The organism is Streptomyces sp. NRRL WC-3742 (assembly GCF_000720635.1).
Lineage (GTDB): Bacteria > Actinomycetota > Actinomycetes > Streptomycetales > Streptomycetaceae > Kitasatospora.
Genome location: NZ_JOCF01000001.1, coordinates 1 through 111,087, shown reverse-complemented (window position 1 = coordinate 111,087; position 111,087 = coordinate 1). Strand labels below are relative to the sequence as shown.

110 protein-coding genes (1 of these 110 only partly in view) are annotated in these 111,087 nt (G+C 71.9%); 85 read left to right on the top strand and 25 right to left on the bottom strand.

The window, feature by feature from the left end; genetic code table 11:
• On the top strand, positions 1–1,321 hold the 3' portion of the coding sequence (locus IH61_RS0100550; protein ID WP_031063115.1) for a serpin family protein. 2 nt of this gene lie to the left of the window's left edge; only the last 1,321 of its 1,323 coding nucleotides appear in the window; the start codon is cut by the window's left edge — 1 of its three bases falls inside, at position 1; the stop codon is at positions 1,319–1,321.
• A gap of 50 nt (positions 1,322–1,371) precedes the next feature.
• On the opposite strand, the gene IH61_RS0100545 is transcribed toward IH61_RS0100550, so the two are convergent.
• The 4 genes from IH61_RS0100545 to IH61_RS0100530 form a co-directional block, all read right to left on the bottom strand.
• Entirely contained in the window at positions 1,372–2,499 is a 1,128-nt protein-coding gene (locus tag IH61_RS0100545) for an ADP-ribosylglycohydrolase family protein (RefSeq protein WP_051836048.1), read from the bottom strand.
• Positions 2,500–2,542: 43 nt separating this feature from the next.
• The gene (locus IH61_RS0100540) at positions 2,543–3,847 is read right to left on the bottom strand and encodes a DUF2786 domain-containing protein (protein WP_234326966.1); all 1,305 of its coding nucleotides are present in this window, start codon (positions 3,845–3,847) and stop codon (positions 2,543–2,545) included.
• Between the two features lie 129 nt (positions 3,848–3,976).
• Entirely contained in the window at positions 3,977–5,626 is a 1,650-nt protein-coding gene (locus tag IH61_RS0100535; protein WP_031063107.1) for a hypothetical protein, read from the bottom strand.
• Positions 5,623–6,429 carry an ABC transporter ATP-binding protein gene (locus IH61_RS0100530; RefSeq protein WP_051836047.1) on the bottom strand — a complete coding sequence of 269 codons (807 nt, stop codon included), beginning with the start codon at positions 6,427–6,429 and terminating at the stop codon, positions 5,623–5,625. Before IH61_RS0100530 ends, IH61_RS0100535 begins: the two co-directional genes overlap by 4 nt.
• Positions 6,430–6,688: 259 nt before the next feature.
• Between IH61_RS0100530 and IH61_RS0100525 the strand changes: the two genes are divergently transcribed.
• The 8 genes from IH61_RS0100525 (at position 6,689) to IH61_RS0100490 (ending at position 16,390) form a co-directional block, all read left to right on the top strand.
• Positions 6,689–7,255, top strand: coding sequence for a DUF1707 and DUF4190 domain-containing protein (locus IH61_RS0100525; RefSeq protein WP_234326965.1), 567 nt, complete (start codon positions 6,689–6,691; stop codon positions 7,253–7,255).
• Between the two features lie 417 nt (positions 7,256–7,672).
• Positions 7,673–8,044: a 30S ribosomal protein S12 gene (gene rpsL / locus IH61_RS0100520; protein WP_014144289.1), complete on the top strand. Its 372-nt coding sequence runs from the start codon at positions 7,673–7,675 to the stop codon at positions 8,042–8,044.
• Positions 8,045–8,046: 2 nt separating this feature from the next.
• A complete protein-coding gene (gene rpsG / locus IH61_RS0100515; protein WP_030055803.1) occupies positions 8,047–8,517 on the top strand; it encodes a 30S ribosomal protein S7 in 471 nt (156 codons plus the stop codon).
• Between the two features lie 39 nt (positions 8,518–8,556).
• Complete coding sequence (fusA, locus tag IH61_RS0100510; RefSeq protein WP_031063096.1) at positions 8,557–10,662, top strand: elongation factor G; 2,106 nt, start codon at positions 8,557–8,559, stop codon at positions 10,660–10,662.
• A 219-nt stretch (positions 10,663–10,881) separates the two neighbouring features.
• Positions 10,882–12,075 (top strand): elongation factor Tu, encoded by a 1,194-nt coding sequence (gene tuf, locus IH61_RS0100505; protein ID WP_031063092.1) that lies wholly within the window; start codon positions 10,882–10,884, stop codon positions 12,073–12,075.
• Positions 12,076–12,361: 286 nt separating this feature from the next.
• The gene (locus IH61_RS0100500) at positions 12,362–13,369 is read left to right on the top strand and encodes a glycosyltransferase family 2 protein (protein ID WP_031063089.1); all 1,008 of its coding nucleotides are present in this window, start codon (positions 12,362–12,364) and stop codon (positions 13,367–13,369) included.
• 89 nt (positions 13,370–13,458) lie between these two features.
• On the top strand, positions 13,459–15,897 hold the full coding sequence (locus IH61_RS0100495) for a hypothetical protein (protein ID WP_158844494.1): 2,439 nt from the start codon (positions 13,459–13,461) through the stop codon (positions 15,895–15,897).
• Positions 15,898–15,928: 31 nt separating this feature from the next.
• Complete coding sequence (locus tag IH61_RS0100490) at positions 15,929–16,390, top strand: GtrA family protein (protein WP_031063082.1); 462 nt, start codon at positions 15,929–15,931, stop codon at positions 16,388–16,390.
• Between the two features lie 85 nt (positions 16,391–16,475).
• Here IH61_RS0100490 and IH61_RS0100485 read toward each other — a convergent pair whose 3' ends face one another.
• From IH61_RS0100485 to rfbA, 5 genes are all read right to left on the bottom strand, one after another.
• Positions 16,476–17,753, bottom strand: a complete 1,278-nt coding sequence (locus IH61_RS0100485; RefSeq protein ID WP_051836046.1) for an acyltransferase family protein — start codon at positions 17,751–17,753, stop codon at positions 16,476–16,478.
• 105 nt (positions 17,754–17,858) lie between these two features.
• Positions 17,859–18,815 carry an NAD-dependent epimerase/dehydratase family protein gene (locus tag IH61_RS0100480; RefSeq protein ID WP_037971187.1) on the bottom strand — a complete coding sequence of 319 codons (957 nt, stop codon included), beginning with the start codon at positions 18,813–18,815 and terminating at the stop codon, positions 17,859–17,861.
• 40 nt (positions 18,816–18,855) lie between these two features.
• The gene (locus tag IH61_RS0100475) at positions 18,856–19,758 is read right to left on the bottom strand and encodes a glycosyltransferase family 2 protein (RefSeq protein WP_031063073.1); all 903 of its coding nucleotides are present in this window, start codon (positions 19,756–19,758) and stop codon (positions 18,856–18,858) included.
• Positions 19,759–19,896: 138 nt separating this feature from the next.
• A complete protein-coding gene (gene rfbC, locus IH61_RS0100470) occupies positions 19,897–20,496 on the bottom strand; it encodes a dTDP-4-dehydrorhamnose 3,5-epimerase (protein ID WP_031063070.1) in 600 nt (199 codons plus the stop codon).
• Positions 20,493–21,368 (bottom strand): glucose-1-phosphate thymidylyltransferase RfbA, encoded by an 876-nt coding sequence (rfbA, locus tag IH61_RS0100465; RefSeq protein ID WP_031063068.1) that lies wholly within the window; start codon positions 21,366–21,368, stop codon positions 20,493–20,495. Before rfbA ends, rfbC begins: the two co-directional genes overlap by 4 nt.
• A gap of 82 nt (positions 21,369–21,450) precedes the next feature.
• Here rfbA and rfbB point away from each other — a divergent pair, with 82 nt between their 5' ends.
• The 41 genes from rfbB to glmM all read left to right on the top strand — a co-directional run bounded on the left by rfbB (position 21,451) and on the right by glmM (position 49,929).
• On the top strand, positions 21,451–22,425 hold the full coding sequence (gene rfbB, locus IH61_RS0100460; RefSeq protein ID WP_031063066.1) for a dTDP-glucose 4,6-dehydratase: 975 nt from the start codon (positions 21,451–21,453) through the stop codon (positions 22,423–22,425).
• Positions 22,422–23,738 (top strand): hypothetical protein, encoded by a 1,317-nt coding sequence (locus IH61_RS0100455; protein ID WP_051836045.1) that lies wholly within the window; start codon positions 22,422–22,424, stop codon positions 23,736–23,738. Before rfbB ends, IH61_RS0100455 begins: the two co-directional genes overlap by 4 nt.
• A 124-nt stretch (positions 23,739–23,862) precedes the next feature.
• Positions 23,863–24,264, top strand: a complete 402-nt coding sequence (locus tag IH61_RS0100450; protein WP_063763109.1) for a DUF2304 domain-containing protein — start codon at positions 23,863–23,865, stop codon at positions 24,262–24,264.
• Positions 24,261–25,040, top strand: a complete 780-nt coding sequence (locus tag IH61_RS0100445; RefSeq protein WP_031063061.1) for a glycosyltransferase family 2 protein — start codon at positions 24,261–24,263, stop codon at positions 25,038–25,040. Before IH61_RS0100450 ends, IH61_RS0100445 begins: the two co-directional genes overlap by 4 nt.
• Positions 25,041–25,240: 200 nt before the next feature.
• Complete coding sequence (locus IH61_RS0100440; RefSeq protein ID WP_158844491.1) at positions 25,241–27,058, top strand: phospholipid carrier-dependent glycosyltransferase; 1,818 nt, start codon at positions 25,241–25,243, stop codon at positions 27,056–27,058.
• A gap of 403 nt (positions 27,059–27,461) precedes the next feature.
• Positions 27,462–27,770, top strand: a complete 309-nt coding sequence (gene rpsJ / locus IH61_RS0100435; protein ID WP_012785157.1) for a 30S ribosomal protein S10 — start codon at positions 27,462–27,464, stop codon at positions 27,768–27,770.
• Positions 27,771–27,784: 14 nt separating this feature from the next.
• Positions 27,785–28,432, top strand: coding sequence for a 50S ribosomal protein L3 (gene rplC, locus IH61_RS0100430; protein WP_031063055.1), 648 nt, complete (start codon positions 27,785–27,787; stop codon positions 28,430–28,432).
• 5 nt (positions 28,433–28,437) lie between these two features.
• Positions 28,438–29,115, top strand: a complete 678-nt coding sequence (gene rplD, locus IH61_RS0100425) for a 50S ribosomal protein L4 (RefSeq protein WP_031063053.1) — start codon at positions 28,438–28,440, stop codon at positions 29,113–29,115.
• Positions 29,115–29,432 (top strand): 50S ribosomal protein L23, encoded by a 318-nt coding sequence (gene rplW, locus IH61_RS0100420; protein WP_030280768.1) that lies wholly within the window; start codon positions 29,115–29,117, stop codon positions 29,430–29,432. The genes rplD and rplW overlap by 1 nt, the downstream gene beginning before the upstream one ends.
• Positions 29,433–29,478: 46 nt before the next feature.
• On the top strand, positions 29,479–30,315 hold the full coding sequence (rplB, locus tag IH61_RS0100415; RefSeq protein WP_031063050.1) for a 50S ribosomal protein L2: 837 nt from the start codon (positions 29,479–29,481) through the stop codon (positions 30,313–30,315).
• 11 nt (positions 30,316–30,326) lie between these two features.
• Complete coding sequence (rpsS, locus tag IH61_RS0100410; RefSeq protein ID WP_030055821.1) at positions 30,327–30,608, top strand: 30S ribosomal protein S19; 282 nt, start codon at positions 30,327–30,329, stop codon at positions 30,606–30,608.
• Between the two features lie 83 nt (positions 30,609–30,691).
• Positions 30,692–31,039, top strand: coding sequence for a 50S ribosomal protein L22 (gene rplV, locus IH61_RS0100405; RefSeq protein ID WP_031063047.1), 348 nt, complete (start codon positions 30,692–30,694; stop codon positions 31,037–31,039).
• Positions 31,039–31,863, top strand: coding sequence for a 30S ribosomal protein S3 (gene rpsC / locus IH61_RS0100400; RefSeq protein ID WP_031063045.1), 825 nt, complete (start codon positions 31,039–31,041; stop codon positions 31,861–31,863). The genes rplV and rpsC overlap by 1 nt, the downstream gene beginning before the upstream one ends.
• A 5-nt stretch (positions 31,864–31,868) precedes the next feature.
• Positions 31,869–32,288, top strand: a complete 420-nt coding sequence (gene rplP / locus IH61_RS0100395; RefSeq protein ID WP_031063043.1) for a 50S ribosomal protein L16 — start codon at positions 31,869–31,871, stop codon at positions 32,286–32,288.
• Positions 32,288–32,512: a 50S ribosomal protein L29 gene (gene rpmC, locus IH61_RS0100390; RefSeq protein WP_031063040.1), complete on the top strand. Its 225-nt coding sequence runs from the start codon at positions 32,288–32,290 to the stop codon at positions 32,510–32,512. Before rplP ends, rpmC begins: the two co-directional genes overlap by 1 nt.
• On the top strand, positions 32,512–32,784 hold the full coding sequence (rpsQ, locus tag IH61_RS0100385) for a 30S ribosomal protein S17 (RefSeq protein WP_014136278.1): 273 nt from the start codon (positions 32,512–32,514) through the stop codon (positions 32,782–32,784). Before rpmC ends, rpsQ begins: the two co-directional genes overlap by 1 nt.
• 102 nt (positions 32,785–32,886) lie before the next feature.
• A complete protein-coding gene (gene rplN, locus IH61_RS0100380; RefSeq protein ID WP_030055827.1) occupies positions 32,887–33,258 on the top strand; it encodes a 50S ribosomal protein L14 in 372 nt (123 codons plus the stop codon).
• 15 nt (positions 33,259–33,273) lie between these two features.
• Positions 33,274–33,585, top strand: coding sequence for a 50S ribosomal protein L24 (gene rplX, locus IH61_RS0100375; RefSeq protein ID WP_030232484.1), 312 nt, complete (start codon positions 33,274–33,276; stop codon positions 33,583–33,585).
• On the top strand, positions 33,585–34,154 hold the full coding sequence (gene rplE, locus IH61_RS0100370; RefSeq protein WP_030300393.1) for a 50S ribosomal protein L5: 570 nt from the start codon (positions 33,585–33,587) through the stop codon (positions 34,152–34,154). The genes rplX and rplE overlap by 1 nt, the downstream gene beginning before the upstream one ends.
• A gap of 4 nt (positions 34,155–34,158) precedes the next feature.
• Positions 34,159–34,344: a type Z 30S ribosomal protein S14 gene (locus IH61_RS0100365; protein WP_030393303.1), complete on the top strand. Its 186-nt coding sequence runs from the start codon at positions 34,159–34,161 to the stop codon at positions 34,342–34,344.
• A gap of 266 nt (positions 34,345–34,610) precedes the next feature.
• Positions 34,611–35,018 carry a 30S ribosomal protein S8 gene (gene rpsH / locus IH61_RS0100360; protein ID WP_031063036.1) on the top strand — a complete coding sequence of 136 codons (408 nt, stop codon included), beginning with the start codon at positions 34,611–34,613 and terminating at the stop codon, positions 35,016–35,018.
• A gap of 22 nt (positions 35,019–35,040) precedes the next feature.
• Positions 35,041–35,580 (top strand): 50S ribosomal protein L6, encoded by a 540-nt coding sequence (gene rplF, locus IH61_RS0100355; RefSeq protein WP_031063034.1) that lies wholly within the window; start codon positions 35,041–35,043, stop codon positions 35,578–35,580.
• 3 nt (positions 35,581–35,583) lie between these two features.
• Complete coding sequence (gene rplR, locus IH61_RS0100350) at positions 35,584–35,967, top strand: 50S ribosomal protein L18 (protein ID WP_031063032.1); 384 nt, start codon at positions 35,584–35,586, stop codon at positions 35,965–35,967.
• A 48-nt stretch (positions 35,968–36,015) separates the two neighbouring features.
• The gene (gene rpsE / locus IH61_RS0100345) at positions 36,016–36,636 is read left to right on the top strand and encodes a 30S ribosomal protein S5 (protein ID WP_030393306.1); all 621 of its coding nucleotides are present in this window, start codon (positions 36,016–36,018) and stop codon (positions 36,634–36,636) included.
• Positions 36,636–36,818 carry a 50S ribosomal protein L30 gene (rpmD, locus tag IH61_RS0100340; protein ID WP_030055835.1) on the top strand — a complete coding sequence of 61 codons (183 nt, stop codon included), beginning with the start codon at positions 36,636–36,638 and terminating at the stop codon, positions 36,816–36,818. Before rpsE ends, rpmD begins: the two co-directional genes overlap by 1 nt.
• 2 nt (positions 36,819–36,820) lie before the next feature.
• Positions 36,821–37,273, top strand: coding sequence for a 50S ribosomal protein L15 (rplO, locus tag IH61_RS0100335; RefSeq protein WP_031063030.1), 453 nt, complete (start codon positions 36,821–36,823; stop codon positions 37,271–37,273).
• A gap of 330 nt (positions 37,274–37,603) precedes the next feature.
• On the top strand, positions 37,604–38,914 hold the full coding sequence (gene secY, locus IH61_RS0100330) for a preprotein translocase subunit SecY (protein ID WP_031063027.1): 1,311 nt from the start codon (positions 37,604–37,606) through the stop codon (positions 38,912–38,914).
• Positions 38,914–39,567: an adenylate kinase gene (locus IH61_RS0100325; protein ID WP_031063025.1), complete on the top strand. Its 654-nt coding sequence runs from the start codon at positions 38,914–38,916 to the stop codon at positions 39,565–39,567. The genes secY and IH61_RS0100325 overlap by 1 nt, the downstream gene beginning before the upstream one ends.
• 109 nt (positions 39,568–39,676) lie before the next feature.
• A complete protein-coding gene (gene map, locus IH61_RS0100320; protein WP_031063022.1) occupies positions 39,677–40,516 on the top strand; it encodes a type I methionyl aminopeptidase in 840 nt (279 codons plus the stop codon).
• Positions 40,517–40,658: 142 nt separating this feature from the next.
• On the top strand, positions 40,659–41,084 hold the full coding sequence (mscL, locus tag IH61_RS0100315) for a large conductance mechanosensitive channel protein MscL (RefSeq protein ID WP_031063019.1): 426 nt from the start codon (positions 40,659–40,661) through the stop codon (positions 41,082–41,084).
• 192 nt (positions 41,085–41,276) lie between these two features.
• A complete protein-coding gene (gene infA / locus IH61_RS0100310; RefSeq protein ID WP_003956442.1) occupies positions 41,277–41,498 on the top strand; it encodes a translation initiation factor IF-1 in 222 nt (73 codons plus the stop codon).
• Between the two features lie 56 nt (positions 41,499–41,554).
• On the top strand, positions 41,555–41,668 hold the full coding sequence (rpmJ, locus tag IH61_RS0100305) for a 50S ribosomal protein L36 (protein ID WP_003956441.1): 114 nt from the start codon (positions 41,555–41,557) through the stop codon (positions 41,666–41,668).
• A 177-nt stretch (positions 41,669–41,845) separates the two neighbouring features.
• On the top strand, positions 41,846–42,226 hold the full coding sequence (rpsM, locus tag IH61_RS0100300) for a 30S ribosomal protein S13 (RefSeq protein ID WP_031063016.1): 381 nt from the start codon (positions 41,846–41,848) through the stop codon (positions 42,224–42,226).
• A 72-nt stretch (positions 42,227–42,298) separates the two neighbouring features.
• Positions 42,299–42,706: a 30S ribosomal protein S11 gene (gene rpsK / locus IH61_RS0100295; protein WP_030232513.1), complete on the top strand. Its 408-nt coding sequence runs from the start codon at positions 42,299–42,301 to the stop codon at positions 42,704–42,706.
• Positions 42,707–42,836: 130 nt separating this feature from the next.
• The gene (locus tag IH61_RS0100290; protein ID WP_030055844.1) at positions 42,837–43,859 is read left to right on the top strand and encodes a DNA-directed RNA polymerase subunit alpha; all 1,023 of its coding nucleotides are present in this window, start codon (positions 42,837–42,839) and stop codon (positions 43,857–43,859) included.
• 125 nt (positions 43,860–43,984) lie between these two features.
• Complete coding sequence (gene rplQ / locus IH61_RS0100285) at positions 43,985–44,461, top strand: 50S ribosomal protein L17 (protein WP_031063013.1); 477 nt, start codon at positions 43,985–43,987, stop codon at positions 44,459–44,461.
• Positions 44,462–44,552: 91 nt separating this feature from the next.
• Positions 44,553–45,467 (top strand): tRNA pseudouridine(38-40) synthase TruA, encoded by a 915-nt coding sequence (truA, locus tag IH61_RS0100280; RefSeq protein ID WP_051836044.1) that lies wholly within the window; start codon positions 44,553–44,555, stop codon positions 45,465–45,467.
• Positions 45,468–45,508: 41 nt separating this feature from the next.
• On the top strand, positions 45,509–47,167 hold the full coding sequence (locus IH61_RS0100275; RefSeq protein ID WP_031063007.1) for an ABC-F family ATP-binding cassette domain-containing protein: 1,659 nt from the start codon (positions 45,509–45,511) through the stop codon (positions 47,165–47,167).
• 232 nt (positions 47,168–47,399) lie between these two features.
• Positions 47,400–47,843 (top strand): 50S ribosomal protein L13, encoded by a 444-nt coding sequence (rplM, locus tag IH61_RS0100270; RefSeq protein ID WP_030055846.1) that lies wholly within the window; start codon positions 47,400–47,402, stop codon positions 47,841–47,843.
• Between the two features lie 44 nt (positions 47,844–47,887).
• Positions 47,888–48,397 (top strand): 30S ribosomal protein S9, encoded by a 510-nt coding sequence (rpsI, locus tag IH61_RS0100265; protein ID WP_031063002.1) that lies wholly within the window; start codon positions 47,888–47,890, stop codon positions 48,395–48,397.
• A gap of 167 nt (positions 48,398–48,564) precedes the next feature.
• Positions 48,565–49,929, top strand: a complete 1,365-nt coding sequence (gene glmM / locus IH61_RS0100260; RefSeq protein ID WP_031062999.1) for a phosphoglucosamine mutase — start codon at positions 48,565–48,567, stop codon at positions 49,927–49,929.
• 55 nt (positions 49,930–49,984) lie between these two features.
• On the opposite strand, the gene coaA is transcribed toward glmM, so the two are convergent.
• Positions 49,985–50,980 carry a type I pantothenate kinase gene (gene coaA, locus IH61_RS0100255; protein WP_031062994.1) on the bottom strand — a complete coding sequence of 332 codons (996 nt, stop codon included), beginning with the start codon at positions 50,978–50,980 and terminating at the stop codon, positions 49,985–49,987.
• Positions 50,981–51,079: 99 nt separating this feature from the next.
• On the opposite strand from coaA, the gene glmS reads away from it, so the two are divergent.
• A complete protein-coding gene (gene glmS, locus IH61_RS0100250) occupies positions 51,080–52,936 on the top strand; it encodes a glutamine--fructose-6-phosphate transaminase (isomerizing) (RefSeq protein WP_078910739.1) in 1,857 nt (618 codons plus the stop codon).
• Positions 52,937–52,968: 32 nt separating this feature from the next.
• Here glmS and IH61_RS0100245 read toward each other — a convergent pair whose 3' ends face one another.
• Positions 52,969–53,526 (bottom strand): Uma2 family endonuclease, encoded by a 558-nt coding sequence (locus IH61_RS0100245; RefSeq protein ID WP_051836043.1) that lies wholly within the window; start codon positions 53,524–53,526, stop codon positions 52,969–52,971.
• A gap of 170 nt (positions 53,527–53,696) precedes the next feature.
• Here IH61_RS0100245 and IH61_RS0100240 point away from each other — a divergent pair, with 170 nt between their 5' ends.
• From IH61_RS0100240 to IH61_RS0100230, 3 genes are all read left to right on the top strand, one after another.
• Complete coding sequence (locus IH61_RS0100240; protein WP_031062986.1) at positions 53,697–55,172, top strand: NAD(P)H-hydrate dehydratase; 1,476 nt, start codon at positions 53,697–53,699, stop codon at positions 55,170–55,172.
• Positions 55,173–55,336: 164 nt separating this feature from the next.
• Positions 55,337–56,536, top strand: a complete 1,200-nt coding sequence (gene alr / locus IH61_RS0100235; RefSeq protein WP_031062983.1) for an alanine racemase — start codon at positions 55,337–55,339, stop codon at positions 56,534–56,536.
• Positions 56,533–57,708, top strand: a complete 1,176-nt coding sequence (locus IH61_RS0100230; protein WP_051836042.1) for an alpha/beta fold hydrolase — start codon at positions 56,533–56,535, stop codon at positions 57,706–57,708. The genes alr and IH61_RS0100230 overlap by 4 nt, the downstream gene beginning before the upstream one ends.
• Before the next feature lie 72 nt (positions 57,709–57,780).
• Here IH61_RS0100230 and IH61_RS0100225 read toward each other — a convergent pair whose 3' ends face one another.
• Positions 57,781–58,734 (bottom strand): LAETG motif-containing sortase-dependent surface protein, encoded by a 954-nt coding sequence (locus IH61_RS0100225; RefSeq protein ID WP_031062978.1) that lies wholly within the window; start codon positions 58,732–58,734, stop codon positions 57,781–57,783.
• A gap of 301 nt (positions 58,735–59,035) precedes the next feature.
• Between IH61_RS0100225 and tsaE the strand changes: the two genes are divergently transcribed.
• Together tsaE and IH61_RS0100215 are read left to right on the top strand one after the other, a co-directional pair.
• Positions 59,036–59,530, top strand: a complete 495-nt coding sequence (gene tsaE / locus IH61_RS0100220; protein ID WP_031062975.1) for a tRNA (adenosine(37)-N6)-threonylcarbamoyltransferase complex ATPase subunit type 1 TsaE — start codon at positions 59,036–59,038, stop codon at positions 59,528–59,530.
• A 167-nt stretch (positions 59,531–59,697) separates the two neighbouring features.
• Complete coding sequence (locus IH61_RS0100215) at positions 59,698–59,907, top strand: hypothetical protein (RefSeq protein ID WP_031062972.1); 210 nt, start codon at positions 59,698–59,700, stop codon at positions 59,905–59,907.
• Positions 59,908–59,921: 14 nt separating this feature from the next.
• Here IH61_RS0100215 and IH61_RS0100210 read toward each other — a convergent pair whose 3' ends face one another.
• Positions 59,922–60,488, bottom strand: coding sequence for a hypothetical protein (locus tag IH61_RS0100210; RefSeq protein WP_031062969.1), 567 nt, complete (start codon positions 60,486–60,488; stop codon positions 59,922–59,924).
• A gap of 155 nt (positions 60,489–60,643) precedes the next feature.
• Here IH61_RS0100210 and tsaB point away from each other — a divergent pair, with 155 nt between their 5' ends.
• From tsaB to IH61_RS49440, 5 genes are all read left to right on the top strand, one after another.
• Positions 60,644–61,318 carry a tRNA (adenosine(37)-N6)-threonylcarbamoyltransferase complex dimerization subunit type 1 TsaB gene (gene tsaB, locus IH61_RS0100205; protein WP_031062966.1) on the top strand — a complete coding sequence of 225 codons (675 nt, stop codon included), beginning with the start codon at positions 60,644–60,646 and terminating at the stop codon, positions 61,316–61,318.
• Positions 61,319–61,341: 23 nt separating this feature from the next.
• Positions 61,342–61,821: a ribosomal protein S18-alanine N-acetyltransferase gene (gene rimI, locus IH61_RS0100200; protein ID WP_031062962.1), complete on the top strand. Its 480-nt coding sequence runs from the start codon at positions 61,342–61,344 to the stop codon at positions 61,819–61,821.
• A complete protein-coding gene (tsaD, locus tag IH61_RS0100195; RefSeq protein ID WP_031062958.1) occupies positions 61,814–62,920 on the top strand; it encodes a tRNA (adenosine(37)-N6)-threonylcarbamoyltransferase complex transferase subunit TsaD in 1,107 nt (368 codons plus the stop codon). Before rimI ends, tsaD begins: the two co-directional genes overlap by 8 nt.
• On the top strand, positions 62,917–63,213 hold the full coding sequence (locus IH61_RS0100190; RefSeq protein ID WP_051836041.1) for a hypothetical protein: 297 nt from the start codon (positions 62,917–62,919) through the stop codon (positions 63,211–63,213). Before tsaD ends, IH61_RS0100190 begins: the two co-directional genes overlap by 4 nt.
• 78 nt (positions 63,214–63,291) lie before the next feature.
• A complete protein-coding gene (locus IH61_RS49440) occupies positions 63,292–64,227 on the top strand; it encodes a polysaccharide deacetylase family protein (RefSeq protein WP_267883981.1) in 936 nt (311 codons plus the stop codon).
• A gap of 44 nt (positions 64,228–64,271) precedes the next feature.
• Here the strand turns inward: IH61_RS49440 and IH61_RS0100180 are convergent, their stop codons facing one another.
• The 3 genes from IH61_RS0100180 to IH61_RS0100170 are packed head-to-tail and all read right to left on the bottom strand — an operon-like array spanning position 64,272 to position 66,087.
• Positions 64,272–65,438, bottom strand: a complete 1,167-nt coding sequence (locus IH61_RS0100180) for a class I SAM-dependent methyltransferase (protein ID WP_031062946.1) — start codon at positions 65,436–65,438, stop codon at positions 64,272–64,274.
• Positions 65,439–65,455: 17 nt separating this feature from the next.
• Complete coding sequence (locus IH61_RS0100175; RefSeq protein WP_158844473.1) at positions 65,456–65,758, bottom strand: hypothetical protein; 303 nt, start codon at positions 65,756–65,758, stop codon at positions 65,456–65,458.
• Positions 65,755–66,087 (bottom strand): hypothetical protein, encoded by a 333-nt coding sequence (locus IH61_RS0100170; RefSeq protein ID WP_031062942.1) that lies wholly within the window; start codon positions 66,085–66,087, stop codon positions 65,755–65,757. Before IH61_RS0100170 ends, IH61_RS0100175 begins: the two co-directional genes overlap by 4 nt.
• Before the next feature lie 248 nt (positions 66,088–66,335).
• Between IH61_RS0100170 and groES the strand changes: the two genes are divergently transcribed.
• The 3 genes from groES to IH61_RS0100155 all read left to right on the top strand — a co-directional run bounded on the left by groES (position 66,336) and on the right by IH61_RS0100155 (position 69,547).
• Positions 66,336–66,641 (top strand): co-chaperone GroES, encoded by a 306-nt coding sequence (groES, locus tag IH61_RS0100165; RefSeq protein ID WP_014136232.1) that lies wholly within the window; start codon positions 66,336–66,338, stop codon positions 66,639–66,641.
• A gap of 116 nt (positions 66,642–66,757) precedes the next feature.
• On the top strand, positions 66,758–68,386 hold the full coding sequence (gene groL, locus IH61_RS0100160) for a chaperonin GroEL (RefSeq protein WP_031062936.1): 1,629 nt from the start codon (positions 66,758–66,760) through the stop codon (positions 68,384–68,386).
• A 147-nt stretch (positions 68,387–68,533) separates the two neighbouring features.
• Positions 68,534–69,547, top strand: a complete 1,014-nt coding sequence (locus IH61_RS0100155) for a LysR family transcriptional regulator (RefSeq protein WP_031062934.1) — start codon at positions 68,534–68,536, stop codon at positions 69,545–69,547.
• Positions 69,548–69,646: 99 nt separating this feature from the next.
• Here IH61_RS0100155 and IH61_RS0100150 read toward each other — a convergent pair whose 3' ends face one another.
• Entirely contained in the window at positions 69,647–69,973 is a 327-nt protein-coding gene (locus tag IH61_RS0100150) for a WhiB family transcriptional regulator (RefSeq protein WP_031062931.1), read from the bottom strand.
• A gap of 560 nt (positions 69,974–70,533) precedes the next feature.
• On the opposite strand from IH61_RS0100150, the gene IH61_RS0100145 reads away from it, so the two are divergent.
• From IH61_RS0100145 to IH61_RS0100130, 4 genes are all read left to right on the top strand, one after another.
• Positions 70,534–71,145, top strand: a complete 612-nt coding sequence (locus IH61_RS0100145; RefSeq protein ID WP_014136228.1) for a response regulator transcription factor — start codon at positions 70,534–70,536, stop codon at positions 71,143–71,145.
• 338 nt (positions 71,146–71,483) lie between these two features.
• Positions 71,484–72,200 carry a sigma-70 family RNA polymerase sigma factor gene (locus tag IH61_RS0100140; RefSeq protein ID WP_078910724.1) on the top strand — a complete coding sequence of 239 codons (717 nt, stop codon included), beginning with the start codon at positions 71,484–71,486 and terminating at the stop codon, positions 72,198–72,200.
• 273 nt (positions 72,201–72,473) lie between these two features.
• Positions 72,474–73,976, top strand: a complete 1,503-nt coding sequence (gene guaB / locus IH61_RS0100135) for an IMP dehydrogenase (protein WP_031062926.1) — start codon at positions 72,474–72,476, stop codon at positions 73,974–73,976.
• A gap of 149 nt (positions 73,977–74,125) precedes the next feature.
• Positions 74,126–75,253, top strand: a complete 1,128-nt coding sequence (locus IH61_RS0100130; RefSeq protein ID WP_031062924.1) for a GuaB3 family IMP dehydrogenase-related protein — start codon at positions 74,126–74,128, stop codon at positions 75,251–75,253.
• Positions 75,254–75,534: 281 nt separating this feature from the next.
• Here IH61_RS0100130 and IH61_RS0100125 read toward each other — a convergent pair whose 3' ends face one another.
• Positions 75,535–76,101 (bottom strand): hypothetical protein, encoded by a 567-nt coding sequence (locus IH61_RS0100125; RefSeq protein WP_031062922.1) that lies wholly within the window; start codon positions 76,099–76,101, stop codon positions 75,535–75,537.
• A gap of 239 nt (positions 76,102–76,340) precedes the next feature.
• On the opposite strand from IH61_RS0100125, the gene IH61_RS0100120 reads away from it, so the two are divergent.
• The gene (locus IH61_RS0100120; RefSeq protein ID WP_031062919.1) at positions 76,341–78,293 is read left to right on the top strand and encodes a serine/threonine-protein kinase; all 1,953 of its coding nucleotides are present in this window, start codon (positions 76,341–76,343) and stop codon (positions 78,291–78,293) included.
• Positions 78,294–78,351: 58 nt separating this feature from the next.
• On the opposite strand, the gene IH61_RS42360 is transcribed toward IH61_RS0100120, so the two are convergent.
• The gene (locus tag IH61_RS42360) at positions 78,352–78,930 is read right to left on the bottom strand and encodes an SHOCT domain-containing protein (protein ID WP_051836040.1); all 579 of its coding nucleotides are present in this window, start codon (positions 78,928–78,930) and stop codon (positions 78,352–78,354) included.
• Between the two features lie 55 nt (positions 78,931–78,985).
• Here IH61_RS42360 and IH61_RS49435 point away from each other — a divergent pair, with 55 nt between their 5' ends.
• The 7 genes from IH61_RS49435 (at position 78,986) to IH61_RS49860 (ending at position 91,699) form a co-directional block, all read left to right on the top strand.
• Positions 78,986–80,068 (top strand): protein kinase domain-containing protein, encoded by a 1,083-nt coding sequence (locus tag IH61_RS49435; RefSeq protein WP_051836039.1) that lies wholly within the window; start codon positions 78,986–78,988, stop codon positions 80,066–80,068.
• Between the two features lie 162 nt (positions 80,069–80,230).
• A complete protein-coding gene (locus tag IH61_RS45495) occupies positions 80,231–82,030 on the top strand; it encodes a serine/threonine-protein kinase (protein ID WP_051836038.1) in 1,800 nt (599 codons plus the stop codon).
• A gap of 128 nt (positions 82,031–82,158) precedes the next feature.
• Positions 82,159–83,802 (top strand): succinic semialdehyde dehydrogenase, encoded by a 1,644-nt coding sequence (locus IH61_RS0100100; RefSeq protein ID WP_031062912.1) that lies wholly within the window; start codon positions 82,159–82,161, stop codon positions 83,800–83,802.
• Positions 83,803–83,898: 96 nt separating this feature from the next.
• Entirely contained in the window at positions 83,899–85,707 is a 1,809-nt protein-coding gene (locus IH61_RS0100095; RefSeq protein WP_031062911.1) for a GMC oxidoreductase, read from the top strand.
• Positions 85,708–85,860: 153 nt separating this feature from the next.
• Positions 85,861–87,816 (top strand): hypothetical protein, encoded by a 1,956-nt coding sequence (locus tag IH61_RS47585; RefSeq protein WP_199823247.1) that lies wholly within the window; start codon positions 85,861–85,863, stop codon positions 87,814–87,816.
• Positions 87,817–88,889: 1,073 nt separating this feature from the next.
• A complete protein-coding gene (gene guaA, locus IH61_RS0100085; RefSeq protein WP_031062906.1) occupies positions 88,890–90,485 on the top strand; it encodes a glutamine-hydrolyzing GMP synthase in 1,596 nt (531 codons plus the stop codon).
• A gap of 188 nt (positions 90,486–90,673) precedes the next feature.
• Positions 90,674–91,699 (top strand): Rieske 2Fe-2S domain-containing protein, encoded by a 1,026-nt coding sequence (locus IH61_RS49860; RefSeq protein ID WP_063763108.1) that lies wholly within the window; start codon positions 90,674–90,676, stop codon positions 91,697–91,699.
• 40 nt (positions 91,700–91,739) lie between these two features.
• Here the strand turns inward: IH61_RS49860 and IH61_RS0100075 are convergent, their stop codons facing one another.
• Together IH61_RS0100075 and IH61_RS0100070 are read right to left on the bottom strand one after the other, a co-directional pair.
• Positions 91,740–91,943 (bottom strand): hypothetical protein, encoded by a 204-nt coding sequence (locus IH61_RS0100075; protein ID WP_031062900.1) that lies wholly within the window; start codon positions 91,941–91,943, stop codon positions 91,740–91,742.
• Positions 91,940–93,358: a PspC domain-containing protein gene (locus tag IH61_RS0100070; RefSeq protein WP_031062897.1), complete on the bottom strand. Its 1,419-nt coding sequence runs from the start codon at positions 93,356–93,358 to the stop codon at positions 91,940–91,942. Before IH61_RS0100070 ends, IH61_RS0100075 begins: the two co-directional genes overlap by 4 nt.
• 133 nt (positions 93,359–93,491) lie before the next feature.
• Here IH61_RS0100070 and IH61_RS0100065 point away from each other — a divergent pair, with 133 nt between their 5' ends.
• From IH61_RS0100065 to pcrA, 3 genes are all read left to right on the top strand, one after another.
• Positions 93,492–94,961: a PspC domain-containing protein gene (locus IH61_RS0100065; protein WP_420713814.1), complete on the top strand. Its 1,470-nt coding sequence runs from the start codon at positions 93,492–93,494 to the stop codon at positions 94,959–94,961.
• Positions 94,954–95,631 carry a LuxR C-terminal-related transcriptional regulator gene (locus IH61_RS0100060; protein ID WP_031062893.1) on the top strand — a complete coding sequence of 226 codons (678 nt, stop codon included), beginning with the start codon at positions 94,954–94,956 and terminating at the stop codon, positions 95,629–95,631. Before IH61_RS0100065 ends, IH61_RS0100060 begins: the two co-directional genes overlap by 8 nt.
• 122 nt (positions 95,632–95,753) lie before the next feature.
• Positions 95,754–98,369 carry a DNA helicase PcrA gene (gene pcrA, locus IH61_RS0100055; RefSeq protein WP_031062890.1) on the top strand — a complete coding sequence of 872 codons (2,616 nt, stop codon included), beginning with the start codon at positions 95,754–95,756 and terminating at the stop codon, positions 98,367–98,369.
• A 10-nt stretch (positions 98,370–98,379) separates the two neighbouring features.
• Here pcrA and IH61_RS0100050 read toward each other — a convergent pair whose 3' ends face one another.
• The gene (locus IH61_RS0100050; RefSeq protein WP_051836037.1) at positions 98,380–99,150 is read right to left on the bottom strand and encodes a M23 family metallopeptidase; all 771 of its coding nucleotides are present in this window, start codon (positions 99,148–99,150) and stop codon (positions 98,380–98,382) included.
• A gap of 319 nt (positions 99,151–99,469) precedes the next feature.
• Here IH61_RS0100050 and IH61_RS0100045 point away from each other — a divergent pair, with 319 nt between their 5' ends.
• Positions 99,470–99,874 carry a cobalamin B12-binding domain-containing protein gene (locus IH61_RS0100045; protein WP_031062884.1) on the top strand — a complete coding sequence of 135 codons (405 nt, stop codon included), beginning with the start codon at positions 99,470–99,472 and terminating at the stop codon, positions 99,872–99,874.
• A gap of 72 nt (positions 99,875–99,946) precedes the next feature.
• Here IH61_RS0100045 and IH61_RS0100040 read toward each other — a convergent pair whose 3' ends face one another.
• Positions 99,947–101,551 (bottom strand): DUF5691 domain-containing protein, encoded by a 1,605-nt coding sequence (locus tag IH61_RS0100040; protein WP_031062881.1) that lies wholly within the window; start codon positions 101,549–101,551, stop codon positions 99,947–99,949.
• 11 nt (positions 101,552–101,562) lie between these two features.
• Positions 101,563–102,888: an SWIM zinc finger family protein gene (locus IH61_RS0100035; protein WP_031062878.1), complete on the bottom strand. Its 1,326-nt coding sequence runs from the start codon at positions 102,886–102,888 to the stop codon at positions 101,563–101,565.
• 157 nt (positions 102,889–103,045) lie between these two features.
• On the opposite strand from IH61_RS0100035, the gene IH61_RS0100030 reads away from it, so the two are divergent.
• The 5 genes from IH61_RS0100030 to sucD all read left to right on the top strand — a co-directional run bounded on the left by IH61_RS0100030 (position 103,046) and on the right by sucD (position 110,127).
• Positions 103,046–104,128, top strand: a complete 1,083-nt coding sequence (locus IH61_RS0100030; RefSeq protein WP_037971174.1) for an ATP-binding protein — start codon at positions 103,046–103,048, stop codon at positions 104,126–104,128.
• Positions 104,125–106,515, top strand: coding sequence for a DUF5682 family protein (locus IH61_RS0100025; RefSeq protein ID WP_031062873.1), 2,391 nt, complete (start codon positions 104,125–104,127; stop codon positions 106,513–106,515). The genes IH61_RS0100030 and IH61_RS0100025 overlap by 4 nt, the downstream gene beginning before the upstream one ends.
• Before the next feature lie 67 nt (positions 106,516–106,582).
• Positions 106,583–107,737 carry a VWA domain-containing protein gene (locus tag IH61_RS0100020; protein ID WP_031062871.1) on the top strand — a complete coding sequence of 385 codons (1,155 nt, stop codon included), beginning with the start codon at positions 106,583–106,585 and terminating at the stop codon, positions 107,735–107,737.
• Between the two features lie 315 nt (positions 107,738–108,052).
• Positions 108,053–109,225: an ADP-forming succinate--CoA ligase subunit beta gene (gene sucC, locus IH61_RS0100015; RefSeq protein WP_031062868.1), complete on the top strand. Its 1,173-nt coding sequence runs from the start codon at positions 108,053–108,055 to the stop codon at positions 109,223–109,225.
• Positions 109,226–109,242: 17 nt separating this feature from the next.
• Positions 109,243–110,127 (top strand): succinate--CoA ligase subunit alpha, encoded by an 885-nt coding sequence (sucD, locus tag IH61_RS0100010; protein WP_031062867.1) that lies wholly within the window; start codon positions 109,243–109,245, stop codon positions 110,125–110,127.
• 68 nt (positions 110,128–110,195) lie between these two features.
• Here the strand turns inward: sucD and IH61_RS42355 are convergent, their stop codons facing one another.
• Complete coding sequence (locus IH61_RS42355; protein WP_158844470.1) at positions 110,196–110,927, bottom strand: hypothetical protein; 732 nt, start codon at positions 110,925–110,927, stop codon at positions 110,196–110,198.
• Between the last annotated feature and the right edge of the window lie 160 nt (positions 110,928–111,087).

The following is a 111,087-nucleotide window of genomic DNA, read 5'->3' as shown; positions in this document are numbered from 1 at the left end:
GACGAACAGCAGCACCTCCGTACGCAGCGCGGCCCGCCGCCGCCCGGCGGCCCTGCTCCTGGCCGCCGCCCTCGCCGCGCCGCTGATCGCCGGCTGCGGCAGCACCGGAGCCGCTGCACCCCCGGTGGTGCGCGTCTCCGCGCCCAAGGACCGGCCGACCGTCGCCCCGGATCAGAAGGAGGCCGTCGCCAAGGCCACCGACGCCTTCGGCCTCGACCTCCTGCACACCCTCTCCGCCGGCCCCGCGGGCAGCGGGCGCAACATCGTCGTCTCGCCGTCCGGCCTGGCCACCGCCCTCGCCATGCTGCTCCCCGGCGCCCGCGGCGCGACCGCCGAGGAACTCGCCAAGGCCCTGCACACCGACCTCGACCCGAAGCAGTACGCCCTCGCCACCGGCGCGCTCAACGCCCCCGTCGCGAAGACCGGAAAGTTCCTCCTGCGCCAGAGCGACGACCTGTGGATGCAGAAGGACATGGCCGTCGAACCCGACTACCTGACGACCCTCGCCACCGCCTTCGACACCGGCGTGCACACCGTCGACTTCGTCAAGAACCCGCAGGACGGCCGCAAGCAGATCAACGCGGCCGTCGAGAAGACCACCGAGGGGCGGATCAAGGACCTCTTCAACGAGCAGCAGATCACCGGCCTCACCCGGCTCGTCCTCACCGACGCGCTCTACCTCGACGCGAAGTGGGCGTCCCCGTTCAAGCCCCAGGCCACCGCCGACCGCACCTTCCACAAGCTCGACGGCACCGGCCCGTCCGTCCCGACCATGAGCCGCATGGACACCCTCAAGTACGCGGACGGCTCCGGCGGCATCACCGGCGAGCCCTGGCAGGCCGTCGAACTGCCCTACGCGGACAGCACCCTGGTGATGGACCTGATCGTCCCCGCCCAGGGCGGCTTCGCGGCCTTCACCAAGGGGCTGGACCAGCCGCAGCTCGACCGGATCCTCGGCGGTCTCACCGACCGGTCCGTCGACCTGCAGTTGCCGCGCTTCCACTTCGACACCGCCAACGAGCTCACCCCGACGCTGCGCGCGCTCGGCGTGAACGCGGCCTTCGACGACGCGGACCTGCACGGCATCGCCAAGGAGCCGCTCGCCGTCGGCACGGTGGTGCAGAAGGCCACCGTCCAGGTCGACGAGGACGGCACGGTCGCGGCGGCCGGCAGCGGCGTCGGGATCAAGGCCGCGGGCGCGGCCGCACCGCAACAGCACGTCGAGCTGCACATCGACCGGCCGTTCCTGTTCCTGATCCGGGACACCTCCGGCGGGCGGCCGCTGTTCCTCGGCCAGGTCGCCGACCCGCAGGCCAAGTAGCGGCGGCCACCAGGCCGGGCAGCTGCGGCCTCCAGGCCGGGTGGCCGCCGCTACCAGGCCGGGTAACGCCCGCCCAGCGCCGGGTGGTTCGGGTCGCGGCTGCCGAACAGCACCAGCAGGTCGTCCGCGACCGTGAGCAGCTCGGCCCGGCCCTCGATCGCCCCGACCCACTCCTCGGGCAGCGCCGAGGCGCCGTACGCGGCCCCGACCAGGTTGCCGCAGACGGCGCCGACCGAGTCGCTGTCCCCCGAGTGGTTGACCGACAGCCGCAGCGCGGTGCGCACCGGGTCCGGGTCCAGGGTGGCCGCCAGCAGCGCGTACACCGCCATCGCCAGGCACTCCTCGGCGACCCAGCCGAGCCCGACCCGCTCCACCGCCTCCGCCGAGGGCTCCGACTCCTGGGCGATCCGCACCGCCCGGGCCAGGGCCTGCACCGTCTCCTTGGACGCGGGCAGCTCCCGGATCTGCTCCACCGTCCCGCCCACCGCCGCCCACGGCTCCACGCCCTGCGCAAGCCGCTCGACCAGCGCCGCGAAGGCCCCCGCCGCCAGGTACCCGGTGGGGTGCCCGTGGGTCAGCTGGGCGCACTGCACGGCCAGCCCGAAGGACTGCTCGACGCCCAGCCGGGCCAGTCCGAACGGCGCCGAACGCATCACCGTGCCGCAGCCCTTGGAGCCCGGGTTGATCGGACCAGTCCGCCCGATCGCGGCCGGCGCCTCGAACTCCGGGTGCTCGGACACCCCGCTCAGGCAGGCGTTGCCCGGCGCCCGCCGCGCGTACAGGAACGGCTGGCGCAGCAACCAGCCGTCGTACGGGCGGGGCTGGGGCTCGGCGTCCGGCTCCGGCTGGTACTGCGTCATCAGCCAGCGCCGGTAGGCGCCGTGGACGGCCTCCGGCACCGAGCCGCCGCCGCCCGACCAGCCGCGGACGAAGCCGCGGATCAGGCCCTCGGCGGTGAACAGCGTCATCTGGGTGTCGTCGGTGACCTCCACCGGGCCGGGCCCGGCGGGCAGCCGCGTCACCCCGTCCGGCCCGAACTTCTCCTGGATCTGGTGCAGTTGGAGAAACTCCACCGGCCAGCCCAGGGCGTCGCCGATCGCGCCGCCGAGCAGCGCCCCGCGCACCCTGTCCCGGTAGCCCGAATCCCGATAGGCCGACTCCGCAGCCAGGTCCGTCACGTCGAATCCCCCTTCGTTCGCGGCGGTGTACGTTCTACCAGGTTCAGCGCCTGATCTGCCCGGCGCGCCCGTGCAGGGCCGCCCGGTCCGCCGCCGCCCGTCCGGCCGCCCAGCCCCCGCCGTCACTCACCCGCACCCGCTGCGAGACCAGCTTCGGGAACAGCCGGTCGACCTGCTCGTCCACCGCCTCCGAGCGGGCCGCCAGCGCGGGCAGCAGCCGCTCGTCCGGCAGCAGCTGCTCCTCGGTGCCGTCCTCGCGCAGGTGCCGCCCGGCCGCCGCCGCGCGCGTCGCCCGCTCGGTCGCGGCGGTCAGCCGCTCGCGGATGCGGGCCGCGTACGCGACCAGGAAGGAGTGGCGGAACGCCTTGCTGCGCGAGTCCTTGCGCGAGCCGGCCTTGTTGAGCGCGTGCGTGGCCTGCACCAGCAGCGAGGTGTAGAGCAGCTCGACGCCGTCCAGGTCGCCGTCGAAGCCGATCACGGTGCAGAAGCCGAACTCCTTCGCCCACACCACCCGGCAGCGGTTCGCCGCCGCGACGGCGTCCAGCAGCATCGTCTTGGGACCTTCGTACGGGTTGTCCACCCCGATGCGCACCGCCGCCGGGACGTCCCGGCCGCCGCCCGTACCGGCGGCCGCGAGCAACGCGTCGTCGATGCTGTGCTGGGCCATGAGCTGCTGCGCCTTCGCGGTCAGCGCCTCGGCCTCCTCCGGGAACTCGGTGGACTCGGCCTTCGCCAGGAGCGCCCGGATGCGGGCCAGCATCCGGGGTTCGCCCGTCACGGGCTCGGAGGGCCGCTGAGGCCCTGAGCCGTGCCCTGCGGCCTGACCGGCGGCCTGTCCCGGCGCCGGGCCGACCGGGGCGATCGGAGGCAGCCGGCCCCAGGTGCGCAGCAGCTCCAGGGCGGCGGTGGCCAGCGCGAAGCGGTCCAGCCGGTGCCGCCGGGCGAAGGCGGCCAGGTACTCGCCGTCCTCGGGCCACCACGTCTCGACGGCCAGCTCGCGCAGTTGCTCCCGCCAGCGCCGGTCCAGGCCCGCGGCGCTGTGGCGGCGGCTCTCGGCGGCGATCAGGTCCACGGCCAGGGCCAGGTGGACGGGCTTGAGGTCCCGCCGCACCACCCGCACCAGGTCCGCCGGGCGCCACCCGGCCGACCAGCAGCGGCCCACGGCGGTGTCCGCGAAGCCGAGCAGCGCCCGGCTGACCTCCTGCCACCGGTCGGCCGAGGCCGCCAGCGAGGAGGCCCCGGTGTCCAGCGCCACGTCCAGCATCTCGTCGGGCGCCGTCAGCACCGCCCGTACGGCCGCGTCCAGCAGCGCCCCGGCCCCCTCGCCCTGCTCCGCCCGCCTGCTCACGACCTGCCTCAGCTCTCCTCGACGACCTGTTCCATGATGCCGGAGCGGCCGAAGGAACCGGCGGGCCGCCGGGAATGCCGGAACGCCCGGCCCCACCGAGGTGGGGCCGGGCGTTCCGTGGGGCGGGTGTCAGCGCTCGATGGCGCGGGCGAGGATCTCGGGGGTGCGCAGCAGCAGCCGGGTGGCGGCGAAGCGGGTGCCGAGGGTGGCGATGAGCGCGCCGTAGAGGGGCCCGGCCAGGAGCAGGGGCCAGGTCGGGGCGCCGGTGCCGTGGGCGATGCCCAGGTAGGCGATGGCGGGTGAGGCGAGCAGGCCGACGCCGAGTATCGAGCCGAACTGGTTGAGCAGGACCAGCCCGCTCTGCCCCGGCGCGGCGTTGCGCATCGGACTGCTGTCGGCCGGCATGGCGTACGGCGCCAGCACGCTGAACACCGAGCCCAGGGCGACGCCGCAGCCGAGCAGGCACAGCGCCAGCCCGATCGCGGAGGGCAGGCCCGCCCAGTCGCCGGTGACGGCGGCCAGCACGGGCCCGAGCACCAGGACGACCGGCACGGCGTACGAGAGCACCGCGTAACCGCGGCCGCGCAGCTCGTCCCGGGCGTCGGCCGGGGTTCGCAGGGTGCTGGCGACGATCCAGAACGCGGAGCCGTCCATGCCGAACAGGTTGAGCATCTGGAGCCCGAGGAACACCCCGGTCATCGCCAGCAGGTAGACGCTCGACCAGCCCTGGACCACGGACATCACGCAGAGCACCAGCGTCATGCCGATGCTGGTGAACACCGCGGCCTTGGCCCTCGGCTCCCGCCAGGCGTACCGCAGGTGGCGCTGCATCACCGCGCCGACCCGGCCCTCGGGCAGGAAGCGCCAGCCGCGCGACTGCTGCACGCCGCGGGCGACGTCCAGGGTGGAGGAGTCGGCGGTGACCATCAGCTCCTGGAGGCTCCGGCGCCACCAGCGCAGCAGCAGGAGGAGCAGGGCCGCGGTCGCGGCGAGCTGCAGCAGCGCGAGCGCGTACCGGCCCTCGCCGGCGGTGCGGCCGGCGTCGGTGGCGCTGATCGGCGGTATCCATCGCAGCACCGAGGCGATCGGCTCGAGCGGGCTGAGGTCGAGGCTGCCGTCCTTGCCCGGGCGGCCGAAGACCGTCTGGGAGCCGAGGTTGGCGACCTGGACGAGCAGGGCGAAGGCGAGCCCGCCGAAGATCGCGAAGTCCTTGCCGCGCCGGCTGGAGAGCATCCGGGCGTTCCCGGCCGCGACGGAGCGGGAGAGCGTGACCAGGCAGAGCAGGGTGAGCGGCACGCCGACCACCGCGAACGCCGCGGAGGCGCCGCCGCTCGCGCCGGACAGCGCCGCGCCGGTCACCAGCACCAGGTTGATCACCGGCCCGGGCCCGACCAGCGCGGCCAGCAGCGATCCGCGCAGCAGCGGTCCGGGCCGCAGCGGCAGCATGGTGAGCCGGGTGGGGTCGGCGCTCTCGTCGCTGGAGAACAGGAACAGCGGCAGCGCGGCCCAGCCCAGGGTCATCGTGCCGAGCAGCATCACCCCGGTGTCCCCGGAGCCGTCGAACTTGCCGTTCATCATGGCCATCGCGAAGGCGATGCCCCCGGCGAAGACCAGGCCGACGAGGCCCCCGATGACGAAGACGGCGGTACGGCCGGGGCTGCGCCGCAGGCCGTTGCGCACCAGCCGCAGCTTGAGCGCGACCAGGGCGCGGACGACGGTCGGCCCGTCCGGCACCTGGTGGCGGTCGGAGGGCGCGGCGGCCCCCGGGGCCGCGGTCACTGCCCGCCCCCGAGCCAGCCGAGGGACTGCCCGTCGTCCTCGCGCACGCCGATCAGCCCCAGGAACGCCTCGTGCAGGCTGCTCCCGCCGCGGACGGCGTCCAGCGGGCCCTGGGCGATGACCCGGCCGGCGTTGACGACGGCGACCCAGTCGCAGAGCTGCTCGACGAGCTCCATGACGTGGCTGGAGAAGACGACCGTGGAGCCGGCGGCCGCGTACCGCTTGAGCACGCCGCGGATGGTCTGCGCGGAGACGGGGTCGACGCCCTCGAAGGGCTCGTCGAGGAAGAGCACGTCGGGGTTGTGCAGCAGCGCGGCGGCCAGGCCGATCTTCTTGCGCATGCCGGTGGAGTAGTCGGCGACGAGCTTGTCGGCGTCGCGGCCGAGGTCGAGGACGGCCAGCAGTTCCTCGGCCCGGCGGTCCACCTCGGCGCCGGGCAGGCCCCGCAGCCGGCCGACGTACTGGAGGAGTTCACGCCCGCTGAGCCGCTCGAACAACCGCAGGCCCTCGGGCAGGATGCCGATCCGGGCCTTGACGCTCACCGGGTCCGCCCAGACGTCGGTGCCGTGGACGAGCACGGTGCCCTGGTCGGGCCGGAGCAGCCCGGTGACCATGGACAGCGTGGTGGTCTTGCCCGCGCCGTTGGGGCCGACCAGCCCGATGAACGCACCGGCGGGCAGCTCCAGGCTGAGCCCGGCCACGGCGGCCTGGCTGCCGAAGTGCTTCCACAGGCCCTGGATGCTGACGGCGGACGGGGTGCCCGGCCCGGGCGGGTTCGACGACTGCGGCGCTGACGCCTGCATGGCTGCCTTCTTCTTTTTCGTTGACCGTGTCGACCGTGTTGACTTCGGTTCTGATCCGGTGTGACCGTATCCGCCGGGGTGACCGGCTGTCGTGCCAGTTGAGCGTCATCGGAGCTTGGCACCCGGCGGGTGACGGAGGGCCGGAATCCGGATGTCCGTTTCTGCGGCGGCGAATTGGCAACTACTCAGCCGGGCCGTTCGTCCTGCACTATGAAACTCAGCGAGAACACGACCGCGTCTGCGGTGCCGGAGGTGGCGGATGTCCGTTCAATCGTGGGGAGACCCCGGTTCCCAGCAGCCCGGAGGCCAGCACGGGATGCGCGCCGGGCACGCGGACCGGGACCGCACGGTGGACGTGCTGAAGGCGGCCTTCGCCGAGGGCCGGCTCTCCGTCCAGGAGTACGAGCACCGCCACGAGGCCGCGGCCGCCGCCCAGACCTACGGCCAGCTGGCCGCGCTGATCGCCGACCTGCCCTCCGGTCCGGTGCCGGGCCCCGCGCCCGCCCCCGCGGCGCAGAACGTCCCGTCGACGTTCCTGCCGCCCCCGATGCCGATGCCCATGCCGATGCCGATGCACATGCCGCGCCCCACCAACGGGCTGGCGATCGCCTCGTTCGTCTTCGGTCTGACGGGCATCGCCCCGGTCGCCGTGATCACCGGCCACATCGCCCGCGGGCAGATCCGCGAGCGGCACCAGGACGGGGACTGGGCGGCGGTCACCGGGCTGATCCTCGGCTACCTGGGCCTGGCGTTCTGGGGTCTGATCATCCTGCTGGGCATCGTCGCCGTCGCGTCCACCGGTTCGCACCCCAGTCCGGGCTACTAGGCGGTCCTTCCCCGGGTGGCGTCCGTCACTCGGCTGTGGTAGAGCGGGTGGGAGGCGGTCCGACACCGCCCCGTCGCGTGGGGGACACCCCCGTGGCACCCGCCCGAGGGCCGCGACCTGCGGCGTTGCATTTGTTTTGACCGCGCCCCATGCGCTAGGTACGCTCTGACCTTGTGCCTGGGGTGTCCCCGGGTCCTTGTGCGTGCATGCACACCGGTCGCCGCGCCGAGCCGGAGCGCCTCCAAGCTCTCCGCGCGTTGAGCGCCGTCGCTGTACATCAGCTCATGGGATTCCGTGCCGGAATGAACCCAACACACCCGACCGCGTGGGTCGACCACGGGGTCGTGTGTGAGGGAGATGACCGGATCACCGCAGGTTAGTTCCACCAAGCCTTGGCACACAGAAAACGGAGAAACGGTGCCTACGATCCAGCAGCTGGTCCGAAAGGGCCGGCAGGACAAGGTCGAGAAGAACAAGACTCCCGCGCTGAAGGGTTCCCCGCAGCGCCGTGGGGTCTGCACGCGTGTGTACACGACCACCCCGAAGAAGCCGAACTCGGCTCTCCGCAAGGTCGCCCGTGTGCGCCTCACCAGCGGGATCGAGGTCACCGCTTACATCCCGGGCGAGGGCCACAACCTGCAGGAGCACTCCATCGTGCTGGTTCGCGGTGGTCGTGTGAAGGACCTTCCTGGTGTCCGCTACAAGATCATCCGCGGTTCGCTCGACACCCAGGGTGTCAAGAACCGCAAGCAGGCTCGCAGCCGCTACGGCGCCAAGAAGGAGAAGTAAGAATGCCTCGTAAGGGCCCCGCCCCGAAGCGCCCGGTCATCATCGACCCGGTCTACGGCTCCCCGGTCGTCACGCAGCTGGTCAACAAGATCCTGCTGCACGGCAAGCGTTCCACCGCCGAGCGGATCGTCTACGGCGCCCTCGAGGGCGTCCGTGAGAAGACCGGCTCCGACCCGGTCGTGACGCTCAAGCGCGCGCTGGAGAACGTCAAGCCGGCCCTCGAGGTCAAGTCCCGCCGTGTCGGTGGCGCGACCTACCAGGTTCCGGTCGAGGTCCGTCCGGGCCGCGCCAGCACCCTGGCGCTGCGCTGGATGGTCGGTTACTCCCGCGCCCGTCGCGAGAAGACCATGACCGAGCGCCTCATGAACGAGATCCTCGACGCCAGCAACGGCCTGGGCGCTTCCGTGAAGCGTCGCGAGGACACCCACAAGATGGCCGAGTCCAACAAGGCCTTCGCGCACTACCGCTGGTAGTCCCTACCCCGTCACTAGACAGAGAGAGAACGAGCCACCATGGCTGCAACCTCCCTTGACCTCGCCAAGGTCCGCAACATCGGGATCATGGCGCACATCGACGCGGGCAAGACCACCACCACCGAGCGGATCCTGTTCTACACCGGTGTGTCGTACAAGATCGGTGAGGTCCACGATGGCGCTGCCACCATGGACTGGATGGAGCAGGAGCAGGAGCGCGGCATCACGATCACGTCGGCCGCGACGACCTGCCACTGGACGGTCGACGATGCCGACCACACCATCAACATCATCGACACCCCGGGTCACGTCGACTTCACCGTCGAGGTGGAGCGCTCGCTGCGCGTCCTCGACGGCGCCGTGACGGTGTTCGACGGTGTTGCCGGTGTCGAGCCCCAGTCCGAGACCGTGTGGCGTCAGGCTGACCGCTACGGCGTCCCGCGCATCTGCTTCATCAACAAGCTGGACCGCACGGGCGCGAACTTCTTCTTCTGCGTCAAGACCATCGTGGACCGCCTCGGCGCGACCCCGCTGGTCATGCAGCTCCCCATCGGTGCCGAGGCGGACTTCCAGGGCGTTGTCGACCTGGTCCGCATGAAGGCGCTGGTCTGGTCGGCCGAGGCCGCCAAGGGCGAGATGTACGACATCGTCGACATCCCGGCCGAGCTGCAGGAGCAGGCGGACGAGTACCGCGAGCAGCTGATCGACACCGTGTCCAACGTCAGCGACGAGATCATGGAGCTCGCCCTCGAGGGCGAGGAGATCCCGGTCGAGCTGCTGCAGGACGCGATCCGCAAGGGCACCCTGAACTCGGACTTCACCCCGATCTTCTGCGGTACCGCCTTCAAGAACAAGGGCGTTCAGCCCCTGCTCGACGCGGTCGTCAAGTACCTGCCGTCGCCGCTGGACATCGAGTCCATCGAGGGCACGAAGCCGAACGACCCGGACACCAAGATCTCGCGCAAGGCGTCGGACGAGGAGCCCCTCGCCGCCCTCGCGTTCAAGATCATGTCCGACCCGCACCTGGGCAAGCTCACCTTCGTCCGGATCTACTCCGGTCGCCTGGAGTCCGGCACCTCCGTGCTGAACGCCGTGAAGGGCAAGAAGGAGCGCATCGGCAAGATCTACCGCATGCACGCGAACAAGCGTGAGGAGATCGAGTCGGTGGGCGCCGGCGACATCGTCGCCGTCATGGGCCTCAAGCAGACCACCACCGGTGAGACGCTGGCCGACGAGAAGAACCCGGTCATCCTGGAGTCCATGGACTTCCCGGCCCCGGTCATCCGCGTCGCCATCGAGCCCAAGTCCAAGGGTGACCAGGAGAAGCTGGGTGTCGCCATCCAGCGTCTCGCCGAGGAGGACCCGTCCTTCCAGGTCAACACGGACGAGGAGACCGGCCAGACCATCATCGCGGGTATGGGCGAGCTGCACCTCGAGGTGCTGGTCGACCGTATGAAGCGTGAGTTCAAGGTCGAGGCCAACGTCGGCAAGCCGCAGGTCGCGTACCGCGAGACGATCCGTCAGGCCGTCGAGCGCATCGACTACACCCACAAGAAGCAGACCGGTGGTTCCGGTCAGTTCGCCAAGGTGCAGATCGCGATCGAGCCGCTCGAGCAGGCCGAGGGCTACGAGTTCGTCAACCAGGTCACCGGTGGCCGCGTCCCGCGCGAGTACATCCCGTCGGTCGACGCCGGTTGCCAGGAGGCCATGGAGTTCGGCATCCTCGCCGGCTACCCGCTCCAGGGTGTCCGCGTGAAGCTGCTGGACGGTGCGGCGCACGACGTCGACTCCTCCGAGCTCGCGTTCAAGATCGCCGGCTCGATGGCCTTCAAGGAAGGCGCGAGGAAGGCCAAGCCGGTCCTCCTCGAGCCGATGATGGCCGTCGAGGTCACCACGCCCGAGGACTACATGGGCGACGTGATCGGTGACATCAACTCTCGCCGTGGCCAGATCCGGTCCATGGACGAGCGTCACGGTGCCCGCGTCGTCACGGCGCTGGTGCCCCTCTCCGAGATGTTCGGCTACGTCGGTGACCTGCGCAGCAAGACCTCTGGTCGCGCGAGCTACTCGATGCAGTTCGACTCGTACGCCGAGGTCCCCAAGGCCGTGGCTGAGGAGATCATCGCCAAGTCCAAGGGTGAGTGAGTCCGGCTTCGCCGGCTCCGGATCAGCCCGATAATTCGGGATGATTCCGACCCCTTAGGCTATTAGGAGGCGACCCGGGGGAATCCGGACAGGATTTCCCCGGGGCCTCCGGCCCCCACCCGCGGGACGGTGCGAGGTGCTCACGCACCCGGACCAAGCCCGATCAAAGACCAACTGACGTCAGCACGGCGTACAGGAACTGTCCTCAGGAGGACTGCAGTGGCGAAGGCGAAGTTCGAGCGGACGAAGCCCCACGTCAACATCGGCACCATCGGTCACATCGACCACGGTAAGACGACCCTTACCGCGGCCATCACCAAGGTGCTGCACGACGCGTACCCGGAGATCAACCCCTTCACGCCGTTCGACCAGATCGACAAGGCGCCGGAGGAGCGGCAGCGCGGTATCACCATCTCGATCGCGCACGTCGAGTACCAGACCGAGGCGCGTCACTACGCCCACGTCGACTGCCCGGGTCACGCGGACTACATCAAGAACATGATCACCGGTGCGGCCCAGATGGACGGTGCGATCCTCGTCGTCGCCGCCACCGACGGCCCGATGCCGCAGACCAAGGAGCACGTCCTCCTGGCCCGCCAGGTCGGCGTCCCCTACATCGTCGTCGCCCTGAACAAGGCCGACATGGTGGACGACGAGGAGATCCTGGAGCTCGTCGAGCTCGAGGTCCGTGAGCTCCTCTCCGAGTACGAGTTCCCGGGCGACGACCTGCCGGTCGTCCGCGTCTCCGCGCTGAAGGCGCTGGAGGGCGACAAGGAGTGGGGCGAGAAGCTCCTCGGCCTGATGCACGCCGTCGACGAGAGCATCCCGACCCCGGCCCGCGCCGTGGACCAGCCGTTCCTGATGCCGATCGAGGACGTCTTCACGATCACCGGTCGTGGCACCGTCGTCACCGGTCGTATCGAGCGTGGCATCCTCAAGGTCAACGAGACTGTCGACATCATCGGCATCAAGGAGACCAAGACCACCACCACGGTCACCGGCATCGAGATGTTCCGCAAGCTGCTCGACGAGGGCCAGGCCGGTGAGAACGTCGGTCTGCTGCTCCGTGGCATCAAGCGCGAGGACGTCGAGCGCGGCCAGGTCATCATCAAGCCGGGTTCGGTCACGCCGCACACCGACTTCGAGGCCCAGTCGTACATCCTGTCGAAGGACGAGGGTGGCCGCCACACCCCGTTCTTCAACAACTACCGCCCGCAGTTCTACTTCCGTACCACGGACGTGACCGGCGTCGTGACCCTCCCCGAGGGCACCGAGATGGTCATGCCGGGCGACAACACCGCCATGACGGTCGCGCTGATCCAGCCGATCGCCATGGAGGAGGGCCTGAAGTTCGCCATCCGTGAGGGTGGCCGCACCGTCGGCGCCGGCCAGGTCACCAAGATCATCAAGTAATTGACGGTCTGACCTGCCTGCCCGTACAGGCTGACGAAGGGCCCCGCACACCTCAGGGTGAGCGGGGCCCTTCGGCGTGTCGGACGCGTCGTCAGGCGTGGGTTTCTGGTAACGGCCAGTTGAAGGTTCGTTCGGGATCGGCTGCTATCCTGACCCCGCTCATTGGGTACTCCCTCGCCGCCGTCCGCGCCCCGTCCGGGTTCGGAAAGGGAGGCTCCGGCCGGTGCGTTCTCCCGCCGGAGCAACCGGTCCGAGTCCATTCGATACATGAGGACAGGCAAGCACGATGTTCAACGCAGCATCCGAGAACGGTCCGGCCGGGGGCCCCGCCCCTCTGCTCTCGGTCGTCATGCCGATCTACAACGAGCAGGAGGCCCTGCCCCTGACCGTTCAGCGGCTGCGTCCGATCCTCGACGGGCTCGGCATCAGCTACGAGGTCGTCGGTATCGACGACGGCAGCACGGACGCCACCCCGGCGTTGATGCAGAAGATCCACCAGGACTGGCCGGAGTTCCGGATCGTCCGCTTCGCCCGCAACTCCGGGCACCAGGCCGCGCTGACCGCCGGCATCCACCGGGCCTTCGGCGACTACGTCGTCTCGATCGACGCCGACCTCCAGGACCCGCCGGAGAAGATCCCCGAGATGCTCGCGCTCGCCCAGGAGCGCAACCTCGACATCGTCTACGGCGTTCGCGGCGACCGCGGCACCGACACCGTGTTCAAGCGCCGCACCGCCGGCGGCTACTACTGGCTGATGCGCAAGCTCGTCGGCAAGAAGATGCCCAACCAGGCCGGCGACTTCCGTCTGCTGAGCCGGGCCGCCGTCGAGGCGCTCAAGGCGATGCCCGAGCACCAGCCGGTCTACCGCCTGCTGGTGCCGTGGCTGGGCTTCCCCAGCGGCGAGGTCGTCTACGTCCGCGAGGAGCGCGTCGCCGGGAGCACCCACTACCCGCTGTCGAAGATGCTCCGCCTGGCCATCGACAGCATCACCAACTTCTCCGCCGCCCCGCTGCGGCTGGCGACCTACCTCGGCCTGCTGAGCTTCGTGCTCTGCTTCGCCCTGGGCATCTACACCACGGTCGAGTACGCCCTGGGCAAGACCGTTCCGGGCTGGTCGTCGTTGTTCATCGGGATGCTGTTCCTCGGCGCCGTCCAGCTGGTCTGCATGGGTCTGCTCGGCGAGTACGTCGGCCGGATCTACTCGGCGGCCCAGGCCCGTCCGGCCTACTTCGTGGGCTACGACTCGGCCGAGGACGACCGGGCTGCCCGCCGGACGGCGAGCTACGTGGGCTGACGACCTACGGGCCGTCCGCGGCCGGGGAGCGTCCGCGGCCGCGGACGGCCCGCGCCGCACCACCGGCCCGCGGGGCCAGAAGAACGGAAATGGACAGCATGGGGAGCAGCGACAGCACGGGGACCGCGCCGGAGCCGGGAGGCGGTGTCGGCCTGCGCGAGGCCCAGGCCCGCGCCACCGCGGTGACGGCGGGCGGGCCCGAGGAGCCGCTGCTGCGACGGCTGCTGCGCTTCGCCCCCGCCCTCGCCGCCTACCTGCTGCTGGTCGCCGTGCTGCTCGGCGCCGACACCCGGCCGGGTGACATCGCCCGGTACACGTTCTACGCGTCCTGGGGCGTGCTGCTGCCCGGCACCCTGGTGTTCCGCTCGCTGCGGCGCCGCCCGTACACGCTGGTGGAGGACCTCGCGTTCGGCGCGGCCACGGGCCTGGTCCTGGAGCTCGCGGCCTGGGCGCTGCTGATGCCGCTGGGCCTGCAGAAGGCGGCGGTCGCCTGGCCGCTGCTCGTGGTCGTGCCGTTCCTGGCGGTGCCGGGTCTGCGCAGGCACTGGCGGCCGCGCGGGTACGTGCGCCAGTCGGCGGGCTGGTCCTGGACGGTGGCCGGGGTCGTGGGCCTCTCCTCGGTCTACTACGCCAAGGCGTACTTCACCCAGTTCCCGATCCTGCCGGACAGCGACACCAGCAGGCAGTACGGCGACCTGCCGTACCTGCTGTCGCTCGCGGGCAACGCCAAGCACGCCTTCCCTCCCACCCTGCCGCAGGCGGCGGGGGAGCCGCTGCACTACCACTGGTTCACCTTCGTCCACATGGCGATGGGCGACATGGTCGGGCACATCGACCTGCCGGTGATCGAGATGCGGCTGATGGTCCCGGCGCTGACGGCGCTGGGCATCGTCATGATGGCCGTGGTGGCTCAGCGCATCAGCGGCCGGGTCTGGGCCGGGCCGGTGGCAGCGGTGATGGTCTTCGTGGTGGGCGAGTTCCTCGCGACCTACCCGAACAACCCCACCGCCACCTGGAGTTTCGGCGCACCGGCCGTGCGCCTGATGTCCTACGTGAGCCTCTCGCTGACCTACAGCCAGCCGCTGCTGATCGCGCTGATCGGCGTGGTCGGCGACGTCCTCAGGCGCGGCCGCGGGGCGGGCGCGCAGGAGACCGGTCGGCCTGCGGTGCCGGCGCTCGGCCGCGGCGCGTACGTCCTGGCGGGGCTCTTCGCGCTCGCCTCCAGCGCGGCCAAGGCGAGTTCACTGCCCGTCACCCTGGCGGGCCTGGCCTTCGCCGGGCTGATGGTCCTGATCGGCAGCCGGCGCGTCCCGTGGACGATCGTGCGCCTCGGCGCGGTGATCGGCGTGGCGCAGTTGTTCGCGACGGCCGTGATCTTCGACTTCGAGAGCTACGGGCTGGAGCTCATCCCCTTCGGCAACGTCAAGCCGTTCTGGGCGGACCCGGACCACACCCGCAGCACCGCCGTTCAGGCTGCGGTGGTCGCCGGGACCCTGGGCGGGTTCGTGCTGAACCACCAGCTCAAGGTGGTCGGCGCGCTGCCGCTGATCTGGCGGCGACGGTTCCGGCTGGAGCCGGTGCAGTGGTTCCTGCTCGGCGGCGCGATCGCCGGGCCGGCCGCCTACCTGGCGGTGAACGGCTTCAACTCCAGCTACTTCACCCTGGCCGGGCTGCTGTTCGGCGTGGTGCTGTCGGCCTGGGGCTACTGCGAGGCGTTCGAGCGGGCCGCGCTGCCGCGCCGGGCGGTGGTGGCGCTCGGGGTCGGCACCCTGGCCCTGGCGGGCGGCCTCACCTTCGTGGTGTACCGGTACGCCGGGGACTGGGCGCTGCAGGTGGCCGACTGGTTCGGCCGCCCCGGGGTGAAGCACCCGTACGACCGGCTGCTGCCCCCGGTGGTCGCGGGCGCCGCGCTGGCCGGGATCGCCGCCCTGGGCGCGCTGGTGTGGTGGCTGGTGGCCAAGGCGGTGCCGGGGATGCGCCGGCGCGGCGGGATCGTGCTGCTGACGGCGACCATGGCCTTCGGCATGCCCGGCCTGGCGCTGGACGTCCTCCAGGCCAAGGAGGTGCCCTGGGAGGGCAGCTGGGTGCTGCCGCGCGGCGAGGTCGACGGCGCGCGCTGGGTGCGGGCGCACAGCGACCCGGAGGACGTCCTCGCCACGAACAGCCACTGCTGGCAGTTCGACGACGGCCCGAGCATGAACGGCTGCGGCAACTTCCGCTCCCACTGGCTGGGGGCCTACTCCGAGCGTTCCGTCCTGGTCGAGGGCTGGGCGTACGCGCCGCGGCTGATGGCCAAGGTCGGCGGCGGCGCGGAGACCTTCGCCCCGTTCTGGGACGAGGCGCTGTTCAACCTCAACGAGGACGCCTTCTACCACCCGACCCCGGACATCCTGCGCCGGCTGCACGACGACCACCACGTGCGCTACCTGGTGGCCAAGCGCAAGGCGGGCCAGGAGTCCCCGCTCCTGGTGACGCTCGCCCCGAAGGTGTTCGACAACGGCCGGGTGGCCGTGTACGAGCTCTCCTGACCCGACCCGACGACGAAGCATGGTCACTGACATGGTCTCCACCGACAAGCGGGCCGCGGCGCCCTCGACCGACGACCCGCAGGCTTCGCCGGCGAAGCCCGGCGGCACGGCGAAGCGCCAGCTGCCGGCCTTCGCGATCATCGGCGTGCTGAGCACGCTGTTCTACCTCGGGCTGTACGTGGTGGCGCGGTGGGTGGTCGACCCGCAGATCGCCAACCTGATCGCGCTCGCGGTCAGCGCCGTCGCCAACACGGCCGCCAACCGGCGCTTCACCTTCGGCATCACCGGCTCGGAGGGCGCCCTCAAGCACCAGCTGCAGGGGGCGGTGGCCTTCCTGATCGGCCTCGGCCTGAGCAGCGGAGTGCTGGCCCTGCTGGACTACGCGGCGCCGCACGCCTCCAAGGTGGTCGAGGTCGGCGGCCTGATCGTGGCCAACGGCCTGGCCACCGTGGTGCGCTTCCTGCTGATGAAGGTCTGGGTCTTCAAGGGCTGAGCCCGGCCCCCTGAACGACGGGAGCGCCCGGTCGCGAACCCCTTCGGGGGGTTCCGCGACCGGGCGCTCCTCGTTCGTGCGGGTGCTAGGCGGAGACGGTCGGCGGCCGGACGGCCTCCGGCTCCCGGCTGTGCGCCTGCTCGGCGCCGGCCGGGGCCTCGGCGGCCGCCTGCGGCACGGGGGCGCCGTAGCGGGCCTTGAGCTTGCGGATCGGCCCGGGCGTCCAGTCCTTGAGCTTCATCATCGGGGACTCGACCAGGTGCCAGGACAGCGCGGCCAGGACGACCGTCGCGGTGATCGCACAGGCGAAGAAGCCGAGCTTGCCGTACTTGGCGTAGCCGAGCATGGCCAGCGCCTGCTCGACGGTGAAGCCGTAGATGTAGATGCCGTACGAGTAGTCCCGCTTGCGCCCGATCTTCTGGAACGGCCGGGGCAGCCGGACGGCCAGCCAGAACAGCAGGTACGCGAAGGCCGGGTAGCCGATCACGAAGACCCCGCCCCACTGCAGCGTGGCCAGGAAGGCCACCGCGGCCACCAGGGCCAGGCCGTCGTGGATCGGGATGCGCTCGCGGTAGAGCTGCACCGTCGCGCCGAGCAGGAAGACGAAGCCCAGGTGGATCAGGAAGTGCATGCTCAGGGGGCCTATGAACGGCACGTTGAGGCCGGAGCCCTGGTCGCCGGGGATGCCGCGCCAGGTGGGCGAGTTGATCCAGTCGTTGAGGATCAGGACCCAGAGCGCGGTGGTCACCAGCGGCAGGAAGCGGCGGGCCCGGAGCAGGACCCCGCCGGCCGCGAGGAGGCCGACGACGACGTAGCAGAGGATCTCGTACTTCAGCGACCACAGCGCGCCGTTGACGCTCTGGTCGAAGTTGGTGTGGTTGTTGATGCCCCAGCGGATGACGCCGGAGACGTCCCAGCCGCCGGTCAGCGAGGTGTCCCAGGTGCCCTTCAGGTACGTCTTCGGGCCGGCCGGGTGGTTCCAGAAACCGTCCAGGGTGTGGTGCTGCCAGCGGTACAGCAGCGGCATGATCACCAGGGTCGAGACGACCAGCGAGCCCCACAGGCCGGGGAGGATGCGCAGCGCCCGGTGCCAGGAGAAGCGGCCGATGGTGGTGCGCCTGCCGCTGCCGGTGATCATGAAGCCGGACATCACGAAGAAGCCGATGACAGCCATCTTCCCGATGTCGGTCTGCTGGCCGCTGCGCTCCCACAGCGGGTCCAGGTGCCCCCAGGCCAGCGGGTAGACGTGCGAGACCACCACGGAGGTGGCCATCAGCAGGCGCAGCAGGCCGAAGCTGTTGGCACGGCCGGAGAACAGCTCGGCCAGCGTGCCCCGTGAGTGGAACAGACTGCGCGGTGTCATGAGGTTCCTCTGGGACTGGACTGGATCGGGGCTCCGCCGGTGGCGGAAGGCGCCGGAGGGTGGGTCCTCCGGCCGCCGGTGGCTGCCGGCGGGGGCAGCCCGGTGCTACGCGGCCGGGGCGGCCGTCCGGGCGAGCCAGAGCTCGCGGACGGCCTCGCGCAGGGTGCGGCGGGGGGTCCAGCCGAGGCTCTCGCGGGCGACGGTGACGTCGAGCTGCTGCCACTCGGTCTCCGGGCCGGTGCCCTCCGGGGCCGGGACCTCGGTGATCTCGGTGGGCACGCCGCTCTCCTCGATGAGGAGCTCGACCAGGTGGCGGGCGGTGGAGGCGCTGCCGGTGCCGACGTTGACGACGGCCGGGGCCGAGCGGTCGGCGGCGGCGAGCAGGACGGCGTCGAGGGTGTCGGTGAGGTCGACGAAGTCGCGCAGGGCGGTGAGCGGCTGGAGCGAGAGCTGGGCCGTCTCGCCGGCCAGGCGGGCCGCGTCGAGCTTGGCGGCCATCACGCCGAGCAGGCTGTGGCCGGGCTGGCCGGCGCCGACGACGTTGCCCAGGCGCAGCACGACGCCGCTGATCCGGCCGGCCTCGACGGCGCGGACGACGGCCTCGGTGGCGGCCAGCTTGAGCTTGCCGTACTCCATCACCGGGGCGGCCGGGTCGCTCTCGTGCTGGCTGGTGCCGACGGGGGCCATGCCGTACTCGTGGACGGTGCCCAGGTGCACGAGCCGGGCGGGGGAGTCCATCGCGGCGACGGCCTCGATCAGCCGCTCGGTGAGGACGACGTTGGCCTGGTACATCTGCTCGTCGTCGAGCCCCCACATGCCGCCGGCCGCGTTGACGACGGTGTCGACGCCCTCGCGCTCCAGCAGCGCGGTGAGCTCGGCCGGGTCGCCGTTGGACAGGTCGAAGGCGACGAAGCGGCCGGGCGCCGGGTCGGCGGGGGCCTTGCGGGCGAGGCTGACCACCTCGGCGCCCTGCGCGAGCAGGCGGGCGCCGAGCACCCGGCCGATGAAGCCGGTGCCGCCGAGGACGGCCACCCGGGCCGGGGCCGTGTGCGGTGCGCTCATTGCGGAGGTCTCCAGGGGTTCAGGGGTACTCGAAGAGGGGTCAGCGCGGTCGGCGGGCCGTGCTGGTGGCGTTGCGCAGCAGCGCCTTGGCGCCCTGCCACTGGCCGGCGCGCATCGCGCCGGGGACGAGGGTGAGGGCGTGGATGCGGGCGGACAGGTGCATCCGGGAGGCACGGGCGGCCCGCGACCAGCCCTGGGCGTCGAGGCGGTCGGCGGCGTCGAGGAAGTAGCGCCGGGCCTCGGTGAAGCGGGTGCCGCTGAACGCGGAGGAGGAGGAGATGCTGACGGCGTGCCGGCGGTACTGGAAGACCCGCTTGTCGTCGATCACCATCTTCTCGCCGGCCTGCAGCAGGTCGATGACCAGGGCGAGGTCCTGGATGATCTCCAGGTTGTCGCGGAAGCCGGTGGTCTTCACGGCCTCGGTGCGCCAGCAGATCGACGGGAAGTACAGCCAGTTGCCCTTGAGCAGGCTGACGGCGAGGTCCTCGCCGCCCATCAGCACCCGGCCGCGCTCCTTGGGCGCGTAGATGCGGCGCTTGGACTCGTCCACCAGCGAGTTGCTGGGGCGGCCCTCGCCGTCGATGACCTGGACGCCGGGCTGGATCATCGCGACGCCCGGGTACTGGGTGAGGACCGAGCGGATCGTGGCGACGTACTCGGGCAGCATGACGTCGTCGGTGCCCATGAACACCAGGTGCTCGTGCTCGGCCAGGCCCAGGCACTTGCGGTAGTTGCCGGTGACGCCGAGGTTCTGCTCGTTGCGGAAGTAGCGCACCCGGGGGTCGTCCAGCTCGGCGAACCACTCCGGGACCCCGGGCTCCTTGCCGTCGTCCACGACGGTCAGGCGCCAGTCCGGGTCGGTCTGGGCCAGCACGCTGCGGACCGCTTCCTGCATCAGTGCGACGTCACCGTAGTACGGCAGCAGGATTTCCAGGGTGGTCATGGTGGAGGCACATCCGGTGGTCGGTTCGGGGCCGGCGGGCGGGGCGGGGCCCCGCGGCGCGCCCATCATACTGAGCCGCGCGGGGGCCTCCGCGGACGGCGATGCCCGGACCGGCTCCGGTCCGGGCACCGGTCGGGTTCAGCTGTTGCGCAGGCTCTCGGTGTACGCGCGGCACTTCTCGTACTCCGGCAGCAGACCGCTCGCGATCGCCTCGGCGAGCGTGGGCGCCGCGGCGTCCCGGGCGGACAGCTGCGGGGCGTCGGTGGGCCACTCGATGCCGAGGTCCGGGTCGAGCGGGTGCACCGCGTGCTCGCCGGTCGGGTTGTAGGTCTCGGAGCAGACGTACGACAGCGTGGCGTCGTCCGACAGCGCGCAGAACCCGTGGCCGAGGCCCTCGGCGATGTACACCGACTTGCGCTCGACCTCGTCGAGGCGCACGAACTCCCACTTCCCGAACGTGGGGGAGCCCACCCGCAGGTCGACGATCACGTCGAGCACGGCGCCGCGCACGCAGCTGACGTACTTGGCCTGGCCGGGCGGGACGTCGGCGAAGTGGATGCCGCGCACGACGTCCTTGGCGGACACCGACAGGTTGCCCTGGGCCAGGCGCAGCGGGTGGCCGACGACCTCCTGGAGGTGGTCGAAGCGGTACCACTCCATGAACAGGCCGCGGGGGTCGCCGTGCTGCTGCGGGGTGACCTCGAAGGCGCCCTCGATGGACAGCTCGCGGAACTTCACTTGGCCGCCTCCTCGTCCAGGAGCGCGATCAGGTAGTCGCCGTAGCCGCTCTTGCACAGCGGCTCGGCCAGCTCGCGCAGCTGCGCGCCGTCGATCAGGCCGGCCCGCCAAGCGGCCTCCTCGATGCAGCCGATCTTGAAGCCCTGGCGCTCCTCGATGACGCGGACGAACTCGGACGCCTGGACCATCGAGACGAACGTGCCGGTGTCCAGCCAGGCGGTGCCGCGGTCGAGGACGGTGACGTGCAGCTCGCCGAGCTTGAGGTACTCCTCGTTGACGGCGGTGATCTCCAGCTCGCCGCGGGCGCTCGGGGTCAGGCCGGAGGCGATCTCCACGACGCGGTTGTCGTAGAAGTACAGGCCCGGCACGGCGTAGCGGGACTTGGGGGCGGTCGGCTTCTCCTCGATGGAGATGACCTGGCCCTGGTCGTCGAACTCGACGACGCCGTAGGCGGTCGGGTCGGCCACGGGGTAGGCGAACACCATGCCGCCCTGCGGGGAGGTGCGCTCGGCGAGGCGGGTGCCCAGGCCACTGCCGTGGAAGATGTTGTCGCCCAGGATCAGCGCGACGGGCTCGTCGCCGATGAAGTCGGCGCCGAGGACGAAAGCCTGGGCGATGCCCTCGGGCTTCTCCTGGACGGCGTACTCCAGCTTCAGGCCGAACTGGGAGCCGTCGCGGAGCAGGCGCTGGAACTGGTCCTGGTCCTGGGGGGTCGTGATGATCAGGATCTCGCTGATCCCGGCCATCACCAGGGTCGACAGCGGGTAGTAGATCATCGGCTTGTCGAAGACCGGGAGGAGCTGCTTCGAGACAGCCCGGGTCAGCGGCCAGAGTCGGGAGCCGGTGCCGCCGGCCAGAAGGATTCCACGCATACCGCGCAGCTTATGTGAGGTCCGAGGGCCCCCGCCGACCCGGGGCGGAGGGTTCACGCCACCCCGGTAGACTGCCCGCACTATGCGCATCCTCGTCACCGGCGGCGCCGGCTTCATCGGTTCAGAGTTCGTCCGCCAGCTGCTCGGCGCCGACGCAACGGACCAGATCACCGTCTTCGACAAGCTCACCTACTCCGGTGTCGAGGCCAACCTGGCCCCGGTCGCCGACCACAGCGGCTACGCCTTCGTGCGCGGCGACATCTGCGACGCCGAGGCCGTCGACCAGGTCATGCCCGGCCACGACGTCGTCGTCCACTTCGCCGCGGAGTCGCACGTCGACCGCTCGATCGAGGGCGCCGGCCCGTTCGTCGTGACGAACGTCCTGGGCACCCAGGTCCTGCTGGACGCGGCCCGCAAGCACGGCGTCGCCCGCTTCGTCCACGTCTCCACCGACGAGGTCTACGGCTCGATCTCCGAGGGCTCCTGGACGGAGGAGTGGCCGCTGGCCCCCAACTCCCCGTACTCCGCCTCCAAGGCCGGCTCCGACCTGCTGGCGCTCGCCTACCACCGCACCCACGGCATGGACGTGGTGGTCACCCGCTGCTCCAACAACTACGGGCACTACCAGTTCCCGGAGAAGGTCATCCCGCTGTTCACCACGAACCTGCTGGACGGCAAGAAGGTGCCGCTGTACGGCACCGGCGGCAACATCCGCGACTGGCTGCACGTCTCCGACCACTGCCGCGGCATCGAGCTCGCCATGCGCAAGGGCCGCGCCGGCGAGGTCTACAACATCGGCGGCGGCACCGAGCTGACCAACAAGGAGCTCACCGAGCTGCTGCTCCAGGCCGCCGGCGCGGACTGGTCCTCGGTCGAGCCGGTCGCCGACCGCAAGGGCCACGACCTGCGCTACTCGCTGGACATCACCAAGATCAGCGAGGAGCTGGGCTACGCCCCGCAGGTCCGCTTCGAGGACGGCCTCGCGGCCACCATCGCCTGGTACCGCGAGAACCGCGCCTGGTGGGAGCCGCTGAAGGCCAAGGCTTCCCTGCGATGACGAACCCGGTGGCCAAGCTGCTGGGGGCGCTGCCCCCCGGTGTGCGGCTCGTCGCGGGGGGCACCGTCGTGCTCGGTGCCTCCTCGTACATCTTCCTGGCGCTCGCCGGGCACGGCTTGGACACCACGAAGGTGGCCGGGGTCTCGATGCTGTGGACCCTGGTCATGTCGGTCGGATACGGCCTGTTCTCGCCGGTCGAGCTGGAGCTGAACCGGCTGGTGGCCGCCCGCGACGTGGCCGGTCAGGGCCCCGGGCCGGCCATCCGCCGGGTGCTGCTGGCCACCGTCGTCGTGCTCGCCGTGGTGCTGGCCGGCGTCGCGGCCGCGGCCCGGCCGATCGCCGACCGGTTCTTCTCCGGCGACCTCGGCCTGGTGGCCGGCATGGGCGGCGCCCTGGTCGGCCTGGCCGTCAGCTCGGTGGCCCGCGGCGCGCTCGCCGGCCTCGGCAAGTTCGGGGCGTACGGCCTCCAGCTGGGCGTCGACGGCGGCCTGCGGATCGGCCTGGCCGCGCTGATCCCGCTGTTCGGCGTGCACTCGGCCTTCGCCTTCAGCCTGATCCTGGTGGTCTCCCCGCTCGCCGCCTCGGTGATCGGGATGCGCTCGGTGCTCGCCGACCGCCGCGGCGGCCCGGCCCCCGCCTGGCGCGACGTCGTCACGGGCCTGGGCCTGCTGACCGGCTCCACCCTGCTCGCCCAGCTGATGGTCAACGCCGCGGTCGTCAGCGTCGGCGTGCTGTCGCCCTCCTCCAAGGCGCTGATCGCCGCGCTGCTCAACGCCGTGGTGCTGGCCCGCGTGCCGCTCTTCGCGTACGCCGCCATCCAGGCGTCGCTGGTTTCCTCGCTCTCCGGCGCCGCGGCGGCCGGCAACCACGGGGAGTTCCGCAAGGTGCTGCTGCGCACCGGCGGCATCGTGGTGCTGATGTGCACGGCCGCCGGGCTGCCCACCGTGATCCTCGGTCCGTGGGCGATCCGGCTGTTCTTCAAGGCGCAGGACGTGCTCGGCCCGCTCGACTTCCTGTGGCTCTCGCTCGGCACGCTCTGCTACATGCTCGCCACCGTCTTCGGCCAGGCGCTGCTCTCGCTGGGCCGCCACCAGCGGCAGTTGCTCTCCTGGCTGGCCGGCACCGCGGTGCTGGTCGCGGTCACCCTGGGGCCGGGGGCGATCGCCACCCGCGTCGAACTCGCCTACCTGGCTGGTGCCGCCGTGAGCGCGGCTGCCATGCTATGGGCGCTGAGCCGCTCCCTCGCCGCTCCGGTGGACGCCGTGACGGATCAGCGGGCACCTCTGGCGGCGTCCCGGTCGTCCGAGGTCTGAGTCTCGAGCCGAGGTCCCGTCAACCCGGGGCCTAGCACAACCGGCGGCGGCAAGCGCGTTACGCCACGCCTTTTACACTGTGATTACTTGGCCACGCCACTGTCGCTGAAAGGCGCCCCCAGTCGTGCAACTCACCATCATCACCTCGATCACCGGCGTGCTGGTGCTCGTCTACATCCTGGAGCTGCTGCGCCGACAGCAGCTCCGGGAGAAGTACGCGGCGATCTGGCTCGCGATCGGCGTCGTCGTCGCACCGCTCGGGTTCTTCCCCACGATCCTGGACTCCACCGCCCGCAAGCTCGGCATCGCCTCCGGCGTCAGCCTGGTCCTCTTCGCGGGCTTCGTCCTCCTGCTGCTGGTCTCGCTCCACCTGAGCTGGGAGGCTTCCCGGCTGGAGGCCGAGACCCGCACCCTGGCCGAGGACGTGGCGATGATGCGCGCGTACCTGGCCGAGCACCACGACTACCCGATCGCGCGCAGCAACAACGACGCCACCAAGGCGACCGACCCCGGGGTGACGGCATGATCGACGGCAAGCGGGTACTGATCATCCTCCCGGCCTGGAACGAGGCCGAGGGACTGCCCAAGATCCTCCGCGAGATCCAGCAGAAGCTGCCGGGCGCGGACACCCTGGTCGTCGACGACGGCTCGGTGGACGACACCGCGGCCGTGGCCGCCGCCCACGGCTCCAAGGTCGCGCAGCTGCCGTACAACCTCGGCGTCGGCGGCGCCATGCGCTTCGGCTACCGCTACGCGCACCTGCACGAGTACGACATCGCCCTGCAGTGCGACGCCGACGGCCAGCACGACCCCAGTTACGTCCCCTCGCTGATCGCCAAGCTCGACGAGGCCGACCTCGTCATCGGCGCCCGCTTCGCCGGCGAGGGCTCCTACAAGGTGCGCGGCCCGCGCGCCTGGGCCATGAAGCTGCTCTCGGTGGTGCTCTCCCGCGTCGCCGGCACCAAGCTCACCGACACCACGTCGGGCTTCAAGGCGTGCAACAAGCCGATGATCGAGTTCTTCTCGCAGTGGTACCCGGTGGAGTACCTGGGCGACACGATCGAGAGCATGGTCGGTGCGGCCCGCTGCGGCTTCGTGATCCGGCAGGTCCCCGTCGCCATGCGCGAGCGCACCACCGGCACCCCCAGCGCCTCCCCGATCAAGGCGACCATCTACCTCGCCCGCGCCGGCCTGGTCCTCCTGCTGGCGATGATCCGCCGGATGCCCAAGCACATCAAGGAGATCCAGCCCGCCCCCAAGAAGGCTGCTGCGCCCAGCCGGGAGCTCGCCGGCCGCCGCTGAACCGGGCGGCGCCGCAGGGGCGTGTAAGGCTGTGGGACCGTTTCTCTCACGGGTTCCGTACAACTTGTTAGCGTGAGCTCCACGAAACCGGTCACCAGAGGGCGGGCGTCCCCGGACGCCCGCCCCGGCCGCGATCCGGGCCGGACGGCCTGCCGGGTCTCTCGCAGAGCCGGACTATCCACGGGAAGAGTCGGACTTCAGTGCAGACATCAGCAGAGATCGTCGAGGAGCATCGCGGCGCTGCCCGGGCGAGCACGTCGCCGGCGGACGGGGAGCGCGCGCCGGAGTGGTTCCGCAGGGCCGCGGCGAGGTTCGACGAGCTCAGGACCCGCCGCTGGTTCTGGCCGGTGGCGCTGATCGTCGGCTACGCACTGGAGGTGGCCTTCCGCCTGGCGCTCGTCAAGGGCCTGAGCTTCCCCACGGTGCACCCCGACGAGGACTCCTACCTCGTGCTGTCCCGGGTGCTGGCCGGCCGCTCGGTCACCGAGATCCCGGTCGGCGAGGTCATCCCCGCCGGGTACCCGCTGCTGATCTCCCCGGCGCTGCGGCTCACCTCCGACCCGGTGCTGGGCTACCAGCTGATACTCGGACTCAACGCGCTGATGAACGCGTTGGTCTTCCCGCTGGCGTACGCCGCGCTGCGCCGCCTGGGCGTGCGCCGGCTGCTGGCGTACGTGTTCGGCGGCGTCACGGCGCTGCTGCCGCCGGTGATCTTCTACTCGCAGTACGCGATGTCGGACGTCGTCCTGCCGGTGCTCGTCCTCGCCTGGCTGCTCTGCATGCACGGCTGGCTGAGCGAGGGCACCCTGAAGCGGCGCTGCTGGTACGCCGCCGGGATGGGCGCGGCGGCCGGATACGCGATGGCCACGCACGACCGCGGCACCGTGGTGGTCGCGGTGACGGCCGTGGTGCTGCTCGGCGTGCTGGTGCTGCGCTGGGCGCCGTGGCGGGCCTCGGCGGTGGGCCTGCTCGTGCTCGGGGCGGGCGCGGTCTTCGCGAAGGCGCTCGCCTGGTGGCTGCGGCGGACGTTCTCTGTGGGCAAGAGCAAGGTCAGCGACCACCTGATCGAGGGCCTCACCAACGGCGACATCCTCCAGCGCACCCTGACCCGGACCATCGGTCAGATCTGGTACTTCATCGTCTCCACCTGGGGCATCGCGGGCCTGGCCATCGTGGTGTGCGTGTTCGCGGTGTTCAGCGGCCGGTTCAGACGCCCGGACCGCGTGGTCGGCGGCGTCATGGTGGCGCTGCTGGTCGGCACGGCGTTCGCCGCCGCGGCGACGCTTCCGGACGACGGCCGCCTCGACGACTGGGTCTACGCCCGGTACGTGTCCTACCTGGTGCCCTCCCTCTTCCTGACGGGCACCGCTCTGCTCGCCCGCCTCGACCGCAAGCGGGTCGTCTACACGGCGCTCGCGGCGGTCGGCCTCACCCTGGTGCTCGCCCAGGGCGTGATCATGTCGGCCGGCTCGAAGCTGCACAGCCAGATATTCGTGCTGTGGGGCGTGCCGGACGCCGCCTTCCTGGCGGGGGACTGGTCGAAGCTCAACATGCTGCGGTCGACGTTCGCCGCCTTCGTGATCCTCGCGGGCGTCGTCCTGCTGCTGGTCGCCGGCGGCCGCAAGGTGCTGTGGGCGCTCGGCGTCTCGCTGGCGCTGTTCGCCTGCTTCTCGACCTTCACGATCAGCGAGCAGATCACCCACCCGTACGCGAAGGAGCGCAAGGTCGGCGCCACCGGGTTCACCAAGGCCGCCGGGATCAAGCCGGGGGACAACGTGGTGTTCGCCTGGGACCTCGACTGGGGCCTGCGGGCGACGCAGGCGTACGAGGTCATGCCGGGCCGGATCTGGAGCAGGGACCCGCGCTGGCAGGAGGTCCCCGCCGAGGCGACGGTGATCGTGACGCCGCTGCCGGCCGCCGGGACGCCGGAGTCGTACTGGGCGGACCGGCCGAACGTCTGGTACGTCGACCGAACGAACCCGGACGGCAAGTGGATGGTCTGGCGCAAGAAGCACTGACCTGCTCGGTCGCCGAGCAGTCACCCCATCGGGGCCGGTGAGCTACCTCTCACCGGCCCCGATTGGTGTTTGGGCTGCTCCATGTGGCAGTATGTCCAAGTTGCTCGGTTGAGTGCCGATGCTGCGCGCCTCCCGCCGGGAGGACCGGAAGCGAGTCCCATGTACTCGTCGTTCCCGTGATGGCCGTCAAGCGTGAGTTCTACGCCACGGCAGCTGCGGGGCGGACGTACGGGAATCTTCCGGGAAGCGTGTGCGGGGCCTCGATCCGGCTTCCCCCATCCCGAAAGTTTGAAACCGACGATTTCTTCGCCGGTTTTTTGCAAGCGCGAGAGCGACACGCCCGAGCGCGGGGGTCGGAGGGGAACTCGTAAAGCGACTAAGGACAAAGGACTACTGAGTAGCCATGGCGGGACAGAAGATCCGCATCCGGCTCAAGGCCTACGACCACGAGGTCATCGACTCCTCGGCGAAGAAGATCGTCGAGACGGTGATTCGTACTGGTGCGCAGGTCGCAGGCCCGGTGCCGCTGCCCACTGAGAAGAACGTGTACTGCGTCATCCGCTCGCCGCACAAGTACAAGGACTCGCGCGAGCACTTCGAGATGCGTACTCACAAGCGTCTGATCGACATCCTCGACCCCACGCCGAAGACGGTTGACTCGCTCATGCGTCTCGACCTGCCGGCGGGCGTCGACATCGAGATCAAGCTCTGAGAGGCGCACCGAAGATGGCTAAGCAGATTAAGGGCATCCTGGGCGAGAAGCTCGGCATGACCCAGGTCTGGGACGAGAACAACCGGGTTGTCCCGGTGACCGTCGTCAAGGCTGGGCCCAATGTCGTGACCCAGGTCCACACCGCCGACAGCCCGGCCGGCTACGACGCCGTCCAGATCGGCTTCGGCGAGATCGACCCCCGCAAGGTGAACAAGCCCCTCGCGGGTCACTTCGCCAAGGCCGGTGTCACCCCGCGCCGCCACCTGGTCGAGCTCCGTACCTCGGACGCGTCCGAGTACACCCTGGGCCAGGAGATCACCGCCGAGCTGTTCGAGGCGGGTGTCAAGGTCGACGTGACCGGCACCTCCAAGGGCAAGGGCTTCGCCGGTGTCATGAAGCGTCACAACTTCAAGGGCCTCGGCGCCGGTCACGGCACCCAGCGCAAGCACCGCTCGCCCGGTTCCATCGGTGGCTGCGCCACCCCTGGCCGTGTGTTCAAGGGCCTGCGCATGGCTGGTCGGATGGGCCACGAGCGTGTGACCACCCAGAACCTGACCGTGCACGCGGTCGACGCGGAGAAGGGTCTGCTGCTCATCAAGGGCGCCGTCCCGGGCCCGAACGGCGGCCTCGTCCTCGTCCGCACCGCGGCGAAGGGGCTGTGAAGGATATGAGCACCATTGACATCCTGTCGCCGGCTGGCGACAAGACCGGCAGCCTCGAGCTGCCGGCCGAGATCTTCGACGCGAAGGTCAGCGTTCCGCTGATGCACCAGGTCGTCGTGGCGCAGCTCGCTGCGGCCCGTCAGGGCACCCACAAGACCAAGACTCGTGGCGAGGTCCGCGGTGGCGGCAAGAAGCCGTACCGCCAGAAGGGCACCGGCCGCGCCCGTCAGGGCTCGACCCGTGCGCCGCAGTTCGCCGGCGGTGGCGTTGTGCACGGTCCCGTGCCGCGCGACTACTCGCAGCGGACCCCGAAGAAGATGATCGCCGCCGCCCTGCGCGGTGCGCTCACCGACCGGGCCCGCCACAACCGCATTCACGTCGTCACCGGCGTGACCGCGACCGAGGCGCCGTCGACCAAGGCCGCCAAGAGCCTGTTCGGCAAGATCACCGAGCGCAAGAACGTCCTCCTGGTCGTCGAGCGCGAGGACGAGCTGGGCCTGAAGTCCGCTCGCAACCTGCCGCACGTGCACATCCTGGACGCCGGTCAGCTGAACACCTACGACGTGCTCGTCTCCGACGATGTGGTCTTCACCCAGGCCGCCTTCGAGCGTTTCGTGGCCGGTCCGGCCGCGTCCGCCAAGGCCGTTGCCGCTGAGGGCGAGCTCGAAGGGAGCGCCGCCTGATGAGCGACGTTACGAGCAAGACGTTCACGGACCCCCGTGACGTCCTGGTGAAGCCGGTCATCTCCGAGAAGAGCTACAGCCTTCTCGACGAGAACAAGTACACGTTCATCGTGTCGCCGGGCGCCAACAAGACCCAGATCAAGCAGGCCGTCGAGGCGGTCTTCTCGGTCAAGGTCGAGGCTGTCAACACGATCAACCGTCAGGGCAAGCGCAAGCGCTCCAAGACGGGCTTTGGCAAGCGCAAGGACACCAAGCGCGCCATCGTGACGCTGGCCGAAGGCAACCGCATCGACATCTTCGGTGGTCCGGTCTCCTGACTCAGGAGATCGTGATCGTCGATTAGGACGAGGACGAGAGAGCCAAATGGGCATCCGCAAGTACAAGCCGACTACGCCGGGCCGTCGTGGCTCCAGCGTGGCCGACTTCGTAGAAATCACGCGGTCCACGCCGGAGAAGTCGCTGGTTCGCCCCCTGCACAGCAAGGGCGGCCGTAACAACGCCGGTCGGATCACCGTTCGCCACCAGGGTGGTGGACACAAGCGCGCCTACCGCGTGATCGACTTCCGTCGTCACGACAAGGACGGCGTGCCGGCCAAGGTCGCGCACATCGAGTACGACCCGAACCGCACCGCGCGCATCGCGCTCCTGCACTACGCGGACGGCGAGAAGCGCTACATCATCGCCCCGCGCGGCATCACCCAGGGTGACCGGATTGAGAACGGCCCCGGCGCCGACATCAAGCCCGGCAACAACCTGCCGCTTCGCAACATCCCGGTCGGTACCACCATCCACGCGGTGGAGCTGCGTCCCGGTGGCGGTGCCAAGATGGCCCGCTCCGCCGGTTCCGGCATCCAGCTGCTGGCGCGTGAGGGCAAGATGGCGCACCTGCGCATGCCCTCCGGTGAGATCCGCCTGGTCGACGCGCGCTGCCGCGCGACCGTCGGCGAGGTCGGCAACGCCGAGCAGTCGAACATCAACTGGGGCAAGGCCGGCCGTATGCGCTGGAAGGGCGTTCGCCCGACCGTGCGTGGTGTGGCCATGAACCCGATCGACCACCCGCACGGTGGTGGTGAGGGTAAGACCTCCGGTGGTCGCCACCCGGTCTCGCCGTGGGGCCAGAAGGAGGGTCGCACCCGTCGCCCGAAGAAGGCGTCGGACGCTCTCATCGTGCGCCGCCGCAAGACCAACAAGAAGCGCTAGGAGCAGGTCAGATGCCGCGCAGTCTCAAGAAGGGCCCCTTCATCGACGGCCACCTTCTCAAGAAGGTGGACGCGCAGAACGAGGCGGGTACCCAGAACGTCATCAAGACCTGGTCCCGTCGTTCCGTGATCTTCCCGGCCATGCTCGGCCACACGATCGCGGTTCACGATGGCCGTAAGCACGTCCCGGTGTTCGTCACCGAGTCGATGGTCGGCCACAAGCTCGGCGAGTTCGCTCCGACCCGCACCTTCCGTGGCCACGTGAAGGATGACCGGAAGTCGAAGCGCCGCTAGAAGGCCCATCAGTGGCCCCTGGCCACTGGGCTGAGCTTGCGCGCCAAGAAGACTCAATGACTTACTCCATTAAGGGGACAACCATGGAAGCCAGGGCACAGGCGCGGTACATCCGCGTGACGCCCATGAAGGCCCGCCGCGTGGTGGACCTCATCCGTGGCATGAATGCCACGGAGGCCCAGGCAGTCCTGCGTTTCGCTCCGCAGGCTGCCACCGTGCCGGTCGGCAAGGTGCTCGACAGCGCCATCGCCAACGCCGCGCACAACTACAACCACTCCAACGTGGAAGACCTCTACATCTCCGAGGCCTACGTTGACGAGGGCCCGACCCTGAAGCGGTTCCGTCCGCGCGCCCAGGGCCGTGCCTACCGGATCCGCAAGCGGACCAGCCACATCACCGTGGTCGTCAGCAGCAAGGAAGGGACCCGGTAATGGGCCAGAAGGTTAACCCGCACGGGTTCCGGCTCGGCATCAGCACGGACTTCAAGTCCCGCTGGTACGCCGACAAGCTGTACAAGGACTACGTCAAGGAAGACGTTGCCATTCGTCGCATGATGACGAAGGGCATGGAGCGCGCCGGCATCTCCAAGGTCGAGATCGAGCGCACCCGCGACCGCGTCCGCGTCGACATCCACACCGCTCGTCCGGGCATCGTCATCGGTCGCCGCGGCGCGGAGGCCGACAAGATCCGGGGCAACCTGGAGAAGCTGACCGGCAAGCAGGTCCAGCTGAACATCCTCGAGGTCAAGAACCCCGAGCTGGACGCCCAGCTCGTGGCTCAGGGCGTCGCGGAGCAGCTGTCCTCCCGCGTGTCCTTCCGCCGTGCCATGCGCAAGTCGATGCAGGGCACCATGAAGTCCGGCGCCAAGGGCATCAAGGTCCAGTGCTCCGGTCGTCTCGGCGGCGCCGAGATGAGCCGTTCGGAGTTCTACCGCGAGGGCCGTGTGCCGCTGCACACCCTCCGCGCGAACGTCGACTACGGCTTCTTCGAGGCCAAGACGACCTTCGGCCGCATCGGTGTGAAGGTCTGGATCTACAAGGGCGACGTCAAGAACATCGCCGAGGTCCGCGCTGAGAACGCCGCTGCCCGCTCGGGTAACCGCCCGGCCCGTCCCGAGGGTGGTCGTCCCGCCCGCGGTGGCGAGCGCCGTGGTGGCGAGCGCGGTGGCCGTGGCCGTCGTCCCGCCGCTGCCGAGGCTCAGGCCCCGGCTGCCGTCGAGGCTCCGGCTGCCGAGAACACCGGAACGGAGGCCTGACCCCAATGCTGATCCCCCGCAGGGTCAAGCACCGCAAGCAGCACCACCCGAAGCGCCGCGGCGCTGCGAAGGGTGGCACCGAGCTGGCGTTCGGCCAGTACGGCATCCAGGCCGTGACCCCGGCCTACGTGACGAACCGACAGATCGAGTCCGCTCGTATCGCGATCACCCGTCACATCCGTCGTGGCGGCAAGGTCTGGATCAACATCTACCCGGACCGCCCGCTCACCAAGAAGCCGGCCGAGACCCGCATGGGTTCCGGTAAGGGTTCGCCGGAGTGGTGGATCGCGAACGTGCACCCGGGTCGGGTCATGTTCGAGCTGTCGTACCCGAACGAGAAGACTGCGCGCGAGGCGCTCACGCGTGCCGCGCACAAGCTTCCGATGAAGTGCCGGATCGTCCGGCGCGAGGACGGTGAAAGCTGATGTCGGCCGCTACCAAGGCTGCTGAGCTTCGTCAGCTGGACAACGAGGCCCTCGTTGCCAAGCTTCGCGAGGCCAAGGAGGAGCTGTTCAACCTCCGCTTCCAGGCGGCGACCGGGCAGCTCGACAACCACGGCCGGCTCAAGCTGGTCCGTAAGGACATCGCGCGGATCTACACCCTGATGCGCGAGCGCGAGCTGGGCATCGAGACGGTGGAGAACGCCTGATGACTGAGAACACCAACGAGACGCGCGGTTTCCGCAAGACCCGTGAGGGTCTCGTCGTCAGCGACAAGATGGACAAGACCGTCGTCGTCGCCGTCGAGGACCGCGTCAAGCACGCGCTGTACGGCAAGGTCATCCGCCGTACCAACAAGCTGAAGGCGCACGACGAGCAGAACGCGTGCGGTGTCGGCGACCGTGTCCTCCTCATGGAGACCCGGCCGCTGTCCGCGACGAAGCGCTGGCGCGTCGTCGAGATCCTCGAGAAGGCCAAGTAACGAAGTTGATGCGGTACGGCCGTATGTGCACCGGGCTCCCTGTGAGCGCCGGTGTGAGCAGCGGCCGGCCCGTCAGCTCTCGTTGACGATCAGGAGAAAGCTGTGATCCAGCAGGAGTCGCGACTGCGCGTCGCCGACAACACGGGCGCGAAGGAAATCCTTTGCATCCGCGTTCTCGGTGGCTCCGGTCGCCGCTACGCCGGTATCGGGGACGTCATCGTCGCCACCGTCAAGGACGCGATCCCCGGCGGTTCGGTGAAGAAGGGTGACGTCGTCAAGTGCGTCGTCGTCCGTACCGTGAAGTCGCGCCGTCGTCCCGACGGTTCGTACATCCGGTTCGACGAGAACGCCGCCGTCGTCCTCAAGAACACCGAGGGTGACCCCCGTGGTACCCGCATCTTCGGCCCGGTGGGCCGCGAGCTGCGCGACAAGAAGTTCATGAAGATCATCTCGCTGGCGCCGGAGGTGCTCTAACCCATGGCGAACAGCATGAAGATCAAGAAGGGTGACCTGGTCCAGGTCATCACCGGCAAGGACAAGGGCAAGCAGGGCAAGGTCATCCAGGCCATGCCGGCTGAGAACAAGGTCCTGGTCGAGGGTGTCAACCGGGTCAAGAAGCACACCAAGCCGGGCCCGGGCACCCAGGGTGGCATTGTCACCGTCGAGGCTCCCGTGCACGTCTCCAACGTCCAGCTGGTCGTGGAGAAGGACGGCAAGAAGGTCGTCACCCGCGTTGGTTACCGCTTCGACGACGAGGGCAACAAGATCCGCGTTGCCAAGCGAACCGGTGAGGACATCTGATGTCTGAGACGTCTGTTGAGAAGGTGACCCCCCGTCTCAAGGAGCGTTACAACTCCGAGATCAAGGGTCAGCTGCAGGAGCAGTTCTCGTACGAGAACGTCATGCTGACGCCCGGCCTGGTCAAGGTCGTCGTCAACATGGGTGTCGGCGAGGCCGCCCGTGACAGCAAGCTGATCGAGGGCGCGATCCGCGACCTGACCGCGATCACCGGTCAGAAGCCGGCCGTGACCAAGGCTCGTAAGTCCATCGCGCAGTTCAAGCTGCGCGAGGGCCAGCCGATCGGCACCCACGTCACCCTCCGTGGTGACCGCATGTGGGAGTTCCTGGACCGTCTGGTGTCGCTGGCTCTGCCGCGTATCCGTGACTTCCGTGGCCTCTCCCCGAAGCAGTTCGACGGCCGTGGCAACTACACCTTCGGTCTGACCGAGCAGGTTATGTTCCACGAGATCGACCAGGACAAGGTCGACCGTCAGCGCGGTATGGACATCACCGTCGTGACCACCGCTCAGACCGACGACGAGGGCCGGGCGCTCCTGCGCGCTCTGGGCTTCCCGTTCAAGGAGGCGTGAGCCAATGGCGAAGAAGTCCCTCATCGCGAAGGCCGAGAGGAAGCCGAAGTTCGGCGTCCGGGCCTACACCCGGTGCCAGCGCTGCGGTCGTCCGCACTCGGTGTACCGCAAGTTCGGCCTGTGCCGTGTGTGCCTCCGTGAGATGGCGCACCGCGGCGAGCTGCCGGGCGTGACCAAGAGCTCCTGGTAATCCCAGGTTCTAGGCACACCAGCGACGCAGAGGTGCCCGATCCCACAGGGCCCATTTTTGGGCTGCCGTACGGATTCCCGTAAGGTAGTGGGGTCGGGCCCCCTGCCACGGCTTCCCCATGGACGCCAGTGGCCCTCCAAGAGAGGGCTCGCACCCAGTCTTACGACGCCGCAGGTCCCCTGCGTCTGTGCCCCTGCCGCACTCCTCGGAGTGCGGCGGGGGGACCTGGCGCGGAGAAACCACGGCGAGAGAGGCCTGAGGCCATCATGACCATGACCGACCCCATCGCAGACATGCTCACGCGTCTGCGTAACGCGAACTCGGCGTACCACGATTCCGTGGCGATGCCGGCCAGCAAGATCAAGGCGCACGTCGCCCAGATCCTGCAGCAGGAGGGTTACATCTCCTCCTACAAGGTTGAGGAGCCCGTCGAGGGCGAGGTCGGCAAGAAGCTGACCATCGAGCTCAAGTTCGGCCCCAACCGTGAGCGCTCCATCGCCGGCATCAAGCGCATCAGCAAGCCGGGTCTGCGCGTTTACGCAAAGTCCACCAACCTGCCGAAGGTTCTCGGCGGCCTGGGCGTGGCGATCATCTCCACGTCCTCCGGCCTCCTGACCGACAAGCAGGCCGCCAAGAAGGGCGTAGGCGGAGAAGTTCTCGCCTACGTCTGGTAATTCGGGAAACGGAGGTACAGCAATGTCGCGCATTGGACGGCTGCCCATCCAGGTCCCCGCTGGCGTGGACGTCACCATCGATGGCCAGGCGGTCTCGGTGAAGGGCCCGAAGGGCTCGCTCACCCACGTTGTCGCCGCGCCGATCGAGATCGGTAAGGGCGAGGACGGCACCCTGTTCGTCACCCGCCCGAACGACGAGCGTATGTCGAAGGCCCTGCACGGCCTTTCCCGCACGCTGGTGGCGAACATGATCACCGGCGTGACCGCGGGCTACCGCAAGTCGCTGGAGATCAGCGGTGTCGGCTACCGAGTTCTGGCGAAGGGCTCCGACATGGAGTTCCAGCTGGGCTACAGCCACCCGATCCTCGTCGAGGCCCCCGAGGGCATCTCCTTCGTCGTCGAGTCGGCCACCAAGTTCCACGTGGACGGCATCGACAAGCAGAAGGTCGGCGAGGTCGCTGCGAAGATCCGCAAGCTGCGCAAGCCCGACCCGTACAAGGCCAAGGGCGTCAAGTACGCGGGCGAGGTCATCCGCCGCAAGGTCGGAAAGAGTGGTAAGTAAGCGATGAGTGTCTCTGTCAAGATCGGCAAGGGCAACGCCTACAAGAGCGCCGCTCGCAAGCGCCGCGCGATCCGGGTTCGCAAGCGCGTCGTCGGCACCGAGGTGCGTCCGCGCCTCGTCGTGACGCGTTCGAACCGTCACATGGTCGCCCAGGTCATCGACGACGCCAAGGGTCACACCCTGGCGTCGGCGTCCACCCTCGACGTGTCCATCAAGGGCACCGAGGGCGACAAGACCGAGCTGGCCAAGAAGGTCGGGAGCCTGGTCGCCGAGCGCGCCAAGGCCGCCGGCATCGAGTCGGTCGTCTTCGACCGCGCGGGCAACCGGTACGCCGGCCGCATCGCCGCCCTGGCGGACGCGGCCCGCGAGGCCGGGCTCGACTTCTAAGCCGCTCGTCGACTCTGTCGGCGGACGTAATCGAGAGAGGTAATTCCAATGGCTGGACCCCAGCGCCGCGGTAGCGGCGCCGGCGGCGGCACCGGTGGCGAGCGGCGTGACCGTAAGCGTGACGACCGGGGCAACGCCCCCGCCGTCGAGAAGACCGCTTACGTCGAGCGCGTCGTCGCGATCAACCGTGTCGCCAAGGTTGTCAAGGGTGGTCGTCGTTTCTCCTTCACCGCGCTGGTCGTGGTGGGCGATGGCGATGGCACCGTGGGTGTCGGTTACGGGAAGGCGAAGGAGGTTCCGGCCGCCATCGCCAAGGGTGTTGAGGAGGCCAAGAAGAACTTCTTCAAGGTCCCCCGTATCCAGGGCACCATCCCGCACCCCATCCAGGGTGAGAAGGCCGCCGGCGTCGTGCTCCTGAAGCCCGCCGCCCCCGGTACCGGTGTTATCGCCGGTGGTCCGGTGCGCGCCGTCCTGGAGTGCGCCGGCATCCACGACATCCTGTCGAAGTCGCTCGGCTCGGACAACGCGATCAACATCGTGCACGCCACCGTGGCTGCTCTGAAGGGCCTCGTGCGCCCCGAGGAGATCGCCGCTCGTCGTGGCCTGCCGCTGGAGGACGTGGCCCCCGCCGCTCTGCTGCGGGCGCGTGCTGCTGGGGTGAGCGCCTGATGGCTCGCCTGAAGATCACGCAGACCAAGTCGTACATCGGCAGCAAGCAGAACCACCGTGACACCCTGCGTTCGCTTGGTCTCAAGCGCATGCACGACGTCGTGGTGAAGGAGGACCGTCCCGAGATCCGCGGGATGGCCCACACGGTCCGTCACCTGGTGACGGTTGAGGAGGTGGACTGATCATGGGCGAGAACCCGATCAAGATCCACAACCTGCGTCCCGCCCCTGGTGCCAAGACCGACAAGATCCGTGTCGGTCGTGGTGAGGGCTCCAAGGGTAAGACCGCTGGTCGTGGTACCAAGGGCACCAAGGCCCGCTACCAGGTTCCGCAGCGCTTCGAGGGTGGCCAGATGCCCCTCCACATGCGCCTGCCGAAGCTGAAGGGCTTCAAGAACCCCTTCAAGGTGACCTTCCAGGTCGTCAACCTCGACAAGCTGGCCGAGCTCTACCCGCAGGGTGGAGAGGTCACCGTCGAGGACCTGGTCGCCAAGGGCGCGGTTCGCAAGAACTCGCTCGTCAAGGTGCTCGGCACCGGCGACATCGCGGTTGCCCTGCAGGTGACGGTCGACGCCGTCTCCGGCTCGGCCGCCGAGAAGATCACCGCCGCCGGCGGTACGGTCACCGAGCTCATCTGAGCCCGCTGACAACCGGCTTCGGGCCCCGCACCTCCTCCGGGAGGTGCGGGGCTCTCGGCGTTCTCGGCCCGTTCACGGGTGACCGGAAACCCGCCCGCTCCGGCCGTCGTTCTTTTGTGTGGCAAATCCGGGCATCCCGTACCCCGTGAGTGGGGGAGTCCCGGCTCACGCTTCTTCGGAGTGGCTGCGCACTGTTAGAGTCCGTGGAGTTCCCTTGTAGGCTGCGCGTAGGCTCGCCTGTGCCGTCTGTACGGGAGCTCCGAACCGCAAACTCCCCCCATTCAGGACCGACCCTCCCGCCGACGACGTGCGGGAGGCGCAGGAGGCACCGTGCTCAGTGCGTTCGCGCGGGCGTTCCAGACGCCCGACCTGCGCAAGAAGCTGCTGTTCACGCTGGGCATCATGGTGCTGTTCCGGCTGGGCTCGCACATCCCGATCCCCGGAGTCAACTTCGAGGCGGTCAACGTCTGTGTGAGTGACTCCAAGAAGAACGGCCTGTTCGGGCTCGTCAACCTGTTCAGCGGTGGCGCGCTGCTCCAGCTGACGATCTTCGCGCTCGGCATCATGCCGTACATCACGGCCAGCATCATCCTCCAGCTCCTCACCGTCGTGATCCCGCGGCTCGAGGCGCTGAAGAAGGAGGGGCAGGCCGGCCAGGCGAAGATCACGCAGTACACCCGCTACCTGACCATCGCGCTCGCCATCCTCCAGGGGACCGGCATCGTCGCGACGGCCTCCAGTGGCGCGCTGTTCTCGGGCTGCCCGGTGGCGAACGAGATCGTGCCGGAGACGGGCGTCTTCCGGATCGCCGTCATGGTGATCACGATGACCGCCGGCACCTCGGTGATCATGTGGCTCGGTGAGCTGATCACCGACCGCGGCATCGGCAACGGCATGTCGCTGCTGATCTTCACCTCGATCGCCGCGCAGTTCCCGTCCTCGCTGTGGAACATCAAGCAGTCGGGCACCATCGGCGGCGGCTGGGTCGAGTTCCTCTCGGTCATCGCGGTCGGCGTGATCGTTGTGATGCTCGTCATCTTCGTCGAGCAGGCACAGCGCCGGATCCCGGTGCAGTACGCGAAGCGCATGATCGGGCGCCGCGCCTTCGGCGGCACCTCGACCTACATCCCGCTCAAGGTGAACCAGGCCGGTGTCATCCCGGTCATCTTCGCCTCGTCGCTGCTGTACATCCCGGCCCTGGTGGTCCAGCTGACCAACAGCCAGTCCGGGTGGGCCGTGTGGGTCAGCCGCCACTTCGTCAAGGGCGACCACCCGATCTACATGGCCACGTACTTCCTGCTGATCGTCTTCTTCGCCTTCTTCTACGTCGCCATCTCCTTCAACCCCGAAGAAGTTGCCGACAATATGAAGAAGTATGGTGGGTTCATCCCGGGCATCCGGGCCGGCCGCCCGACGGCCGAGTACCTGAACTACGTGCTGACCCGAATCACGTGGCCGGGTTCGCTCTACCTGGGCCTGATCGCGTTGATCCCGATGATCGCCCTGGTCGCCTTCGGACAGCAGACCAACTTCCCGTTCGGCGGCACCAGCGTGCTCATCGTCGTCGGCGTCGGACTCGAAACTGTGAAGCAGATCGAGAGCCAGCTCCAGCAGCGCAATTACGAAGGGTTCCTCCGCTGATGCGTATCGTCCTCGTTGGTCCTCCCGGGGCCGGGAAGGGTACTCAGGCGCACCTGCTCGCCAAGACCCTGTCCATTCCCCACATCTCCACCGGAGACCTGTTCCGCGCCAACATCGGTCAGGGCACCCCGCTGGGGCTCGAGGCCAAGAGCTACATGGACGCGGGTCGCCTGGTGCCGGATGAGGTCACCATCGGGATGGCCAAGGACCGCATGCTCCAGGCGGACGCCGAGGGCGGCTTCCTGCTCGACGGCTTCCCCCGCAACCTGGGCCAGGCCAAGGCGCTGGACGAGTTCCTCGCCGAGCAGGGCATCCAGCTGGACGGCGTGCTGGACCTGGAGGTCCCCGAGGACGAGGTCGTGCGCCGCATCGCCGGTCGCCGGCTGTGCCGCAACGACGGGGGCCACGTGTACCACGTGGACTACAACCCGCCGAAGGTCGAGGGCGTCTGCGACGAGTGCGGCGGCGAGCTGTACCAGCGCTCGGACGACACCGAGGACAAGGTGCGCACGCGCCTGGAGGTCTACCACACGGAGACCGAGCCGATCATCGACTACTACGTCCAGCAGGGCCTGGTGGCGACGATCTCGGCCCTCGGCAAGGTGGACGAGGTCACCTCGCGTGCGATCGAGGCGCTGAAGCAGGACAACTGAGTTTCCGGCGTACCCGTACGGCCGCGCTCCCCGCTCCCGGGGCAGCGCGGCCGTACGGCGTCGTACGGTGGTAGACAGTGGCAAAACGGAACGTGGAAGGCGTGACCAGATGGTGGAGATCAAGACCCCCGACCAGATCGCGAAGATGCGAGCGGCCGGGCTGGTCGTCGCCGAGGCCCTCAAGGCGTGCCGGGAGGCCGTCGCTCCGGGGGTGACGACCCAGGAGCTCAACGACATCGCCGACAAGGTGATCACGGACCACGGCGCGACCTCGAACTTCCGGGCGCACCACGGCGGGCTCTGGTTCCCGGGCGTGATCTGCGCCTCGGTGAACAACGAGGTCGTCCACGGCATCCCGGGGGAGCGGGTGCTCCAGGAGGGCGACGTCATCTCGATCGACTGCGGCGCGATCCTGGACGGCTGGCACGGCGACGCGGCGATCACCGTCGCGGTCGGCGAGGTCCGCCCCGAGGTCGAGATGCTGAGCCGGGTGACCGAGGGCTCGATGTGGGCCGGCATCGCCCAGATGAAGAAGAACAACCGCCTGGTCGACGTCTCCAAGGCGATCGAGGGCTACATCCGCCGCCAGCCGCTGCCGCCCAAGGGCAAGTGGGGCATCACGGAGGGCTACGGCGGCCACGGCATCGGCACCGCGATGCACATGGAGCCGCACGTGCTGAACTACGTGGAGCGCGGCCGCGGCAAGGGCCCCAAGCTCGTCCCCGGCACCGTGCTGGCGATCGAGCCGATGGTCTCGCTCGGCACCCCGCACACCACCGTGCTGGAGGACGACTGGACGGTCGTCACCAACGACGGCACCTGGGCCTCGCACTGGGAGCACTCGGTGGCCGTGACGGAGGAGGGCCCGCTGGTCCTGACCGCCTTCGACGGAGGCCGGGCGGAGCTCGCCAAGCTGGGCATCACCGCAGCTCCGGACCCCTTGGCGTAGTCGTCGCGCAGTCGGTCGGGGCCCCAACTGCCCCGTCTGACAAGGGATCAGAGCCCTGGAGGTTTGGACCTCCAGGGCTTTTGTCCTATTTTTATCGGCGGGCAGAGGCAGTTCGGGTTAGCGAGCGAGCAGGAGAGAGTACGTGCTCAAGGGATTCCGCGACTTCATGATGCGCGGCAACGTCGTCGACATGGCCGTCGGTGTGGTCATCGGCGCCGCGTTCACCGCGGTGGTGACCGGCTTCGTGTCGGCCTTCCTCACCCCGCTGGTGGGCGTGGTGGTCGGCGCGGCCGGCGACTTCAGCTCCTACAAGGCCGAGATAGCCGGGGTGAAGTTCCCCTACGGCCAGTTCCTGAACGTCCTGATCGCCTTCTTCATGACCGCGGCGGTGCTGTACTTCTGCATCGTGCTGCCGATCACCAAGGCGACCGCGCGCTACATGCCCAAGAAGCCGGCCGCGCCCAAGCGCCCGTGCCCGGAGTGCCTGACCGAGATCCCCGTGGCCGCCCGCCGCTGCTCGGCCTGCACCGCCCACGTGGAGCCCCTGACGGTCTCCGTGGGCTTCTGACCGGCGGTGTGACGGTGGTCGCCTTCCGGGACCCCGGTTTTGGTCCACCCGGAGCGCTGGCGTAGGATGGACCGTCGGCTCACTCGTAGCGTGCTTCGGCACGCCCTCTTCCCCGCGGGGACGGGGTGGACCCAGGTTCGCACGAGCGTGCCGCATACGGTAGCCGGTCCCGGAAGGTGGATCTCGCAGTTCATGGCTAAGAAGCAAGGCGCCATTGAGATCGAGGGCACCGTGATCGAGTCTCTTCCGAACGCGATGTTCAAGGTCGAGCTGCAGAACGGTCACAAGGTCCTCGCGCACATCAGCGGCAAGATGCGCATGCACTACATCCGCATCCTGCCGGACGACCGGGTCGTCGTGGAGCTCAGCCCCTACGACCTCACGCGCGGTCGGATCGTCTACCGCTACAAGTAAAGTCACATCACCGCCTAACGGCGGTGGCGTCAGATCTAGACCCGGAGAACCTGAACATGAAGGTCAAGCCGAGCGTCAAGAAGATCTGCGACAAGTGCAAGGTGATCCGCCGCCACGGCCGGGTCATGGTGATCTGCGACAACCTGCGCCACAAGCAGCGCCAGGGCTGATCGTCCCCCCGCATTTCTCGTAGTACTTCGCGCGACGCGAAAACGTCATAAGCGGGCCATCCGATCCGTCCCACCCGGGACGGACTGCCGCCCCCGGCGCAGAGGCCGGGGCTCCCTCATCGAGAGATGAAGGAGTAGGTGGCACGCCAGACCTCTGAAGAACCACAGGAGCCATGAATGGCACGCCTCGCCGGCGTTGATCTCCCCCGTGAGAAGCGGATCGAGATCGCCCTCACCTACGTGTACGGCATCGGTCGTACCCGCGCCCAGCAGACCCTGGCCGAGACCGGTGTCAACCCGGATGTCCGCGTTCGCGACATCACCGAGGAAGACCTCGTCAAGCTGAGCCAGTACATCGACGCCAACTACACGGTCGAGGGTGACCTCCGCCGTGAGGTCGCCTCCGACATCCGCCGCAAGGTCGAGATCGGTTGCTACGAGGGTCTGCGTCACCGCCGGGGCCTGCCGGTCCGCGGCCAGCGCACCCACACCAACGCGCGTACCCGCAAGGGCCCGCGTCGCGCGATCGCCGGTAAGAAGAAGCCGGGCAAGAAGTAGTCCGTCCCGTAACCGGACATCCCTCCGGCCCGCGGGTCAGCGGACCGACCACCTCAGTAGGAGAACAGACTTATGCCCCCCAAGGGTCGTCAGGCTGCCGGCGCGAAGAAGATCCGCCGCAAGGAAAAGAAGAACGTCGCTCACGGTCACGCGCACATCAAGAGCACGTTCAACAACACCATCGTTTCGATCACCGACCCCGCGGGCAACGTGATCTCCTGGGCCTCCGCCGGTCACGTCGGCTTCAAGGGCTCGCGCAAGTCCACCCCGTTCGCCGCGCAGATGGCCGCCGAGGCCGCTGCCCGTCGCGCGCAGGAGCACGGCATGCGCAAGGTTGACGTCTTCGTGAAGGGTCCGGGCTCCGGCCGCGAGACCGCGATCCGTTCGCTCCAGGCCACGGGCCTGGAGGTCGGCTCGATCCAGGACGTCACCCCCACCCCGCACAACGGCTGCCGTCCGCCGAAGCGCCGCCGCGTCTGACGCAGCGCCTTCGGGCACGCGGGTCCTGCTTTAAACCACGTACGGGGTCTCGTTTTCTGCGGGACCCCGTACGCTTGGTCCTGTCGGCATCAAATAGTGGGTGCCGAAGACAACTGGAGGAACATCCCCCATGCTTATCGCTCAGCGCCCCTCGCTGACCGAAGAGGTCGTCGACGAGTTCCGCTCGCGGTTCGTGATCGAGCCGCTGGAGCCGGGCTTCGGCTACACCCTCGGCAACTCCCTGCGCCGCACGCTCCTGTCGTCGATCCCGGGTGCCGCTGTCACCAGCATCCGCATCGACGGCGTCCTGCACGAGTTCACCACCGTGCCGGGCGTCAAGGAGGACGTGACCGACCTCATCCTCAACATCAAGCAGCTGGTCGTCTCCTCGGAGCACGACGAGCCGGTCGTGATGTACCTGCGCAAGCAGGGTCCGGGTGTCGTCACCGCCGCCGACATCGCCCCGCCGGCGGGTGTCGAGGTGCACAACCCCGAGCTGGTCCTCGCCACGCTGAACGGCAAGGGCAAGCTGGAGATGGAGCTGACTGTCGAGCGCGGTCGCGGCTACGTCTCCGCCGTGCAGAACAAGGCTTCCGGCCAGGAGATCGGCCGCATCCCGGTCGACTCGATCTACAGCCCCGTGCTGAAGGTCACCTACAAGGTCGAGGCCACCCGTGTCGAGCAGCGGACCGACTTCGACAAGCTGATCGTCGACGTCGAGACCAAGCCCGCCATGCGTCCCCGCGACGCCATGGCCTCGGCCGGCAAGACCCTGGTGGAGCTGTTCGGTCTCGCCCGCGAGCTGAACATCGACGCCGAGGGCATCGACATGGGCCCGTCCCCGACGGACGCCGCCCTGGCCGCCGACCTGGCGCTGCCGATCGAGGAGCTGGAGCTCACGGTCCGCTCCTACAACTGCCTCAAGCGCGAGGGCATCCACACCGTGGGTGAGCTCGTCGCCCGCTCCGAGGCCGACCTGCTCGACATCCGCAACTTCGGTGCGAAGTCGATCGACGAGGTCAAGGCGAAGCTGGCCGGCATGGGCCTGGCCCTCAAGGACAGCCCGCCCGGATTCGACCCGACCGCCGCCGCCGACGCCTTCGGCGCCGACGACCTGGACGACGCGGGTTACGCGGAGACCGAGCAGTACTGAGAGACTTGACCGCGGGGCGGTTCCCCGGAACCGCCCCGCTGTCGTGAAAGTCGTGCGGGCACAGTGCCCGTACGCCCGCTGCGGTACCTGGTACGGCCGCAGTCGGAGATTCGAGGAGTAATTCCATGCCGCGTCCCACCAAGGGTGCCCGCCTCGGCGGCGGCCCGCACCACGAGCCGCTGCTGCTCGCCGGTCTGTGCCGGGAGCTCTTCCAGCACGGCCGCATCACCACGACCGAGGCCAAGGCCCGTCGGATGCGCCCGCTGGCCGAGAAGCTGATCACCAAGGCGAAGAAGGGCGACCTGCACAACCGTCGCCTGGTGCGTAAGACCATCACCGACGTGTCGGTCCTGCACACCCTCTTCACCGAGATCGCGCCGCGCTACGAGAACCGCCCGGGTGGTTACACCCGTATCACCAAGATCGGTCCCCGTCGTGGCGACAACGCCCCGATGGCCGTGATCGAGCTGGTCGAGGCGCTCACCGTCGCGCAGAACGCCGTCGGCGAGGCCGAGGCCGCCACCAAGCGTGCCGTCAAGGAGGCCGACGCCAAGGTCGAGGCCACCGAGACCACCGAGGTCGAGGCCGCCGAGCAGGCGTGACACCGTCAGGTGTTCGCGGGCCCGCTTCCCCATCCGTGGGGGAGCGGGCCCGTCCCGTGTCCGGGGACGTTCCAGGGAGAAGTGGGAAGCAGTGCTCAACGATTGCGCCGAGCAGCCGCCGGTGAAGGACGGCCCGGCCGACGGGTACGTCCGGGTGCGGCTCGATCTCGCCTACCAGGGCGCCGAGTTCTCCGGCTGGGCCCGGCAGAAGGGCGGCCGCCGTACCGTCCAGGAGGAGATCGAGAGCGCGCTGCAGATCGTCACCCGCAGCTCCGAGCTCTTCCCGTTGACCGTCGCCGGCCGCACCGACGCCGGGGTGCACGCCCGCGGCCAGGTCGCCCACGTCGACCTGCCGGCCGAGCTGTGGGAGGCCCACCGGGAGAAGCTGCTGCGGCGCCTCGCCGGCCGGCTCCCCGGGGACGTGCGGATCTACCGGGTCGGCGAGGCGCCGGCCGGGTTCGACGCCCGCTTCTCGGCGATCTGGCGCCGCTACGCCTACCGCGTCGCCGACCACCCCGGCGGCGTCGACCCGCTGCTGCGCGGGCACGTGCTCTGGCACGACCGGCCCCTGGACGTCGAGAAGATGAACGCCGCGGCGAAGCTGCTGCTCGGCGAGCACGACTTCGCGGCGTACTGCAAGAAGCGCGAGGGCGCCACCACCATCCGCACCCTGCTGGAGCTGCACTGGGACCGCGTCCCGGTGGACGCCTACGCGAGCCAGGAGGGCTCGCTCGCGGTCGCCACCGTCCGGGCCGACGCCTTCTGCCACAACATGGTCCGGGCGCTGGTCGGCGCGATGCTGCTGGTCGGCGACGGGCACCGGCCGGTGGAGTTCCCCGGCGAGGTGCTGGCGGGCGGCGTGCGCAACTCCGCAGTCAACGTGATCCGGCCGTACGGGCTGACGCTGGAGGAGGTCGGCTACCCGCCGGACGACCAGCTGGCCGAGCGCAACCGGCAGGCCCGCCGCATGCGCACCCTGCCGGGGCAGCCGGCGGCCGTCGGTTAATCGGTTTTGGCCCGGCGCGTCCGCTTGGGACAATCGTCCGCATGGGACACGTCGAGATTTCGCACCTTGAGTACTACCTGCCGGACGGGCGGGTGCTGTTCGACGACGCGTCCTTCCGGGTCGGCGAGGGCTCCGCGGTCGCCCTGGTCGGCGCCAACGGGGCCGGGAAGACCACCCTGCTGCGCATGATCGCGGGCGACATCCAGCCGCACGGCGGCTCGGTGACGATCAGCGGCGGGCTCGGCGTGATGCGCCAGTTCGTCGGCACCACCGGCCGCGAGGACCAGCAGAACACCCCGGGCGCCCTGCCCGCCGACGCCTCGGTGCGCGACCTGCTGGTCTCCGTCGCCCCCGAGCGCATCGCCGTCGCCGCCCGCGCGGTGGACGCGGCCGAGCTGGCCATGATCGCCCAGGACGACGAGAAGACGCAGATGGCCTACGCCCAGGCGCTCTCCGACTGGGCCGACGTCGGCGGCTACGACTACGAGACCGACTGGGACGTCTGCACCACGGCGGCCCTGGGCGTGCCCTTCGACAAGGCCCAGTGGCGCGGCCTGAACACCCTCTCCGGCGGCGAGCAGAAGCGCCTGGTCCTGGAGGCCCTGCTGCGGGGCCCCGAAGAGGTGCTGCTGCTCGACGAGCCCGACAACTACCTGGACGTCCCGGCCAAGCGCTGGCTGGAGGAGGCCATCAAGGCCACCTCGAAGACCGTGTTGTACATCTCGCACGACCGCGAGCTGCTGTCGAAGACCGCCGACAAGATCATCTCCGTGGAGTCCGGCGCGGCCGGCAGCAGCGTCTGGGTGCACGGCGGCGGCTTCGACTCCTTCCACGAGGCCCGCAAGGACCGCTTCGCCCGCTTCGAGGAGCTGGGCCGCCGCTGGGACGAGGAGCACGCCAAGCTCAAGAAGCTCGTCGTCACCCTGCGTCAGGCCGCCGCCGTCAGCCACGCGCTGGCCACCCGCTACGCCGCCGCCCAGACCCGACTCAAGAAGTTCGAGGAGGCCGGACGGCCGGAGGAGCCCCCGCGCGAGCAGAGCATCACCATGCGCCTCAAGGGCGGCCGTACGGGCGTGCGGGCCTTCACCATGGAGCGGCTGGAGCTCACCGGGCTGATGCAGCCCTTCGACCTGGAGGTCTTCTACGGCGAGCGGGTCGGCGTGCTGGGGGCCAACGGCGCCGGCAAGTCGCACCTGCTGCGGCTGCTGGCCGGAGACGAAACCGTGGCGCACAGCGGGAGTTGGAAGCTCGGCGCCCGCGTCGTCCCCGGGCACTTCCGGCAGACCCACGCCCACCCGGAGCTGTTCGGCCGCACCGTCCGCTCGATCATCGAGGAGGAGCACGCGCTCAGCCGCGGCGCCGCGATGGGCGCGCTGCGCCGGTACGAGCTGGACCGGCAGGAGGAGCAGAAGTTCGAGTCGCTGTCCGGCGGGCAGCAGGCCCGGCTGATGATCCTCAAGCTCGAACTCGACGGCGTGACGGCCCTGTTGCTCGACGAGCCGACCGACAACCTGGACCTGGAGAGCGCCGAGGCGCTGCAGGCCGGTCTGGAGGCGTTCGAGGGCACCGTCCTGTGCGTCACCCACGACCGGTGGTTCGCGAAGACCTTCGACCGTTTCCTGGTCTTCGGGGCCGACGGGAAGGTGTTCGAGTCCACCGAACCGGTCTGGGACGTCACCCGGGTCGAGCGCGAACGCTGAGTGACGACGGTGGGCCGGTTCGGGGATTTTTGACCCGTACCGGCCCGCCCGGTAATCTGGACGCTTGATGTGCGTATTGGCTCGCTCTATCTCACGTGAGAGGTCGGTACGCCGGAGACATCAGGTCGACGACCAGCGGTCCCCCTTGAATTGCGTCCAAGGGTGACCAGGCTGCTCTTCCGTCCGGGTGCTCCTGTCAGGACTCACTCACTGAAAAGCGAAGGCTACGACCGTGCGTACGTACAGCCCCAAGCCCGGCGACGTCCAGCGTCAGTGGCACGTCATCGACGCGACCGACGTCGTGCTCGGCCGCCTGGCCTCCCAGGCCGCCAACCTCCTCCGGGGCAAGCACAAGGCGATCTACGCGCCGCACGTTGACACTGGTGACTTCGTCATCATCATCAACGCCGACAAGGTGCACCTGTCCGGTAACAAGAAGACCCAGAAGCTGGCCTACCGCCACTCGGGCTTCCCGGGCGGTCTGCGCTCGGTGCGCTACGACGACCTGCTGGCGAACAACCCGGAGAAGGCCGTCGAGAAGGCCATCAAGGGCATGATCCCCAAGAACAGCCTGGGCCGTCAGATGCTCTCGAAGCTGAAGGTCTACTCGGGCGACCAGCACCCCCACGCTGCCCAGCAGCCGGTGCCGTTCGAGATCACCCAGGTCGCGCAGTAATTCGGCCACCAAGCCCCCCAACACTGAAAGAGCTGAGGAACATCGTGGCCGAGACCACTGAAACCCTTGAGGTCGACTTCGACGAGGCCGTTGAGGCCGTCGAGGGCGAGTACACCTCCGAGGAGAGCTACACCTCCGAGTCGCTGGCCGGTCGCTTCGGCGAGGCCACCCCGGGCGCCGGCCTCGGCCGTCGCAAGGAGGCGATCGCCCGCGTGCGCATCGTCCCCGGCACCGGCGTGTGGAAGATCAACGGCCGCACCCTCGAGGGCTACTTCCCCAACAAGGTGCACCAGCAGACCGTGAACGAGCCCTTCAAGCTCCTCGAGCTTGACGGCCGTTACGACGTCGTCGCCCGCATCAGCGGTGGCGGCGTCTCCGGCCAGGCTTACGCGCTGCGCCTCGGCGTGGCCCGTGCCCTGAACGAGGCCGACGTGGACAACAACCGCGGCGCCCTCAAGAAGGCCGGCTTCCTGACCCGTGACGCCCGCGCCGTCGAGCGCAAGAAGGCCGGTCTCAAGAAGGCCCGCAAGGCGCCGCAGTACAGCAAGCGCTAATCGCGACCCCCGGGGGTGCGTACCGCCCTGGCGGCAGCACACCCCCTGGATGCGCGAAAACCGTCGCCCCGGAGTACCCCGTGTACTCCGGGGCGACGTGTTCCCCGGCTATCGTGCGGCGGCCGGGTCAACGATCGGGTTCCGAGCATGGTGATGGAGGACGGACAGTGGGACGACTCTTCGGTACGGACGGCGTTCGCGGGGTGGCCAACGAGGGGCTGACGGCCGAGCTGGCGCTCGGGCTGTCGGTCGCGGCCGCGCACGTGCTCGGCGAGGCCGGCGCCTTCGACGGGCACCGGCCCGTCGCGGTGGTCGGCCGTGATCCGCGTGCCTCGGGGGAGTTCCTGGAAGCCGCCGTCATCGCGGGCCTGGCCAGCGCCGGCGTCGACGTCCTGCGGGTCGGCGTGCTGCCCACCCCGGCCGTGGCGTACCTCACCGGCGCGCTGGGCGCCGACTTCGGCGTGATGCTCTCCGCCAGCCACAACGCCATGCCCGACAACGGCATCAAGTTCCTCGCCCGCGGCGGCCACAAGCTGGACGACCGCATCGAGGACGCGATCGAGTCGCACTACCGCAAGCACACTGCCGGCGGCGAGGACTGGAACCGCCCCACCGGCGCCGCGGTCGGCCGGGTGCGCGAGTACACCGAGGGCTTCGACAAGTACGTCGCCCACCTGATCGGCGTGCTGCCCAACCGCCTCGACGGCATCAAGGTCGTCATCGACGGCGCCCACGGCGCCGCCGCGTACGTCGCCCCCGAAGCCTTCGCCCGCGCCGGCGCCGAGGTCGTCCACACCCTGGGCGCCGAGCCGACGGGCCTCAACATCAACGACGGCGTCGGCTCCACCCACCTGGACCGGCTGCGCGCCGCCATGAAGGAGCACCGGGCCGACCTCGGCATCGCCCTCGACGGCGACGCCGACCGCTGCCTGGCCGCCGACGCCGACGGCAACGAGGTGGACGGCGACCAGATCATCGCCATCCTCGCCGTCGCCATGAAGGAGGCCGGCACCCTGCGGCGCAACACCGCCGTGGCCACCGTCATGTCCAACCTCGGCTTCAAGCTGGCGATGCGCCGCGAGGGCGTCGAGCTGGTCGAGACGGCCGTCGGCGACCGGTACGTGCTCGAGTCGATGAAGGAGCACGGCTTCGCGCTCGGCGGCGAGCAGTCCGGCCACGTCATCCTGCTCGACCACGCCACCACCGGCGACGGCACCCTCACCGGCCTGATGCTCGGCGCCCGCCTGGCCGCCACCAAGCAGCCGCTGGCCGACCTCGCCGCCGTGATGACCCGGCTGCCGCAGGTGCTGATCAACGTCAAGGGCGTCGACAAGTCCCGGGTGAGGTCCAGCACCGAGCTGGCCGCCGCCGTCGCCTCCGCCGAGGCGGAGCTGGGCGACACCGGCCGGGTGCTGCTGCGCCCGTCCGGCACCGAGCCGCTGGTGCGGGTGATGGTCGAGGCGGCCGACGCCGCGCAGGCGGAGACCGTCGCGCAGACGCTCGCCGAGGCCGTCCGGACGCACCTGGGCTGAGTGCCCGTCCGTACGCCGAAGGGCCCCGCTCCGTGCGGGGCCCTTCGGCGTACGTTCAGAGCTTGCGCAGCAGCGCCCGGCGGACCTTGTGGTCCTGGCCCTTCTGCAGGATCAGGGTGGCCCGGCCGCGGGTGGGCAGCACGTTCTCCAGCAGGTTGGGCTTGTTGATGGTGCGCCAGACCTGGCGGCCGTACTCCATCGCCTCCTCCTCCGGCACCTCGGTGAAGCGCTGGAAGTAGGAGTTCGGGTCCTGGAAGGCCGTCCGGCGCAGCTTGCGGAAGCGGTCCAGGTACCAGTGCTCGATGTCGTCGGTGCGGGCGTCCACGTAGATCGAGAAGTCGAAGTAGTCGGCCACCGCGAGGCGGGTGCGCCCGTCCGTGCCGGGCAGGGCCGGCTGGAGCACGTTCAGGCCCTCGACGATCAGGATGTCCGGGCGCTCCACGGTGAGGTGCTGGTCCGGCACGATGTCGTACACCAGGTGCGAGTACACCGGCGCGGTGACGCGGTCCTTGCCCGCCTTCACGTCCGCGACGAAGCGCATCAGCGCCCGGCGGTCGTACGACTCGGGGAAGCCCTTGCGGGCCATCAGGCCGCGGCGGCGCAGCTCGGCGTTGGGCAGCAGGAAGCCGTCCGTCGTCACCAGCTCCACCCGGGGGTGCTCCGGCCAGCGGGCCAGCAGGGCCTGGAGCAGGCGGGCGGTGGTGGACTTGCCGACCGCGACGGAGCCGGCCACGCCGATGATGAACGGCGTCCGGGTCCGCTCGGTGTCCGGGGTGTCCAGGAACGTGCCCAGGGCCCCGCGCAGGTCGTGCGTGGCGTGGATGTACAGGTTCAGCAGCCGGGACAGCGGTAGGTAGACGTCGCGGACCTCGTCCAGGTCGAGGGCGGTACCGAGGCCACGCAGCCGTTCCACCTCCTCGGCCGTCAGCGGCAGCGGCGTACGCTCGCGCAGCGCGCTCCACTCGGCCCGGCTGAGGTCCACGTAGGGGGACGGTGACGGGCCGGCCGTGGCGGCGCCCCGCGTACAGAGTTCGGTCAGCACATGCTCCATTGTGAGCCGTAGCGCCGTTCACGGTGGCTGTGGTGTCGGTCACCCAGCGTTCCGGAGTGCCGGGAAAAGTGCCGCGAAACCGCCCTTATGCTGGCACGCATGTGCGGAATTGTTGGATACGTGGGCGCGCAGTCCGCCCTCGACGTCGTCATCGCAGGCTTGCAGCGACTGGAATACCGGGGTTACGACTCGGCCGGTGTCGCGGTACAGGCGCAGGACCCCTCCGGGCAGTGGGGTCTCGTCACCGACAAGCGGGCCGGCAAGCTCGCGAACCTGGAGAAGTCCCTCGCCGAGACCCCTCTTCCCGGCGGCACCACCGGCATCGGCCACACCCGTTGGGCCACCCACGGCGGACCGACCGATGCCAACGCCCACCCCCACTTCGACGACCACCTCAAGGTCGCCGTGGTGCACAACGGCATCATCGAGAACTTCGCCCAGCTGCGCGCGGAGATCGCCGAGCGCGGCCACACCCTGCGCTCCGAGACCGACACCGAGGTCGTCGCCCACCTGCTCGGCGAGGTCTACGAAGGCGACCTCGCCGAGGCCATGCGGGTCGTCTGCCGCCGGCTCGACGGCGCCTTCACCCTCGTCGCCGTCCACGCGGACGCCCCCGGTGTCGTCGTCGGCGCCCGCCGCAACTCGCCGCTGGTCGTCGGGCGCGGCGAGGGCGAGAACTTCCTCGCCTCCGACGTGGCCGCGTTCATCGCGCACACCCGTGAGGCGATCGAGCTGGGCCAGGACCAGGTCGTCGAGCTGCGCCGCGACGGCGTGACCGTCACCAACTTCGACGGCACCGAGGCCGAGGTGCGCGAGTACCACGTCGACTGGGACGCCTCCGCCGCCGAGAAGGGCGGCTACGACTACTTCATGCTCAAGGAGATCGCCGAGCAGCCGAAGGCCGTCGCCGACACCCTCCTCGGCCGCATCGGCACCGACGGGCGGCTCACCCTCGACGAGCTGCGCATCTCGGACGCCGAGCTGCGCTCCGTCGACAAGGTCGTCATCGTCGCCTGCGGCACGGCGTTCCACGCCGGCATGATCGCCAAGTACGCGATCGAGCACTGGACCCGCATCCCCTGCGAGGTCGAGGTCGCCTCGGAGTTCCGTTACCGCGACCCGATCATGGGCCCGGGCACGCTGGTCATCGCCATCTCGCAGTCCGGCGAGACCATGGACACCCTGATGGCGCTGCGGCACGCCCGCGAGCAGGGCGCCAAGGTGCTGGCGATCTGCAACACCAACGGCTCGACCATCCCGCGCGAGTCGGACGCGGTGCTCTACACCCACGCCGGGCCGGAGGTCGCGGTCGCGTCCACCAAGGCGTTCCTCACCCAGCTGGTCGCCTGCTACCTGGTCGCCCTCTACCTGGGGCAGGTGCGCGGCACCAAGTGGGGCGACGAGATCTTCGCCGTCATCCGCGAGCTCGGCGACGCGCCGAGGCAGGTCGAGCAGGTGCTGGAGACCATGGAGCCGGTGCGCGAACTCGCCCGCTCCCTGGCCGACGCGCGCTCGGTCCTCTTCCTCGGCCGTCACGTCGGCTTCCCGGTGGCCCTGGAGGGCGCGCTCAAGCTCAAGGAGCTCGCCTACATGCACGCCGAGGGCTTCGCGGCGGGCGAGCTCAAGCACGGCCCGATCGCCCTCATCGAGGAGGGGCTGCCGGTCGTGGTGGTCGTGCCGTCCCCGCGCGGCCGGTCGATCCTGCACGACAAGATCGTCTCCAACATCCAGGAGATCCGCGCCCGGGGCGCCCGCACCATCGTGATCGCCGAGGAGGGCGACGAGGCCGTCGTCCCCTACGCCGACCACCTGATCCGCATCCCGGTCACCCCGACCCTGCTCCAGCCGCTGGTCTCCACCGTCCCGCTCCAGGTCTTCGCCTGCGAGCTGGCCACGGCCAAGGGCCACGAGGTCGACCAGCCGCGCAACCTGGCGAAGTCCGTCACCGTCGAGTAGTCACCCGCTGCCCCACGGCGCCCCTGCGGTAGCTACCGCAGGGGCGCCGTGTCGAGGGTGAAGGAGAACGGGGCGGGCAGGTCGAGCGGCTTGCCGAAGGGGACCTCGTTCCTGGCGAGGTAGTCGTCTCCCTTCGGCTCGGTGAAGAGCGTGACCATGCCTTTACTGCGGTCGACCAGGAGGTAGCAGGGGATGCCGGCGGCGGCGTAGCCCCGGCGCTTCTGCTCGCGGTCCTTGGTCGGGTTGGTCGATGTCACCTCGAAGACCAGGAGGACGCCAGCCGGGTCCGCCCAGGAATCCGCGTTCAGGAAGTGGCCGACGGGGGCGATGGTGCCGTCGGGGATGAAGCGCCCGGTCGGCACGATCAGGCCCTTGGTGCCATAGAGGTCGAACTCGGCTTCGGCCTTGCGCATGAACTGCCGGTTGAGGAGCGCGAACGCGGACTCGTGTTCTCCGTCCGGCGGTGGCGTCACGACGATGTCCCCTTCGATGAGCTCTGCCTTGAAACCCGGCGGCGTGTCCAGCTTCAGGAATGCCTGGAGGACCTCCTCCGGGCCGACGAGGCGCTCGACTGCTGGCATGGCGACCATGGCCCTTCTCCCTCCTGTGGGTCCGTGCCGAGCCACAAGGTAGGCGTACGGACCGACACCGGCGGGGGATCGAAGTGGTTGTCACTCGAAGTGTGCCGTAGGCCCGCCTCCCGTGGGGTGGTGACGCGGGCTAGCGTCGGCAGTAGCCGACCGCCGAAGGAGTCCCTCCCATGCGTCATGCACACCCTGTGGAAACTGTTCGGGCCGCCGAGGCGGAGCTGATGGCGCGGCTGCCGGAGGGCACGCTGATGCAGCGGGCGGCGGCCGGGCTCGCCGCTACGTGTGTGCGGCTGTTGAAGGGGCGTCGGGGGCGGGTGTACGGCGCTCGGGTGACGGTGCTCGCCGGGAGTGGGGACAACGGGGGTGACGCGCTGTACGCCGGGGCGGCGCTGGCCCGGCGCGGGGCGCGGGTGACGGCGGTGCTGCTGTCGCCGGGGAAGGCGCATCAAGGCGGGCTGGGCGCGCTGAGGGCGGCCGGGGGGCGGGTGACGCTGGAGCGGGAGGTCGGTCTGGCCGACTTCTCACGCGCGGACCTCGTCCTCGACGGGATCGTCGGCATCGGCGGGCGGGGCGGGCTGCGCCCCGAGGCCGTCCCGTACGCCGAGGCGCGGCGCAGCGGGGTGGTGGTGGCGGTGGACCTGCCCAGCGGGGTGGACGCGGACACCGGGGAGGTGCCCGGCGCGGTGCTGCGCGCGGACGTCACGGTCTGCTTCGGCACGTACAAGCCGGGGGTGCTGATCGACCCCGGGGCCTCCTGCGCGGGCGCCGTGCAGCTGGTGGACATCGGGCTGGCGCTGCCGCAGCCGGAGCTGACGGCCCTGCAGCACGCGGACGCGGCGGCCCTGCTGCCGCGGCCGGGCGCGGAGAGCGACAAGTACCGGCGCGGCGTGGTCGGGGTGGCGGCCGGCTCGGCGACCTACCCGGGGGCGGCGCTGCTGGCCGTCGCCGGGGCGCTGCGCGGGGGCGCGGGCGCCGTACGGTACGTCGGCACGGCGGCGGAGGAGGTCGTGCGGCGCTTCCCCGAGACCCTGGTGACGGAGGGCGGGCCCGCCGGGGCCGGGCGGGTTCAGGCGTGGGTGGTCGGGCCGGGCGGCGGCGAGGGCGCCCGGCAGGCGCTGGCCGAGGCGCTGGCGAGCGACGTCCCGGTGCTGGTCGACGCGGACGCGCTGACGGAGCTGGGCCGCCTCGGCCCCGCCACCCTGGCCGGCCGCACCGCGCCCACCCTGCTCACCCCGCACACCGGCGAGGCCGCCCGGCTGCTCGCCGGTGCGGAGGGCGGCGCCCCGCCCGCCGCCGCCGACCTGGCCGCCACCCGGCTCGCCACCGCCCGGCGCCTCGCGGCGGCCTACCGGGCCACGGTGCTGCTGAAGGGATCCACCACGGTGATCGCCGACCCGGGCGGCGCCGTCCGGGTGAATCCCACCGGCACCTCCTGGCTCGCCACGGCCGGCAGCGGGGACGTCCTCGCGGGCCTCGCCGGCTCCCTGCTCGCCTCGGGCCTCCCGCCCCTGGACGCCGCCTCGGTGGCCGCCTACCTCCACGGCCTGGCCGGCCGCGAGGCCGCGGGCACCCCGGGCGCCCCGGTGACCGCGACGGCGGTGGCCGAAGCCCTCCCGGCCGCCTGGCGCGCGGTGCGCGAGGCGTAGCCCGTACGGCCGCCGCGCGGAACCGGGGCGTCCGTTCCCGGCGTCCTGGGAAGGGTGGGCGAGTGCTTCGTCGCAGGTCGGCGCGGGTATCCGGTGTGGGGGACGGAGGCCCGGCCGTTGGGCCGTTCGGCGAGGACTCCGGGACGTCTGGGAGACTGACCCTGATGACAACAGCGAACACGACCGGCACAGCCACCCTCACCGAAGGCGTTCGGGCCGAGGCGACCATCGATCTGGCGGCCCTGCGCGGCAACCTGGACGCGCTGCGGGCGCGCATCGGCGCCGCCTCGGTGATGCTCGCGGTCAAGGCGGACGCCTACGGCCACGGGGCGGTCGAGTGTGCCCGGGCGGCGGTCGCGCACGGGGTCGGCTGGCTGGGCTGCGCCACGCCGGAGGAGGCGCTCGCGCTGCGCGCCGCGGGCATCCGCCCCGAGCAGGCGCGCATCCTGTGCTGGCTGTGGACGCCCGGAGGCCCGTGGCGCGAGGCCCTGCGCGCCGGGCTGGACATCTCCGTCAGCGGCATGTGGGCGCTGGACGAACTGCTCCCGGCCGTCCGCGAGACGGGCATCCCGGCGCGGGTCCACCTCAAGGCCGACACCGGGCTGGGCCGCAACGGCTGCCAGCCGCACGACTGGCCGCGCCTGGTGGAGGCCGCCCGCCGCGCCGAGACGGACGGGCTGCTGACCGTCGTCGGCGTCTGGTCGCACTTCGCCGCCGCCGACGAGCCCGGCCACCCGTCCATCCGGGCGCAGCAGGACTCGTTCCGCACCGCGCTGGCCACGGCGGAGGCCGCCGGGCTGCGCCCCGAGGTGCGCCACCTCGCGAACTCCCCGGCCACCCTGCTGCTGCCGGAGGCGCACTACGACCTCGTCCGTACGGGCCTGGCCGCGTACGGGCTCTCGCCGGTGCCGGAGGTCGGTTCGCCGGCGGACTTCGGGCTGCGCCCGGTGATGGCGCTGACGGCCCGGCTGGCGCTGGTCAAGCACGTGCCCGGCGGGCACGGGGTGAGCTACGGCCACCACTACACGACGCCCGGCCCGACGACCCTGGGCCTCGTCCCGGTCGGCTACGGCGACGGCATCCCGCGCCACGCCAGCGGCTCCGGCCCGGTGCAGGTCGGCGGCAAGTGGCGTACGGCGGCCGGCCGGGTCGCGATGGACCAGTTCGTGGTGGACCTCGGCGGCGACACCCCCGCGATCGGCGAGGAGGTGCTGCTGTTCGGCAACGGCGACCGCGGCGAGCCGACCGCCGAGGACTGGGCCCGCGCCGCCGGGACCATCTCGTACGAGATCGTCACCCGGATCGGTGCCCGGGTGCCCCGCCGCTACCTGGGCGCCGAGCACACCGAGGGCCTGCCGGCATGACCGGCACGCCCGACGGGAGCAGCCCGGTGACGGCGGTGGCCAAGGCCGCCGGCGGGGTGAGCCGGGCGGGCGTGATCGGGATCTCGGTCGGCGTGCTGGCGGCCGGCGCGGCCGCCGGGGTGGCGATCGAACGGCTGACGGTCGGACGGGCGACGCGCCGCCGCGCCCGGGCGGAACTGGACGCCGGCGCCCCGTACGGCTCCCTGCGCGGCCGCCCGCTGACGGTGGCCGCCCCGGACGGCACCGAGCTGTACGTGGAGCTGGACGGCACCGGCTGGGAGAGCGGGGACGAGGACCAGCTGACGGTGGTGTTCTGCCACGGCTACTGCCTCAACCAGGACAGCTGGCACTTCCAGCGCGCCGCGCTGCGCGAGGGCCTGCGGCTGGTGTTCTGGGACCAGCGCAGCCACGGCCGTTCCGAGCGCTCCCGCTCGTACCTGGCGGGGGAGCCGGCGAGCATCGACCAGTTGGGCGGGGACCTCGAGGCGGTGCTGGACGCCGTCGCGCCGAGCGGGCCGCTGGTGCTGGTGGGGCACTCGATGGGCGGGATGACGGTGATGGCGCTGGCCGACCGGCGGCCGGACCTGTTCCGCGAGCGGGTCGCCGGGGTCGCGCTGATCGGCACCCTGGCCGGGGACTGGAACGAGGTGAGCCTCGGGCTGCCGAAGGCCGGGGCGAAGCTGTTCAAGAAGGTCGCGCCCGGGGTGGTGCGGCTGCTGGGCCGTCAGGTGGAGCTGGTGGAGGCGACCAGGCGGCTGGGCTCGGAGGTGGCGGCGGTGTTCTACCGGCGGTTCTCGTTCGGGGGCAAGGACGTCGATCCGGGCGTGGTGCGCTTCGCCGAGCAACTGCTGGACGCCACGCCGATCGACGTGGTCGCCGAGTTCTACCCGGTGTTCGGCGCGCACGAGAAGTACGCGGCGCTGGCCGCCGTGCGGGGCCTGCCGGCGCTGATCCTGGCCGGGACGAAGGACCTGCTGACCCCGGCGGCGCACAGCGAGGCGATGGCCGAGCGGCTGCCGGAGGCGGAGCTGGTGGTGGTCGAGGGCGCCGGGCACCTGGTGATGCTGGAGCGGCCGGAGCTGGTCGACCACGAGCTGGCGGTGCTGCTCAGGCGCGCCGCGGCGTTCTGCGGGGCGGGCGAGCCGCCGGCCTCCGTCCTCGACCTGGCGTAGACCTCGGGAAACGCCGAGGCCCGACACCCCGAAAGGTGCCGGGCCGGTTCGGTCGGGCGATGGCAGGCGCTATCAGGCGCTCGCGCCGGCCTTGCGGCGACGCAGGAAGACCAGGGTGCCGGCGCCGAGGGCGACGACAGCGGCACCGGTCAGGGCGATGGCGGTGGTGTTGCTGCCGCCACCGGTCTCGGCCAGGTTGCCGGCACGGGCGCCGGCCTTGGACTTGGCCTTGGCGACGGCGTCACCGGAGGGCTTCTTGCCCTTGGCGTCCGGCACGGTGACCGGGGTGCCGCCACCGGCGTTGGTGCCGGCCTTGCCGATGGTGAACGGGGTGACCGCGCTCGCCGGGAAGCCGACCTTCTCGTTGCCCTTCTCGATGTAGGCGGCGCCCAGCGCGGAGGCGGCGGCGTCGGCCTCGGTGTCGGCGGTGACGGCCAGCTTCAGCTGGAACGTCAGCTTCTCGTCCTTGTTGAGGTAGAAGCCCTCGTCGCCGAGGTCCAGCACGCGGGCCTTGTCGGTGCCGGTGTCCGGGGTGGCGTCCTTCCACGCCTTGGTGTCGGGGTCCTGGTACTGCAGCTTGATCTGAGCGTTGGTGATCTTGTTGTGCTCGGTCGCGACGATCAGGTACGGGAAGACGGCCGACTCGTGACCGGAGACGTTGGCGACCTCGGCGCTGAACTCGACGGCCGGGGCGCCCGGGACGACGGTGGTCGGGAAGCCCTTGACCGTGATCTTCGGCAGGGTCAGCTCACCGGTCGGGGCCGGGCTGGTGCTGGTGGTGGGCTTGGTGGTCGCCGTGGCCGTGGCCGTGGCGGAAGTCGAAGCCGAAGCCGAAGCGGACGCGCTGGGCGTCGCGGCCGGAGAGGCGGCGGTGGACGCGCTGGTGGTCGCGGTCGGCGCGGCGCTCGCACCGGTGGTCGCCGTGGGCGCCGGGGACTCGGCGGAGGCGATCGGGGCGGCGGCGATGACGGCGGCCGAGGCGATGACGGCGGCAGTCGGTATCGCGAAACCGCGGCGGAGCTTCATGAATGGGACCTCTGCGTAGCCGGCCCCGGGGCCTGTGCGGCCCGGGGCGATTTGGGTCCGGACAGGCAGGGGTGTCTCCAGCTACGAGCCCCCCGCTCGCATCCGGTACGGATGAAAGGACCGTACGGCATCATGAGAATCCCATGAAACCGGGGGGTGGTTCGTGGGCGTCACGCATCCGCTGAAAGCCGTTCACAGTCGGACGAAACGACACCCCGAGCGCGCGCGGGCGGCGATGTGGCACGGTAGCGGTGGCGCCCGGAAGGCGGTGCGCCGGTACGGACCGAAGGACTGGAACCGCATGGGCTCGCACGCCACTCTCACCGTCCCCACCCCGGAGCGGATGGGCCGGCTCGGCCGGGAGCTGGCCGCGCTGCTGCGCCCGGGGGACCTCGTGCTGCTCTCCGGCGAGCTGGGCGCGGGGAAGACGACGCTGACCCGGGGCCTGGGGGAGGGGCTGGGGGTGCGCGGGGCGGTGACCTCGCCGACCTTCGTGATCGCCCGGGTGCACCCGTCGCTGGTCGGGGGCCCGGCGCTGGTGCACGTGGACGCGTACCGACTGGGCGGGGACCTGGACGAGATGGAGGACCTCGACCTGGACGTCTCGCTGCCGGAGTCGGTGATCGTGGTCGAGTGGGGCGAGGGCAAGGTCGAGCGACTGTCGGAGGACCGGCTGGAGGTGCGGATCGAGCGGGCGATCGGCGACGACGCCGGGGAGGACCACGACCCGCGCCGGGTGCTGCTGACCGGGATCGGCCCGCGCTGGACGGGCGTCGAGCTGGGGGCGCTCGCCTGAGCCGTACGGCGCGCGCGTGAGCCGTACGGCGTGTGCCCGCGCCGTACGCCGCCCGCGGCGGCGCGTACGCCGTTTTACCGACAGGCTGTCGGCAAGGTGTTGCGGCAGAGGTGCCGGGCGTGGTGGGATGGTTGCTGCGGTTAGGTCTGCCTAACTAGGGAGGCTCCATGTCGAGCACCACCCCCGCCCCGGAGCGCGCCGTGCGCCCCGCCGGGGCCGGAGAGTCCGCCCGTCGCGCACCGGGGGAGTCGATGCGGGCGCTGCTGGCCGCCTGCGCGGCCGCCGAGGCGGTGTCCACCCCGCCCGAACCGGAGCCCCGGCCGGCCCGTGGTCGTGCAGCGGAACGGCCCGAGGCGCAGGCGCCCCGGGCCGCGTAGTCGCGCAGTCGGCCTCAGGCGACCACGACCACCTTCACGCCGTTGGTCGCGAAGTCCCAGAGCAGCTGGGCGTCCTGCCGGCTGCTGCGGATGCCGCCGGTCTTGGAGGTCGGGTCGACGGTCGGCGTGCTGCCGTCCACGGCCGCGCTGAAGCCGAACACCACGCCGTTCTGCTGCGCGAACCGCACCACGTGCTCGATCGCCTTGTGGTCCGTCCCGGTGCCGGTCGCGGTGCGGCTGTACACCGAGTAGCTGCCGGGGGTCGGCTCGATCGAGCCCGGGGTGACCGGGAAGGCGGCCGCGACCTGCGGGTTCTTCCTGGGGTCGATCAGCCAGACGTAGTGGCCGCTCACCGAGTAGACCACCCGCAGGCCGGTGCCCGAGGAGGCCGGCAGCGTCGGGGCGGTCGGCGTCGGGGTGGCGCTGGGCGCCGCCGAGGCGGGGCCGCTGGTGGCCGGGGTGCTGACGACGGGCTTGGCGCCGCCGGCCCGGTCCTGGGCGCCGTTGGCCTGGAAGGCCAGCAGGCTCACCACCGCCAGGGCCCCCAGGGTCAGCCCCGTGACCACCACTCCAGGACCCATCTTCGCCACCGTGCCGCTCCCGCCGCCGTCCCGTTACGTACCCGCCCAATCGTGCCAGGTCCTTCCGCGCGGTTCGCAGCGCCTCGGAAGTGTGTTCCCGACCGGTACACCTCTGCGATCGGCCGGTCGGAGCAACCTCGGTCTAACCTTGACCCGTGCTGCTGCTCGCGTTCGACACCGCAACCCCCGCCGTCACCGCCGCCGTCCATGACGGCACGGCCGTCCTCGCCGAGACCCACCAGGTCGACGCCAGGCGCCACGGCGAACTGCTGCTGCCCGCCATCGACCAGGTGCTGAAGGCGGCCGGGGTGGACAAACACGCGCTGACCGGCATCGCGGTGGGCGTCGGCCCGGGCCCGTACACGGGCCTGCGGGTCGGCCTGGTGACGGCCGCCGCGCTCGGCGACGCCCTCGGGCTGCCCGTGCACGGCGTCTGCACCCTGGACGCGATCGCCTTCCAGGCCCGCGCCGAGGGCCTGACCGGTGAGCCCTTCACGGTGGCGACCGACGCGCGCCGCAAGGAGGTCTACTGGGCCTCCTACGACGCCGAGGGCCGCCGCGTCGAGGGCCCGGGCGTGGACCGCCCGGCCGAGCTGACGCCCGCGGCCCGCGCGGTCGGCGCCGGCGCGCTCCTCTACCCCGACAGCTTCCCGGGCGGGCACGGCCCCGAGCACGTCTCGGCCGGAGCCCTGGCGGGCTTCGCCGCCGCCGAACTGGCCGCCGGGCGCGAGCTGCTGCCTAACGTCCCGCTCTACCTGCGCCGCCCGGACGCCCAGGTGCCCGCTGCCTACAAGACGGTTCTAGGGGGCAAGGCGGTGCTCCCGGCGTGAAGCACGGCACCACCCTTCGCCCGATGCGCTGGTGGGACATCGAGCCGGTGATGGGCCTGGAGCTGGAGCTCTTCCCCGAGGACTCCTGGTCCCACGGGATGTACTGGTCCGAGCTGGCCGAGGCCCACCCCGGCGGCACCCGCCACTACACCGTCGCCACCACCGGGGACGGCACGGTCGTCGGCTACGCCGGGCTGATGGCCGTCGCCGGCGAGGGCGACGTCCAGACCATCGCCGTCGCCGGGCGCCACCAGGGCACGGGCCTCGGCGCGGCCCTGCTCGTCGACCTGATCCGGGAGGCCGCCCGGCGCGACTGTACCGAGCTGCTGCTGGAGGTCCGGGTGGACAACCCGCGTGCCCAGCGGCTGTACGAGCGGTACGGCTTCCAGCCGGTGGGCATCCGGCGCGGCTACTACCAGCCCGCCAACGTCGACGCGCTGGTGATGCGCCTCGACCACCCGAGCACCGAACCGAAGGACATTGAGGACCTCCACCATGGCTGACGAACCGCTCGTCCTCGGCATCGAGACCTCCTGCGACGAGACCGGCGTCGGCATCGTGCGCGGCACCACGCTGCTGGCCGACGCGGTCGCCTCCAGCGTCAACGACCACGCCCGCTTCGGCGGCGTCGTCCCGGAGATCGCCAGCCGCGCCCACCTGGAGGCGATGGTCCCGACCATCCGGCGCGCCCTGGACACCGCCGGGGTCAAGGCCGCCGACCTGGACGGCATCGCCGTGACCGCCGGCCCCGGCCTGGCGGGCGCGCTGCTGGTCGGGGTGAGCGCGGCGAAGGCGTACGCCTGGGCGCTGGACAAGCCGCTGTACGGGGTCAACCACCTCGCCTCGCACATCTGCGTGGACCAGCTGGAGCACGGCCGCCTGCCCTCGCCGACGATGGCCCTGCTGGTCTCCGGCGGGCACTCCTCGCTGCTGCTCAGCGAGGACATCACCACCGACGTCCGCCCGCTCGGCGCGACCATCGACGACGCGGCCGGCGAAGCCTTCGACAAGGTCGCCCGGGTGCTCGGGCTGGGCTTCCCCGGCGGGCCGATCGTCGACCGGACGGCCCGCGAGGGGGACCCGAAGGCGATCCACTTCCCGCGCGGCCTGAGCGGGAAGAACGACCCGGCGTTCGACTTCTCCTTCTCCGGGCTCAAGACCGCCGTCGCCCGCTGGGTCGAGGCCAAGCGCCGCGCCGGCGAGCCGGTGCCGGTCGCCGACGTCGCCGCGTCCTTCCAGGAGGCCGTCACCGACGTGCTGACCCGCAAGGCCGTCAAGGCGTGCCGGGAGAACGGCGTGGACCACCTGATGATCGGCGGCGGCGTCGCGGCCAACTCCCGGCTGCGGGAGATGGCGCAGCAGCGCTGCGACCGGGCCGGCATCCGGCTGCGGGTGCCCCGGCCGGGCCTGTGCACCGACAACGGCGCGATGGTGGCGGCGCTGGGCGCCGAGATGGTCTGGCGCGACCGCGCGCCGTCCTCCCTCGACCTGTCGGCGGACTCCTCGCTGCCGGTGACGGACGTCCACGTGCCCGCCGCACACCTTGAGCACGGGCACTTCCACGACCAGGCGTACGACGCCCTCGGCGGCGGCGAGGCATGACCCTCGCCGCGATGTGGGAGGCCCGGGCGGCGGCCGGGCGTGGGCCCGAACTCGCCGCCTGGGCGCGGGAGTTCGCCCTGCCTGCGCTGCGCGGTGCGGCGGGCCTCGAACGGCTGGAGCTGCTCTCCGCCCCCGGCGAGCGCGTCCTGCTGATCACCTGGTGGAGCGGCGGGCCCGTGCCCGTCCCGGACCCGCCGGAGGAGCTGCTCGGCCGCCCGGTGCACCGCTGGTCCTTCACCAGCGAGCACGTCGAGCGGTACGTCGAACAGCACGTCGAACAGCACGTCGAGTAGCGGCGTTCGGGAACCGGCGACCCGGCCGCTACCGTGCTTGCTGAGAGAAAGCTGGACGAAGCCGGGAGCGCGGTGCGGGTGAGCAGGGACGGGCTGAACAGGGACGGGCTGGGCCGGGACGGGCTGGGCAGGACCAGGGCGTACGCGGCCGGTGCGGTGGCCGTGCTGGCCTTCGCCACCGCGTGCGGCAGCGGAGGCGACGGCGGCGCGGCCCCGGCCGCCACCACGGCGGGAGCGGCCGCGACGCAGTCCGCCGGTGCCGCCGCGCCGACCGGAGCCGCCACCACGCCGGGCGCCGCCGCCCCGGCCGGGGCCGACGCCGCGGCCTGGGCGAAGTGGAACCTCAAGCCGCTCGCCCCGGCCCCCGCGCCGCCCGCCGACAAGCCGATCAAGCTGGAGAAGACCGGCACCGTCCCGGTGTTCAGCGATGTGAAGACCACCGACAAGGTCGTCTTCATCACCATCGACGACGGCGCCGAGAAGGACCCGAAGTTCGTCGAGATGCTCACCGAGCTGAAGGTGCCGATCTCGATGTTCCTGACCCGGGACATCGTCAAGAACGACTACGGCTACTTCAAGCCGCTCCAGGCGCTGGGCAACCACATCCAGAACCACACCGTGGACCACCCGGTGATGAGCAAGATCTCCCCGGAGAAGCAGAAGTCCGAGGTCTGCGATGCGCAGTCCGCGCTCACCCAGCAGTACGGCACCGCCCCGCTGCTGTTCCGCCCGCCCTTCGGCGACGGCGCCAACACCCCGACCCTCAACAACTCGGTGCAGCAGTGCGGCCCGCGCGCGATCGTGCTGTGGCGCGAGTCGATGCAGATCCACGACATGCAGTACCAGTCGGGGGACAAGCTGAAGGCGGGCGACATCATCCTGGCGCACTTCCGCGGCCCCAAGGAGCTCAAGGGCTCCACGATGACCCAGATGTTCGGCGAGCTGCTGGCCCGCATCCAGGAGCAGGGCTTCTCGGTGGCCCGGCTGGAGGACTACATCCAGGCGCCGTCCTAGGCCGTGTCCGGCTGCGCTGCACCCGCTGCCCTGCACCGGCAGCGCTACACCGGCTGGCCGAGCATCATCAGCGGCCCGTTGTCGGTGCGGCTGAGGATCACCGTGACGGTGTTCGGCCCGGAGGGCCTGAGCTGGCGGCGCAGCTCCTCCGGGGTGATCGCCATCCCGCGCTTCTTGATCACCACCGTGCCGACGCCGCGCTCGCGCAGCAGCGCCTTGAGCTTCTTGACGTTGTACGGCAGTACGTCGGTCAGTTCGAAGGCGTGCGCGTACGGGGTGGGGACCAGGGCGTCCGAGGTCAGGTAGGCGATCTTCGGGTCGATCAGCCGGCCGTCGACCATCTCGGCGACCTCGGCGACCAGGTGGGCCCGGATGACCGCGCCGTCCGGCTCGTACAGGTACCGCCCGACCGGGCCGGCCGGCGGGTCGGGCAGGTCTCCGCCGGTGAGGCTGGCGGCCTGCGGCAGCAGGGTGGCGCGGTGCGGGCGGGAAGCCTTGGTGCCGAACCAGAGCACCGCCTCCTTGACGTCCCCGTGGTCGGAGACCCACTCGGCCTCGGCGTCCTCGGGGACGGCCTCGTGGGGGATGCCGGGCGCCACCTTGAGCGCGCCGACCGGGGTGCGGCGGCCGGCCTCGATCGCCCAGGACAGCGGCGGGGCGTACGCCTCGGGGTCGAACACCCGGCCGCGGGCGGTGCGCCGGGCCGGGTCGGTGAAGACCGCGTCGTAGCCGGTGACGTCCACCTCGGCGACGTCCGCGCAGACCACCTCGACCAGGTCGGCCAGGCCCAGGGCGGCGGCGTTGGCCGCCGTGGCGGCGCAGGCGGCCGGGTCCCTGTCCACGGCCAGCACCTGGATGCCCGCCCGGGCCAGCGCCAGCACGTCCCCGCCGATCCCGCAGCAGAGGTCGGCGAGGCGCCGTACGCCCAACTCGGCGAAGCGGCGGGCCCGCCACTCGGCCACGCTGCGCCGGGTGGACTGCTCGACGCCGTTGGGCGTGAAGTACATCAGGTCGGCGTCCGCCCCGAACTTCGCCCGCGCCCGCTGCCGCAGCCGCGCCTGCCCGAACGCCGCCGACACCAGCTCCGCCGGGTGCTCCCGCCGCAGCCGGGTGGCCAGCGCCAGCTCCTCCTCGGGCGTGAACTCGCGCAGCTCGGCGAGCAGGGCCTGGCCCTCGGCGGTCAGGAGGGGCTGGAGGTTCTCGGTGTCCACGGGATCATTCTCGCCGGTCAGGAGAGGACGTGGAGGCCGAGGGCGGCCCGGATCAGCAGCGGCCCGAGCAGCGGCGTGGCCACCGCGACGACCGGGGTGATCCGGTAACCGGTCCGCCAGGTGCCCCGGACGGTGAACGCCAGCCCCACGAGGGCGGCGACGGCGTAGACGACCACTCCGGCGGTCCAGGAGTGGACGAGGAGCGCGAGGACGAAGGCCGCCCAGAATCCGATGTACGCCGCCACGCCGATCGACAGGAGGACGATCAGGGCGAGCAGCAGGTCGACGCCCCGGTGCATCCGCGGCCGTGGCGCGCTCACCAGAGGGCGCCGGAGGAGAAGACGGCCGGGACGACGAAGGGCGAGATCGAGGCGGCGACCGGCAGGTAGCGGTAGCCGGCGCGGTGGCTGCGGACGGCGACCACGATGTCCGCCATCAGGGCGGCCACCGGCCCGGCGAGCATCCCGTAGGCCAGGAAGGCCCAGCCGCTGCCGTCTCCGTCGTCGCCGCGCCCGGGACCGTTGCCGAAGCTCGCGACGAAGGAGAAGACGACGTACGGGAGCGCGATTCCCAGCAGGGGCAGTGCCAGCAGGGCGAGGGCCGCGTCCTGGAGCCGGGACGGGCCGATGCGGGCCGGGGTGTCGGTCATGGCACGAGTCTGGTCGCCCGGCCGACGCCCGCACATGAGTACGGCTACTCAATCGCGGAACGGGCTCCGGAGGCGCGCCGTTGGCACTCTGGTTGACTGAGTGCTAACACGGGCCTATGGTCGTCCTTGGCACTCCCCACTGGGGGAGTGCTAACGCGAAGACGTGTGTCTGACCCCCGCGACGGCAGGCACGCAGGTTCGCCCCTACCCGTTAGAAAACCCCGTAATCTCCGAAGGGGAGCTCGGACGTGACCACCAGCAGCAAGGTTGCCATCAAGCCGCTCGAGGACCGCATTGTGGTCCAGCCGCTCGACGCCGAGACCACCACGGCCTCCGGCCTGGTTATCCCGGACACCGCCAAGGAGAAGCCCCAGGAGGGCGTCGTCCTGGCCGTCGGCCCGGGCCGCTTCGAGGACGGCCAGCGTCTGCCGCTCGACGTCGCCGTGGGTGACATCGTCCTGTACTCGAAGTACGGCGGCACCGAGGTCAAGTACCAGGGCGAGGAGTACCTCGTCCTCTCGGCCCGCGACGTCCTCGCGATCATCGAGAAGTAAGACGTCACCGCCCCGCCCCGGATCGCCTCCTCAGTGACGGTGGCCCGGGGCGTGGTCGTTGGTCCACCTAGTTCGGCGGCCTCCGAACCGGCCGCAGCCCCGAGGGAATAGGGAACATGGCGAAGATCCTGCAGTTCGACGAGGACGCCCGCCGCTCGCTGGAGCGCGGTGTCAACAAGCTGGCCGACACCGTCAAGGTGACCATCGGCCCCAAGGGCCGCAACGTCGTCATCGACAAGAAGTTCGGCGCCCCGACCATCACCAACGACGGTGTCACCATCGCCCGTGAGGTCGAGCTGGACGACCCGTACGAGAACCTTGGCGCGCAGCTCGTCAAGGAGGTCGCCACCAAGACCAACGACGTCGCGGGTGACGGCACCACCACCGCCACCGTGCTGGCCCAGGCCCTGGTCAACGAGGGTCTGCGCAACGTCGCCGCCGGTGCCGGCCCGGCCGCCCTGAAGAAGGGCATCGACAAGGCCGTCGCCGCCGTCTCCGAGCACCTGCTGTCCGTCGCCCGCGAGATCGAGGGCAAGGACGACGTCGCCGCCGTCGCGTCCCTCTCCGCGCAGGACACCCAGGTCGGCGAGCTGATCGCCGAGGCGATCGACAAGGTCGGCAAGGACGGTGTCATCACCGTCGAGGAGTCGAACACCTTCGGCGTGGAGCTGGACTTCACCGAGGGCATGCAGTTCGACAAGGGCTACCTGTCGCCGTACTTCGTCACCGACGCCGAGCGCCAGGAAGCGGTCCTCGAGGACCCGTACATCCTGATCAACCAGGGCAAGATCTCCTCGATCCAGGAGCTGCTCCCGCTGCTGGAGAAGATCCTGCAGGGCGGTGCCTCCAAGCCGCTGCTGATCATCGCCGAGGACGTCGACGGCGAGGCGCTGTCGACCCTGGTCGTGAACAAGATCCGCGGCACCTTCAACGCCGTCGCCGTCAAGGCCCCGGGCTTCGGCGACCGCCGCAAGGCGATCCTCGGCGACCTCGCCGTCCTGACCGGCGGTCAGGTCATCTCCGAGGAGGTCGGCCTCAAGCTCGACCAGGTCGGCCTGGACGTGCTGGGCACCGCCCGCCGCGTGACCATCACCAAGGACGAGACCACCGTCGTCGACGGCGCCGGTGACACCGAGGCCGTGGCCGGCCGCGTCGCCCAGATCAAGGGCGAGATCGCCGCGACCGACTCCGACTGGGACCGCGAGAAGCTGCAGGAGCGCCTGGCCAAGCTGGCCGGCGGCGTCTGCGTCATCAAGGTCGGCGCCGCCACCGAGGTGGAGCTCAAGGAGCGCAAGCACCGCCTCGAGGACGCCATCTCGGCGACCCGCGCCGCGGTCGAGGAGGGCATCGTCGCCGGTGGTGGCGCCTCTCTCGTCCACGCCGCCAAGGTGCTGGACGGCGGCCTGGGCCTGTCGGGTGACGAGGCCACCGGTGTCGCCGTCGTCCGCAAGGCGCTGCACGAGCCGCTGCGCTGGATCGCCCAGAACGCGGGCCTCGAGGGTTACGTCATCACCCACAAGGTCGCCGAGCTGGAGTCGGGCTTCGGCTTCAACGCCGCCACCGGCGAGTACGGCGACCTGGTGAAGGCCGGCGTCATCGACCCGGTCAAGGTCACCCGCTCCGCCCTGGAGAACGCCGCCTCGATCGCCTCCCTGCTGCTCACCACCGAGACCCTCGTGGTGGAGAAGAAGGAGGAGGAGCCGGACGCCGGTCACTCGCACGGCGGCCACGGCCACTCCCACTGAGGCACTGCGCCTGAGCTGAGTGCCTGAAGCTCGACGGAGGCCCGGTCCGCACTCCCCGCGAGGGGTGCGGCCGGGCCTCCGGTGTGTTTCCGTACTCAACTATCATGAGAATTTTGCAGAATGCAAAGATTGCCTTATAACTGAGGCATGATCGAGGCCCGCCATCTGCGCGTCCTGCGTGCCGTCGCCCGCTCCGGCTCCTTCTCCGCCGCCGCGCGCGAACTGGGCTGCACGCAGCCCGCCATCAGCCAGCAGATGAAGGCGCTGGAGAAGTCGGTGGACACCCCGCTGGTGGTCCGTTCGGGCCGGGGGATGCAGCTGAGCGAGGCCGGGAAGGTCCTGCTCAAGCATGCCACCGGCATCCTGGCCGGGCTCTCCGCCGCCGAGGAGGAGGTGGCCGCGATCGCCGGGCTGCGGGCCGGGCGGGTGAGGCTGGTGTCCTTCCCGACCGCGAGTTCCACCCTGGTGCCGCCGGCCGTCGCCCGGTTGCGGGACGGCCACCCGGGGGTGCGGGTGTCGCTGGTTGAGGCGGAGCCGCCGGAGTCGCTGGCGATGCTGCGCGGCGGGGAGTGCGAGATCGCGCTGGCCTTCCGCTACCCGCAGTCGGACGGCGCGGGCGCCGTGGCCCCCGTCGCAGCCCCCGCCGCCGGGCACGGGACGCCGCGCGAGGCGCGGGCCGAGGCCAACCTGGAGGCCCAGCAGCTGAGCGCCGGCACGGACTGGTCCGATCTGGTGGTCACCCCGCTGCTGGACGACCCGATGGTGGGCCTGCTGCCCGCCGCCCACCCGCTCGCCGGGCGCGAGGGGCCGGTGGAGCTGGCCGAGCTGGCGGGGGAGCAGTGGATCGCCGGCTGCCCGCAGTGCCGGGGGCACCTGGTGGAGCTGTGCGCGGGGGCGGGCTTCGAGCCCCGGATCGACTTCGCGACCGACGACTACCCGGCGGTGGTCGGCCTGGTGGCGGCCGGCCTGGGGGTGGCGGTGCTGCCCCGGCTGGCGTTGCAGTCGGTGCGTCCTGACGGTGTGTCGACGGTGCCGGTGCGGACGGCCTCGGGGGCTCCCGCGCTGCGCCGGGTGGTGGCGCTGACCCTGCCGGACCTCGCCGAGGTCCCGGCGGTGGCGCTGATGCTGGAGCGTCTCGCGGGGGCGGCCGCCGACCGCTGACGGTCGGTGACGGCCGGGCTTCCCGGGGGCTCTCGGCGGATTGCGATGTCCCACGGCGCCGCGAAGGAACGTTTCTTCACGGCGCGACGACGGCCGATGCTAACGCTGGGCGATCGCCGGCGGGGTCAGTGGGACCTCCACCAGCCGGTGCCGCGAGCGGCCCAGCATCTCCTCGCGCTCGTCCTCGGTCATCCCGCCCCAGACCCCGTACGGCTCCCGGACCGCCAGCGCGTGGGCCGCGCATTCGGCGATCACCGGGCAGCGCATGCAGACCTCCTTGGCGCTGGTCTCCCGCGAACTGCGCGCGGCTCCTCGCTCGCCCTCCGGGTGGAAGAAGAGCGAGCTGTCCACGCCGCGGCAGGCCGCCGAGAGCTGCCAGTCCCAGAGGTCCGCGTTGGGACCGGGGAGGCGGGAGAAATCTGCCATGGCTCATTCCCTTCAGAGGCTCTACCGCCCGGACCGGGCGCTCGGCGGGGTTGCCGCCGAGCGGCGCGGTGGGCCGTCGATGCACCGGTGTGGACACCTGGAAATATGACTTAAGGCAACTCCATGGACAAGTCACCCACAGACTGGCACAACAGTCAATGACCATACGAAAGCTATAAAAACGGGCAAAGGGGGCAAGGGTTTCGGCGGCGCGGGCGTGGCATTCGGGTGGCCTACCGGCGCACGACGCTCCGCATGGGTGTGCGGGTCGCACGCCCACCGCGCGCGAGCTGCGGAAAAGTGCGGCGTGTGCACCGCGATGCGGCTGATCCGTAATGGGTTGGCCACGTACAGTGGTGGAGATGGCCCCGAAGGCCGTAACTCATTCGAGTGACGGTCGTTGGAAGTGCGGAGGCGGTTAGCGGGCGCCGGACGTCGGGAAAGATCGCGGACAGTCGGGGCGATCAGGACGGACGCTGACGCCGATCGGCCGTGTCGGAGAGGTTCGTACCAGCCAGGAGGCTCAACGTGACGCGGATCAGCTGCGGAGGACGACGGTCATGACTTCCGTTCTCGTTTGCGACGATTCCCCGCTCGCCCGCGAGGCGCTTCGCCGCGCCGTAGCGACCGTACCCGGCGTCGACCGGGTCACCACCGCGACGAACGGGGAGGAGGTCCTGCGCCGTTGGGTGGCCGACCGCTCCGATCTCGTCCTGATGGACGTCCGGATGCCCGGCCTCGGCGGGGTGGAGACGGTTCGACGGCTGCTGTCCGCCGACCCGGGCGCGCGCATCATCATGCTCACCGTCGCCGAGGACCTCGACGGCGTGGCGCTCGCCGTGGCCGCCGGTGCCCGCGGGTACCTGCACAAGGACGCCTCGCGCGCCGAACTGCGGGCCACCGTCACCCAGGCCCTCGCCGACCCGACGTGGCGGCTCGCCCCGCGCCGGCTGCGCAGCCCCGACATGGGCGCGGCGCCCACGCTGACGGCGCGTGAGATCCAGGTGCTCGAAGGCATGAGCCACGGCCGCAGCAACGCCGAGATCGGCCGCGAACTGTTCCTCTCCGAGGACACCGTCAAGACCCACGCCCGACGGCTGTTCAAGAAGCTCGGGGCCTCGGACCGCGCGCACGCGGTGGCGCTGGGTTTCCGCTGGGGCCTGGTCCGCTGACCGCCGCCGTCGCCGTCGCCGCGGGCGCGCCGCCGTCGAATCGCGGTGCGGGAACCGCACGGGCGTGTGACGTCACGGCCCCGAGGTTGCACCATGGAGGAGTGGAGCACCTCGGGGACCAGCGGACAGGCACTGCGGCGAACCACGCAGCCGCAGGACACTCGGCGGACGGCGCGACGGATGGCACCGCCCACGACGGCGGGGCGGGAGGCGGCACGGTGCAGGAGGGGCCGGTGGTGCGCGGCGCGGTGCCGTACGGTGCCGCAGCGCATAACGTTCCGGTGCACAACTCCGGACGCGGTGCCGCGTTTTCCCGGACGACCAGGCACCATGGACCGATGCGCGACGACGTCGCCGGCGTGGCCGGCCAGGCGGACGCGGTGGAGGGGGAGCCCCCCGGGCCGGGTCACGATCCGTCGTACGCGGACCCCGGCGAGGGCCGGGCGGCCGTGGGCCCCGACCGTCCGCCGGTGCTCGGTACGGGCGGTTCCCCGCTGGTGGGCGAGCTGGTCGCGGCCGCCGTCCGCGGCGAGAACCCGGCCATCGACGCACTGCTCGCCTACGTCCACCCGCTCGCCCTGCGCTACTGCCGGGCGAAGCTGACCAGGCTGCCCGGCGGCGCCCGGCACCACGTGGACGACGTGGCGCAGGAGGTGTGCGTCGCGGTGCTGTGCGCGCTGCCCCGGTACAGGGACCAGGGGCGTCCGTTCGAGGCGTTCGTCTACGGGATCGCCGCGCACAAGATCGCCGACCTGCAGCGGGCCGCGATGCGCGGGCCCGGCTCGACCGTCGTGCCGCAGGACGACCTGCCGGAGGTGCCGGACGAGGCGCTCGGGCCGGAGGAGCAGGCGCTGCTGAGCAGCGACGCGGCCTGGGCCAAGGAGCTGCTGTCCAACCTGCCGGCCCGCCAGCGCGAACTGGTGCTGCTGCGGGTGGCTGCGGGGCTGTCCGCCGAGGAGACCGGCGAGGTGCTCGGGATGTCGCCCGGGGCCGTCCGGGTGGCGCAGCACCGGGCGCTGAGCCGGCTGCGGGCGCTGGCGGAGGAGTCCTCCTGAGCCCGTCCTGAGCCTCTCCCCCTTCGGGAAGGGGGTGGAATGGCCCATGGCCGGTCGGTGTTGTCAAGGGCACACGAGGACCCATTCGCGGTGCCAGTACCATGGGGTATCGGCGCCTGGGCGGGTCGCCAAAGTTTCGCGGGTGTGGACGGGATTCCCTTGGAGGTTCCTCCAGAGCACCCGGCTTTCGGCGGTCTGCGCGAGTGAGCGATGAGCGCGCCCCCACCCTCGGGCGTGAGCGGATCAAGGCCGGCCACGGAAGGTACCCCCGAAATGTCTTACAACGCCGCAGGCGTACCCGAGAAGTTCGCGATGCTCGGGCTCACGTTCGACGACGTCCTGCTGCTGCCCGGGGCCTCCGCGGTTCTGCCGAACGAGGTCGACACCTCCTCGCGGGTCTCCCGGAACGTGCGCGTCAACATCCCGCTGCTGTCCGCGGCGATGGACAAGGTCACCGAGGCCCGCATGGCCATCGCCATGGCCCGTCAGGGCGGCGTCGGCGTGCTGCACCGCAACCTGTCGGTCGAGGACCAGGCCAACCAGGTCGACCTGGTGAAGCGCTCCGAGTCCGGCATGGTCACCGACCCGATCACCGTCGGCCCCGACACCACGCTCGGCGAGGCGGACGCGCTCTGCGCCAAGTTCCGCATCTCCGGCGTCCCGATCGCCGACGCGTCCGGCAAGCTGCTCGGCATCGTCACCAACCGCGACATGGCCTTCGAGTCGGACCGCAGCCGCCAGGTCCGCGAGATCATGACCCCGATGCCGCTGATCACCGGCAAGGTCGGCATCTCGGGCGAGGACGCGATGGCGCTGCTGCGCCGCCACAAGATCGAGAAGCTGCCGCTGGTCGACGACGAGGGCCGCATCAAGGGCCTCATCACCGTCAAGGACTTCGTCAAGGCCGAGAAGTACCCGAACGCGGCCAAGGACGCCGAGGGCCGCCTGCTGGTCGGCGCCGCCGTGGGCGCCAGCGCCGAGGCGTTCGACCGGGCCCAGGCCCTGGTCGAGGCGGGCGTGGACTTCCTGGTCGTCGACACCTCGCACGGCCACAGCCACAACGCGCTGGCCTGGATCGAGAAGATCAAGTCGGCCGTCAAGGTCGACGTCGTCGGCGGCAACGTCGCCACCCGGGACGGTGCCCAGGCGCTGATCGACGCCGGCGTGGACGGCGTCAAGGTCGGCGTCGGCCCCGGCTCCATCTGCACCACCCGCGTCGTCGCCGGCATCGGCGTCCCGCAGATCACCGCCATCTACGAGGCCGCGGTGGCCTGCCAGGCGGCCGGCGTGCCGGTCATCGGCGACGGTGGCCTCCAGTACTCGGGCGACATCGGCAAGGCGCTGGCCGCCGGCGCCGACACCGTGATGCTCGGCTCGCTGCTGGCCGGCTGCGAGGAGTCCCCGGGCGAGCTGCTGTTCATCAACGGCAAGCAGTTCAAGTCCTACCGCGGCATGGGCTCGCTGGGCGCCATGCAGTCGCGCGGCCAGGGCCGCTCGTACTCCAAGGACCGCTACTTCCAGGCCGAGGTCGCCTCGGACGACAAGCTCGTGCCCGAGGGCATCGAGGGCCAGGTGCAGTACCGCGGCCCGCTGTCCGCCGTGCTGCACCAGCTGGTCGGCGGCCTGCGCCAGACCATGGGCTACGTGGGTGCCGGCACCATCGCCGAGATGGAGAGCAAGGGCCGCTTCGTGCGGATCACCTCGGCGGGCCTCAAGGAGAGCCACCCGCACGACATCCAGATGACCGTCGAGGCGCCGAACTACTCGGCCCGCTGACGCACGCACCAGGGAAGGGCCCGCTCCGGCGGGCCCTTCCGCACGTCCGGGGGCCGGGCCGTCCGGGCGGGTACCCGTCCCATTTGGGATACTGAGCTGCGGCCGGGGGTGACCCGGCGGGCATGAGCAACAAACCAGAAGGGCTCGAAGTGACTGAGATCGAGATCGGGCGAGGCAAGCGCGGCCGCCGGGCGTACTCCTTCGACGACATCGCCGTCGTCCCCAGCCGTCGTACGCGGGACCCGAAGGAGGTCTCGATCGCCTGGCAGATCGACGCCTACCGCTTCGAGCTGCCGTTCCTCGCAGCCCCGATGGACAGCGTGGTCTCGCCTCAGCAGGCCATCGCCATCGGCCGGCTCGGCGGTCTCGGTGTGCTGAACCTCGAAGGTCTCTGGACCCGCTACGAGGACCCGCAGCCGCTGCTCGACGAGATCGCGACGATCACCGACGAGGCCGCCGCGACCCGCCGCCTCCAGGAGATCTACGCCGCGCCGATCCGGGCCGAGCTGATCAAGCAGCGCATCCAGGAGGTCCGCGACTCCGGCGTCGTCACCGCCGCCGCGCTGTCGCCGCAGCGCACCGCCGAGTTCTCCAAGGCCGTGGTGGACGCCGGCGTCGACGTCTTCGTCATCCGCGGCACCACCGTCTCGGCCGAGCACGTCTCCAGCGCCGCCGAGCCGCTCAACCTCAAGCAGTTCATCTACGAGCTCGACGTGCCGGTGATCGTCGGCGGCTGCGCCACGTACACCGCCGCGCTGCACCTGATGCGGACCGGTGCGGCCGGCGTGCTCGTCGGCTTCGGCGGCGGCGCCGCCCACACCACCCGCAACGTCCTGGGCATCCAGGTGCCGATGGCCACCGCCGTCGCGGACGTGGCCGCGGCCCGCCGCGACTACATGGACGAGTCCGGCGGCCGCTACGTGCACGTGATCGCCGACGGCGGCGTGGGCTACAGCGGCGACATCCCGAAGGCCGTCGCCTGCGGCGCGGACGCGGTGATGATCGGCGCGGCGCTGGCCCGGGCGACGGACGCCCCGGGCAAGGGCATCCACTGGGGCATGGAGGCCGTCCACGACGAGCTGCCGCGCGGCAAGCGGGTGGACCTGGGCACGGTCGGCACCACCGAGGAGATCCTCACCGGTCCGTCGCACACCCCGGACGGGACGATGAACCTGTTCGGCGCGCTGCGCCGGGCGATGGCGACCACGGGGTACACGGAGCTCAAGGAGTTCCAGCGCGTCGAGGTGACGGTGAACCCGGCGCTCAACCACCGCTGAGCGAGAGCGGGGTGGGGGTGGGTCGTTGGGTGGGGGCTCTCGGGAGGGTGGGTGCCGGGGCGGCTCCGGGGGTGGCCGCTCCGAGGGGCTGGATGATTTTCAGACTGCCGACTCTGTGGGTGGGGGTTGGCCGCCGTTGGCAGTCTGAAAATCACCCGCAACGCCCCGCTCCGGGCCACTCCCTCCACCGCCCCCTTCCGCAGCGCGTCCCTCTCGCTGGGGGTGGGTCGTGGGGCTGGGGTGTTGCGGCCGCGCAGGGCGAAGCCCGCGCGGCCGCTGGGTTAGGAGCGGGCGGCGGCGCGGTGGGTGAGGAGGTGGCCGCCGATGAGGGCGATGGCGTAGAAGGCCAGGTCCAGGGGGCGCAGGTCGGCGCGCCAGGTGGTCAGGGTGTCGTGGAGGAGGCCCGCCGGGCCGGGGCCGTCGGCGTGGACCTGGCGCAGGTGCTGGGTGAGCTGGCCGAGGAGGAGCGCGGCGGCGGCCAGGAGGGCGCCCAGTGGCGGGAACGCGCGGGAGGGGCCGCCCAGGCGGCCGAGGGGGAGGGCGACCAGGCCGGCCAGCGCGATGGCGAGCCAGCCGAGGGTGTCGGCGGCGCGCAGCGGGGCGAAGCCGTACGCCAGGCCGCCGAGGAGGGCGGCGAGCAGGGCCGTGAGGATCGCGGTGGTGGGGCGGTGGCGGGGGGTGGCCCGGTGGCGGGTGGGGGAGTCCGCCTCCTGGGTGGGGACCGGGGCGCCGGGCATGCCCGGGGCGGCGTATCCCTCGGGGGACGGCGGGAGCGCCGCGACCGTGTAGTGCTGCGCGGTCAGGGGCCGGGCCGACTGGTCGTCAGCGCCCGGTGTGGGTGCGGTCATGGGCGTCCGATCCCCCCGGAAAGACGATGAGCTGCCGAACGGTAGCAGCGTTCCGGGCGGTTCTCGGCGAGTTTTCGATCACAGATCGGGCACGGAGCGCCGCAAGCGCTCCGGTTCGTCCGACTTGCGACGGGGGGTGGGTGGTCTCGACCGGTGGGGACAGGGGATGATGGAGGCTTCGGTGTCGGGCCGATGCGCCGTCACCACGACCGCCAGCAGCACATGGGGGAACGTTCCGAATGACCCAGGCGCAGGGTTCCACCGACGGCCGCCTCCTGGCGGGCCGATACCGGCTGAACGCGGTGCTCGGCCGCGGGGGTATGGGCACCGTCTGGCGCGCCGAGGACGAGATGCTGGGCCGGACCGTCGCGGTCAAGGAACTGCGGATGAACGCCAGCGTCGACGAGGAGGAGAAGCACCGGCTGATCGTCCGGACGCTGCGCGAGGCCAAGGCGACCGCGCGGATCCGGCACGCCTCGGCGGTGACCGTCTTCGACGTGGTCGAGGAGGACGACCGGCCGTGGATCGTCATGGAGCTGGTCGAGTCCCGCTCCCTGGCCGACGTCGTCCGCGAGGACGGGCCGCTGGCGCCCGCGCGGGCCGCCGAGATCGCGCTCGACGTGCTCGGCGTGCTGAGCGCCGCGCACGCGCTGGGCATCCTCCACCGCGACGTGAAGCCGTCCAACGTGCTGATCGGCGATGACGGCCGGGTGGTGCTGACGGACTTCGGCATCGCCAGCGTGGAGGGCGACGCGTCCGTCACCTCCACCGGGATGCTCGTCGGCGCGCCCTCGTACATATCCCCCGAGCGGGCGCGCGGGCAGAAGCCCGGGCCGCCGGCCGACCTGTGGTCGCTGGGCGGCACGCTGTACGCGATGGTCGAGGGGCGCCCGCCGTACGACCGGGGGTCGGCGCTGGCCACGCTCACGGCGGTGATGACCGAGGAGCTGACCGCGCCGGAGAACGCGGGGCCGCTGCTGGCGGTGATCGAGGGGCTGCTGGAGAAGGACCCGGCCGAGCGGCTGGACGCCTCGCAGACCCGGTCGATGCTCAGGCGGGTGGTGGCGGAGGCCACCGCCAAGGCGGAGTCGACGACGGAGTCGGCCGTGCCGGTCGCGGCCGCCGAGGAGGCCGGGAAGAAGGACGTCGAGTCCGAGCCGGTGAAGCCCGAGCCCCGGCGGAGCATCAGCGGGCTGCTGGGGACCGTCCGGGTGGGCAGCAGGGCGAAGGACGCGGAGCCTGCCGGACCGGCCGAGCCGGCCGCCGAGGCCGTACCCGCTGCACCGGCGGAGGCTTCGGAGGCGGCGCCCGCTCCGGCGGCCGATCCGATCCGGCCGGTGACCAGCGAGTGGACGATGGGCGCGACCCAGGCGGCCGGGGCGGACCCGCGCAAGGGCCGGCGGCGGCTGGCGGTGGTCACCGTGGTGCTGGTGCTGCTGCTGATCGCCGGGGTGGTCGCGGTGGTGCGGGCGGTCGGCAGCGGCGACGGCGGTGCCGACGGGGCCGGGACGAACGGCGCCGGGACGACCAGCGCGGGGACGAACAGCGCCGGGGCGAGCGCTCCGGCGGCGGCGCCGGTCGTGCCGAGCGCCCCCGGGGCCTCCGCCACCGAGCCCGCGGGCACGCCCGCCGCGACGACGCCGCCTCCGGTGGCCCCTCCGGCCACCGGTGCCGCCTCGGAGACCGGGGCGCCGCCCGCCGCCACGACGGCCGCACAGCCCCCGGCGCAGCCGCCGGCCCCGGCCGTGCCCGCCGGGTTCCACGAGTACAAGGACCCGAGCGGCTTCTCCGTCCTCCTGCCGGACTGGCTGCAGCCGGCCGATTCGGACTCCGGCAACCGGCGGATCTTCAAGAACCCGGCGGACGGCAGCCAGCTGCGCTTCGAGTGGACCACCTCGCCCGGCCCGAGCGCCCTCGCCGACTGGCAGGGCTCCGAGGCCGGCGTGCGCGGGCAGGTCACCAACTACCAGCGGCTGAACCTGGCGGCGATCACCTACCGGGACTGGACGAACGCGGCGGACTGGGAGTGGACCAACGGGACGCCCAGGACGCACTCGCTCAACCGGGGCTTCGTGACGGGCAGTCCGGCCAAGTACGGCTACTCGATCTACTGGATCGTTCCGGACGCCCAGTGGGCGGCCCAGGCGTCCGCGCGGGACACGGTGTTCAACAGCTTCCAGCCGGCCCCGTAGCGGTGCACCGAACCGGGCGGGCCGCGAACTCCCGTGGCACGCCCGGCGATCGGGCGGCTCAGCCGATCAGGCGCTGTTTGGCGCGGCTGAACTCCTCGTCGGTGAGGGCGCCGGAGGTGTGGAGGGCGGCCAACCGCTCGAGCTGGCCGAGGAGTTGGTCGCCCGCCGACAGCTCACCGGTCGACAGCTCGGCGGGCGCGGCGTCGGTCGGCGCGGCGGCGGCCGGGGCGGCGGCCGGGCGCGGGGTGGAGGCGGCGCGGGCGTTGCGGGCGGCCTCGCGGACCTGCTCGGCGAAGACCTCGGCCTTGATGACGTCCTCGAAGCGGTGCGCGCCGGTGAGCGCGACGACGGTGAGCACCTCGCCGTTGAACTTGGTCCGGTTGACGGTGGCGTCGGTGACGGCCGGAAGCGGAACCGGGACCGGCGGTTTTCCGTCCTTCAGGAAGAGCAGCCGATGGGTGGTGAGGACCAGCACACCCCTGCGGAAGTGGTCGGGGTGGCGCCCGGCCGTGGAGGCGACCGGCAGTTCGCCGTCGATGACGGCCGCCTCGACCGAGCGGACGGCTTCGGCCCGGTTGGTTTGGCTGCTGTTGCCCGCCACCTTGAAGGCGGTGTCGATCAGATCGGTCCAGTCCATGGGCCGAGCGTAGAGGAACCGCTCAGTAGGCTGCTCGGTGACGAGAGGAACTGGCATGCGAGGCGGCGCCGGGCAGTTGTTGGCAGGACGGTACCGGCTGACGGACCGTCCCGAACCGCTGCGCGCCCTCGCGGTGGACGAGCGGACGGGCGAGTCGGTGCTGATGCGCGCCCTGGAGCTGCCCGCCCTGCTGACCGCCGTTCAGGAGTTCGACGACCCGGTGCCCGCCCAGGCCGACCGGCTGGTGCGCCGGGTGGCGAAGGCCGGTTCGGTGGCGCCGACCTGGCACCCGAGGCTGCTGCGCGGGGTCGGGGCCTTCGTCGAGGGCGAGCTGCTGTGGACGGTGGAGGAGCGCCCGGCCGGGCGCTCGCTGGCCGAGCTGCTCGCCGCCGGGCCCGTACCGCCGTACCGGGCGGCCGAGTTGGCGGCGGACCTCACCGGGGCGCTGCGCGCGCTGCACGAGGCCGGGCTGACCCACGGGAACCTCACCGCCGAGACGGTGCTGGTCTGCGAGGACGGCGCGGCGATGCTCGGCGGGCTGCTCGCCGGGGTCGCCGAGGAGGCCATGGCCGAGGACCTCGGCGGGCCGGGCGGGCGCAGACGTTACGACGTGCGGGCCGCCCTGGTCGGGGCGGTGGCCGAGCGCTGGCCGCTGGACGGCGGCCCGGCGGGGGACTGCTGGGCGCTCGGGGTGCTGGTGCAGCGGATGGTCACCGGCCGCTCGCCGTTCCCGGAGGGCGGGGTGCCGGAGCTGGTGACGGCCGTACGGGACGGGCGGCGCGAGCCGGCGGCGGTGTGCGGCCCGCTGGCGCCGCTGGTCGAGCGGCTGGTGCGGCCCGACCCGGGGCAGCGGCCGGGCGCCGAGGCCGTGCAGCGGGAGCTGGCGGCGCTGCTGTCGGGGGCGCCCGAGCCGGTGGAGGCGGACGGGCCGTCGCGCGACGTGGTGCTCAAGCCGGTGGCGCTGCCGGTGCCGACACGCCCGCGCGGGCGCAGGACCCGACCCGCTCCGGTGGAGGGCGGCGGGCGGGCGGCGAAACCGCCCCGGATACCGCCGGCCCTTCTGGGGCCGCTGCTGGTGGGGGGAGTGTTCGTGCTGCTGGCGCTGGGGGTGGCCGCGGTGGTGCTGTTCGCAGGCTGACGGCCCCGGCGGGCGGGGCACGCACCGTTCGCCCTCCGGACGTGATTACCGGGCCCGGCAAGGTGCGCCTAATGTGTGTCTGGGATTTGTTCGAACAGTGGTCCGTACCGGGCCTCCCCGTCGCGGTGACGGCAGGCGGATGAGAGAGAGGCTCGGTCGCCGATGGGCGTGCAGGACCGGCCGGAGGCGGCCGAGGCGGAGCGGTTGCTTGCCGGGCGGTACGAGCTCGGCGACCGGCTCGGCCGGGGTGGGATGGGCACCGTCTGGCGGGCCTGGGACCGGATGCTGGACCGCGAGGTGGCGGTCAAGGAGCTGACGGTCAACCACCTGCCCGAGGAGGAGCTCCAGATCCTGCACGCGCGGATGAAGCGCGAGGCCAGCGCCGCCGCCCGGATCAAGCACCCCGGTGTGATCACCGTGCACGACGTGCTGGAGCAGGACGGCCGGCCGTGGATCGTGATGGAGCTGGTCGACGGCCGCTCGCTGGCCGACGTGATCAGCCAGGACGGCACCCTGCAGCCGCGCGCCGCCGCCGAGGTCGGCAGCCAGGTGCTCGCCGCGCTGCACCGGGGCCACCAGCTCGGCGTGCTGCACCGCGACGTCAAGCCGGCCAACGTACTGCTGGAGCGCGGCACCGGTCGGGTGGTGCTGCTGGACTTCGGCATCGCGACGTACGAGGGCTCCACCGAGCTGACCAGGCCGGGCGACCTCGTCGGCTCCCCGGACTACCTGGCGCCCGAGCGCGCCCAGGGCGAGCGGCCCGGGCCGGCCTCCGACCTGTGGGGTCTGGGGGCCACGCTGTGGGCGGCCGTCGAGGGGCGCTCGCCGTTCCGCCGGGACTCGCCGATCACCACGCTGGCCGCCGTCGTCGACGAGCCGTTGCCGGACTCGCGCCGGGCCGGGCCGCTGGGGCCCGTCCTGGCCGCGCTGATGGCCAAGGACCCGGCCGAGCGGCCGACCGCCGACGAGGCCGCGCGGATGCTCGCCGAGGTGCGGGCCGGGCACACCATCGGCCTGAAGTCCGTCGCGCCGGTGCGCATGCCCACCCAGTCGGTGCCGGTGGTGGACCGCGGCGACCGCACGGAGTCGGCGGAGCCCGAGGCCCCGGCGGAGGAGGAGGCGACCGAGCAGCGCACGCCCGGCTCCTCGACCGCCGTTCCGACTGCCGTTCCGACCGGCGTCCAGACTGCCGTCCCGACCGCTGTCCCGACCGGCGTTCCGACCGCTGCGGACACGATGGGGGGCGCGCTCGCCTCGGGGCAGGCGCACACCGCGCCCATCGCGCCGGTGGTGTACCCCGTCACGCCCGCGCGCGGCCCCGCCCGGCGCCGCAACGCGCTCAAGCTGGCCGCCATCGGGCTGGCCGTCGGGGTCCTGGCCGCCGGGGCCACCTACTTCCTCACCCGGCACACGGCCGGCCCGGACGCCGTCGCCGACCCCGCCCCGACCACCACCCTCGAGCGGCCGGACCCGACCAACTCCTCCGGCCCGCTGACGACCCTGCCCGGCGGCTACCGCTGGGCCGACGACCCGGCCGGCTTCCGCTTCCCGTTGCCGACCGCGGCCCCCGCCTGGGCGCGGGCCACCTCCCCGGACGGCAACCAGATCTTCTACACCCCGGACAACAAGGTCCACTACCTGCAGTTCGCCGTCACCGTCGGGCAGTCGGTCAAGCCGATGGAGCACATGAAGCAGCTGGAGGGCGACGTCTCCAAGTCCCTCAAGGACTACAAGCAGCACCGGCTGGCGAGCGCCGGGGTCAACGGCCACGAGGCCGCCGTCTGGGAGTTCAGCTACCTCGCCAAGGAGGGCGGCCGCAGACGCGCGATCGAGGCCGAGTTCATCGACGAGAACGGCACCGGCTACGCGATCTACTCCTCCAGCCCCGACAAGGGCAACGAGTGGAACGAGGCGTACCAGCGGTTCACCACGGTGCTCAACGGCTTCACCCCGACCCGCTGAGGTTCACCCCGACCCGCTGAGGGTGACCCGTTCGCCCGGGCCCCTTTTCGCCGGGTTGGGACCGACTGCGGCAGATTCTTGTTACCCATGGGTACCGCGTCGGGCGCCGAACGCCTAGGCTGCGCCGTATGTCGGACCTCTCAGCAGACGCAGTGGCCCCCGAACACCCCGGCACCGCCCCCTCGGGCGGCAACCCGCCCGCCCCCGGCGGCGGGCGCACCGTCTCCTCGGCCGTCCCGCCGTCGCTGGTCGCCCGGCTGGCCGCGGGCATCACGGCCACCGGCGAGCCGGACCTCGTGGAGACCGTCGCCCCGCTGACCGGCGAACGGCTGGCGGGCCTGCCGCAGTCCAGCACCGCGGACGTCGAGGTGGCCTACGAGCTGGCCCGCCGCGCCCAGCCGGCCTGGGCCGCGCTGCCGGTGCGCCGCCGGGCCGCCGTCCTGCTGCGCTTCCACGACCTGCTGCTCAAGCGGCAGGACGAGGTGCTCGACCTCATCCAGGCGGAGACCGGCAAGGCCCGGCTGCACGCCTTCGAGGAGGTGCTGGCCGTCGCCATGGCCGCCCGGCACTACGGGCGCGCCGCCCACGGCTACCTCAAGGACAAGCGGCGCGGCGGCGCGCTGCCCGTGCTCACCCACGCCGTCGAGGCCCGCCGCCCCAAGGGCGTCATCGGCCACATCTCGCCCTGGAACTACCCGCTGGAGCTGTCCGTCGGCGACGCCCTGCCCGCCTTCGTGGCCGGCAACGCCGTCGTCAACAAGCCCGACACCCAGACCGCGCTGACCGCCCTGTGGGCCCGCGAGCTGCTGATCGAGGCCGGGCTGCCCGCCGACCTGTGGCAGATCGTGATCGGCGACGGCCCGGTGGTCGGCCCCGCCGTGGTGGAGCACGCCGACTACGTCTCCTTCACCGGCTCCACCCGCACCGGCCGCGACGTCGCCCAGCGCGCCGCCGCCCGGCTGGTCGGTGCCTCGCTCGAACTCGGCGGCAAGAACGCCATGCTGGTGCTCTCCGACGCCGACCTGGACGCGGCCGCCGCCGGGGCCGTCCGGGCCTGCTTCTCCTCCGCCGGGCAGCTGTGCATCTCCATCGAGCGGCTGCTGGTGCACCGCTCGGTGGCCGACGACTTCCTGGAGCGCTTCGCCGCCCGCACCCGGGCGCTGCGCCTGGGCGGCGGGCTCGCCTACGGCGCCGACATGGGCTCGCTGGTCTCCGTACGGCAGTTGGACACCACCACCCGGCACGTCGAGGAGGCCGTCAAGGCGGGCGCCACCGTGCTGGCGGGCGGCCGGGCCCGGCCCGACCTCGGCCCGTACTTCTTCGAGCCGACCATCCTCGACGGGGTGACCCCGGAGATGGCCGTCTGCTCCGAGGAGACCTTCGGCCCGGTGGTCTCGGTCTACCGCTTCGACACCGAGGACGAGGCGGTCGCGGCCGCCAACTCCACGCCGTACGGCCTGAACTCCAGCGTCTGGACGCGGGACCACCGGCGCGGCCGGTCGGTCGCGGCGCGGCTGCGCACCGGCACCGTCAACGTCAACGAGGCGTACGCGGCCACCTACGGTTCGGTCGGCGCGCCGATGGGCGGCATGGGCGACTCCGGGCTCGGCCGCCGCCACGGCGCCGAGGGCATCCTGCGCTTCACCGAGGCGCAGACCATCGCGACCCAGCGGGTGATGCCGATCGCGCCCTCCTTCGGCCTCGACGACGAGAAGTTCGCCGCGGTGATGACGAGCGGGCTGCGGGCGCTCAAGGCGCTGCGCTTCAAGTAGGGCTTCCAGGGCTTCCAGGGCTTCCAGGGCTTCGGTAGGGCCGTGGGCGGGTGCGCGCCCGCGGCGGGCGGGTACGACCTCGAAGGGGCAGGGCAGATGGTGGAGTCCGACGGTGCGGCGGCGGAGTTCGACTACGACGTGGTCGTGGTCGGTTCGGGCTTCGGCGGTTCGGTGGCCGCCCTGCGGCTGACCGAGAAGGGGTACCGGGTCGCCGTACTGGAGGCCGGCCGGCGCTTCGAGCGCGACGAACTGCCGCGCGACTCCTGGGACCTGCCGAACTACCTGTGGGCGCCCGGTCTCGGCCTGTACGGCATCCAGCGCATCCACCTGCTGGCCAACGTGCTGATCCTGGCGGGTGCCGGGGTCGGCGGCGGCTCGCTGAACTACGCCAACACCCTGTACGTGCCGCCGAAGACGTTCTTCGAGGACCGCCAGTGGCGCCACATCACCGACTGGCAGGAGGAGTTGGCGCCGTTCTACGACCAGGCGCAGCGGATGCTCGGTGTCCGGCTCAACCCGACCGTCACCCCCTCCGACGTCCACCTCAAGGCGGCCGCAGAGAAGATGGGCGTCGGTGACACCTTCCACCTGGCGCCGGTCGGGGTCTTCTTCGGCGACGGCTCGGACTCCGACGGCAGTGCGGCGGCCGCGCCGGGCTGCGAGGTCGCCGACCCGTACTTCGGCGGCGCGGGCCCGGCGCGCAAGGCGTGCGTGGAGTGCGGCGAGTGCATGACCGGCTGCCGGCACGGCGCCAAGAACATGCTCACCGAGAACTACCTGTACCTGGCCGAGAAGGGCGGCGCCGAGATCCACCCGCTGACCACGGTGGCCCGGATCAGGGAGCTGGGGGACGGCGCCGAGGGCCGTGGCTACGCGGTCGACGTCCGCCGTACCGACTCCCGCTCGAAGACGGACCGGGTCAAGGCCGGCGCGCGGACGATCACCGCCGCCCGGGTCGTCGTCGCGGCCGGCACCTACGGCACCCAGTCGCTGCTGCACCGGATGCGCGACGCAGGCCACCTGCCCCGGATCTCCGCCCGGCTCGGCGAGCTGACCCGCACCAACTCCGAAGCCCTGGTGGGCGCCCAGACCACCGACCGCCGCTACGGGACGAAGACGGACTTCACCAAGGGCGTCGCGATCACCTCCTCGATCCACCCGGACGCCAACACCCACATCGAGCCGGTCCGCTACGGCAAGGGCTCCAACGCGATGGGCGCCCTGTCGATCGCCCAGGTCAAGGGCGGCGGCCGGGTGCCGCGCTGGCTGCGCTACCTGGGCAACTCGGCGCTGCACCCGGTGACGTTCGCGCGCTCGATGAACCAGCACCGGTGGTCCGAGAAGACGATCATCGGCCTGGTGATGCAGTCCCTGGACAACTCCATCACCGTCTCGCTGAAGAAGGGCCCGCTCGGCAAGCCCCGGCTCACCTCCACCCAGGGCCACGGCGAGCCCAACCCGACCTGGATCCCGGCCGCCGAGAAGGGCGCCCAGGCGCTGGCCGACGAGATCAACGGCTTCCCCGGCAGCACCGTCGGCGAGATCTTCGACATCCCGATGACCGCCCACTTCCTCGGCGGCTGCGCGATCGGCGACTCCCCGGAGACCGGCGTCGTCGACCCGTACCACCGGCTCTACGGCCACCCCGGGATCAGCGTGGTGGACGGCGCCGCCGTCTCCGCCAACCTCGGCGTCAACCCCTCGCTGACGATCACCGCGCAGGCCGAGCGCGCCCTGTCGATGTGGCCCAACAAGGGCGAGGCCGACCGGCGCCCGGAACAGGGCGAGCCCTACCGGCGGGTCGCCGGGGTCGAGCCGCTGAGCCCGGCGGTGCCCAAGGACGCCTTCGGGGCGCTGAGGCTGCCGCTGCTGCCCGTGCCGGCCGTCCCGAAGAAGAGCGACTGAGCGACTGAGTGACGGCCCGGACCACGGCGGGCAGGGCTCTCAGCAGGCTAAACCTCCTGCCGGCGTTCTCGGTTGACACCGGTTCGGGTCCGGTGGGATAAACGGGCTCCCTGGGGGGACCAGGAATCTCGTCGAGCGGGGGGAAAGCGGTTCATGACCAATTGCGCATGGTGCGGCGCGGCTTCGGTGGAGGGATCGCCGGTCTGCGCGGCCTGCGGACGGCCCGCGGCCCCGCCGGCCGCGGCCGCGGTGCCTCCCGTGCCGCCGCCCGCTCCCCAGTACGCACCCCCACCCGGCGGCCCCGGCTACCCGCCGCCGCCCGGGGCGGGCTACCCGCCGCCCCCGCCCGGCTACGGACCCCAGGCCCAGCCCCAGGGCCCGTGGGGCGCCGGGCAGCCGTACCGGCCCTCGTACGAGCGCTCGCCCTTCCAGCGCTGGCTGGGCGGGGACTGGCGCCCGGTGCTCAAGGCGGCCGTCGCGCCGACCGTGCTGCTGCTCCTGCTGGCGCTGGCCCTGGCCATCCCCACGGACAACGCGGCCAACGAGGCGACCACCGGCTCCTTCGGCAGCGGCAGCAGGGGAGCCGACACCCCCGGCTTCGGCGACCGCTTCACCGCCGGGCTCGCCGTCACCCTCAACGCGCTCGGCGCGCCGCTGAGGGCCGGCACCCGCAGCGCCGGCGCGCTCGGCCATGGCACGCAGTTCGAGTTCACCGCGGTGCCGATGGCCGTCACCGTGGTCTGGCTCCTCCTGCTCTGGCTCGGCGTGCGCGCCGGTGTGCGCCGCCGCAAGGGCGACGGCGCACAGCTGACCCGGGGCCAGGCGTTCGGCGAGGCGCTGCGCACCACCCTGGTGATGACCGCGGTGACGGTGGTCCTCGGTCTGGTCTCCGGGACGACCTGGTCCCCGGCGAACGGCTCGCGCACCTACGGCTCCGACATCTACGGGTCCGGTGGTTACGGCTCCGGCGGCCGCAACTCCAAGTCCTCGGGCATCGAGGTCTTCATGGAGTCCGGCTGGGCGCAGGCACTGGCCTGGACGGCCCTGTTCGCCTTCCTGGTGGCCTTCGCGGTCTACGGCACCGACGCGCTGCGCTGGGCCGCCTGGCGCAGCCGGGCCGTGCGCGGCTGGGCGGTGGCGGCGCTGACGGCGGGCCAGGCGCTCGCCCTGACCTGGGGCCTCGCCTCGGTGGCCGGCCTCATCGTGGCCGCGAGCAACTCCGACAACGGCTGGCAGGTCGCGGCGGCGTTCGCCTTCATGCCCAACATGGGCCTGCTGATCCTCGGCTTCGGCTCGGGGGCGACCCTCCAGGGCTTCTCCCTCGCCGACAACGGCGAATCCTCCTCCGCCCTGCGGGGCCCGTACACCCACAACGTCGAGTACTCCTTCTTCGACCTGCACGACCTCACCGCGGACTGGCGCTGGACGGGCGTGGCGGCGATCGTCTCGGCGATCGCGCTCGGCTGGGCGGCGCACCGGCGCCGGCTGGACACGGTGGACCGGGTGCGCCTGGCGGCCGTCCACGCGGTGGTGCTCACAGCGGTGACCGCGGCGGCGGGCGTGGCGATGAAGAACTCGATGACCATGACCGGGTGGACCTCCTCGGCGCGCTCGACGATGTCGCAGGAGATGTCGCTCGGCCTGAGCTTCGGGACCGTGCTGCTGGCGAGCGCGATCTGGGCGGCCGTCGGCGCGCTGCTGATCCCGCCGCTGCTGGCGATGGGCCGCGGCGGGGCCGCACCGTACGGGGCCGCACCGTACGGGGCCGCTCCCTACGCCGATCCGTACGGCGGCGCGCCCTACGGGCCCGAGGGCGGTGCGACGTACGCCGGCCAGCCGGTGCCGCCGCAGGCGGCGTACCCGCCGGCCGCTCCCGGGTACGGCTTCCCGGCGCAGGCGGCGGGGCCGCAGGACATCACCCCGCAGCCGCCGGTGCCCGCTCCGGCTCCGTCGCCCGAGGCGGCTCCGGCCGCCGCGGCCGGGGTCGGCGAGGTGCTCGGCTCGCACGCTCCCGCGCCCGCACCCGCGCCGGCGGATGCACCCGCTCCGGCGGACGCGCGGCCGGCCGAGGAGCCGGTCGACCCGGAGGTCTGGCGCAAGCACCCCTGACGCGGTCGGGGCCGGGGCCGGGGCTGGTGTGACGACACCGGCCCCGGTTTCGTGCGTCCTGGAGCGGTCGGGGAAAGGGCAAAGGGCCCCGCGGGGGAACGGGGCCCTTTGTCGCTCAGCACTCGGCGTCAGGGCCGCGCCGGTGCTGCGGTGACGGCGCCGGGGGAGGAGCGCCGTCGTGTCGGTCGGTCTCGGGGCCCCGCCGCGGCTCCGGCGTGGGTGGCCGGGGTGCGGGGCGCACGCGCTCCCTTCGCGACGGTCCGTGCGCTGGTGCGCGCCACCCGTCACTTACGGAGCGTGAGCTGATCGCCGACATCCGCCTCCCTGGGCGACGGCGTCGGCGGGCCACTCCGAAGGCCGTTCGGCCTGTCGGGTGAACCGTTCACACGCAGCATCGTGCTGGACGGAGGGCCTGCTCTGCAACCGATTCGGCACAGTTCGCCGCAGTTCGTTTACCGCGGGGCCTCTCGAACGGTCCCGGTCGGATTCTGTGCGGATGCCGTGAGGGGGCCTTCGGACGGCCCTCGGGGCCGACACGGATGATCACGGTGCGTAGCGGTGCGCACGGTTGCGGCGCACGGGGACGCGCGTAGCGGCGCAAGGGCGCGACAGAAGTGCGCCGGGGGTGCGACGGTCGGCCCCGGGCGTCCCCGGCGCCGGCCGTCCCACCTCTCGGCCCAGTCGCGGCCGGGGTCGCTGTCCCCTGCTGGCCGGCCGCGGCACCCGCGCACGGTCCCACGGCGCCGCCCTGCCCGGCGGGGCCGGGGTCGGCGGCGCCACATGCGCCGGTGGACTGGTGTGAAGCTCCACGCGTGGTCCTGCAGTCCGTACGGCGATGCCCCCGGCCGGGGGCGTGGGGCGGCGCGTCTGGCGGGCGCGGCGCGGGCCGTGCGGTCGTAGGAAGCAACGAACCGCGGCCCCGCCCGGTCACGGTCGCTCGGACGGGCAGACGAGTGAAACCGGACAGCCCGGTAGAATCGGTGTCCAGACACCCCACACCCGTCCGCCGCCGACACCCCCGCCGGGGAGACGGTCCGGCGCGACACCTCGATACCGCTGCCGGAAGGCCGTCTGTGTCCTCTGCAATTCCCAGCCAGTCCCTGCCGGACAACGACCCCGTCCTGGTGGTCGACTTCGGCGCCCAGTACGCCCAGCTCATCGCCCGTCGGGTGCGTGAGGCGCGGGTCTACAGCGAGATCGTGCCGAGCAGCATGCCGGTCGCCGAGATGCTCGCCAAGAACCCGAAGGCGATCATCCTGTCCGGCGGCCCGTCCTCGGTCTACGAGGAGGGCGCGCCGCAGCTCGACCGCGCGATCTTCGAGGCCGGTGTCCCGGTCTTCGGCATGTGCTACGGCTTCCAGCTGATGGCGAAGACCCTCGGCGGCACCGTCGACAACAACGGCGCCCGCGAGTACGGCCGCACCCCGCTGACGGTCTCCCGCACCGGCTCCACCCTGTTCGAGGGCGTCCCGGCGGAGCACTCGGTGTGGATGTCGCACGGCGACGCCTGCTCGGCGGCCCCGAAGGGCTTCACCGTCACCGCCTCCACCGACCTCGTGCCCGTCGCGGCCTTCGAGAACGACGAGGCGAAGCTGTACGGCGTCCAGTACCACCCCGAGGTGCTGCACTCCGACCACGGCCAGCAGATCCTGGAGCACTTCCTCTACCGCGGCGCCGGCATCGCCCCCACCTGGACCACCGGCAGCGTGGTCGAGGAGCAGATCGCCCTGATCCGCGAGCAGGTCGGCGACAAGCGCGCCATCTGCGGCCTGTCCGGCGGCGTGGACTCCGCCGTCGCCGCGGCCCTGGTCAACCGCGCCATCGGCGACCAGCTGACCTGCGTCTACGTCGACCACGGCCTGATGCGCAAGGGCGAGACCGAGCAGGTCGAGAAGGACTTCGTCGCCGCCACCGGCGTGCAGCTGAAGGTCGTCGACGCCTCCGAGCGCTTCCTGACCGCGCTCAAGGGGGTCACCGACCCCGAGGAGAAGCGCAAGATCATCGGCCGCGAGTTCATCCGCGTGTTCGAGCAGGCGCAGGCCGAGATCATCGCCGAGGCCGGCGAGCACGGCCAGTCGGTCGACTTCCTCGTCCAGGGCACCCTGTACCCGGACGTGGTGGAGTCGGGCGGCGGCACCGGCACCGCCAACATCAAGTCCCACCACAACGTCGGCGGCCTGCCCGAGGACCTCCAGTTCCAGCTGGTCGAGCCGCTGCGCAAGCTGTTCAAGGACGAGGTCCGGATGGTCGGCCAGGAGCTGGGCCTGCCGGAGGAGATCGTCCAGCGCCAGCCGTTCCCGGGCCCGGGCCTGGGCATCCGGATCGTCGGCGAGGTCACCCGGGAGCGCCTGGACCTGCTCCGCGACGCCGACGCGATCGCCCGCGAGGAGCTGACCGCGGCCGGTCTGGACCGCGAGATCTGGCAGTGCCCGGTCGTGCTGCTCGCCGACGTCCGCAGCGTGGGCGTGCAGGGCGACGGCCGCACCTACGGTCACCCGATCGTGCTGCGCCCGGTCTCCTCCGAGGACGCGATGACCGCGGACTGGTCGCGCCTGCCGTACGACGTGCTGGCGAAGATCTCCACCCGCATCACCAACGAGGTCCGCGACGTGAACCGCGTCGTCGTCGACGTCACCAGCAAGCCCCCGGGCACCATCGAGTGGGAGTAGCCCTCCCGTCGGCCTCCCGGGGAACGCCCGGGGAGGCCGGAGCCTGAACACCCGCGCCGTCGTTCCCGTACTGGGGAGCGGCGGCGCGGGCGTTCGCGCCCCCCGGTTCCAGTGAAAGCGTTCAGGAGCGGGCAGAATACGGACCGGACCTGTCAGGTGCTGGCGGGCCGAGAGGGAAGGTGTGAGCGATGTCGGAGGCCAGCAACTCCCGGCCGGACGACGGGGGAGCGGCCGGTCGGGCCGACCGGGCGGCGCAGCGGCGGGCGCTCGCGTCCAGGTACGCGCTGCTGCCCCTGCGGCTCTTCCTCGGCGTCACGTTCGTCTACGCCGCGCTCGACAAGCTCTCCGACGCGCACTACCTGGGCGGCGCGGCCGACGCGGCGTCGTTCGTCTCGCAGACCCAGGCGGCCAAGGCCGGCGGCAGCCCGATCTCCTTCCTGCTCGGCCCCGCCCTCGACCACCCGACACTGTTCGCGCTGGCCATCGCCTTCGGCGAACTGGCGGTGGGCCTGGGCACCCTGCTCGGCCTGTGGGGCCGGATCGCGGCGCTCGGCGGCGCCACGCTCAGCCTCAGCCTCTGGCTGACCGTCAGCTGGAGCGTCTCCCCGTACTACCTCGGCAACGACCTCGCCTACCTGATGGCCTGGACCCCACTGCTGCTGGCCGGCACGCCGTACCTCTCGGTGGACGGCTACCTGGCCCGGCGCGCCGGGCGGGACCGCGTGCGGGGCCTGAGCGACGAGCACGTCCGGCGCCGGGCGCTGGTGGACGGCGGCATCGCGGCCGTGGCGATCGGCGGCGCCGGGCTGCTGGCCGGCTCGCTGACCCGCACCTACGGGCGGGACGAGAAGGCCGCGCCCAAGCAGTCCGCCGCCCCCGTCTCCGCCGCCCCGCAGGAGGCACCCTCGGTGGCGGCCGCGAGCGTGCCCGTCGGCGGCTCGGCCCAGGTCAAGGACCCGGTCACCGGGGACGCCGTCTACATCCTCCAGCCCAAGGCCGGCCAGTACTGCGCCCTGTCCTCGGTCTGCACCCACTCCGGCTGCGCCGTGGACGCCCCGAAGAACGGCCAGCTGTACTGCCCCTGCCACAGCTCGCGCTTCGACGCCGCCACCGGCGCGGTGGTCAACGGGCCGGCGAAGAAGCCGCTGCCGAAGTACGCCGTCACCAAGGACGGGGACAAGCTCACCCTCGGGCCGCTGCAGTCGCAGGCGTAATGCCGGGTCCTGGTTCCGGTCCCGGCTGCGCCGGACTGTGCTAGTTCCGGTCCCGGCTGCGCCGTGACACCGCCACCACCGCCCCGGCCAGGCCGCCCGCGCCCAGGACGATGAAGGCGACCGGGATGACGACCCGTCCGTTCACCGACTGGTCGTTGAGCGCCGCGACCAGGTACACCAGGGAGATCACGGTGAACAGCGCCCCCGCGATCAGCGAGAACACGTCGAGCTGGTGCTTCCTCACTGCTGGACCACCTTGATGTTGCCCAGCCCGATGCCGAGCCGGAGTTTGAGGGTGCCCTTCGAGGCTTGGCCGCCCCTCGGGTCGAGCTGGTAGGTGTGGCGCCCGGTGCCGTCGGAGCGGCCGTCCGGGAGGTTGATGTTGCCGAGGCCCACCCGGGCCTCCACGTCTACCGTGACGTCGGTCGGCACGGTGATGGTGACCTGGCCGACGCCGACCTCGACCTTGGTGGTGAGGTCGGCGCCCGCCGGGTCGAGCGCGGAGAGGTCGAGCCGGATCGAGCCGGCCGCGAGGTTGTAGCGGTCGCGCAGGTCGCCCGCGGTGGCCACCGTCCATTCGCGGTCGCCGACGGCGTTGTCCATCGAGTGCGGCGTCCGGCCGACGACGGTCAGCGCGAGGGTCATCAGCAGGCCGATCACGGCGAGCTTGCGGGCCCGGCCGACCTTGGCGGCGAGCAGGATGGTCAGCCCGACCACCAGGAGCCCGGCGGAGAGCATCAGCGTGCTCAGCTTGGTGACGTCGGTGTGGCCGTAGCCCACCGACCAGACGGAGGCGGCCGCGCCGATCGCCAGCAGGAAGCCGAAGAAGCCGAGCGGCGAGCGCTCCCGGGGGTGGCGGACCACGGCCGGGCGCGGCGGGCGCGGGTGCCTCGGGCGGCGGGAGCCCTCCTTGCGCAGCGGGTCGCCCTCGGGCAGGTCCGGCCGCTGCCACCAGGGCTGGGCCGGCGGGACGGGCGGAGGCGTGACGGGGTCGCCGCCGTACGGGTTGCGCTCCGGGTGGCGCGGGTCCCACAGGTAGCCGCTGGGGCCGGGCACGGGGGAGTCGGCCGGGACGGTGCCGGCGGCCCGCTCGGCGGCGTGCCTGGCGCGGGCCTCCTCGGCGTCGCCCGGCTGGGGCCACTGGTACGCCTCGGCGTCCGGGTACATCCGGTCGTACGGGCCGCCGCGGCGGCGCCCGCGACGGCGTCCGCGACGGCGCTCGGGGTCGTAGCGCACCGCGAGGAAGACCAGCCCGGCGAGGAGCAGCAGCGGGAACATCTGGTCGCCGTCGCCCATCATCGAGAAGAACACCCCGGTGCCGATCACCGTCAGCAGCACCGCGCCGATCGACTGGCCGTCGACCCGGCCGGTGAGCACCCGCTGGAGCTCGGTGCGCCCGCCGCGGCCGTCGGCGTCGGTGCTGCCCTCGGTCGGGACGACCAGCCAGGCCAGACCGTACAGGAACAGCCCGAGGCCACCGGAGAGGCAGAGCACCACGGTGACCACCCGGAAGACCACCGGATCGATGTCCAGGTGCCGGCCCAGGCCCCCGCAGACGCCGGCCACCACGCGGTGGCGCTCGGCCCTGGTGAGCGGCGGGCGCTCGGCCTCGGGCGGCGAGGCGGGCCCGGTCTCCTCGATGCGCTGGTCCTCGGTCATGGGGACCATCCTTCCGGCTGGGCCCGGCCCGGCCCAACCGGGTGCGCCCCTGTCCGCACCCTGACTTGTCCCTGATAACGGGTAGGGCCCCACCCTGATGCGCCCGCGGGCGCCCGCGTGGAACCATCGTGGCGTGGCAGCACCCGGTACCGATCCCCGCCCCCTCGCCCCCGACGCCCCGTCGGCCGGCGCCGACCCGGCCGCGCCCGACGAAGGGCGCCCGCCCTACCGCCGGCTGTACCGGAGCCCGCGCGGGCGCATGCTCGGCGGCGTCGCGCACGGACTGGCGCTGCACCTCGGGCTGCCGGTGCGGTGGGTGCGGCTGGCGTTCGTGCTGCTCTTCCTGGCGCAGGGGATCGGCGCGCTGCTGTACGCCGCGTTCTGGTTCGTGGTGCCGATCGGCATCGGCGAGCCCGCGCGGCGCGGCGCCTCGCAGTGGGCGTACGTCAACGGGGTCTTCGTCCCGGCCGGCAGCTGGCAGCAGAGCGGCGCGCTCACCAAGGGCCGTCCCGGGGGCGGCGGTTGGGTCGGACGGCTGCGCTCGCTGCTCCAGCACGCCCTCCAGGGCGAGCCGGTCGCGCCTGTCGACGCCCCCGGGGAGGGCGAGGCCGAGACCCCGTCCAAGGGCGGGCAGGGCGGCATCGGGCAGCTGGCCGCGCTCGTGCTGACCGTCGTCGGCCTGATCGCCCTGCTCAACCTGCTCGGCTGGCAGACCGCCAAGCCGTACACCTGGCCGCTGCTGGCGATCGGCGTGGGCGTCGCCCTGGTGTGGCGTCAGGCCGACGACTCGCGCTGGCAGCGCTGGTTCGGCCTCGAGGAGGGCAACAGGCGGCGCGGCGCCTACACCCGGGTCGGCGCCGGCGTGCTCCTCGCGGTGGCCGGCACCATCGCGCTGCTCGCCATGCAGGGCGACGGCTCGGCCATCGGCTCGGTGATCGAGGCGTCCATCGCGGTGCTCGCCGGGGTGCTGGTGCTGCTCGGCCCGTACGGCCTGCGGCTCTGGCAGGACCTCAACGCCGAGCGCACCGCCCGCATCCGCGCCCAGGAGCGCGCCGAGATCGCCGCGCACATCCACGACTCGGTGCTGCACACCCTGACCCTGATCCAGCGCCGGGCCGAGGACCCCAAGGAGGTGCAGCGCCTGGCCCGCTCGCAGGAGCGCGAGCTGCGGCTGTGGCTGTACCGCCCGGAGGCCGTCGCCGAGGCCGCGCCGGACACCATGGCGGAGAGCCTGCGCGTCGCCGTCGCCGAGGTCGAGGACCGCCACGGCGTCCCCGTCGAGCTGGTCATCGTGGGCGACTGCCCGATGGACGACAGGATCGCGGCACAGATGCAGGCCGCGAGGGAGGCGACCGTCAACGCGGCCAAGTACGGTGGCGGGGGACCGGTCCAGGTCTACGCCGAGGTGGAGGGGAAGAAGGTGTCGGTGTTCGTGCGCGACCACGGCCCCGGCTTCGACCCCGACACGGTGCCCGAGGACCGGATGGGCGTACGGGAGTCGATCATCGGCCGGATGAAGCGCAACGGGGGCACCGCCAGGGTGCGGCCCGCGGCGGGCGGCGGGACCGAGGTCGAGCTGGAGATGGAGAGAACGAATGACTGAGGCAGCTCCGGAGCGCACGGCGAGGGTCGTCCTGGTGGACGACCACCGGATGTTCCGGACGGGGGTCAGGGCCGAGATCGGCCGTACCGAGGTGACCGGCATCGACGTGGTCGGCGAGGCCGACGACGTCGACTCGGCGGTCCGCGTCGTCGCCGAGACCAGGCCGGACGTGGTGCTGCTCGACGTGCACCTGCCCGGCGGGGGCGGCGTCGAGGTGCTGCGCCGCTCGGCCGGGCTGATGGGCGAGCAGGGAGGGGTCAAGTTCCTGGCGCTGTCCGTCTCGGACGCCGCCGAGGACGTCATCGGCGTGATCCGCGGCGGCGCGCGCGGCTACGTCACCAAGACCATCACCGGCACCGACCTGGTCGACGCGATCTTCCGCATCGGCGACGGCGACGCGGTCTTCTCCCCGCGCCTGGCCGGCTTCGTCCTGGACGCCTTCGCCGCCACCGACACCCCGCCCGTGGACGAGGACCTCGACCGCCTCACCCAGCGCGAACGCGAGGTCCTGCGCCTGATCGCCCGGGGCTACGCCTACAAGGAGATCGCCAAGCAGCTCTTCATCTCCGTGAAGACGGTCGAGAGCCACGTCTCCGCGGTCCTGCGCAAGCTCCAGCTCAGCAACCGCCACGAACTCACCCGCTGGGCCACCGCCCGCCGCCTGGTCTGACCGGCGCACTGCATCCGTAGTGGTACTACATCCGTAGTGCCACTACGGATGTAGTGCGGAGCCCGTCCGCTCCCCGGGGCCGGGCGGGCTTGTCGGTGGGTGGCCATAGACTCGGCAGTGCCATGAATAGCCTCTTTGACGACCTTCCGCTCCCCGGTTTCGAGGCCCCGGCCGCCGGGTCGAAGCAGCCCGCCGTGCCCCTGGACGAGGAGCCGCCGCCGTACGAGGACGACCGGCCGTACGACGCGTACGAGGAGTCGATCCCCGAGGGGCTGTTCCAGACGGACCACGCCGCCGAGACCGAGCGGGACGCCTGGTACCGCAACGGCTCCGCCCGGACGGTGGTCGACCCGGCGCAGCTGCTGGAGGGCATGAACGACCCGCAGCGCGAGGCCGTGCTGCACGCCGGCTCGCCGCTGCTGATCGTGGCCGGGGCCGGCTCCGGCAAGACCCGGGTGCTCACCCACCGGATCGCCTACCTGCTGGGCGCGCGCGGGGTGCAGCCGGGCGAGATCCTGGCGATCACCTTCACCAACAAGGCCGCCGGGGAGATGCGCGAGCGCGTCGAGGCGCTGGTCGGCCCCCGCGCCCGGGCGATGTGGGTGTCCACCTTCCACAGCGCCTGCGTGCGCATCCTGCGCCGCGAGTCCAAGCAGCTGGGCTTCACCTCCAGCTTCTCGATCTACGACTCCGCCGACTCGCAGCGGCTGATGTCGCTGGTCTGCCGCGACCTCGACCTGGACCCGAAGCAGTTCCCGCCGAAGTCCTTCACGGCGAAGGTCAGCAACCTCAAGAACGAGCTGATCGACGAGGAGACCTTCGCCGACCAGGCCGCCAACCCGATGGAGAAGAAGCTCGCCGAGGCGTACGCGCTGTACCAGCGGCGCCTGCGCGAGGCCAACGCGCTGGACTTCGACGACATCATCATGACCACGGTGAACCTGCTCCAGGCGTTCCCCGACGTCGCCGAGCACTACCGGCGCCGCTTCCGGCACATCCTGGTCGACGAGTACCAGGACACCAACCACGCCCAGTACACCCTGGTGCGCGAGCTGACCGGCGGCTCGGTGGCCGACGCACCCAAGCGCACCGTCGACGGGGACTTCGTGAACCCCGCCGCCGGCCGCCTGGCCGAGGTGCCCCCGGCCGAGCTGTGCGTCGTCGGTGACGCGGACCAGTCGATCTACGCCTTCCGCGGCGCGACCATCCGCAACATCCTCCAGTTCGAGGAGGACTACCCCGACGCGACCACGATCCTGCTGGAGCAGAACTACCGCTCCACGCAGACCATCCTCAGCGCCGCCAACGCCGTCATCGAGCGCAACGCCAACCGCCGCGAGAAGAAGCTGTGGACGGCCGGCGAGCACGGCGAGAAGGTCATCGGGTACGTCGCGGACGACGAGCACGGCGAGGCCCAGTTCATCGCCGACGAGATCGACCGGCTCACCGACAAGGGCGAGGCCAAGCCCGGCGACGTCGCGATCTTCTACCGGACCAACGCCCAGTCCCGCGTCTTCGAGGAGGTGTTCATCCGCGTCGGCCTGCCGTACAAGGTCGTCGGCGGGGTGCGCTTCTACGAGCGCAAGGAGGTCCGGGACGTCCTGGCGTACCTGCGGGTGCTCTCCAACCCGGAGGACACCGTGCCGCTGCGCCGCATCCTCAACGTGCCCAAGCGCGGCATCGGGGAGCGCGCCGAGGCGATGGTCGACGCGCTGGCCGCGCGGGAGCGCATCTCCTTCGCCCAGGCGCTGCTGCGTGTCGACGAGGCGTACGGGATGGCCGCGCGCTCGGCCAACGCCGTGAAGAAGTTCAACGTGCTGATGGCCGGGCTGCGCCAGGTCGTCGAGTCGGGCGCGGGCCCGGCGGCGGTGCTGGAGGCCGTCCTGGAGGAGACCGGGTACCTGGCCGAGCTGCAGTCCTCCACCGACCCGCAGGACGAGACGCGGGTGGAGAACCTCCAGGAGCTGGCCTCCGTCGCCCTCGAGTACGAGCAGGACCCGGGGGAGCGGCCGGACGCGGGCGAGGACGGCACTCCGCCGGTCGGCTCGCTGGCGGACTTCCTGGAGCGGGTCGCCCTGGTCGCCGACTCGGACCAGATCCCGGACGAGGACGAGGAGGGGCGGGGCGTCATCACGATGATGACCCTGCACACCGCCAAGGGCCTGGAGTTCCCCGTCGTCTTCCTGACCGGCATGGAGGACGGGATCTTCCCGCACATGCGGGCGCTCAACCAGGTCAAGGAGCTGGAGGAGGAGCGCCGGCTCGCGTACGTCGGCCTCACCCGGGCGCGGGAGCGGCTGTACCTGACGCGCTCGGTGCTGCGCAGCGCCTGGGGGCAGCCGGCGTACAACCCGGCCTCGCGGTTCCTGGAGGAGATCCCGGACACGCTGGTCGACTGGAAGCGGACGGGGGCGGCGCAGGCGCCCGTCCAGCGGGGCTTCTCCTCGGGCTCGTCCTGGGGCAAGTCCTCGTCCGGGGGCGGGAGTTCGCGCTCCTCCTCGGCCTCGGCGGCCTCGCCGAAGGCGGGCTGGGGGCAGTCGGTGCGGCGCGGCGGGAAGGTCGTGGAGCGCGAGGTGGTCGCGCTCGCCGTCGGCGACCGGGTCACCCACGACACGTTCGGGCTGGGCACGGTGGTGAGCGTGGCGGGCGTCGGCGACAACGCCCAGGTCGAGGTGGACTTCGGCTCGGGCGGGCGCAAGCGGCTCGTCCTGCGCTACGCGCCGGTCGAGAAGCTCTGAGCATCCGGCTTCAGCGCGGGTCCAGACCGTTCTGGAGGAACCACGGCAGCGGGTCGACCGGCCCGCTGCCGTCCGCCGGGCGGATCTCGAAGTGCAGGTGCGGCCCGGTGCTGTTGCCGCTGCTGCCGACGAAGGCGATCACGTCGCCCTGCTTCACCGGCCCCTTACGGACCTTGTACGCCCGCAGGTGGCACATCCAGGCTTCGGTGCCGTCGGACATCTTGAGTATCGACATGTAGCCGTAGAACGGGTTCCACTGGGTGCGGATCGTGCCGTCGGTGACGGCGTAGACCTCGGAGCCGCCGTCCACCGGGAAGTCGATGCCGGTGTGCTTGCGCATCCAGTGCTCGCCGGAGGCGCCGAACAACTCGCCGAGGCCGTGCTTGGCGACCGGCATGACCACCTTCGGCGCGGTCGGCTGGGCGGGGGCGGGCTGCGCGGTGGTGTCGGAGGCGGGCTGGGCGCCGGCCAGCGGCTTGCGGGCGTCGCCGCGCGAAGCCTGCCCGGGGGCGTCGGTGGCGGCGGCCTGGGCGGCCTGCCGGGCGGCGGTCCGGTCCGGGGCGTCGGCGGCCGAAGCCTGCGCCGGAACGCCTCCGTCCTGCTGCACCACCGTGATCGCCGCGGCGCCGGCCACGCCCAGGGCGGCCACCGAGGGGACGGCGACGCGGAACAGCGCGGCCCGGGTGGCGGCCTTGGCGGCGCCGCGGCGCTGGGCACGGGACTGCTCGCGGGCCGCGACACGCAGCTCCGCACGGGTCGGGCGGGCTACTTCGGGAGCCATCGGGGGCTGCCTCCTCGGTGGGCCTCGGGCGCGTCGTCGGGCGAGGGGAAAACAGCCGTGACTGTAGCCGCAAGGTCGACACCCCGGAAAAATTCCCGGTTGTCAAGGGGTCGCAAGGGGGTCGTCCGGTGCGCACGGACAGCCCTACCCGCCGGTAGCAAGGGCTCCGGCCTGTGACTTTGCCCTCCTCTTGGCAGGCGGTCGAGCCAACCGGGCCCGGTGGCGCTAACCTCCCCTCAGGCTGGTTATCAGCCGTTAACCGCGCCGCTGGCCCACGAGGTCCGGTCGGATGGTGGACGACGAGGTCCAGGAGGCAGTGATGAGTGTGTCGGGGCCGATCCGTGTGGTGGTCGCCAAGCCGGGGCTCGACGGCCACGACCGTGGCGCCAAGGTCATCGCCCGCGCCCTGCGCGACGCCGGTATGGAGGTCATCTACACCGGTCTGCACCAGACGCCCGAGCAGGTCGTCGACACCGCGATCCAGGAGGACGCGGACGGCATCGGGCTGTCGATCCTCTCCGGCGCGCACATGACGCTCTGCGCCCGGGTGCTGGAACTGCTCAAGGAGCGGGACGCGGCGGACATCAAGGTGTTCTGCGGCGGGATCATCCCGGACGAGGACGTCGCCGAGCTGAAGGCGATGGGCGTCGCGGACATCTTCACCCCGGGCACGTCCACCCGGGACGTGGTCGCCTGGGTCGAGGCCAACCTGCGCGCGGGCTGAGGCTCTCGGCAGACGACAGCGGGCCGGCCCTCCGGAGACGGAGGACCGGCCCGCTGTCGCGTCCCGGAGGTGTCAGGCGTCCAGTTCGGCCAGCATCGCCGCCCGGAAGCGCAGGGTGCCGGCCAACCGGGCGAAGGTCTCCGACCAGGCCGAGTCCGGAGCGGCGCCCGATGCCAACTCCTCGACGGAGGCGGCCGTTTCGGGCGCGAGCGCGCGTTCCGTCATGCCGAGCACCCCGCTGTGGCTCCACGGGTACGCGCCGGAGGAGGCGGCCCGGGCCAGGGCCGTCACCACGGCGGTGGACAGCGGCGGCGTCCACGGCGTGGTGCAGGAGCCCAGCAGCTGGAACGCCTCGCCCAGGCCGTGGACCTCGATGAACGCCGCCGTCCAGGCGGCCCGCTCCTCGGGCGGCAGGACGGCCAGCAGCTTGGCCGGGGCGCCCGTGGCGCGCGGGGCGCGGGCCCGTCCGGCGCCCCGGGCGGGCGGGGCGGGGGCGGGGCCGAGCAGCGCCCGGGCCCACTCGGCGTCGTGCTGGCGGACGGCGGCGCGCGCCCACGCCTCCCGCAGGTCGTCGGCCCAGCTGCTGCTGGTCTCGTCGATGCTGTCGCCCACCCGCAGGGCGAGCAGCCGTTCGGGCGTCAGACCGGTGTTCTCCGGCCAGGTCGAGAGCGGGGCGGCGGCCACCAGCTCGCCGAACCACCAGGCCCGCTCGCCGCGCCCGGTGGGGGACTTGGGCGCGATGCCGTCGCGCTGCATGGCCGCGTCGCACTCGGCGGGCGGGGTGACCAGCAGATGGGTGCCGGCCTCGGCGAGGCGTACGGCGGCGCGGGCGCGCTCGGCCATCCGGGCGGCCAGGGCGGAGCCGGGCAGGGTGGAGAGCAGTTCGGCGGCGGTGGCGCGGACGTTCTTGCTGCGGTCGCCGAGGGCGGCCTCCAGGAACGGCTCGTCGGCGATGGAGAGGCCGTCCTGCAGGGCGTCCAGGAACAGCAGCCGGTCCTCGGCGCGCTCGGTGGCCCAGGTGCCGCGCAGCAGCTCCAGACCGGCGGCCGGATCGCGGCGGCGCAGCTGGGTGAGGTGGGTGACCCGCTCGGCGAACAGGCCCTCGTGCCAGGGCTGGTGGTCCTCGGCGGGGGCGGTGGGTGCGCCGATGCCGCCCGGCTCCGCGGGGGTGCGCAGCACGAACCGCCAGTCCGGGTTCTGCTCCGCCAGCCAGCGCCCCGGCGGGCCCGCCAGCGCGACGGCGTCGGGCCGCAGCTCGCTGCGGGCGCGGGCGGCGTCGAGCAGGCCGGGTATCAGCGCGGCGGGCGGGCGCAGGCCCCGGGCGCGGGCGGCGTCGAGCCACTGCGGCAGCAGCTCGGCCAGGTTGGCCAGGGTGCCGGCTGTGCCGCCGGCGCGGCCGGTGAGCAGCACGGCCAGCCGCCGGGCGGCCGCGGCGGGCAGTTCGGGGCGGCCGTCCTCGGGCGCGGCCGGGCCGGGCGGTTCGGCGGCGGGGACGGGCAGCGCCCCCGCCCGGCGGCGGACGGCGGCGAGCGCGGCCAGCTCCAGCAGCGCGGTGGCCGGGTCGGAGCCGTCCACGGCGTCGGCGAGCGGCAGACCCGTGGCCGGGAGCGGGCGGCGGTCGGTGCCGAGCAGCGCGGTGGTGTGCAGGGTCTCCCACGGGTCCTGGGTGATGGTCATGTGCGGTGCTCCTAGAGGTTCGAGAGGCCGACCGGCCGCTGGTCGGCGGCCCAGGCCGTGACCGGGGCGAAGCCCTGGTGGCCGTACTCGCCGAAGACGGTCAGCGGGCGGCCGGTGGAGACGGCGGCCAGCCGCCACAGCGCCGCCTCCGGGACGGCCGAGGCGCGGACGGGCACGGTGTGGTGGCCGTCCGTCAGGTACCAGCCGTCCGGGGTGCGGACGGGGACGACCTCGGCGAGGACGGTCGGCCGGCTCTCCAGCCACGGGTCGTCCGCGACGGCCGTGCCGTACCCGGCCACCGCCTCGGCGACGGTCAGGCCGTCGGGCGCGGCGGCCGGGCCCGGCTCGGGCGCGCCGTAGCGGGTGCCGAGCGCGGCGCGCAGCGGGTGGGTGCCGGGGTGGTAGGCGAGTTCGGCCTCCAGCAGGTGGCCGGTGGGCAGGGCGAGGTCCGGCGCCTGGCCGGGGCGGCCGAAGGCCAGCAGCAGGGCGGGGCGGCCGGTCTTGGCGCCGCGCAGCCAGACCCGGCGGGTGGTGAGCCGCTCGTCGGAGGTGTCGCGCGAGCCGAGGACGAGCCAGCGGTCCCGTACGGTCGGGCCGGAGAGGACCTCGGCGGCGTCCAGGGTGTAGCCGACCCGGCTGCGGACGGTGGCGGCCAGCGCGGGCGGCAGCTCGTCCGTCCGGGTGGCGGCGGTGGCCAGCAGGTGCAGCAGGGCGTACTCCTCCAGCAGGCGCTCCTGCGGCAGCGCGTCCAGCTCCCGGACGCGGGTGGCCAGGCCGGGGGCCTGCGCGTCGACCATGCGGGCGGCGACCTCCTCCCAGGGGCCGGCGGTGCTCTGGTCGGCCAGGCCGTGGCGGACCCGGTCGGCCAGGCGCAGCCGCAGCTCGGCCGCCCCGGCCGCGACCCGGGCGCCGCGCCTGGCGGCCCGGCGGCGGGCGGCCTCGGGGTCGGCGGGCTCCGCGCAGGCGCGCTTCTCCGCGCTCTTCTCGGCGCTCTTCTCAGCGCGTTCGGCGCGGGCCTTCAGCCAGTCGTCGGCCCAGTCGGCCGGTTCGGCGGCGGGGACGGCCTCCGGGCTGCCGCTCCACAGCAGGAGGAGCCCGAGCGCGTGCTTGCACGGGAACTTCCGGCTGGGGCAGCTGCACTGGTACGCGGGCGTGGCCAGCTCGATCACGGTGCGGTAGGGCGTGCTGCCGCTGCCCTTGCACTCGCCCCAGAGCGCGGTGCCGTCGGTGCCCGTGCCGGACCACGGCGCGGGCGAGGAGAGCTTGCCCGCCGCCTTCTGCGACGAGGCGTCAGGGGCCAGGGACAGGACGTGTTCGGTGCTCCAGCGTTCCTCCATGCGACCGACCGTAGGCGGTGCCACTGACAGCGGCTGACCTTCCGTCCGGTGGTCGCGGCCGTTGTCAGTGCCGGGGTGCAGGCTGGTTCCCACAAGCCCCGACGACCTCATCACCCGGGCATTCCCATGCCCGCCGGCCGACCCGAAGGAGTCCGAGATGACCGACGTTCTGCGGCAGCACGCCGAGGACGCGTTCGCCGGTGAACTGGCCGCGCTGGCCGCCCAGGACGACCGCCCCCGCCCCGAGCGCTGGAAGCTCTCACCCTGGGCCGTGGCCACCTACCTGCTCGGCGGTGAGCTGCCGGACGGCACCGCGATCAGCCCCAAGTACATCGGCCCGCGCCGCGTCGTGGAGGTCGCCGTCACCACCCTGGCCACGGACCGCGCGCTGCTGCTGCTCGGCGTGCCGGGCACCGCGAAGACCTGGGTGTCGGAGCACCTGGCCGCGGCGATCAGCGGGGACTCCACGCTGCTGGTGCAGGGCACCGCCGGCACCCCGGAGGAGGCCGTCCGCTACGGCTGGAACTACGCCCAGCTGCTCACCCACGGCCCCAGCCGGGACGCCCTGGTGCCCTCGCCGCTGATGCGGGCGATGGCGGACGGCAAGATCGCCCGGGTCGAGGAGCTGACCCGCATCCCCGCCGACGTGCAGGACAGTCTGATCACCATCCTGTCCGAGAAGACGCTCCCCATACCGGAGTTGGGCGGCGAGACCCAGGCCGTGCGCGGCTTCAACGTGATCGCCACCGCCAACGACCGCGACCGCGGCGTCAACGAGCTCTCCAGCGCGCTGCGCCGCCGCTTCAACACCGTGGTGCTGCCGCTGCCGTCCTCCCTGGACGAGGAGGTCGACATCGTCACCCGCCGCGTCAACCAGCTCGGCCGCTCCCTCGACCTGCCCGAACTGCCGGGCGGCGCCGAGGAGATCAGGCGCGTGGTCACCGTCTTCCGCGAGCTGCGCGCGGGCCTCACCGTGGACGGCCGGACGAAGGTCAAGACCCCCAGCGGCACCCTGTCCACCGCCGAGGCGATCTCGGTGGTCACCAACGGCCTCGCCCTGGCCACCCACTTCGGTGACGGCGTGCTGCGCGCCGGCGACGTGACGGCCGGCATCCTCGGCGCCGTCGTCCGCGACCCGGTGGCCGACCGGGCCGTCTGGCGCGAGTACGTCGAAGGGGTGGTGCGCGAGCGCGACGGCTGGAAGGACTTCTACCGCGCCGCCCGCGAGGTGACGGTATGACGGGCCGGGCCGAGACGGGCCCAGAGGTCGCCCTGCTGGGGATCCGCCACCACGGGCCCGGCTCGGCCAGGGCGGTGGCCGCCGCGCTGGCGCACTGGCGGCCGGACGCGGTGCTGATCGAGGGCCCGCCCGAGGCGGACGCGATCGTCCACCTCGCCGCCGAGAAGGACCTCGTGCCGCCCGTCGCCCTGCTCGCCCACGCGGTGGACGACCCGGCGAAGGCCGCCTTCTGGCCGTACGCCGAGTTCTCCCCGGAGTGGGTGGCCATCCGGTACGGCGTTGAGCACGACCTGCCGGTGCGTTTCATCGACCTGCCCGCCGCATACGGCTTCGCGCCCGCCGAGGAGACGCCGGGGGAGGAGCCGGGGAAGGAGCCGGGGGAGGAGCCCGCCGCCGACCCGCTCGCCCTGCTCGCCGAGGCCGCCGGGCACGACGACGCGGAGCGCTGGTGGGAGGACGTGGTCGAGCACCGCACCCCCACCGCCGACCCGCTCGCCCCCTTCGCCGCCGTCGCCGAGGCCATGGGCGCCCTGCGCGCCGAGGGCCTCGGCGAGTCCCGCCGCGACCTGCGGCGCGAGGCCCACATGCGCCAGCAGATCCGCGCGGCCCGCCGCGCCGGGTACCGGCGGATCGCCGTCGTCTGCGGCGCCTTCCACGTCCCCGCGCTGGAGAGCATGCCGACCGTCGCCCATGACCGGGCGCTGCTCGCCGAGCTGCCGAAGAAGCTGAAGACGGACATCACCTGGGTCCCGTGGACGCACCGCCGCCTCGCCCAGTCCTCCGGCTACGGCGCCGGCGTGCCCTCGCCCGGCTGGTACCACCACCTGTTCGCCACCGAGGGAGACCCGGTGCCGCGCTGGCTCACCCGGGCCGCCGACCTGCTGCGCGCCCAGGACCACCCCGTCTCCTCCGCCCACGTCATCGAGGCCGTCCGCCTCGCCGAGACCCTCGCGGTGGTGCGCGGCCGCCCCCTCGCGGGCCTCACCGAGACGCTGGACGCCGTGCGCGCGGTGCTCTGCGACGGCTCCGACGTCGCCCTGGAACTCGTCCGCGACGGCCTGGTCATCGGCGACGCCCTCGGCGAAGTCCCGGACGCCGCACCGGCGGTGCCGCTGCAGCGCGACCTCACCCGCCTGCAGCGCACCCTGCGCCTCAAGCCCGAGGCCGCGCCCAAGGATCTCGACCTCGACCTGCGCAAGGACACCGACGCGGCCCGCTCCCGGCTGCTGCACCGGCTGCGGCTGCTCGGCGTCGACTGGGGCGTGCCCGCCCGCTCCTCCGTCAACTCCACCGGCACGTTCCGGGAGAGCTGGCGGCTGTGCTGGCAGCCCGAGTTCGCCGTGCGGATCGCCGAGGCCGCCCAGTGGGGCACCACGGTCGAGGAGGCGGCCGTCAACAAGGCGGTCGGCACCGCCCGCGCGGCCGTCGAACTCGCCGAGCTGACGGGCCTGGTGGAGACCTGCCTGCTCGCCCACCTGTCCGCCGCCCTGCCCGCCGTGATGCGGGTGCTCGCCGACTGCGCCGCACTGGACACCGACGTCGCCCACCTGGCGAGTGCCCTGCCCGCGCTCGTCCGGGCGCTGCGCTACGGCGACGTGCGCGGCACCGACCACGGCGCCCTGGCCGAGGCGGCCACGGGCCTGGCCGACCGGATCTGCGTCGGCCTGCCGAGCGCCTGCGTCGGGCTGGACGCCGAGAGCGCCGCCGCGATGCGCGCCCGGCTGGACGAGGTGCACGGCGCGATCGGCCTGCTGGGCTCCGGCGCGGAGCAGACGGACGCGGAGCAGACGGACGCGGAGCAGACGGACGCGGAGCAGACGGACGCGGAACGGGCCGAGGAGAACGGCGACGGGCTCGCGGACCGCTGGGCCGCCACCCTGCGCGCCCTCGCCCGCCGCGAGCCCAGCGCGGGCCCGGCCACCGGCGCCCCCGGCCTGCTGCGCGGCCGTGCCGTCCGGCTGCTGCTGGACGACGGCCGGCTCGACTCCGACGAGGCTTCCCGCCGCCTGCGGCTCGTCCTGTCCGCCGCCAACTCCCCGGTGGACGCGGCCGGTTGGATCGAGGGCTTCCTCACCGGCGGCGGCGCCCTGCTGCTGCACGACCCCCGGTTGCTCGCCCTGCTCGACGAGTGGCTGACGGGCGTCGGCGGCGAGGTCTTCACCGACGTCCTGCCGCTGCTGCGCCGCACCTTCTCCGCCCTGGAGACCGGGGTGCGCACCACCATCGGCTCCCGGGTCGCCGCTGGCCCGCTCGGCGAGGCCCCGGCGGCACCCGCCGCCTCCGGCGAGCTCGACCGGGCCCGCGCCGACGCCGCCGTCCCGGTGGTGGCCCTGCTGCTCGGCATCCGCCCCGTCATTCCCCGCCAGCCCGCCGGCCGCGACACCTGAGAACCGACGAGACCCGACGAGACCTGACAAGACCCGACGAGACCCGAAGAGATCCGAGGAGACCCCGATGGCGACCACGACCGACGAACGCCTGCGCCGCTGGCGCCTCGTCCTCGGCGGCGAGGCGGACGGCACCGGCTGCACCCTGCGCGGCCGCGACGCCGCGATGGACGGCGCCCTCGCCGCCCTCTACCGCTCGGCCCCCGAGGAGGGGGGCCGCCCCGCCAGGGGCGCCCGGCGCAGCGCCGGTCTCGGCGGCTCGGCCCCGCAGGTCGCCCGCTGGCTGGGCGACATCCGCGAGTACTTCCCGTCCACCGTCGTGCAGCTGATGCAGCAGGACGCGATCTCCCGCCTCGGCCTGGACCGGCTGCTGCTGGAGCCGGAGATGCTCGAGGCCGTCGAGCCGGACGTCCACCTGGTCGGCACCCTGCTCTCGCTCAAGCACGCGCTGCCCGAGACCACACGGGAGACGGCCCGGGCCGTCGTCGGCAAGGTGGTCGCCGACCTGGAGCGCCGCCTCGCCGACCGTACGCGGGCCACCCTCGGCGGCGCCCTCGACCGCAGCGCCAAGGTCAACCGCCCCAAGCACCGCGACATCGACTGGGACCGCACCATCCGGGCCAACCTCAAGAACTACCTGCCCGAGCACGGCACCGTGGTGCCCGAGCGGCTGGTCGGCTACGCCCGTGCCCAGCGCGCGGTGAAGAAGGACGTCATCCTCTGCATCGACCAGTCCGGCTCGATGGCGCCCTCGGTCGTCCACTCCGCCGTCTTCGGCGCGGTGCTCGCCTCGATGCGCACCCTGGACACCCGGCTCGTCGTCTTCGACACCTCGGTGGTCGACCTCACCGAACAGCTGACCGACCCGGTCGACGTCCTCTTCGCCACCCAGCTCGGCGGCGGCACCGACATCAACCGCGCGCTCGCCTACTGCCAGTCCAGGATCACCCGCCCCTCCGAGACGATCGTCGTCCTGATCAGCGACCTGTACGAGGGCGGCATCCGCGACGGCATGCTCAAGCGGGTCGCCGCGATGAAGGCGGCCGGGGTCCAGTTCATCGCCCTGCTCGCGCTCTCCGACGAAGGGGCGCCCGCGTACGACCACGCCCACGCCGCCGCCCTGGCCTCGCTCGGCGCCCCCGCCTTCGCCTGCACTCCGGACGCGTTCCCGGAGATCATGGCCGCCGCGATCGAGAAGCGGCCCATCCCGCAGCCGCAATAGGAGGGCGCCACGGACGGACGGTGATCGTTCACCCAGAGGTGTGAATTCATCCGATCGGTGGACAAGGTGTCCCAGCCCGGCTGTGACGGTTCTCACCCAAGACGGGGAGGCCCCCGGGCGGAACTGGCCCGTCCCACGGGGATAACCTGCCAGACGGACGTGACGCGCGTGTTGATTGACGTGTGCGCCCGTGGCTGTGTGGGCCGCAAGGCCGTACCTCTGCGTACCCGCACCTGCCCCGACGACCCGCAGCGAAGATCCTGCCGTGGCACGCTCGTAGAGACACAATCCGCGACCACGAACAAGGACAAACACGTGGACCTGTTCGAGTACCAGGCGAGGGACCTCTTCGCCAAGCACGGTGTGCCCGTGCTTGACGGCGATGTCATCGAGACCGCCGCAGACGCTGCCGCCATCGCGGAGCGCTTCGGCGGCCGCGCCGTCGTCAAGGCTCAGGTGAAGGTGGGTGGCCGAGGCAAGGCCGGTGGCGTGAAGCTCGCCGCCGACCCGGCCGACGCCGTCGCCAAGGCCGGCGAGATCCTCGGCATGGACATCAAGGGCCACACCGTTCACAAGGTGATGCTCGCCCAGACCGCCGACATCAAGGACGAGTACTACGTCTCGTTCCTGCTGGACCGCACCAACCGCACCTTCCTGGCCATGGCCAGCGTCGAGGGCGGCGTGGAGATCGAGGTCGTCGCCGAGCAGAACCCCGACGCGCTCGCCAAGATCCCGGTCGACGCCAACGAGGGCTGCACCCCGGAGAAGGCCGCCGAGATCGTCGCCGCGGCGAAGTTCCCGGCCGAGATCGCCGACCAGGTGGCCGACGTCCTGCAGAAGCTGTGGACCGTCTTCATCAAGGAGGACGCCCTCCTCGTCGAGGTCAACCCGCTGATCAAGTCCGGCGACGGCAAGATCATCGCGCTCGACGGCAAGGTCTCCCTGGACGAGAACGCCGAGTTCCGTCAGCCGGAGCACGAGGCGCTCGAGGACAAGGCCGCGGCCAACCCCCTCGAGGCGGCCGCCAAGGCCAAGGGCCTGAACTACGTCAAGCTCGACGGCCAGGTCGGCATCATCGGCAACGGCGCGGGCCTCGTCATGAGCACCCTCGACGTGGTCGCCTACGCCGGCGAGAACCACGGCGGCGTCAAGCCCGCCAACTTCCTCGACATCGGCGGCGGCGCCTCGGCCGAGGTCATGGCGAACGGCCTGGAGATCATCCTGGGCGACCCCGACGTCAAGTCGGTCTTCGTCAACGTCTTCGGCGGCATCACCGCGTGCGACGCGGTCGCCAACGGCATCGTGCAGGCCCTGGAGCTCCTCGCGAGCAAGGGCGAGAACGTCACCAAGCCGCTCGTCGTCCGCCTGGACGGCAACAACGCGGAGCTGGGTCGCAAGATCCTCGACGACGCCAACCACCCGCTGGTCCAGCGCGTGGACACCATGGACGGCGCCGCTGACCGCGCCGCCGAGCTGGCCAACAAGTAAGGAAGGGACTCAACACCATGGCTATCTTCCTTACCAAGGACAGCAAGGTCATCGTCCAGGGCATGACCGGCGCCGAGGGCATGAAGCACACCCGCCGCATGCTCGCCTCCGGCACCCAGATCGTCGGCGGCGTGAACCCGCGCAAGGCCGGCACCACGGTTGACGTCGACGGCACCGAGATCCCGGTCTTCGGCTCCGTCGCCGAGGCCATCGAGAAGACCGGCGCCGACGTGTCCGTCCTCTTCGTGCCGCCGGCGTTCACCAAGGCCGCCGTCGTCGAGGCCGTCGACGCCGAGATCCCGCTGGCGATCGTCATCACCGAGGGCGTCCCGGTGCACGACACTGCCGCCTTCTGGGCCTACGCCGGCTCCAAGGGCAACAAGACCCGGATCATCGGCCCGAACTGCCCCGGCCTCATCAGCCCCGGCCAGTCCAACGCGGGCATCATCCCGGCCGACATCACCACCTCCGGCAAGATCGGCCTGGTCTCGAAGTCCGGCACCCTGACCTACCAGCTCATGTACGAGCTGCGCGACATCGGCTTCTCCTCGGCCGTGGGCATCGGCGGTGACCCGATCATCGGCACCACCCACATCGACGCCCTCAAGGCGTTCCAGGAGGACCCGGACACCGAGATCATCGTCATGATCGGTGAGATCGGCGGCGACGCCGAGGAGCGTGCCGCGGCCTACATCGCCGAGCACGTCACCAAGCCGGTCGTCGGCTACGTCGCGGGCTTCACCGCCCCCGAGGGCAAGACCATGGGCCACGCCGGCGCCATCGTCTCCGGCTCCTCGGGCACCGCCCAGGCCAAGAAGGAGGCCCTCGAGGCCGCCGGTGTCAAGGTCGGCAAGACGCCGTCCGAGACCGCCCGCCTGGCGCGCGAGATCATCGCCGGCTGACCCTCGTCAGCGGCGCACCGAGCGCCCCCGTCCCCCCGGCTCTCCGGGGGAACGGGGGCGCTCCCGCGTCACGGCGCCCCGTGGGTGCACGGGCGGACGGCGAACGCCGGACAGGCCGCCGGGCCCACCGGCGGGGGAGCCTCCGCACCCCGGCCGCCCACCTGCGGATGCCTCCACCGGCCCGCCGCCTGCGGCTGCGGCTCCACCACCACCGCCTCCAGCCCCGGCGCCGGACTGCACCACAGACTCCGCACGCCCACCGGCTCGCCACCCGGAAGGACCGGCACCCCCGGCTGCTCCACCTCCGCCCCCGGCGCCGCCACGCACAGCGCCGGCGCGGGCGGCTCCGGCGGCCGCATCAGCACCGCCGGCCGCATCCCCGCCAGCGTCGCCAGCGTCGCCCCGCCCACCGCCAGGGTCAGCAGCGCCGCAGCGCCCGTCCGGCTCGCCGTCGACAACCGGTGCCGCGCCCGCAGCACGGGCACCGCCGCCCGGTGCGGCTGCGGACACCCGCGCACCGCCGCCCGGTGCAGCAGCCCGCTCAGCCCGTCCGCGAACCCCGGCGCGGCCGGATCCGGCCCCACCAGATCCGGCACCCACCCCGCCAGCGCCACCCGCGCCGACCACACCCGCGCCTGCGCCGCCGAGAGCGTCGACTCCACCTCCACCGCGACGGCCTCCGCCGGCAGTCCCAGCCCGTCGTGCAGCACCAGCGCCCGCCGCTGCGGCCGGGACAACCGCTTCAGCGCCTTCAACAGCGCCCGGTCCCGGTCCGTCAGCCGGTCGTGATCCGGCAGCACCGCCTGCCCCTCGTCCGCCGGCCGCACCCTGATCCGCCGCCGCGGCCACGACCACACGTGCGCCCGCCTCGGCCCACCCCGGTGCCACGGCGACAACGCCAGCTCACTCGCCCGCGCCCGCACCCACCCCTCCGGATCCCCCGAGACCCCGATCCGCCCC

What these genes read in the sequence shown, in the direction of transcription:
- IH61_RS0100530 (WP_051836047.1), bottom strand. Translation starts at nt 6,429, where the DNA reads ATGCAGGCGTCAGCGCCGCAGTCGTCGAACCCGCCCGGGCCGGGCACC.
- IH61_RS0100525 (WP_234326965.1), top strand. Translation starts at nt 6,689, where the DNA reads ATGTCCGTTCAATCGTGGGGAGACCCCGGTTCCCAGCAGCCCGGAGGC.
- rpsG (WP_030055803.1), top strand. Translation starts at nt 8,047, where the DNA reads ATGCCTCGTAAGGGCCCCGCCCCGAAGCGCCCGGTCATCATCGACCCG.
- fusA (WP_031063096.1), top strand. Translation starts at nt 8,557, where the DNA reads ATGGCTGCAACCTCCCTTGACCTCGCCAAGGTCCGCAACATCGGGATC.
- IH61_RS0100500 (WP_031063089.1), top strand. Translation starts at nt 12,362, where the DNA reads ATGTTCAACGCAGCATCCGAGAACGGTCCGGCCGGGGGCCCCGCCCCT.
- IH61_RS0100495 (WP_158844494.1), top strand. Translation starts at nt 13,459, where the DNA reads ATGGACAGCATGGGGAGCAGCGACAGCACGGGGACCGCGCCGGAGCCG.
- IH61_RS0100490 (WP_031063082.1), top strand. Translation starts at nt 15,929, where the DNA reads ATGGTCTCCACCGACAAGCGGGCCGCGGCGCCCTCGACCGACGACCCG.
- IH61_RS0100485 (WP_051836046.1), bottom strand. Translation starts at nt 17,753, where the DNA reads ATGACACCGCGCAGTCTGTTCCACTCACGGGGCACGCTGGCCGAGCTG.
- IH61_RS0100480 (WP_037971187.1), bottom strand. Translation starts at nt 18,815, where the DNA reads ATGAGCGCACCGCACACGGCCCCGGCCCGGGTGGCCGTCCTCGGCGGC.
- IH61_RS0100475 (WP_031063073.1), bottom strand. Translation starts at nt 19,758, where the DNA reads ATGACCACCCTGGAAATCCTGCTGCCGTACTACGGTGACGTCGCACTG.
- rfbA (WP_031063068.1), bottom strand. Translation starts at nt 21,368, where the DNA reads ATGCGTGGAATCCTTCTGGCCGGCGGCACCGGCTCCCGACTCTGGCCG.
- rfbB (WP_031063066.1), top strand. Translation starts at nt 21,451, where the DNA reads ATGCGCATCCTCGTCACCGGCGGCGCCGGCTTCATCGGTTCAGAGTTC.
- IH61_RS0100455 (WP_051836045.1), top strand. Translation starts at nt 22,422, where the DNA reads ATGACGAACCCGGTGGCCAAGCTGCTGGGGGCGCTGCCCCCCGGTGTG.
- IH61_RS0100445 (WP_031063061.1), top strand. Translation starts at nt 24,261, where the DNA reads ATGATCGACGGCAAGCGGGTACTGATCATCCTCCCGGCCTGGAACGAG.
- rpsJ (WP_012785157.1), top strand. Translation starts at nt 27,462, where the DNA reads ATGGCGGGACAGAAGATCCGCATCCGGCTCAAGGCCTACGACCACGAG.
- rplC (WP_031063055.1), top strand. Translation starts at nt 27,785, where the DNA reads ATGGCTAAGCAGATTAAGGGCATCCTGGGCGAGAAGCTCGGCATGACC.
- rplD (WP_031063053.1), top strand. Translation starts at nt 28,438, where the DNA reads ATGAGCACCATTGACATCCTGTCGCCGGCTGGCGACAAGACCGGCAGC.
- rplW (WP_030280768.1), top strand. Translation starts at nt 29,115, where the DNA reads ATGAGCGACGTTACGAGCAAGACGTTCACGGACCCCCGTGACGTCCTG.
- rplB (WP_031063050.1), top strand. Translation starts at nt 29,479, where the DNA reads ATGGGCATCCGCAAGTACAAGCCGACTACGCCGGGCCGTCGTGGCTCC.
- rpsS (WP_030055821.1), top strand. Translation starts at nt 30,327, where the DNA reads ATGCCGCGCAGTCTCAAGAAGGGCCCCTTCATCGACGGCCACCTTCTC.
- rplV (WP_031063047.1), top strand. Translation starts at nt 30,692, where the DNA reads ATGGAAGCCAGGGCACAGGCGCGGTACATCCGCGTGACGCCCATGAAG.
- rpsC (WP_031063045.1), top strand. Translation starts at nt 31,039, where the DNA reads ATGGGCCAGAAGGTTAACCCGCACGGGTTCCGGCTCGGCATCAGCACG.
- rplP (WP_031063043.1), top strand. Translation starts at nt 31,869, where the DNA reads ATGCTGATCCCCCGCAGGGTCAAGCACCGCAAGCAGCACCACCCGAAG.
- rpmC (WP_031063040.1), top strand. Translation starts at nt 32,288, where the DNA reads ATGTCGGCCGCTACCAAGGCTGCTGAGCTTCGTCAGCTGGACAACGAG.
- rpsQ (WP_014136278.1), top strand. Translation starts at nt 32,512, where the DNA reads ATGACTGAGAACACCAACGAGACGCGCGGTTTCCGCAAGACCCGTGAG.
- rplX (WP_030232484.1), top strand. Translation starts at nt 33,274, where the DNA reads ATGAAGATCAAGAAGGGTGACCTGGTCCAGGTCATCACCGGCAAGGAC.
- rplE (WP_030300393.1), top strand. Translation starts at nt 33,585, where the DNA reads ATGTCTGAGACGTCTGTTGAGAAGGTGACCCCCCGTCTCAAGGAGCGT.
- IH61_RS0100365 (WP_030393303.1), top strand. Translation starts at nt 34,159, where the DNA reads ATGGCGAAGAAGTCCCTCATCGCGAAGGCCGAGAGGAAGCCGAAGTTC.
- rpsH (WP_031063036.1), top strand. Translation starts at nt 34,611, where the DNA reads ATGACCATGACCGACCCCATCGCAGACATGCTCACGCGTCTGCGTAAC.
- rplF (WP_031063034.1), top strand. Translation starts at nt 35,041, where the DNA reads ATGTCGCGCATTGGACGGCTGCCCATCCAGGTCCCCGCTGGCGTGGAC.
- rplR (WP_031063032.1), top strand. Translation starts at nt 35,584, where the DNA reads ATGAGTGTCTCTGTCAAGATCGGCAAGGGCAACGCCTACAAGAGCGCC.
- rpsE (WP_030393306.1), top strand. Translation starts at nt 36,016, where the DNA reads ATGGCTGGACCCCAGCGCCGCGGTAGCGGCGCCGGCGGCGGCACCGGT.
- rpmD (WP_030055835.1), top strand. Translation starts at nt 36,636, where the DNA reads ATGGCTCGCCTGAAGATCACGCAGACCAAGTCGTACATCGGCAGCAAG.
- rplO (WP_031063030.1), top strand. Translation starts at nt 36,821, where the DNA reads ATGGGCGAGAACCCGATCAAGATCCACAACCTGCGTCCCGCCCCTGGT.
- IH61_RS0100325 (WP_031063025.1), top strand. Translation starts at nt 38,914, where the DNA reads ATGCGTATCGTCCTCGTTGGTCCTCCCGGGGCCGGGAAGGGTACTCAG.
- map (WP_031063022.1), top strand. Translation starts at nt 39,677, where the DNA reads ATGGTGGAGATCAAGACCCCCGACCAGATCGCGAAGATGCGAGCGGCC.
- infA (WP_003956442.1), top strand. Translation starts at nt 41,277, where the DNA reads ATGGCTAAGAAGCAAGGCGCCATTGAGATCGAGGGCACCGTGATCGAG.
- rpmJ (WP_003956441.1), top strand. Translation starts at nt 41,555, where the DNA reads ATGAAGGTCAAGCCGAGCGTCAAGAAGATCTGCGACAAGTGCAAGGTG.
- rpsM (WP_031063016.1), top strand. Translation starts at nt 41,846, where the DNA reads ATGGCACGCCTCGCCGGCGTTGATCTCCCCCGTGAGAAGCGGATCGAG.
- rpsK (WP_030232513.1), top strand. Translation starts at nt 42,299, where the DNA reads ATGCCCCCCAAGGGTCGTCAGGCTGCCGGCGCGAAGAAGATCCGCCGC.
- IH61_RS0100290 (WP_030055844.1), top strand. Translation starts at nt 42,837, where the DNA reads ATGCTTATCGCTCAGCGCCCCTCGCTGACCGAAGAGGTCGTCGACGAG.
- rplQ (WP_031063013.1), top strand. Translation starts at nt 43,985, where the DNA reads ATGCCGCGTCCCACCAAGGGTGCCCGCCTCGGCGGCGGCCCGCACCAC.
- IH61_RS0100275 (WP_031063007.1), top strand. Translation starts at nt 45,509, where the DNA reads ATGGGACACGTCGAGATTTCGCACCTTGAGTACTACCTGCCGGACGGG.
- coaA (WP_031062994.1), bottom strand. Translation starts at nt 50,980, where the DNA reads ATGGAGCATGTGCTGACCGAACTCTGTACGCGGGGCGCCGCCACGGCC.
- glmS (WP_078910739.1), top strand. Translation starts at nt 51,080, where the DNA reads ATGTGCGGAATTGTTGGATACGTGGGCGCGCAGTCCGCCCTCGACGTC.
- IH61_RS0100245 (WP_051836043.1), bottom strand. Translation starts at nt 53,526, where the DNA reads ATGGTCGCCATGCCAGCAGTCGAGCGCCTCGTCGGCCCGGAGGAGGTC.
- IH61_RS0100240 (WP_031062986.1), top strand. Translation starts at nt 53,697, where the DNA reads ATGCGTCATGCACACCCTGTGGAAACTGTTCGGGCCGCCGAGGCGGAG.
- alr (WP_031062983.1), top strand. Translation starts at nt 55,337, where the DNA reads ATGACAACAGCGAACACGACCGGCACAGCCACCCTCACCGAAGGCGTT.
- IH61_RS0100230 (WP_051836042.1), top strand. Translation starts at nt 56,533, where the DNA reads ATGACCGGCACGCCCGACGGGAGCAGCCCGGTGACGGCGGTGGCCAAG.
- IH61_RS0100225 (WP_031062978.1), bottom strand. Translation starts at nt 58,734, where the DNA reads ATGAAGCTCCGCCGCGGTTTCGCGATACCGACTGCCGCCGTCATCGCC.
- tsaE (WP_031062975.1), top strand. Translation starts at nt 59,036, where the DNA reads ATGGGCTCGCACGCCACTCTCACCGTCCCCACCCCGGAGCGGATGGGC.
- IH61_RS0100215 (WP_031062972.1), top strand. Translation starts at nt 59,698, where the DNA reads ATGTCGAGCACCACCCCCGCCCCGGAGCGCGCCGTGCGCCCCGCCGGG.
- IH61_RS0100210 (WP_031062969.1), bottom strand. Translation starts at nt 60,488, where the DNA reads ATGGGTCCTGGAGTGGTGGTCACGGGGCTGACCCTGGGGGCCCTGGCG.
- rimI (WP_031062962.1), top strand. Translation starts at nt 61,342, where the DNA reads ATGCGCTGGTGGGACATCGAGCCGGTGATGGGCCTGGAGCTGGAGCTC.
- tsaD (WP_031062958.1), top strand. Translation starts at nt 61,814, where the DNA reads ATGGCTGACGAACCGCTCGTCCTCGGCATCGAGACCTCCTGCGACGAG.
- IH61_RS0100190 (WP_051836041.1), top strand. Translation starts at nt 62,917, where the DNA reads ATGACCCTCGCCGCGATGTGGGAGGCCCGGGCGGCGGCCGGGCGTGGG.
- IH61_RS0100170 (WP_031062942.1), bottom strand. Translation starts at nt 66,087, where the DNA reads ATGACCGACACCCCGGCCCGCATCGGCCCGTCCCGGCTCCAGGACGCG.
- groL (WP_031062936.1), top strand. Translation starts at nt 66,758, where the DNA reads ATGGCGAAGATCCTGCAGTTCGACGAGGACGCCCGCCGCTCGCTGGAG.
- IH61_RS0100155 (WP_031062934.1), top strand. Translation starts at nt 68,534, where the DNA reads ATGATCGAGGCCCGCCATCTGCGCGTCCTGCGTGCCGTCGCCCGCTCC.
- IH61_RS0100150 (WP_031062931.1), bottom strand. Translation starts at nt 69,973, where the DNA reads ATGGCAGATTTCTCCCGCCTCCCCGGTCCCAACGCGGACCTCTGGGAC.
- IH61_RS0100145 (WP_014136228.1), top strand. Translation starts at nt 70,534, where the DNA reads ATGACTTCCGTTCTCGTTTGCGACGATTCCCCGCTCGCCCGCGAGGCG.
- IH61_RS0100140 (WP_078910724.1), top strand. Translation starts at nt 71,484, where the DNA reads ATGCGCGACGACGTCGCCGGCGTGGCCGGCCAGGCGGACGCGGTGGAG.
- guaB (WP_031062926.1), top strand. Translation starts at nt 72,474, where the DNA reads ATGTCTTACAACGCCGCAGGCGTACCCGAGAAGTTCGCGATGCTCGGG.
- IH61_RS0100125 (WP_031062922.1), bottom strand. Translation starts at nt 76,101, where the DNA reads ATGACCGCACCCACACCGGGCGCTGACGACCAGTCGGCCCGGCCCCTG.
- IH61_RS0100120 (WP_031062919.1), top strand. Translation starts at nt 76,341, where the DNA reads ATGACCCAGGCGCAGGGTTCCACCGACGGCCGCCTCCTGGCGGGCCGA.
- IH61_RS42360 (WP_051836040.1), bottom strand. Translation starts at nt 78,930, where the DNA reads ATGGACTGGACCGATCTGATCGACACCGCCTTCAAGGTGGCGGGCAAC.
- IH61_RS49435 (WP_051836039.1), top strand. Translation starts at nt 78,986, where the DNA reads ATGCGAGGCGGCGCCGGGCAGTTGTTGGCAGGACGGTACCGGCTGACG.
- IH61_RS45495 (WP_051836038.1), top strand. Translation starts at nt 80,231, where the DNA reads ATGGGCGTGCAGGACCGGCCGGAGGCGGCCGAGGCGGAGCGGTTGCTT.
- IH61_RS0100100 (WP_031062912.1), top strand. Translation starts at nt 82,159, where the DNA reads ATGTCGGACCTCTCAGCAGACGCAGTGGCCCCCGAACACCCCGGCACC.
- IH61_RS0100095 (WP_031062911.1), top strand. Translation starts at nt 83,899, where the DNA reads ATGGTGGAGTCCGACGGTGCGGCGGCGGAGTTCGACTACGACGTGGTC.
- IH61_RS47585 (WP_199823247.1), top strand. Translation starts at nt 85,861, where the DNA reads ATGACCAATTGCGCATGGTGCGGCGCGGCTTCGGTGGAGGGATCGCCG.
- IH61_RS49860 (WP_063763108.1), top strand. Translation starts at nt 90,674, where the DNA reads ATGTCGGAGGCCAGCAACTCCCGGCCGGACGACGGGGGAGCGGCCGGT.
- IH61_RS0100070 (WP_031062897.1), bottom strand. Translation starts at nt 93,358, where the DNA reads ATGACCGAGGACCAGCGCATCGAGGAGACCGGGCCCGCCTCGCCGCCC.
- IH61_RS0100060 (WP_031062893.1), top strand. Translation starts at nt 94,954, where the DNA reads ATGACTGAGGCAGCTCCGGAGCGCACGGCGAGGGTCGTCCTGGTGGAC.
- pcrA (WP_031062890.1), top strand. Translation starts at nt 95,754, where the DNA reads ATGAATAGCCTCTTTGACGACCTTCCGCTCCCCGGTTTCGAGGCCCCG.
- IH61_RS0100050 (WP_051836037.1), bottom strand. Translation starts at nt 99,150, where the DNA reads ATGGCTCCCGAAGTAGCCCGCCCGACCCGTGCGGAGCTGCGTGTCGCG.
- IH61_RS0100045 (WP_031062884.1), top strand. Translation starts at nt 99,470, where the DNA reads ATGAGTGTGTCGGGGCCGATCCGTGTGGTGGTCGCCAAGCCGGGGCTC.
- IH61_RS0100040 (WP_031062881.1), bottom strand. Translation starts at nt 101,551, where the DNA reads ATGACCATCACCCAGGACCCGTGGGAGACCCTGCACACCACCGCGCTG.
- IH61_RS0100035 (WP_031062878.1), bottom strand. Translation starts at nt 102,888, where the DNA reads ATGGAGGAACGCTGGAGCACCGAACACGTCCTGTCCCTGGCCCCTGAC.
- IH61_RS0100030 (WP_037971174.1), top strand. Translation starts at nt 103,046, where the DNA reads ATGACCGACGTTCTGCGGCAGCACGCCGAGGACGCGTTCGCCGGTGAA.
- IH61_RS0100025 (WP_031062873.1), top strand. Translation starts at nt 104,125, where the DNA reads ATGACGGGCCGGGCCGAGACGGGCCCAGAGGTCGCCCTGCTGGGGATC.
- IH61_RS0100020 (WP_031062871.1), top strand. Translation starts at nt 106,583, where the DNA reads ATGGCGACCACGACCGACGAACGCCTGCGCCGCTGGCGCCTCGTCCTC.
- sucD (WP_031062867.1), top strand. Translation starts at nt 109,243, where the DNA reads ATGGCTATCTTCCTTACCAAGGACAGCAAGGTCATCGTCCAGGGCATG.